This is a genomic window from Pedobacter foliorum, from assembly GCF_013266735.1.
GTDB classification, from domain to species: Bacteria; Bacteroidota; Bacteroidia; order Sphingobacteriales; family Sphingobacteriaceae; genus Pedobacter; species Pedobacter foliorum.
In genome coordinates this window covers 288,358-403,700 of sequence record NZ_JABSNU010000001.1, presented here as the reverse complement: position 1 = coordinate 403,700, position 115,343 = coordinate 288,358, and the positions used below count along the sequence as shown (strand labels likewise).

The following is a 115,343-nucleotide window of genomic DNA, read 5'->3' as shown; positions in this document are numbered from 1 at the left end:
CAGCAGTCCAAATCCTTTTGACAAAGGAATAATAGGTCTTCGAAATCATAGCGATCTTATCTTCCTTTTCGCTTGTAGACTTTAGCTTACTCACACTATGAATAGCTTCCTGATAAGCTTTATAGGTTTCTGGATTAGCTTCCATCAATTTCTTAAGTTTATCAACAACAGGCTGCATTACCGAAGTAAGCCGTTTTAAAAGTTCATCATGTTTGCTTGTTGAAGCTACATTTAGTGTCTTTATTGGTTTTGTAAAAACACTCTGGTCTTGGTTACGACTACGGATTTGTGCATTTACTACCATTGCACCTGCAATGAATAGCAATAAAATGAATAGTTTTTTCATGGTTAAATTTTATAGTATAAAAGTAATTTGAGCAGCAAAGGGTGTCAATCGTTAAAAAAGATGATTTTTATAAAATACCTCTTACCGTATCGAAGTCGAAGTTTTCGGTAAAATTTTCTACCAATTTTTTTCCAAGCGGGGTTTTTACGTACCTATAGGTCAATTCTATCATATACGGTTTTACAGGATTTTTTTCTGCTCCCTTAAAATACTCGGGATTATACCGATAGAGTGTTGCACCATCTTTGTTATCCCAAAAGCCACTAAAAGTGAACGATCCGGTTTTTTGGGCATCTTCTTTAGTATCGGCATTGTAAGTCTCCACCCATACCTCATCGTTGGAACCCGAACCATAAGTCCTTTTCCAGGAAACAGTTTCTGCTTTGGGTTTTACAACGGCAGGCTGGGCCGGCCAGGCTACTGTATTTTCTTTCAATGCTTTTTGTACAATGGCCTTTTTTGCCTCTATTTTTTGTTGCCAATCAGGATATTTGGCCTTTTTGATCACTAAGTTTTTTTTTCCATTTTCATACAACTGGGGGTACTTTTTAGGATCTTTCATCATCCCAGAGCTTTCGCTTTCAATCTCCTTTATTTTATCGGCTATTAAAAGGTTTTCCCTTTCGTAATATACTAACAAAGCTTCGAGGTATTCTTTACGGGTAACGGGCACAAACAATAAAGCACCTGGTTTTGTAAAATACCAATGGCGGGTCATATATACACTCCGGCTGCCCTCTTTTACAGTGGCTTCGGGAATATCCTGATAAAAGCCTTTTCCATTATTGATGTTTTTTGAAGCATCCATTTTGATAAAATCATGCAGCGAAATAAACTGCCCATTGTATTTCTTGGGTGTTTCATAATAGTAAGCCTCATCGGGAAAAGAAAAGGCATTCTCTATTCCTGTATAACGATTAACGTAGGCACGAAATACATTCTCATATTCACTATTGACCATGATTTTGTTCTTGATACAGATATATTCATAACAGCCCATATTAAGATCGTAGCTTGCCAATGGATATTTACCTGCTATTGTAGCAGCCGTATTGCCCGAGAAAGTGGTTTTGAGTACGCAACCTGTAAGGTTATAGTTACTACGGCTTTGTTTTTCGAGCGTTTCTATTTTTGTGAGGATCGTATTGGCCATGGCCTTATTAGTGACTGTACCTAACGCATCCAACCAATGCGCTTTTTGTTGTGGCCATTCGCAATGGGCAGCATCTATTTGTTTTCCAGATAGAGTTTCAAGGTTTTTTGCCGACTGGCAATCTTGTGCATTCCCCTGTCCGGTAATGCAACTCCAGCCTGTTTCTATATTCATATCCGAAATGCTCGGCGCTGTAGCAACAGTTACTGCTCCTTTTACCAATTTATCCCAATCGGTATTAAAATTTTTATTAGCTGATGCAGAAGATGCCCTTGCCTTGGTGATAACCACAATTCCATAAACACCTGTTTTTTTATCGGTAATGGAAAGCTGGATACCTGCTTCATTTTTTTGTTGTTGCCAGCCTTTGGGGTAAGTAAAAGAAACCACATCGAAAGTTTGCTTTTGGGCATAAGCAAAGACGGAGAGCACAGAAAGCATTATAATGAAAACAGTTCTTTTCATACCTTTTGTTTTAATGCAACATTAAAAGTGTTTTAACTACCATTTCAAATTATTAACATCTGACCAGTTTCCTGTTGGCTGAACAGGTTTTCGAGTTTGGTGATGTATTAAAAATTATCCCAAGTCCGTGCGGCAATGGTATCCCAGCCCGATTGGCTGGTGGTTTGGTTACCTTTTAAATCGTAACTGTAATAAACCCAACCAATGCGGCTGGCTTTTAGTTTAATTTTGCTTTTTCCGGTTGCCGCATCATCGGTACAGTTTAACACTTTTACATCCTGCAAAATTATTTTACGGGCTGGTTTTGACATTGTTTGCGGATTTCTTGTGGTTATCGTTATTTCTGTTTGTGCAATAACAGGCTGTGCTGTGGTTAGAACCACCAATGCAGCTTTATTAAGGTCGATTTTTTGGGTGCTTAAGTTATCTGTAACTTTTACGGCATTCGTTGAGGCCCGTTTTAGCGATGTTGTATTGGAAGGTGCCGTCATCAGGTTTCTAAAATCTACGATGTAGGTTTCAGTAGGCACTTCAATTTCAATGGTGGCGGTATTATCAGAGCCACCTGTATAAGAAGTGACAATCAGTTGTTTTTCATATCCCTTGTAGGTAGCGCTCCCCTTAATGGAGCTTCCATCGCTTTTGGTAAATTTACCATAAATATCATTGGCTTGCGCAAAGAGGTTCGTAAACGCAAAAGTGATAAGGAGAAAGAAAATTGTTTTCATGATTTTTTGATTTTATATGGTAAAAGTAGCTTGATAGGGAACTGATTGCTATCATTAAAAAAGATGAATTTTACCGTGTAGGCATAAAAAATCATTAAAAAAGAGGATAGAAAATGTGATTCGACAACATTTAATTTGCATTGTAGAAAAATGTAAATTACGGTATGAAACCATAACGAGCAAACGCTCGCAATCAGAGGTCAATATACCATGATAGCTTCATTACTGTTAAAGACAAATTATGTTCTGATGAAAAAACTATTAACAAGCCTATTGATACTATTGTGTTTTCTAAATAGCTATGGTCAAGATCTTCAAAAAATTGACAGTCTTAAAAGATTATTGAATAGGTCGAAAGAAGATACCAGTAAGGCAAAATTACTTTTTGCCCTTACCTTGGAATATGAAGACCATGATATGAAAAAGGCCATGGCCTATGCTAAAGAAGGTGGGCGATTGAGCAATAGACTTAACTATACCGCTGGCAAGCTAAAGTACAATAAAAGAATGATGTACATATATGCAACATTGACACAGCACGATTCGGCTATATGGTATGGCAAACAAATCCTCAAAATTGCCACCGAAACTAAGGATTCCCTAACCATGGGTATTGCCTACTTTACATTGGGAGAACGCTACAATTTCAAATCGGATTATGAAACAGGGGTTGAATATAGCCTGAAAGGAGTACGTATTATAGAACGGTTAGACACTTCATCCAGAACAAGGGCCACTTTGAATGCAAGTATGGCCGCAAACTATCTAATGATAAAAGACTATAAAAAAGCTATTGAATTTGGAAAAAAAGCAGAATACCTCGATAGAAAAATTAAAAATTATCAACAGCTGACTTCTACTTTACTAAATCTGGGCAATGCCTACGATGCACTGGGACAGGATATAAAAGCAATTGAAGCCTATAAAGAAAGCTTATCGCTCTGCGATAAATACAACTTTCCAAGTTTTGTTGCCATGAGCTGTGAAGGGATGGTAGAAATTATGGATAGGCAAAACAAATTGGACCAGGTCAAGTATTACGCAGAAAAAGGATTGGCAACAGCTACTAAAATAGCCGACAACTTCAATATTATGTCTTGCTATCAAAATCTTTCTGTCTATTATTTTAAAACAAATCAATACGCTAAAGCCAAAGAATTACTTTTTAAGGCGCTGGATATCAGCCAGGACAATGATTATAAAGAAGCAAGAGGAACACTATTACAAAGCCTCTCTAATGTGCTGTATGCGGAGCATGATTATGCTTTAGCGTCTGAATATCAAAGAGAAGCTACAAAAATTAGAGAAGATATTTTTACTGAATCGATGGCTCAAAAACACGCCAATGAAGAAGTAAAATTTGAAACAGAAAAAAAAGAAAGCCAAATAAAGTTACAAACAGCAGAAATACGTCAAAAAAATATTCTTAATTACTTTTTAATCGTTGGAACCATTGCTTTTCTTGCCATTTCTATACTCAGCTATCGTAACTATAAGCACCGGCAAAAATTGCAACAGGCAAAGATCGATGAATTAGAAACAGAAAAACAACTTACTGCCACTGAAGCCGTACTGAAAGGTGAAGAACAGGAACGCACCCGACTGGCCAAAGATCTGCACGATGGGCTTGGTGGGATGCTAAGTGGCATAAAATTTTCACTAAATAATATGAAAGAGAATTTAATAATGACGCCCGACAATGTACACGCTTTTGAACGCAGTATAGATATGTTGGATAGTTCCATTAAAGAAATGCGCCGTGTAGCACATAATATGATGCCTGAAATTTTAGTAAAATATGGATTAGATACGGCATTAAAAGAATTTTGTACAGAAATTGATCGTAGCGGGGTGCTGCACGTAAACTACCAGTCGGTGGGGATGCAAAAGGCAGCCATACGCCAAACAACAGCAGTTACTATCTATCGAATTATACAGGAGCTGCTGAACAATGCTATTAAACATGCAAATGCCAAAAATGTACTGGTACAATTGCATCACTCCGAACAGGAGAAACTATTAGCGGTTACCGTGGAGGATGATGGAAATGGCTTTGATACTAAGTTACTCAAACAATCTAATGGAATGGGCTGGCTGAATATCCGAAACCGCGTTGAGTTTTTAAAAGGTAGCATTGACATTCAGTCTTCACCCGGGAAAGGGACTTCCGTTATGATAGAAATTACAATTTAAGGGCATGCAATGAAAACAGGCGTCTTTGTAGTAGACGACCACTACATGGTGATAGAGGGTATTCGTTCTTTGCTACAGAACCAAAAAACACTTGACGGGCCGTGCCACCAATGCAGAATCCTGCCTGAGTTCTTTAAGATTGCAACAGCCCGATGTGATCTCAATGGATGTAAACCTGCCGGACAAAAGCGGAATAGATTTATGTGAAAAAGTCAAACAATTATACCCTTCTATTGCGGTGTTGGGGCTTAGCGCCTTTAACCAGCAGGCTATCATCAAAAATATGATAGATAACGGCGCTTCTGGTTATGCATTAAAAATGCCACAAAAGAAGAACTAATAGAGGCAATAAACAGTGTGCTCAAAGGCAAAACATATTATAGTTTCGAAGTCTTAAGTTCTTTGAGAAAACCTAAACCAATCAGCTCCTGATTACCCGAATGGAAAAAGAAGTACTGTTGTTAATCACCCAAGGGCTGACCAATGCGAAAACAGCGGAAAAACTCTTTATCAGCATTCCAACGGTAAATACAGACCGCAAAAGCCTGTTAGAAAAATTTGAAGTAAAAAACCCGGCCATGCTAATCGGTAAGGCTACAAAATCAGGGTTGATTTAGGTGTTAAGGTTATCTGAACAGCCAATTTTAGTGCAAAAAAAGGCAAACATGTAAAATTAGTAGTTTTTAGTTTTAGATACAATCATTAGATCATTTCCAATGATATGGCCACTTTTTACCAAAGAAACAATATTACCTGACTGGATTTTGGTGAGAAGGTTTTTGCGCTGTGAATCATCTGGTGTGCTAAAAGAGATTGTCGATATATTAAGACAGCTGGGAACCTGAATTTTAAACAAATGGGGAACGAGAAACAATGCCACTTTCGTCAAACAGTTCCCCCAGGACAAAGCCATACCGCCGGGTAGAATTCGCCCCCCCTTTAAAATATCATCTTTTTAGATGATGGTTTTAGCTTAAAATACACTTTAACTTCGATCAGTATAAAATTACATCATATGAAAAAGAACATGTTACTTTTAGCATCTGTTTTAGCAGCATCGGTTACACTTACCTCATGCGGCAACAGCAATTCCACCGAAAAGGACTTTAGTGTTGGTTTTGCCAAAGGCGTAAAAATAAGCCCTACCGGATTAAAAACGGTAAACAGCGGACTTAAGCTTACGGATAGCTATTTAACTGCCGATGGGGCAAGGATGGCAAGCAACCAGGTGGAGATAGGAAAAAAAATAGCAGTAGTTTTTGAAGGCATTGATGGGTTTAAGGCAACTGATGGCAAGGTATTTCCAAGCTTGGGTATTATTGTGATGGATAATGCGAACAATGTTGTGCTCCATTACGATGATCTGTTAAAATCTGAGACAGGCTATAGCGAGAAAGACGCATCCGTGCTGTCAGGGTCAGTAGTTATTGGTGACCCCTTAAAGAAAGGTCAGTCCTATAAAGTGGTGGTATCCATTGCCGATAAAAAAGGCGAAGGCTCTATTGCCTCCACGGTAGACCTAAAAGTAAACTAATCAGGTTTAAAACTAAAGTACATCATGGGAACTCAGCAATCAAATCAAAACCTTAATAACCAGTCCTATGACGGAAAAACCATAGCATTGATCAGTTATCTTACCGTAATAGGTTGGGTAATTGCATTTGTAATGCATGGAAACAACAAGACCAGTTTAGGTACCTTTCACTTACGTCAGTCAGCATTCTTAATGGTACTAGGGATAGGCATATATGCACTTCAATTCATTTTTATATTTATTCCCTACATAGGCTGGGCATTATCTATTCTATTGGGAATTTTGGGCATAGGCTTATTTATATTATGGATACTGGGGTTAATAGCTGCTATTAGCGGAGAAGAAAAACCTTTACCCCTATTTGGCAGTAAAATACAACAACTCTTAAGTGCAATCGTCTAAAATCAAACTGATGAAAACATTAAAATGTATACCCTATGTATTGGCAGTATTGCTTTTTAACCCTTCCTGTAGAACAGTCCCCATCACTGGTCGAAAGCAAATAAACTTGGTACCCGATGTACTGATCAGGGAGATGGCCTTTACGCAGTATGACCAGGTGATCAAACAAAGTAAAACGCTGTCGAAGGATGATGAATTAGCCAAGCTGGTCACCAAAGTTGGTCTTAAAATACAACTCGCTGTAGAAACCTACCTGAATGCCAATAACATGCCAAAAGAGGTAAAAAAAATGCAATGGGCTTTTAACACCGTTGATGAAAACATCGTGAATGCCTGGTGCATGCCCGGTGGTAAAGTCGTAGTCTATACAGGCTTATTGCCGGTAGCTCAATCAGAAACAGGTTTAGCGGTGGTAATGGGGCATGAGATTGCACATGCAATTGCCAGACATGGCAACGAAAGAATGAGCGAAAGCGTACTGGTGAGTTTGGGCGGTATGGCCATACAGGAAGCGCTAAAGGAAAAAAAGCATGAAACACAAGCCTTATTTTTGGGCCTATACATGATCGGAAGTCATTTGACCGTGTCCTTGCCCAATAATCGCAAGCAAGAAAGTGAGGCAGATAAACTTGGATTAATCTTTATGAGCATGGCCGGTTATAATCCCGAAGAAGCAGTTCCGTTTTGGCAACGCATGAGCGCGGTTCAAAAAACAAAAACACCAGAATTTTTATCAACACATCCATCGGATGAAAACCGGATAAAAAAATTATCTGCCTTAATACCTGAAGTAAAGGCACAATATTACAAGTCACCATAAAGGCGATTTAAATGTAGAGCAATTAACGATTTTTCAAAATCCTTGAAGAATTGATCAATGTTTAGTGCCAATCTTAAGTTTCCTACATAATGACAAATAGAAATGATCCAGATCATCGGTGAAATAGTTAGGATAATCCATAGGGCCTCTCAATGGCTAATCAATCAGAATAGTAAACTAATTAAAGGTTTGCAATATGGTTCCAATACTCAATCCATTCTTTTGGTGCGGGCTTCTTATTGAAGGCAGTTATCCCCCGGTTTGAAAATCCCGCCATCAATCATTTCAGCCAGCTTATTGGCAAAGGTTATGTAAACAGGTTCCTTCATAGCGCTATCCTGTTACAGTAAAATACACCAAACAAAAATCTGTTAAATATAGGGAGATTTCCGACTTACAACAAGTAAGTTCAGAATAAGCACACTGGGGATTATTCCATATGTGCTCACCTCTTTCAGGAAACGTGGTTCTTACCCGCCTTCAGAAAACACCAATGATCTGAAACAAAACCGGAGTGAAAAAGACATTGCCACCAAAACAGTCGATTCAAATTGACGCTGAAAATGAACAAAACATAAGTACGCTTTTAAAAAAATTGTGTTATTTTAACCCATATGGAAGAAATCATTGGCAAAATAAACGACCTAGTCTGGAGCAACGCACTAATTTTACTCTGCATGGGTGCTGGCATCTATTTTTCAGTCATCACGCGCTTCGTACAGCTTCGCTATATTAAGGAAATGATTGCCCTGTTGTTTCAGGGAGAGAGCTCAGCCAAGGGCGTCAGCTCATTTCAAGCCTTTGCCATCGCCATTTCAGGCCGGATCGGTACAGGAAATATCGCGGGCGTTGCCACTGCAATTGCCATGGGAGGTCCCGGAGCCGTATTCTGGATGTGGCTCATTGCCTTTTTGGGCAGTGCCTCTGCCTTTATCGAAGCCACATTAGGACAAATCTATAAGCAGACCAACAATGGTCAGTACCGTGGGGGACCAGCCTTTTATATCGAAAAAGGATTGGGGATGAAATGGTACGCCATTACATTTGCCATAGCTACTATACTGAGCACCGCACTTTTTTTACCTGGTGTACAAAGCAATAGCATTGCACTAAGCATGCACAACGCTTTCCAGATCCCCGTCGCTTATACCGGTGCAGCGGTTGCCATCTTGCTTGGATTAATCATTTTTGGTGGCGTAAAGCGGATTGGAAAAGTAGCGGAAATCGTTGTCCCTTTTATGGCGGGTGCCTACATCTTGATGGCCATCATCATCATGGTCATGCACGCCCATCAGATCCCGTCGGTACTCCTGCTGATCATCAAATCAGCCTTTAAACTGGAGCCCGCTTTTGCCGGGGTATTTGGCATGGCCGTAGCCTGGGGTGTAAAACGTGGCATTTATTCCAACGAAGCCGGTCAGGGGACAGCACCACACGCAGCTGCCGCGGCCGAAGTGAGTCATCCGGTAAAACAAGGACTTGTACAAGCATTCTCCGTATATGTGGATACTTTATTTGTATGTACCGCAACTGCTTTTATGATCTTGTTCACAGGGCAATACAACGTAATCAATCCCGAAGGTGGCTTTCTCGTAGAAAACCTGCCGGGCGCAAAGATCGGTGCCGAATACACCCAATATGCGGTAAACTCGCACTTCCCCACGCTGGGTGCAGGCTTTGTGGCAGTATCCTTACTATTCTTCGCTTTCACCACGATTATGGCCTATTACTACATCGCTGAAACCAACCTCAGTTACTTGGACAAAAAGGGCAATAAATGGGCACTATGGACATTGCGTATACTCCTACTTTTCGCTACGTTTTACGGGTCAATCAAAACAGCCGAAGCCGCCTGGACATTGGGTGATATTGGTGTAGGTATAATGGCCTGGTTGAATGTCATTGCTATCCTACTCCTGCGAAAGCCGGCACTAAAGGCTTTCCAAGATTATCAGGAGCAACGCAAAGCAGGGAAAGACCCTGTGTTTGACGCTAAAGCATTAGGTATTGAAAACACAGAGGAATGGTAATCATTGAACTTAGTTTACCCGGTAACGCGATTAAAGACACCCAATAATATGATACAAAAGTCACCTATAGATAAAATTATTGCCCCTGTAAGCCGTTTCATTCACCTGGAATACACCAGTGGCATTGTCCTGCTCATTAGTGTGATCATCGCCATTATTTGGGCAAATTCTGCCTACCATGATTTCTATGAGCACCTCTGGCACATCAATTTTTCTATTGGATTTGATGATTTCATCCTGAGTCATCCCCTGCACATTTGGATCAATGACGGCCTGATGGCTGTATTCTTCTTCGTGATCGGGTTGGAACTCAAAAGAGAATTTATGGAGGGAGAACTTTCCTCGCTGAGCAAAGCAGCATTACCCATGTCAGCCGCCCTCGGCGGGATGATCGTTCCTGCGCTGATTTATTATACCCTCAACAAGGGCACCGAGGCGGATCATGGCTGGGGAATTCCGATGGCAACAGACATTGCATTCGCTCTGGCCTTACTTTCTATGGCCAGCAAGCATATTCCTACCTCGGTAAAAGTCTTTCTTTCGGCATTGGCGGTAGCTGACGATCTCGGTGCGGTACTGGTCATCGCCTTTTTTTATACCGAGCAAATCCACTACCATCCATTGATTATCGCGGGTTGTTTTCTTGCCATACTGATTATCGGCAACCTGATGGGGATTCGCAACAGCACTTTTTACCTGATCATTGGCTTCGGCGTCTGGGTAGGCTTTTTATTGTCCGGCGTTCACGCAACCATCGCAGGAGTACTTGTTGCCTTTACCATTCCTGCTGTCACCAAGATCAATGAGCAGATTTATTCCAACAACCTGCGTAAGCTATCTTATGATTTTGAGACCGATATTCCCGAAAAAGGCGATTTAATCACCGACAAACAAAACAAAACTATTCAAGAGGTAAGGACCTTAAGCATGGCTGCAGAAACACCCCTGCAGACCATAGAACATAGCCTGCACCCTTGGGTTGCGTTCGGGATCATGCCCCTGTTTGCCCTATCCAATGCCGGCATCGTCATTGGAGCCGATTTTTTTAGTTCTATCGTCAATCCGGTTTCTATCGGCGTAGCAGGCGGCCTGCTCATTGGAAAATTCGCAGGTATTTTAGTATTCTGCTGGATCATGATCAAACTTGGCTGGGCTGCGCTGCCGGAAGGGGCGACCTGGAAACACCTGATTGGGGTAGCGCTGCTTGCAGGAATTGGTTTCACCATGTCTCTATTCATCAGCGGACTGGCTTTTAAAAATCCTGATTTTATGAATCAGGCAAAATACGGGATTTTGATTGCTTCTTTAATAGCGGGCATTTTGGGAACCCTTGTGTTGAAAAAAGTATCCAAATCATCCTGATCTAAACTGCCAGTACACCTTAGCGCTAAAGTGAAGGCGCAGCTTGTGCATTGACCAAAACCGTTTGTGTGGGATAGGCGAATTCAATTCTCTGCTTTTCAAAAGCCTCGAAAATATCCAGATGAGCCACCTGCATTTTGTCCATATGTAGTAAAATCATTCCCAGAAAGGATGATCAAGAAAATTATTGACATTGAAGAAGTTTGAATCTTTCATAATAGAAAAAACAGGACCTCCAAAAATGGAAATCAGCGATGGTCATTAACAGCTCCTTTAGGCTGAGACAAGGGGTATCCCCGATTAGAAAAAAGATCATCAATTGCTTATAGCTAGAACCCTAATAGTTCAAATAGCCTCAGGTAATGATCCTGATGAATTGTTTCAAAATACAAAAATAAGCATCACGCCAAGGCGGGCGGGATTACGGCAGCAAGAGTCTAAGCGAATCCGCCCCCAGCCGGCGTTTGAGCCAGGCAGACAATTTTAGTCTTTCGGCAGGATTAAGTGGCTTAGAAAAATCCGCCACTACCATTGTCAGGGTATCGCTTACGGACTTATCCAACTGCTGGGTCACCACGTTTGTTGCGGTGTAATTCCGCATCCCGGGATACAACACTTTAAGCTCCGACCGAATGTCGGGCAATGGTTTTTCTGAAGACGCAACCTGTGGGCTAACCACTTTAGCAGAGGAATCTTTTTTAAACACATCTTCCAGAATACTGGCTTTAATCTGTGAGAAATCAATCTCCTGCTTCGCATTCAGCCCCTGTCGAATCTTTAACGCTGTATTCTTCAATTTATAGTCACCCAATTTCCTGCGGATCGTATCTATTTTGCTTGGTGAAAGTTCATAACCAATCAGCAGCAAGTCAATTTCATTTCCCTTTGAGCTACTATACTTTAGCGACCTATTCACCACCTGGGTATTCTTAAATTGGAACTGCTCGCTAATAAAGCGCTGAGCATTGTTCTCAAAAATACTCTTATCCACTATGCCATAAGCCAGATAAATACTTGGCAATACGGCAATAGAAACGATGATCATGATGTAGCGGCTGACTTTTTTCTCGGTTTCCCGGTCTTCAAAATGTTTCTTGGCAAATCGCAGGTAACGAACAATCAGAAACGTACTGATACAGATAAAAACACTATTGATGAAGTACAGGTAAATAGCCCCCAAAAAATAATACAAATTTCCCGAAGCTAAACCGAAGCCTGCCGTGCATAAAGGCGGCATCAATGCCGTAGCAATGGCCACTCCGGGGATCACATTACTCTTTTCCTTTCTGGTCCCGGCCACAATTCCTGCAAGTCCGCCAAAAAAGGCAATAAATACATCCCAGATAGAAGGAGTGGTCCTGGCCAGCAATTCACTTTGTGCATCATGCAAAGGCGTTACCCAAAAATAGACCGCAGAAACTGCAATACTAATTATGGAGGCAATCAGCAAATTGCGAAGCCCCTTTTTCACCAGCTCAAAATCATTCGTACCCACCCCTAAGCCAATCCCCATAATCGGCCCCATTAGGGGGGAAATTAACATTGCACCAATTACAACCGCTGTAGAATTGACATTGAGTCCAATGGAAGCAATCAGAATGGCAAAGATCAATGTCCAGAGATTGGCACCAATAAAATCAGCATTCTTTTTAATAGAGAGCACCACATCATCTTCGTCCGCCCTATCCAGGTGCAGGTCAAAGCGTCGGGCAATAGAAAGCTTAATTATTCGGAACAGCCTGCCTGTCCTTTTATGTTGAGGTTCCGTCAAAGTGGTTGAGTTTTAATGAAGCACTAAAAGCTTAGCAAAAGCCAGTCCATTTTCTTATTTTAATTTAAATAGCGTAATCTTGCACACTAAACAAATGCTAATATTCCTTGTGGCTAAATGAACAGCATCAAAATTTTGGTGCGGTATATTATGCCATTCGACTAATTATACAGTTAGCTTAACACCTCATCTTTTGAACAAAATAAAAATTCGGCCAGCTGCATTTTACTGACTTAATGTTGTCATAATTTAACGTGGTGGCTGCATTTGTTGTTGAAAGGTGAACATAATAAACTCTGCAGGGTGGATTACCGCTACCCTTACTTGAACCATCATTATTTCATTAAGCAGATCGTCAGCATTCATGGTTATACCCAAGTCACAATCTACCGAAAAAGCATCTGAAGCTGTAGCGCCCATTAAATCTCCACCCTTGTAATAAGGATTCAGTACATACAGAGAATTCGCCACATCAAAATCCCGCTCCTTCACCTTCCCATGCTCCAATACCTGCAAATACTCCGACATCGGGAATTCATAAAAGGAATTGAAACCCGGAAACAAATCCCTGTGCTGATCCAGATGTGCATAATACAAAGTCACGGCATTGCAACTGATAAACACAAAATTTCGGCTAAAACACACCCCAATAGCAGTAAACAGCAGTACCACCGAAAAATAAGCTACTATTAATAGACGTTTGATTTCAAACCCCCAATCCTGAAAAATCCATAACGACCACTGCAAATTGGTGAATTGGTCAAATTTGATTAAATTCAGTTCGCTAATCGGCTACATTAAATGGCTAAAAAATTGAAAATTTGAATGAGCTGGGACATCATATTATTTAATTCCACACGGAAAATCGACTCCATAGCAGAATTGGATGAGTCTCAACTCGTATCAACAGATTTCTGTGCTGCCTTGGCAACGCATTTCGAAACCATAGTCAAAGACGACAATCATCGAGAAATCAAGGGAGAAGATTTTGCTATTGAGTATTTTAAGGATAATGAGCTGGTCAGCAACAAACTGCTGAACTTATACGGCGAGGCTGGGCTTTATGAATTGATTATCCTGGCTAGAATCAAAAACTGGCAAATATTTGATACAGGTAATGGATGCATGATTGATCTGGAAAATCCCGGCAATAATGGATACGAAAACTTCAAAGACTACCTACAGCAAGTTAACAGCAGATTACCTCAATAACAATCAATGTACAGCAAAAACTAGTAATACGTAAACTCATTAACCAGTTTATTTACGTTATAGATGGTAGTCTTATACTTTTTTACAGGCTTACCTTCAGCATTATATTCATAGTTGTACTGTTCTACATAATCTCCTGTTGAGGTAGACATTGTCATTTTTACACAATTGTTCCGAGAGAAGTAGACCAGAACATCTTCAGGCTCCCCAAGCTGATAATATGGATTAGGCTTGTCATCGTACTCATATTTCGTTTCTCCTGTGCTCAATAAATTCCTATCCTTATCGTAGGTTTTCGTCACTACCGTAATGATATTTCCATTGTTGTCAAAAGTTAAATGGTTCACCTGGTATTCATATACATACATAGGATCTTCATTCGGATCCCAGTACTCATAAGTCAGGAGCCTGCCAGAAGCATCATAAGTGTACCTCCCATTGGCTACATGCGGTGCATTCGGACCGGTAGAAACAGGTGTTCCAATCATCTCCGTAAAATTATTGCCCGTATAATGATACTGACGACTGAAGGCCAAACTTAGAGGGATACTGTAATTCTGTATGGTGTATACCTCCACCTTATTGAATTTACCATTCAGGTAGGCATAAGAAAACTTAGTGAGCTCATTACCGTCGACGGTATACAATTTGTTTTGTGCAAGCCCTTCTTTATTATAGTGGTAAGTAGTTAGATAACTATCCCCCGATACCGTTTTCAGTTTACCTTTGAATTCTTCTTTATCTGGACCCTCAGCGGCCGTATCCTTTTTACAGGAACTCAGTACAGCCGATACCAGGGCAAACACAAAAAATAAAGCGAATATTGATTTTCTCATGAGCGTTAACTTTAGTTTTTCAAACATAACAATAATTAGCCAAAACAGTATTTACTTCTACTGCTGTGCCTTACAAAGAGAATGCTTTAATTTAATTAACCTGGAGAAGCCATTTGTTGTTGGAATGTGATTACCATAAACTCTGCAGGGCGGATTACTGCGACCTTTACAACAACCGTCATGATCCCATTAAGCACATCATCACCAGTCATGGTTACACCCAAGCCGCAATCTACCGAAAAAGCATCTGAAGGTGTACTGCCCATTAAGCCACCTTCTTTCCAAACAGAAGTTAAAAAGCTTCCAATGATTGACTTCACAGCTTCCCATGTATTCTTATCATTTGGTTGAAAAACGTAAGGATGACATGCGAGTTTACAGGATTGCTCCAAAAAAGTCAAAGTTCTTCTTACCTGGATATATTTCCAATCCTGACTATTTCCATCCAATGTTCGGGCTCCCCAAACCAAAATCCCGATACCATTAAAAAAGCGAATGGCATTAATAGACTTACCTGTAATGGCATCCATGTTTAAACTGGCTTGCTGGCTTTCAGATAAACTAATCGTAAGCGACGTTGCCCCAACAATACTTACATTTGCAGGAGCTTGCCAACAGCCAATCTGATTATCGGTAATGGTAATGATACCAGCCATTGCACCACTAGGCGGAAGAATATTTGCAGTAACTAAAACCAAATTGGTAATCGCCTTATAGGTTTCACTTGCGTTTAGTAAAGCATTGTGATATTGCGTTACAGTTAAAGGAGTTCCGGAAGGACTGGCAATATTGGCTAAAATTTGAGCTGCTACTGGATTTGGATTACCATAAGGATTTAAGAGTGGTTCCAATTGTTTGGTATCCCCACCAAAAAGATTGGTATAATCGATATCGTTCGTCTGCATAATACTAGTGCCAATAAATGGGTAATAGGCTGCCCCATAATCCAAACCTACAACACCAGTATTGTTTCTAAACGTTAAAATATCTTGCATGTATAGACCTGGATCCGGGTTTCTACCTCCAATTACATCAAACAGACACATCGCAGTTTGTGTTTCTGTACACTGCAACAACATGCTTTTCATCAATGTGCCATTTTCTGCTACAGAAAGCAAAGTTGCTTCCGGGCAGATGTACAGCGTTGGCTCCTGCTCATTGCGCAATAACTGTAAACCTGCCATTAGCTCAGCTAACTTTACATTGGGATTAACCAACTGAGTACCGGAAATGATAGGGCGACCCAATGGCAGTCCATAAGTTCCTACAGAAACAATATACGCATCGCCTCCACCATTGTCATAAAACAGCTTAACGCTATTGTACAAGTAATAAATAGTGTTAGGATCAGGGAGTACCGAATAATAGTCACCATTAATGATCAGGTAATCAGGATCAACAGGCATCTCTTTCCGCAGTACCAAGTAACATTCAGGACTATATTGTTTAACCTGACTGGCAGGTGCTGCAGGATTCGGAAAACAATATAACGCCTCAAAATCTGAAAAGGAAGAAATTCTCTGCGGCACATTCATACAAGATTTCCCTTCATACATAGCCTGCGGAGTATAACCAATAAATGCAGGAACTGCAGTAGCAACTGGCGCTACTGAAATGGGAAAATCACTAAGCTTGCTCATATAAGCCCACCGAGACTGATCATTAGGTAAATTCATAAACTTCTAATTTTAACCTGTTTAATTTATACGTTGTACCATTCAATCTAAAAAAAATGAATCAAGAACAACACCACCAATAAGTCTTACCTCCTTTGGTATCCAAAAGAGATCTAAATCCGCTTACCATCCTAAAGTATCTAGTGGAGACGACCCCTTAGACGATGAGGATGGTTGTCCGTCCATCCCGCTTCAGCACGGGTAGATACAAAACATATTTTTATTTGCGCAAAGCCTACAGAGCAAAAAAACACACTACAGGTTCCATCCTCTTTGTTGGGAGTTAAGAACCATAATGCATCACCGACAGCCAGCTCCCGGGAGGAAACTCTGTTAACGAGTATATCTGCCTCGCCTCTGTCTGTTACTATAGCTATGAGGAAAGTCGCCTCTCCCATTGTGGGTGTCGCATAAATTCTTGCCATACCTGTTTTTTTTTAATTTCTACGGCAATTTAACTACAATTACTTAAATAAGTTTATACAAAGTGTTAAAATTTCAAGTATCAAAATCCTTTTACTAAGGGCTAGAATAGAACGTCTCTACATTTGAGTTTAGTCTTTTCCGGTTAAGTGTGGCAGTTACTTTAATCTCTATTTCTCTTTTCACTTAAACAATGGCCAATAAATGCTGGCCATTGTTTAACTATTAAGGATTTGCCATCCAAATCAGAAAACAACTACACTCCCCTTCTCTCCTAATCCTCCCCCTTGATCCCCTTATGCTGTCCAGGCAAACCATCCTCCTGATCCATCTTCTTTAAAATCGCCAAAATCATCTCATCTAAAAAACGCGTACGGCTCAAACGCTTACGACTGCGTAGCTCCATAAAACGCTTCGCAGGAATCCCGATACTCACCCTAAACTTATCCTCCAGCCAACGAAAAATCAAACCCACCCCAGCCGCACCATCGTTCAGCTGCCCCGTATGAAACAAACCATAACCCAACTCCGCCAGCGCAACTCCTCCACCTCCGTGCCCAGCGACCGAACATCCAAAGCAGTCCCCCCCACGAAGCACCGAAATCTTCTCCAGCAACCAAGCCTTCAAACGATCAAAGGCTATAAACTTCGCAAACAAATAATCCAAAGCAGTAGAAAAACTCGGATCCAGATCCGGCCATTCGGAATAATAATACTCGTACTCAGTTTCCCCCGCAAAAAGAACAAATGATCCAAATCATCCGCCCCCAAAATAAAATACTGATAATGCAACGCATACTTCTTAAAATACCGTTCCAGATAAGCAAGCTCCTCCGTCAAAAAAGTCACCTGCTTCTCCCGATCCCCAAAAGGAATCCCCGTCTCCATCGTATACATCTCCGCCAAATAGATCAAATGCCGATAAAAAGCAGGCTTAATCCTTTTAAAAAATAAACCTCAGTAGCCTCACTTTCAAAAGGAGCAGCAAGCACCAAAGTCTTCAGTTTAGCCAAAGCCTCCCTAACCAATTTCAAGCCCTGCACCAAGCGATCCAAAGGATCAGCCAACTGAACCTCAATCCGACCCAACTCCCGCTCCAATTCTGCAAGCATCCTTGCACTCGTTTGTTTTAACATAAGTAGATTCTTTTATGAAATAATACCCACAAAGAAATCTACAAACCCAAACAAATCAAGCACATACATCGCTAATACACCAATTGGGGAATAAACAAGAACAACCCCGAGTTAATCGACACCAATCAAGGATTTCATCAATAAACATACCGAGCTAAAAGCAGAACCGAAGAAAGCCCGGGGCTGTAGCAAACAATCCCAGGCTGATAAAATTTAACGACCAACTACCGAAGAGTACCCTTAGCTTGCTTTTTTAAACTTAATGCTTGTACTATTAGTATATCCTTTAGAATAACTTCCTTTCAACGAAGGGGTAATAGGAACCAATTCCACCTCCGCATCTACTCCTCCGGCATCAGTGATGGAAAATTCAACTTCAACTTCAAATTCTGTCAAACCATATTTATCGATAGGATTGACTGTTTTTGCAGCCTTAAGAACAGAAACTAGATATTCTCTATAGGCCTGAGTACTTTTATCGTCGGTAAATCTGGAATCTGAACCTGTAGCCTTTCCAAAACTAAAAACGACGGTTTTACCAGTGCTCTTGGTCTTAGAATAACTTCCCGACAACACCCATAACTTAAGCCCTACACCAGTTTCAATCTCTGTTGTGGTAGCAAACTTAAGGTCAATATTTTCAATAACGAAGCCTGTGTTCCCTGCCTCCGCCAATGCAGCCTGTGTCGCACCATATACTGCCGCAAAAGCCTTATTGATCTCAATTTTTTTAACGGTTGATTTTAGGTCACGTTGCGCACCGCAGGCGCTTAAGACTAAAAGCATAACGAAAGCTAGTAGTACGTGTAGATTTAAGTTCTTTTTCATGATGTTAATTTTAGATTTAAGGTTTTAAGGAGAAGTATTTTTGCAGAAAATTATCCCAGGAAAAATCCTTTACAAACTGAACCGGATAAATAGTGTTGTCATCATTGTAAGCCTGATCAAAATATACCTTTCGGCTCGGAAAATAGATTGCGATACCAAATGACCCATGAGAAGGCTTCGTGTCAGAATTTGAACGATCTGCACTGAAGAAATTGGCCACAACCATTACCTCAACTATCGTTTTGATACGACTACATACCTCCTTAATATTCTGATCCTTGGTTTTAAGGCTGAGTTGATTGACAAATCTTTTGAGGTCAATACTATGCACTTGTGGCTTGTCCACCGCATACTTCAAGCAATTATCACGTGCCGATTTGATGTTGTTAATTTCTGAATTGATCTGACTGATCAATAACTTTGACAATACTTCCAGTTGTTCTGATAAACCTGGAATCAGCTTCATATCTACACTAGATAGGGTTACCTTATTGAAATGAGCATAGGTCATCCTGTAGCTTTCCACAATATTTTTGGTCAGAAACACTGGAGCCATATCCGGATTGGCCGTCAACTTACTTAACCATTCTGCATAATTCCACCCTGTTCCTGGTTCAAGATCTTCACTGCCAATTAAAAAATCACATTTACCTTTTAGGCTATACGCTGTTTCCAGCATTGACATGAGGCAAGCGTCATATCCAAGAATATCAAACTCACTGCTTAAAATGTTGTCCTGTATTTCCTTATTGTACAAAAAATCATTGTCAGTCCGATCATGAGAAACTCCTTTAACCGGATTGGTCACATCATCAAATTGTATACTTGATGCCATAGCATCAAGTACCCCCTGACTAGGCTGATGAAATTCCTCCAGACTAGACATGAGATTGTTCTTTGACAAGTCAATGTTCATCAACTTGTCAATCAGCTTACTATACGAATCGGCAATCTTAAGCTGAGCAGAAGGAATGGTTGTAATTGATTTATTCAGGAAATCGCGAAAGTTCGTATAGAGCTCCGTCCAGTTTTCATTCTTTTTAGTTTTGGCTTTTAACTCCTTCGGCAAAACCGAAAAACTTTTTGCAGTAGCAAAAAGATCCTCCCTTACCTTATCCTCGGTGAGATCTAGCTTCTGAAGCTGAGCAGACAGGTTACTTTTATTTGCGGAAGTCATTTCAAACTTCACCTCATTCGCCGCAATAACCTCTCGCTTAAAATCCTTGATGTAGGCAAATTTAAAATCATCATTAAACTTCATCGGGTCAGCAAACCGCCATCCATCCCCATGATCCCAAATGACCAACAAATAATGCTCAGCCGGGTACTTCTCTTTCCCCCAATTGATAAAATTTCTAAGCACAACAGGATCACCCATATTTGTTTCCTTGAGGTCTTCCAGGGACTCAACAACTGTAGGTGTCATTCCCTGAGAAATTTTAAACCTCAAAGTCTGATCCCAGTCTCCATATTCATCCGTCCAACCAGGAGTCCGATCCATTTGTACCAATACATTGACGAGGTCAGAATTTGGCACCTGTGCCATTTCAAGAAAATCTTCGATTCCATGAGCTTCCAAATCATTATCCGCATTCATAAACACAAGGACAGTCCATTTGGCCTTCTGAGCAAACACTAGATAAGGGCTTAACCATAAAAATGCTAAGAAAATTAATGCTAACTTTTTCATCGACTAATTAATTAAAATTAATTATTGATCTACTTATAGTTAAAATTAACCTTAAAATGAACAGCCAACAATACCATGAACTTGGTATTTTAATCAAAAAAATAAAATTATTCTATTGACTTACACTCTGATGATAAGAAGTGATAATTCACCTATCCTCAATGCCACCTCAGCAAATAAATTAGTGAATTAAATTTATCACATATACTGTATATTTCGCAGATAGTGGTTCTTCCCCAATTTTGGTGGTCACGTCGAGTTCTCGGTTTTTCCTTCCACCGAAAAATATTCCTCGCACGACCGAAAGGCATGTTTTAGCGTTCGATGCAAGGCGAGGTTTTGTTCTACCACCAAAATTGGGGAAGAACCAGATAGTAGCCACTTCATTTCGGTCCAAACTGTGCACCCGAACTTCTGCCTTTAATTTCGGAAGTTATCTTTACCTTTAGACCAAATATATTCAAATCCCGAAAATTCACCCTTATCCATTTTTAGAAGAGCTCTTTTATTTTTAGCGTCTTGACTGATGACGGATAGTTTCAAAGGCTATTTTTGTGACCTGAGAGGAGATCGTGACCTCAGTTTTTGATAAATCTATGATCTGAAAAAGTCTTCATGGATTGGCTTCAGAATTTTGCAATGAAACGCAATTAAAGGCAGGCTAATTAATTTTTGTGACCGAAAGGAGTTTATTATCCCATAGTGCTTTTCTTGAGGTTAAAAACGGCTTAAAATAAGCCGACTGACCATTTTTCAACGAAATCAACTGATCATTTTGCGCCGTAATATGAGGCCACGTTCCGCGAAAGAGGTGGCCACATACGGAATAATCCCCAGATAAGCAGAAGAATATTGCGTAATCCTATTTCTGCTTTACATATTATTTATAACCTTCAGTATTTGACAGAAAAACCTTAATTTTCGGCGATGAACGCTGAAAATTAAGGTAATCGTAAACTAACAGAAGTCTATTATCTTTTAATTTTCATCAAATACTAGCTCGGCAATATTTACTAGTTTCACCACAACAACGTTTACTATTTTCACCACAACAACATTTACTAGTTTTATCCCAACAATTTTTACTAATTTTAACACAACAACATTTACTAGCTTTCGCATAGAAACAAAAATTGAATAAGTAATGGCAACACCAAGAGAAAAATTTGTCGAAGCGTTAAAATCATTAAACAAACTACAGGAAAAGAGCACAGTAGCAATACATACAGATGAAATTTCAAACAGAATGCATCGGGAACTACTTGTCAAAAATGGCTTCCTCAAAGAAGTAACTAAAGGTTGGTATATCGCAACTAACCCAAATGAACGAGAGGGAGACACTACATCATGGTATAGTTCTTATTGGGAATTCTGTGTTAAATTCCTTGAACATAAATATGGTTCTAACTGGTGTTTATCAGCTGATCAATCACTATGCATACACGCAGGAAACTGGTCAGTGCCACAACAATTATTTGTTAAGTCGCCGCAAGGAAACAACAAACCAACGCCATTGCCACATAATACGTCTCTATTTAACATGAAAGCAGAACTTCCTGCATCAGATCAAATGGTAACCATAAGAGGCTTAAGAATGTATAACTTCCAGGCTTCACTAATTTATAGCAGTGCAGGTATCTATAATAAAAATGGAATTGATGCCAGAACTGTATTGTCTCTAATAAGAGATGCTTCAGAAGTACTACCTATATTATTAGAGCAAGGACATACAACAATTGGAGGGAGACTAGCTGGTGCTTTTAGAAATATTCAAAGAGACAAAATAGCAGATCAGATTATAGATACGATGAAACAGGCGGGTTACGATATTCGTGAAAATGATCCATTCCAAACAAAAGTGGAGATTAATCTATCAGCCCGAGAACATAGTCCATTTGTCAATAGGATTAAACTGATGTGGCTCCAAATGAGAGAAAATATTATAAACGATTTTCCCCCAGCGCCAGGTATTCCAAAAGATCACGAAGCATACTTAAAGAATGTAGACGAAGTATATGTAACCGATGCTTACCACTCTTTATCTATTGAGAGATATAAAGTAACTCCAGAATTAATTGAACGGGTAAGTAGCGGACAATGGGATAATAAAGAGAATACGGAGGATAAAAAGCAAAAAGATGCAATGGCTGCCAGAGGATATTATCAGTCATTCCAGGTTGTCAAAGAAACCATCGTCAAAATTCTAAATAATGCAAATCCAGGAGTCCAAACCGATAAAGATCACCAAAAATGGTATCGTGAACTTTTTGACCCTAGTGTAAGTGCTGGCATTTTAAAGGCATCAGACCTTGCAGGTTATCGTAACAATCAGGTCTACATCGGTGGATCTAAGCACGTTCCTTTGAGTGTGGATGCAATGAGAGATGCAATGCCCATATTATTTGAATTGCTTGAAAATGAGCCTGAAGCTTCGGTCAGAGCGATATTAGGTCATTTCGTATTTGTATTTATTCATCCTTACATGGATGGAAATGGACGTATGGGACGGTTTTTAATGAATGTTATGCTTGCTTCTGGTGGCTATCCATGGACGGTAATTCCAGTTGAAAAAAGAGCAGAATATATGAAAGCATTAGAACAAGCAAGTGCTGAACAAGATATTAGCACCTTTTCACAATTTATGGCTTACTTAGTAAAAGAAGGATTAGCTGGAAAACCAGTAGCAGTGCTACCATAATCCAAAACATAGACTTTAGGTCCAAAACCTAATCTCTGGAAACTCATCAGACAACACTTCTTTCCCGCTCGATGATCCTCAAAATACTCACGAGCTCTGCTCAGTCCTGGAGCTAAGCCCCCCCTCATCACCGCTTTCTTTTAATATTTCGTTTGCTATCTCTACAGCTTTTTCGCGAACATGAAAAGAAAAAACCAACCGAGGTTTACATTGAAGTAGGCTTTGAAGAGCTTTCCCATTTTTCTTTTGTTTTCAAAAAGAAAAATGGCATATCACCCAATCAACTTCCATCGAAGTTACCTTAAAGCCATGCAGTAAAAAGAGCCATAGAGCAAATAAAAATTGAGCCATAGGGCAAACAAATCTGAAAAAAAAATGTCCTCCTTTGTAAAAGAAAATGATATAGAAATGGATATTTTAAAACTAAGTACAGATTGGGCTAAGGCGGAGGTATTTTCTGCCAAAATAATATTATTGCTTGCCTTATTGTTTTTTCTGGCAGCTATTGGCTTTTGGCAGTTGGGCAAAACTTCTATGGCCAAAGCTTTTATATGGCCAATGTTAGTCGCAGGTGTGTTAATTGTCGCCGTTTCTGCTGGTTTATATTTTGCCAATAAACCTAGGATTACAGAATTTGAAACCGCCTATCATACCGATACAAAAGCATTTATCGAAAAAGAAACAGCACGCACAGCTAAATCTCAAAAGGAACTGGCTATGGTTTTCAAAGTGCTTCCCTTTATAATTATTGCGGCTGCATTATTGATCATGTTCGTTGATTCACCCAATTGGCGAGCCATTGGAATTACAGTGATCGCAGTAATGTTGACATTGATGTTTATTGATAGCAATACCAATGCAAGAAACAGTGCTTACCATCAACATTTATCAGCTGAAAGACCATGAATGAAAAAGTAATGCCGGTAACACGGATTTTGGAAGACAGCTTCGTTTATTCCTGTAGTTTTGACCAAACGCGCGGTTACGAGCAATTTTTGCCGCATCATGTATTGTCTATTCAAATCTCCGGCGAAACTCAGATCCAACATCAAAATGGCTTATTGATACTCAAGGAAAACCAAATTCTTTTATCCGGAAAAAATCAATTGGCAAAAACCAAGAAAATACCGGCCAAGGATAAAGCCTACACCAGTATTTCAGTCATCCTTACCGATACGGCATTACGTAAATTTGCATTAGAAGCCAACATCGTTGTCAGTAAAAAATATACCGGCGAACAAATGCTTTTGCTTCAATCCGATGCATTGCTGAAAAGTTATTTTCAATCCTTGCTGCCCTATGTAGAAGAATCAAGAACAATAAACCAAAAACTGGCTGTTCTTAAAACAAATGAGGCTATTGAATTACTGTTAAACCTCGATCCTTCTCTGGTAACTTTTCTATTTGATTTTTCGGAGCCACACAAGATTGACTTAGAAAAATTCATGTTACAAAACTATCACTACAATGTGCCCATAGCGCAGTTTGCAAAACTCAGCGGCAGAAGTTTAGCCGCTTTTAAAAGAGACTTTAACCATATTTTTCAAATCTCCCCACGCAAATGGCTACAAGACAAAAGATTGCAGGAAGCTTATCAACTTATTCAACAAGGAAAACGAAAACCAGCCGAAATATATTTAGAGGTAGGTTTTGAAAATCTGTCTCATTTTTACAATTCTTTCAAACAGAAGTTTGGCGTAACGCCAGCTAACTTATAGCAATCGACATAAATTAAAATACAATGAATACCGAACAACAATTGCAACAAACAGCCGACAGACTGGCTATTCGCAACCTGGTAGATCAGTACGCCTATTGTGCTGATACCCGTGATGCACAGGGTCAAATGGCTCTTTTTACTGAAGACACCAGTTTCCTAATTTTCATGGATGCTCAATCATCCCAACCAACGCAAGTCATCAATAACAAAGCAGACCTTTTTCCAGTATTTGATAACCTGAATACCTATAATGCCACCATGCATTTCAATGGACAAAGTACAGTATTGAAACTCAATGAAGAAACTGCAACTGGAATCACCTACTGTATTGCCCATCATCAAATCCTAAAAGATGGAACACAAAAGCTAATGATTGCCCATATTAAATATCATGACAGCTTTGTAAAACAAAACGGAGCATGGCTTTTTTCGGAACGCAAGCTATTGGTTGATTGGATTGAAAACCAATAGTACTACCTGATACTTTCATGAGCCTTGCAGCAAGTCATTTTTGAGCCATACACAAAACTCCATGAACTTACAATTCAGGACTTTTGTATAAACTAAAAATGAATACCATGAAAACACTCGATAAAATTTACATCAATGGCGAGTTTGTAATCCCACACGGAACAGCTACTTTTGACCTGATCAACCCTACCACCAATCAGAAAACCGGGGAAGCTACATTAGGTGACGAAATTGACACTCAAAATGCCATTGCTGCAGCCAGGGACGCTTTTAAGACATTCTCAAAAACTACCAAAGCGGAACGGATTGCTTACCTGGAAAAACTGGGCTCCATTATAAGCAGGCGCGAAAAGGACCTAACCAATATAATGGTTGAAGAGTACGGTGGAACGTTCCAATTCTGCGCAATGGTTACACAAAATATGATCAATGATATTCATGCGATGATTGACGTACTGAAAGATTTTGATTTTGCACAGACTGTAGGAAACTCAAAAGTTTATTTTCAACCTGTAGGTGTCGTAGGAATCATTATTCCATGGAATATGAGCAACGGATTTATTGTTACCAAGCTTTCTACAGCCATAGCCGCAGGTTGCACCGTAGTGGTAAAACCGAGTGAAATGAGTACACAGCAAACGCAGGTAATTGCTGAATGCTTTCATGAAGCCGGATTACCAAAAGGTGTGATCAATTTTGTAAATGGATTGGGAGATATTGTTGGCAAAGAAATCACCCGTAATCCAGGTGTATCAAAAATCGCTTTCACTGGCTCGACGACTGTCGGTAAAATAATTGCAAAAGCTGCTGTTGATTCCATGAAAAGGGTTACACTGGAACTGGGTGGAAAATCACCTAATATTATTTTGGATGATGCGAATTTGAATGAAGCCATTCCAATGGCCATCTTTGCTGCCTACTTAAACAGCGGACAGGCTTGCGCAGCAGCTACACGTTTATTGGTTCCAGAAAACAAACTCGAAGAGGTAAATGCAATAGCAAAAGCCACAGTACAAAATATCAAAGTTGGCGACCCTAAAGATGCCGACACTGGTGTAGGTCCAATGGTTAGTAAGAAACAATACCAACGTGTACAGGATTACATCAGAATTGGTATAGAAGAAGGTGCAACACTACTGGTTGGTGGTGAAGGAAAACCCCAAGGCCTGGAAGATGGTAATTTTGTAAAAGCAACAATTTTTACCAATGTAAAAAACAACATGCGCATTGCTCAGGAAGAAATCTTTGGACCGGTATTGTCCATTATTCCCTATAAAAATGAAGAGGATGCTATCGCAATAGCCAATGACACCAGTTATGGATTAGCTGCTTACGTAAGCTCTGCCAGTAAAGAAAGGGCTTATCACGTAGCCTCTCAAATTGATGCAGGCAGGGTTTGCATTAATGGTATTTCACACGATTCCAAAGCCCCCTTTGGTGGGTTCAAACAATCTGGAATAGGTAGGGAATACGGAATTTTTGGTTTAGAGGAATACCTGGAGCCTAAGGCAGTTTTGGAATAGATACACTTACACCTACCATAACTTATCCTATTTGCAAATATCAAAAAACAGAAACAATGACGACAGACTCCTGTCCATACATTCTATGAATGTGTTCATTTAGCTTATTCGCCATGTAAATTACCAAACTCCAGCATCTAAAAATCCTAAGTCCCCATTTGTGCTAATAATTAAATGGGGTGCTTAGGATTTAATAAAAAAATGCCGCTAATTTTCGACAGAAAGGTATAAACAGCATGGCTGTCTTTTAAAATTAGCTTTCAAAAAACTTACGCATATGCTGGATATGAGTAAGATCATCCATTGATGTCCGGTCTTTAATCCATTCTTTTGCGTCAACACCTACCCCATACCGAAATTGTGTGGAACCGTCTGTTGCGGCTGTTAAAATCTCTGTTGCTACAACTTCTGCAGACGAAATATTTTCCGACATTTTTCCTAACTTGTTTAAAGTTGATTCAACAAATCTATTGTAATCTGTAAGTTCCGGATTACTGGCAAAAAGTTTGGCTGCAGTTTCATGGAAAGGCGTTACCACACCACCCGGCTCAACAATTTTTACGCTGATATTCTGGGAAGCCAATTCGTATGAAAGCGCTTCCGAAAAGCCTTCCAGAGCAAACTTTGAAGAAACGTACATCGAAATCAACGGAAGACCGATTCGTCCGCCGGCCGAACTTACATTAATAATACCCCCTTGTTTTTGCGCTCTGAAATGCGGCAATACAGCACGGATTACATTCATCGTTCCAAATACGTTTACGCTGAACTGCTTTTCAATCTGTTCGGGTTTCAGCGCTTCAAAAAGGCCGTACTGCCCAAAGGCGGCATTATTTACCGATACAAATAATGTAGCACATTTAAAATCAACTACTTATAAAAATAAAGTAACACATTAGTTTCATCAAAAAACATCAGTGGTTATCTATCCAGTAATGTTGACAACTAGTGTAAATACACTGTATTTAAAGAGGTTATCTATTTAGCATAAGAAGACAATTAAAGAGAATAAGACCTCTTCAGTTATAATCTCAAACTGATGCGTAAAACAATATCTCTCTGAACAAATAGATAAGTTGCTGTCTTCTAATTTTTAGATAGTCATTTTTGCATGAATTTTAGTCAATAATCATGCAAAATATCGCTATTAATTCTTAACTTTGTTTTTGAAAGAAGAATATTATGTCAAAATTAGATGAGTTAAAAAGCCATTTAAGGAAAGGAAATATCTATAAGAGGGATGAGCTGCAAAAGTGGTCAAGTTCTATCGACAGACATCTTTCTGAGCTTACTGGTGACGGTATTTTGAAAAAGGTTGGCCCTGGGTTATACCATTTTCCGAAGAAGAACGCTTTCGGTTTTGAACCGCCTGCGGATCAGTTGCTGATCAAGAAATTTTTAGACAACGACAATTTTCTGATTACTTCCTTCAACGCCTTTAATGCTTTGGGAGTGGGAACTACACAGTTGTACAATAAGCAGATCGTTTACAACCATCTGCGTAGTGGAGATATTAGACTAGGCAACAAATTGTTCACTTTTAAAAAAAAATCGGCATTTCCACCGAAACCTACCAGGGAGTTTCTGGTAGTTGACTTAATCAATAACCTGGAATACTTAGCAGAAGATCAACCGAAAATACTTGAAAAGACCTTAGAAAAAGCGATGAGCTTAGATAAGCATTCCCTAGGGCATGCTATTGAGAAATATGGTACACCAAGAACAAGAAAACTATTGGCTACGGCCTAACCCACTTCTGGCACAGAAATATGAGTACAGCATTCCTACATCAACGAAAGGATTTTAAAAGCCTTATTAGTACATTATCTGCAGAGAAAGGCATACTTGAGGCCCTTGTCGAAAAAGATTACTGGATCATGCATGTGCTTTGTGGAATGAAAAACTTGGGCTTAGAGTTTGAGCTCAAAGGCGGAACCTCACTTTCGAAGGGGTTTAAGATCATCGACAGATTTTCAGAGGACATTGATTTACATATTACTCCGCCGAAAGCATTTATTGACCAGACTGGTATAAAGGTGAATGAAAACCCAAAATCCAGCGGCAAAAACATCGTTGAGAATCGAATGAAGTTCTTCGATTGGCTTAAAGATTATATCCGTATCGATGGCATCATTGCGGAGCGTGACACTGAGTTCGATGACAAGAACGGAAGAAACGGAGGGATCAGGCTTAAATATGATGGCTTTTTTGGATCTGTTCCCGGAATCAAAGATGGGATATTGCTAGAGGTGGGCTTTGCCAAGGTCACCCCAAATGAAAATGTTCATATCAGTTCATGGATGTATGATAAGGCCATTGAGGCTAAGCTTAAGATGACTGATAACCGAGCAATGGGCATTGCCTGTTATCATCCAGGGTATACCCTTGTCGAGAAACTCCAAACTATTGTTACCAAGTTCCGTGTGGAACAGGGATCGGACAGCGGTGGACCGAAGGTGAACTTTATGAGGCAATACTATGATGTCTACCGGCTTTTGCAGCGAGATGATATTCAGAAGTTTATTATAACACGGGAGTATTCAGATCATAAACTCGATTGGTTTCCAGAAATAGATCTTGATGTACCATTATCTGAGAAAGAGGCATTCACGCTCACCGATAATAAAATTAGGGAGGATTTTAAGAATCGTTATATCGCAACTTCCGGACTTTATTATCTAGGCCAACCAGAATTTGACGAGATATTAGGATATATACAAACTAATTTAAAAAAGTTAGGTTAATTTTGTAAACATTGCGATTGCCAAGGATAATTGTTTTATAGAGCATTCTCAATTGCCTATTCCGTTCTAATTGACGAATCGAAAAGCCTGTACCCAATTGGGGCTGAAATTCATTTGAGATAGACTTAATAAGGTATTTGCCATAATCTGCACGATCCTTACCTTGCTGTTCTTCCTCAAAAATTATTTTACCTATTTGCCAATACATCAAAACTCTTTCACTATCTACGGCACGAATAGCCTTTGATTGTGCATTGACTACAATGGCTTGTATTTGCTGTATGAGTCCCTTTTTTAATTCCATATTCAAACTTACGTAGAATTAGTAAAATAGTCATTATCATCCTATCTGGGTATTTCGCTTAAAGTAACTCATTCATTATGGGTCAAAATGGCCGAATGAACCATTGCCGGGGTTACCAAAAAATTGCATGTGTCGTCCTGCATTTACTTGTCAAGCAGCCCTTTCCTTGAGGCACTTGAAAGCCATGCCAGTTGTTATTAACCCAAATTGGCAAACAACAAAGATCCGGTAAGAATAAATCCCGGATCTTTGTCTATTGATTTTTTAGGATAAATACCCTCCCGTTAGAGATGTTGTCTGAAAAAACCAATCATAGCTTTATAGAACATGATCCTGTTTTCCTCCCTGATAAAGCCATGGCCTTCATCATATTTGACCATATAGGGCACCTCAACACCCTTTTTGCGCAAAGCTTCTACGATCTGATCCGATTCAAGAATATTCACCCTTGGATCATTCCCTCCCTGTACCACAAACAACGGGGCTTTGATCTTCTCGGTATGGAATATCGGAGAGACATCTTTGGCGATTTTGGCCTCCTTAAGATCATCAAGGTCGTACCATACATCTTTCAGCATTCCTGCAAGAGGTATCCAGTATTCAGGCATATTGTCAAAGAAGGTATAAATACTCGAAATACCGACATAATCTACCCCTGCCTTATAAAGGTCAGGCGTTTTGATGAGTCCCATTAAAGTGGCATAACCACCATGGCTTCCCCCATAAATCCCAACCCTGTCTGGATCTGCCCAACCTTTGGATATTGCATAACGGACGCCGTCTTCAAGGTCATCCATTATCTTCCTTCCAGCCTGCTTAAATCCTGCGTGGTAAAAAGCTGTCCCATAGCCATCTGAAATGCGGAAGTTAATCTGCAAGGTAGCGAAGCCCCTGCTTGCGAATAATTGGGTTTCGGGATTAAATCCCCATAAATCTCGCACGCCTTGAGGTCCGCCATGCGGATTGACGATCATAGGAACTTTTTCCCCTTTTAAGGCTTCTTTGGGTAGTGTAATATAACCATGAAGCGTTAACCCGTCCCTTGAGGTGAAAGTGATAGGCTGCATGACCGCCATATCCTCTTCTTTAAGTTGAGGCATAAGGTCATACATAAGCGTTGCTTTTCCTGTTTCCGTATCATAGCGGTAAAACCTTCCGTATTGCCGGTCACTGGTGACCTTTACAAGATACTGCTTTTCATCATCCGTACTACCCGTCAACTCGAACTGATAACCTTTAAACTGGGTCTGAAGGTTTTTATAAATGGTCTTAAAGAACCTACTTAGGGGCTTTATGATGTGTTTTTCCCCATCATATTCGAGGTAATCGATTTTCCATTTTCTGTTTGCCGACAAGGACAATTTTGCGGCATCATAATCCTTATCAGAAAAGATCTTTTTCAGAACCCTGTTCCTGCGCAGGTCATACAAAACGATACGGGCCTTGTCTGAATCATTATTGGTAAGTATGTAAGCATCATCAGGATTCTTTGAAGCATAGTTAAAAGATAAAATAGTAAATTTCTCATACCAGTTCATCGTGTTTACTAAGCGGTAGCCCGTGTTGCCCTCAGGCCTGTAGAAATACTGCATTTCTTTTTCGTTATGGATTTTCATGAATCCCCTAAGGTGCCCGTCCTTATCAAAATTATAGCTGTCGATCGGATCTTCCTTATCACTGAGATCATACAATTTAAGGGTCTCACCGCTATTGATATCTATTTTGTACGGTTCGAACCGCTGTTTGTTATCTTTATTCATCTTGACGATGATGGATTCCTTCTGCTCGGGAAGACGCTCCAATATTGTCGCCTTAACCCCCTCATAGGGGGTTAAATCCTTATCATTAGTGCCATCACGGTTAATCGCATATAAGTGGTAATTTTCGCTGCCACTCCTATCCATCAGGTACAGTAAACGCTCGTCCGTAGCCCAGCCGTAACCAATGATCACATCCTGCTTTTCTTCTATCGCCCGTGTCGTTTTCCCAGTTGCCACCTCTTTGATCATAACATGGTTTCGGCCCTGGTCATCCCGTTCCTTAAAGGAAAGATACCGGCCAGTTGGCGATAACTGGAAATCGGAAGACTTCGGACTAGCGAAATAATCCTCCACCTGGTACTTATGGTTCCCGATATCGGCATCGATAAGTTTCTGCAAATCTTTTGCGCTGGAAACCAGGGCAGGATTCCCGGGTAGTTTATTTGACTGTCCCCGAGTGGAAAGCGTCATTGTAACCAGCGTCAATAGAACGGGTAACAGTATAATTTCTTTTTTTAGTTTCATTATGGTATTCATATCTGTAGTTATTCATTTACCATTCTCCCGGCAGTTTTACCGAGAGAAACGTTCACCCCTGACCCAGAGAAAATTTGACAAAGCGTTGCCCAATCCTTAATAAATGATTAAAGGCACAGGCTTAGTCCGGAAATTTTTAATGAATGAAACCCCTAAGGTCAGGGATGTGAACGGTTGATGGGATACCCAGAAAGGGTAATGCTACTTAGAACTTTTTTATTTGTATTTAATAAAAGTTGCCTTTACTTTTTTGACTTTAGTATTGGTGGTTATGGAACTGCTAGAATAGGTGTTATTTTTCTTACCTGTACCTACCGAACCAAAATCGTTTTTGGTACTACCGGTAACTTCTTCGTCGAGTTTCATGATCACCCCATCTGCACCTTTGGCTTTCCCCAGTTCAATTACTTTTTGCTGCAATTTCTCCAATGAGGAGAAGCCTTGGTCTACGTCAGAAGTTCCCATAACTTCGTACGTTTGTTTTACATCTTTGGCATCCAGATACACATCCACATTTTGCGTAGCGGTATAGGTCTTGCCAAAATAAGGCGTCGCGCAGGCCGATGCCAATGTGATCAATAAAACTGCTGCTGACTTGATTAACGATGATTTTTTCATTTTTTTTTAATTATTAATTGATTGTTTTTGTTACATATTAATGTCTGGAGGTCGTTCTGGTTCCTCCCTATCTTTGTTCGTAATTACTTTACCCTTCATCTGAGACATAAAAACCTCACGATAGGTCTGGCCAATGGGGATCTGCAGAGGTGCGGATTGGAGCTGTACCAGATTACCATGGATCATCACAATAAAGGGAAGGGCGATGATAAATGATTTATGGATACGCATAAAACGTTCGCCTGAGAGCTTCTCCTCAATGCTGCCCAATGTGAGTTGCGAAGTAATCGGCTCACCTTCTCGGGTATTAAAAGTGATGTATTTTCCTTTTGCCTCAATATAAAGGATATCTTCCAGTTTGATTTTAACCAGTTTCCCCTTATACCCGGTCTGTACAAGTATAAACTCTTCCGTATTATCCTTTGTAGCGCTGTGAAGCTCCATTGCTCTCTGCGCAGCGATCAGAAACCGGGGGAAAAAGATCGGCTTCAAAAGGTAATCCACAACCTGGTGCTCAAAACCTTCAATCGCATATTCCCTGAATGCGGTGGTCAGAATCACCCTGTACCGACCGCCAAGCACCTGCAGAAACTCTATCCCTGTCATTTCGGGCATCTGAATATCCAAAAACACAAGATCTACCGATTCCGAATTCAACAGTTGCAACGCATCCCTGGTACAGCTTGCACTACCCACCAGTTTCAAAAACGGGGTCTGCGTAACATGAAGAGTCAATAGCTCAATGGCATGCGCCTCATCATCTATAATAATACAATTCATCATTGGACTAAAGGTTAATGGTGATTTCATTCATATAAAAATTTTCGTCCTCTTTCACATTGAACACATGTTTGATACCATACATGAGCTCCAGACGCTGCTGTACATTACTCAGACCTATCCCTTTTGACGGCTCCTTTGGTCCTTTCTTCTTTTTATTGCTGACCCGAAAATATATTCTGCTCCTGGTTGCCTGGAGCTCGATCGTCATCTGGTTTTTAGCATCATTCATATCCCCATGTTTAAAGGCATTCTCAACCAGGGTTACCAGTGAAAGTATAGGCACCCGAGCTATGTTATCTTCTATATGCTCTACGTAACAGATGTTTAACTGGTGGCTGAAACGAATCTGATTCATTTCAATTACCCTTTTCACCTGTTCAGCCTCAAGGGAAAGTGGTACCGTTCCAAGATCATCCCATTCGTCTAGCGCATAACTCATAATCTCCGAAAGCAGGTACACTGCCTTAGCAGCTTCCGGACTTGTGAGAACTGTTTTTGTATAAATAAAACTTAAAGAGTTGAAAAGAAAATGTGGATTGATCTGGTATTTTATTGCAGCAAGCTCGGCCTTAAGCTTTTGCTTTTCCAGGCCTTCCTTACGTTTTTGCATTTCATTAGCATTGATCAGAGTTGCGGAGAAGATGGAAATAAGCAGCATTGCAATATCAAGGCAGATTGCAGAAATAATAAAGGTACGTACCGTCAGGTTGCTGCCTGCCCGTGGTTCAGCCCCGATAATGTGGAAAGTATACAGATATTCATAACCCGTGAGCACCGCAAACAATAATATACATTTCAACAACGGTTTTTTCCAGCCCCCCTTTTCAACCATCGGCTTAACCAGGTGATAAATAAGGATATAGTAAACCAAAGTATCTTTAATAACAGAATGCACGAAGTTGATGTATAGTTTACTGCCCGTACCAAGCTGCGATAATGTTGTCTGTAATCCTTGAAGGGCAACTAAGGACAGGAATGCGATCACGCACCAGACTGTATAGATCACCAATATTGTGAGTATCTGCTTCCAGTGTTTTCTTAGTTGTCCCATATATCCTACTTATTTATTAAAACTTTCTTTCTTCAATTATCCTTATGCTGCAATATTAGCGTATATAGTTGTGCTGATAAAATTTTATGCACCAACAGTACGATTCGCCCCACAAACAATTTGTTTTGCGCTGAAAAATCTCCACCCGCCCCGGTCTGGCCCCCTAACCAAACTCCTCATCCAGCAATTTCAACATCCTAACCAGCAACACCCGAACCCGCATAGCCGTGCTCTGCACCACCTGCTTATACTTCGTCGTAAGGCTATTCGGTGAAATGACCCCGTCTCCTATTCCCGAGGTAATGATATGAAAATGGGATTTGGTGTGCCTGTTTCTAACTTAAACATGATGGCACTGGCACAGTTTAGTAATATCTTTAGTCAGCAGAAACCAAACTATACCCTAATTGAGGCGCTAGGTGGTGATTATATGTACGTAGACAATATGGATCCGGAGCCAACAGATCTGAACGACTAGCACAACTTTCCAAACGCGTTGCTTCTAGTATGCGCCAGCACCGTGTAAAAGTTTTGGGACTGATGGCTAAAGATGTTAAATCAGCAGATGCTTTGGCCGGCTATAAGGCTTTTGTGGATGCGAACGATCAGTTAGAAGGAATTGTTGTTATGCAATATTCGCCCTATGCCGGTGGCAATGGTGAAACCTACTGGGTAACCAACAAGCAAGGATATGACATTCCTGTTATTACTGTAAAGTATTCTCTTTGGAATTTTGGTTCACAAAATCATCAATTTGAAGGCACTCCTGCTTATGTAGCCAGTAAATTAAAAACAGATGATAAATCTCCGTTTTCTGTAATTGCGGTTCATGCCTGGAGTACGTTTAAAGATTTAGGATCGACAAGTGATTTAACAGCAGAAAATGCAAGCGGCGGAAATATGAAAGGTGTAGGTGCAGCTAAGTTATTGACCAATCATTTATCCAATGACTTTGAAATTGTCAATGTACAGGAATTGATATGGAGAGTAAGAAATCAATACAAGCCTGATCAGACCAGTAAGTATCTGAAAGCATATTATTAACATCAGCTAAAACTATCATCAACTTACTGCGCTATAAAAATGAACTTAGTAAGTTGATGGTAGTTAGATTTACATTAATCCAAATCCTTATAACTTTTTATGTTGATAGGTTCGTAATATTACCGGCCCTAACAAGCCGGATGGTTGCAACTGCGAGTTTTCATCCCAATGCTTCCAAGTAGTAAATGTAATTCGCTTTGAGTTACGGCTTGAAGTCTCCTTTAGCCAGTTTGGCCATGCATCTGGAATACCGTACTTGCCTTTTACATCTTCTGGATAATGCGCATCTCCTATCAAACGATTTGGCCATAAGTTGGTAATACGGATCTCGAGATCATTTTTGCCTATGCTGGCTACGCTGCTAATGTCAACCCTAAATGGAGCTTTCCAAAGAATACCTAAATTCTTTCCATTCACAATAACTTCTGCAATAACACCTACGCTTCCGAGGTCCAATTCCAGCGAATTGCCTGCTCTGATTACATCATGAGTTAATGAAAACTGCTTTTTATAAATTGCTGTTCCGGAAAAGTAACGTACACCTTCGTTGGTAGATAGAGGCCAGGAGATCAGTTTTTCAAACGTAGCTTTTGGAGGTGCTCCTAGATTTTTAGGAAAACTCACCTCCCAGGGGCCAAACAACTCAATTGGCTTGGGCACTTTACTGACTTCAACTATTTTAGCTGAACCAGTACCAATGGTATAACTTATTTTCCCGGAATATGGGGTAATCCATGTGGGTACTCCATTTTCGTAAGCAAATCTAGGTTTAGGAATATCCTGCTCAAGGTGAACTATATTTCCACCTTGAACTGAAACATGGCGTGTTTCTCCAGCAGCCGAATAAACCAAGCGAAGTTCTCTTTTGACATTATTCATTGCTGAAGTTATTCCAAGTATACTATCAGTGACTGTGAACATAGGCACATTTGAGCTAACCAGACCATTCACTTTCGCTGTAACATCATATATCGAATAGTTTGTAGGTATCCCTTTTAATTCTTTTGAAAACTTCCCGTACACTGCTCTGATTAATCGAAATTGTTCATTGTTTACCTTAATATCTTGTTTTTCATTTTCTACCAAACGCAATTGCTTTGGTTTGCCTCCTAATTCATATTCCACGCGCAACTCTTTTACTGAGCCGGGTGCCGGGTCAGCAGATGAAAGACCATTATCAGCAGAAAATTGAACGCCATTCTTAACAATCCGCTCAGCCAATGCCGTTGTAACATCAACAATCCCTTCAGGCAAGAAAGTGCCATACTCAGCTTTTATTATCTGAAGATCGAGAAGGTGCTTTAGTTGCTGATGCTCCATCACAGTCTTTTCACTGGTAATATGATTTGAAGGTACAGACTTGGTGTTACGGAAAACTACAAAAACAGCTCCATTGGAATTGAAAGAGATTGGGATACTGGTTGTATTACCTGGACCTTTCTTCCAAACTAAAATATCTTCAACTTCTCCTGTTTCGGGGTTCCATAACTGTGGTTTTTTACCCGTAACCCTAAACTCACATATTTCATTACGGCTTTCGATTTGCGGACTGGAAACAAAATAGATATCATCACCACCACTGATCCTGTGTATAAAATTGAGGTCTGCACCAGTTTGTCCGCCTGAAAAATCAGGAGCCAGATCCAGCTTCTTAAAAAGATCAGTTACTGAAGTATTAACTGAAATTTTGTTGTGCCATATTTCATCTGCAAGCCTGGTAACTTTTTCGTCGCAAGCCGGGTATCCATTAAGACTTGGAGATTTAGTAGGCTTGGTGCCTTTAACAATAGCACCAGCAAGAACAAGCTCTTTAATTTTAGTTAACAGTTCAGGGGTAGCCCAGGGTGTTTCAGGGAGGATCAACATGCGGTATGATAAGCCATTACGGGCATAAATCTTACCGTTTTTTGCAGTCAGGTAAGCCAATTGATCTGGTCCGATCTGATCATAATCGTACCCCAGCGCTTTAATGTCAGATCGTAAAACAGCATCATTCGGAGAAGATTCTCCCGTAAAAACCAAAACATCTGCCGAACTTTTCCCTTGTTGAAGTAAGAACTGCGAACGTGCCAGATAATTCATGTAGGCATAGCTCTGTTCCCACCAGGTATTTAAACGGCTCATTTCGACACCATACATGTGAAATGTTACTCCCGGACCAATATTCCACGGCTGATGCGCATAAGTATGAAATATAAGGCGGTTTATACCTTCAGACCATACGTAGTCACCTCTTTTTTTCAGGGTTGCCGGATGGTTAAGCCATCCTCCAAAGCTGGTAAAAGACTCGGCCCCAACAATAGAATTACCTTTCAGGTGGGAGATAGACGCTGCTAATTTTGTAGACTCTAGATAAACGTTATTGCCGAGCCAAAATTCACCCATAATGATATCACCAGATGCTCCTGCTTTAAAGGAATCAAATGGACCGCCATAGGGCTCAACAGAGAATTTCATCCCTTTTTCATGACATAATTCACTAAAATATCCATAGTAATTTTCAGCGATCAGATCTCCAATTGTTTTACGGAAGTCCCATAGAAATCGTTCAGTGACCTCACCACTTTCTACATAATAGCCAGCTAATGTTGGCAAAAAAGGCATGCAGTCATAGTTGCGTCTTTTCTTAAAATCCTCCCGAAAACCTGGTGTCCAGTTATTACATCCTACCTCATAGCTATCTATTAAGCAATTAGTAAGTGAAGATCCAACAAGTGGGCCCAACTTATCCAATATCGGCTTTATTCCACCTGCCCAATAGGCATCAACTGCCGAACGGCTCATCTTATTAACTTCAAGCCCCTTTCCTCCTAAACCGGTGGGACGGTTCTCTGTACCATTTGCAGTATGACCAAATCTTAAAATTGTCCAATCTCCTGTAGGCGCATTCCAGCTCAATGTACCATCAGTTGACATTTTTGACGTCAGGTCAATTATTTTTGATTTGTCGATTACTGAAGACTGCACTATAATTTTATCGCTGGGATCCATATGGGTTTTGAAAGAATCCCCTGTAAGCGCTTTTAGCGCTAACTCATCGATTCGCTCTTTACCTTTTGGTGTTGGAAAGGCAATTACAGCTATGTCTTGATAATAATTAAGTTTTGTTATGGGTTGCGGTAGTTTTTGATGGACTGTGCTGCCTCCTGTAAGTTGAGTTTGACTGAAAACAACTGTTTGCATAGCATTTTCAGGCGTTACCCAGGGACCACCACTAGATGACCAGCCGGCGCCGTTATTGAAGCCAAGTTCAAGTCCTAAGCGTTTGGCTTCGTAAGCTGCAAACTGGAAAAGCTCGAGCCATTTTGGGTTTAAGAATGTTGCCGGCCCTTCAGGATATCCCTGATCAACATTAAATACCTGTGCTTCCTGTATGCCTACTCGTTTCATTGCTTCAAGATCAGCGGTAATACCTTCTTTTGATACATTGCCGTTTATCCAATGCCACCAGGTACGTGCCTTTGCTGAAGCCGGAGGTTTTTTGAAGCCAGATAATAAAGCATTTTGAGCTGTTGCAGTATGTTTAATAAGGCATACTGCTAACAGAATTATTAGAAAAAGTGATCGGTTCATTACATTTGATTAGTTCCCGCCAAGATAATGACAATGTCAGAATCAACTATCCTTGGCTATCCTGTTTCCTAGTTGATACGCAGTTAAACAACATAAGTTTTAAGTGTACACAAATTTCTTTGAAAGCATTTAACTAGCTAAGCCGCATGGTTATTTAATTTCATTAAGTTGTTTGTTAATATGTTATCTATTCTCACTAACTATTTACAGAAAGTACATTTTTATGGGAAAAATGAAAAATTTTCTATTTCTACTCTTGGCACCTATATCCAAGCAACTTTAAAAAACATAATGGATTAATCAATAAACAGTTCGTAAGATGGAAGTGCCCTTACCCTAAAACATTTAGATGCATTTTCATGCCAACATATGAGGAAGTAAAGCCTAATTGTTCGTAAAAGAAAATTGCATCTGGTCTCTGTTTGTCTGTAGTTAGTTGAACCAGATGTGCCAGACTCTTTGCTCCTATCTACTTCCCTTAGTCGCACTGCTTCTATCTGAGCCCTAATTCCACCTTGATAAGTCAGATACTGTATAAAAATTAATTGCAAATTACCAACAATTTCTCTTTCCTGATTTTCCGCAATCATTAATTCTGGATTAGGATCAAGCTTGATATTTTCAAATGCAGTATAATATGATTCTGGAAGTGGTTCTCTACACGTAAATGCCTGTTTTTTAACTTATTTATTGAATAACTAATCCGGTTTGTATACGCACTTCATCTTCATTCCCCATAAGCCCCAACCATGGGTCATCGATCAAAAATTCTTTGCTATATTCCTCAAGCAGTATTTTCTCTTCAAAAGTACACTTGCCTGTACAGAACTTCTCATATAACTCGATATATTCTTGTTTAGTCATGTTTTTTTATTAAGACTTTCTATCACAATGGGTTTACAATTGTATAGGGCTTTTTTTTACTCCACACACACTGCTTTTAGAAGTATTTTATTGATTTGACATAAACACCTAATTATCAATAAGATATTTTTTATATATTATTTATTTCTTATGAGAACCAAACTTGATTGATGAAGACCCATGGGTTGCCATCGCTGTTCTTTTAAAACGAAATTGGAAAAGGTCGTATGTTACTACCTAGTCTTATCATTCAAGTCTGTTATTTAGTTTTTATAATTTCTTTCAACGCAGCTGTAAAATATTCGATCTCGTCGAGGCTATTGTAATAGTGCGGTGATGCCCGAATTACCCACTTAACACCCTTTTCGTCAAAATCTATCAAACCGTAGGCTCTGTAGCTGGCAACCACATTTATCTTGCGTTTGGTTAATTCACTCACAATATGATTCGGATTTGCATCCGCAATATTGAAAGTTACTAATCCGCCCTGCATTGGTCCGCGATCCAAAATCTTAACATTATCTATTCCGGCTAATTCTTTTCTTAGCATGCCAGAGAGCAGTTTTACCTGCTGCCATATTTTGTCCTCCCCAATATGACGACAATATTTTATGGCCTCCATTGTACCGATAACTGTCGAATAGGCAAACTCCCAATCTTCAAATCGTTTGGCATCGGGTTGTTGTTTGTACGAGTCTAGGTTCGTCCATTCTGCGCCATGCATATCGATAAACATCGGCTCCAATCCTGCTTTAAGCGCATCATTTGATATATACAAAACACCCGTACCACGCGGACCACGTAAGAACTTCCGCCCGGTAAAACTCAAGAAATCACAGCCTAGTTTTTGGACGTCTAATTTCATCTGCCCCACTACCTGGCAGGCATCCAGAATATACCAGGTCTTATCACCTGCATTCTGCAAATAGTCCCGGTATATCTTTGCGATATCATCAACAGGCTGCATTAATCCCGAATTAGTCGGAATATATGTAATTGCCAATAACTTGGGGCGATGAAGTTTCAGCTTTTCTTGGAGATCGTTCAGATCAACCCCACCCTCCTTGGCATTGTTAATATGAATGATCTTAATGCCCAGTCTTTTTTGCAATGACAAGAACTGTATCTGGTTCGAAACGAAATCATCGTTGTCTGTCAATATTATGTCGCCAGCCTTAAATAAGATAGAAGATAATGCTCTGCTGTAGGAATCAGTAGCACTGGAGGTAAAAGCAATATTCGATGGTGTGCAATTAAGCAAGAGCGCAGCCTGCTCGTAAAAACCCCTTATAGCATCAGCCTTCAACGCCGATGCCTCATAACCTCCTTTTACTGCTTCAAGCATAATATGATCTACTTGTGCCTTTATCACAACTTCAGGCATCAGGGCTGCCCCGGCATTATTCAAATGGACCACACTGCGACAGCCTGGCGTTTCATTTCTAAAAGTTTCTATTTCTGCATGGGTAAATATGCTATTCTTTGGCAACGTAAATTGTTTCGCTAAATCCATCGTGTATATCTGTTTAAAAAGTTTACATAAAAATACCATCACCCTATCGATTAATTTTTGCGTATTTCTATACTTTAGGAATTTTTCACCTTATTTTTGTCTATAAATGGGTAAATAATGCATATTATGGATGAGTACGATTTGAAGCTACTGCGGTTGCTTCAAAAAAATAACAGGCTAACTACAGAGGAACTTAGCATCGAAGTAAACCTGAGCCAGAGTGCAGTGCAAAGGCGTATCACCAAACTAAGGAATGAAAGGATCATAGAAGCCGATGTTTCGATAATTTCGCAAAAAGCTCTGGGCCTGAGTTTCACCTGTGTGATTGATGTAATACTTTACGAAGGAAACACAAAGGCGATCGATTCATTTAAGGAAGAAATGACGAAATGTCCCGAAGTTTCATTGTGCTATTACGTCACAGGTTCCTACGATTTTGTCTTGATCGTGAACACAAAAGACATGGAGCACTTTGAAGAGTTCCAAAAGACCAAGCTGATGGACAATCCCCACCTAAAACATTTCTATACCCACGTGGTGATGGATAAGGTAAAGACAAATTATGGCCCATCGGTTTTATGAACAATTTCTTCTGTGGATGGTTGATCAAATGCCAGTGCAGGCAACTCATAGATGTTAAACTAGACAGCCTCAGCTGCATCGGTAGAAGCAAAAAGACCAAATTCCGCGAAAGTAGTGGCCACATATCGAATAATCCCCACATAATCTACCAGATGATTTTCACACCTGATTTTTAGGAGAAAAAAGCTACAAATGCGCTACAAAAGTCAGAAAAACAAAAGGATAAATCCAAAAATATGGACAAAAGAAATTCACATAACTTATTAACAATAAGAGATTTAGTTGTCGATACCTGTCGTAATCATGCAGTAGTTGTCATGGATTATTTACCAATGCACATATTGTATTTGGCTGTATGTTAATTAATTACGAATTGTAAGCAACAAAAAAGCTTCGTAAAAGAACATCGGTGGTTATCTCTCCGGTAATGTGGACAACCCTGTAAATATACTGTATTTAAGTAGATTAGCTGTGCAATGGAATGAAACAGTTTAGGAGAGTGAGCGCTGTTCATTTAAAGATCAAAAAATACTTGGAATAGCAGCGTTTTTTTAGGTGATATTTAATATGCTTGTAGTGTGGTGTTTAACTATCTCTATTTAATGTTTGTCTTTATGGATAAAACACAGTTTTATCGAGAAAAATCACATCTTGATTGTATATTTCGGGGAAAGTGGCCTCCTCATTTCGGACCAAAATGGCCGCTAGGCTGTCTACCGGGAGTGGTAGAAAATGCTCCGGGAGCATGTACAAATATAAATAATTCCTTCCAACCCTCTTTGTGCTACTGACCAAAAGTAGCATAACCTCTCTGAGATAATCTCCAATCACATCCACTAGCTACAAAAGCCTTTTTAATGATTAATCAACCAAGCGTTTTGAGCCGGCTTAAAATAAGCCCATATAAACGATCCAAATCTCTTGCACAGACTCCTATCCCAAAGTATAGCAACATATTCACCTAGAGGCCGCGAATAGCCCTCAAAAGCGTAAGATAATTTTTAGACTACAATCCAAAAAACAGCCTTCAAATAATCAAAACGGCCACTTTGGCCCGAAATAATGCGGTCAGTTTGGAATGAAATGAGGTGTCAGCTTATTTCCGAAATCAGCGGACAGTAATGCCGAAACATGCAATCTTATCAACTTCCTTTCTTTTGATAATAATCTTTCTAGCTGAAAGCCTAACTGCTTTGATTTTTCCGCTGTAAATGAGACTGTAAATTGTTCTTGTGCAGAGATTGACAAGTTTTGAAACTTCTTTAACGGTGAGAAATTCTGCTACTGGGGCCAAGCTTGTACCTGAGGTAGCTATAGTTGATTGTACCTCAACTTCAGATACTTTAATTTTTTGCTCACGAATCTTTTGTTTGCCATGCCTGCTATTACACTTAAGGCTACAATACCTGGTTACCGTCGTTTTTGCAGTAAAAGTATTCCTGCAATATTCACAAATTCTTTTGATGGATAAATTAGAACTCATTGCTATATAGTTTAAGGCCTTCTCCATCTGTTCTCCGCACATTTTGTTCACTTAATCATCGGTCGTTATCTCACCCAGTTTTAGCGCCATTTAGCGTAATTAAGATGATTTAAGTGTAATTAAGATACATTAAGCGCAATCATTTACCCTGTACATTTTTGAGGGTAAAATTCTCGTGCTTGAGATACAAATGAGATACAAAAGTGTGCAAAAAAATGCCAACTATCCAAGAAATTGGATAAGGTTAAATCATATAAGTTATTAACAATAAGTGATTTAGTTGTCGATACCTGTCGTAATTATGCAGTAGTTGTCATGGATTATTTGCCAATACAGAACTTGCTAAATATATTCTCCAACAGGTCATCAGTAGTAACCTGCCCTGTGATTTCTCCTAAATAATACAAGGCCTGCTTAATATCCATGGCTAAGAAATCCGAAGTTACCGGGTTATCCAAACCATTGGCAACGCTATTTAAAGCTGTCTGTGTCTTTTGCAACGCCTCAACGTGTCTGATGTTCGTTACCATGGTGTGATTATCAGATAGCTTATCTCCTACTGCAGTATCATAAAGTAATTGCTTCAATTCCTCGATATGCTGATTCTGCTTAGCGGAAATAGAAATAAACGAGATATCCGAAGGGAACTTAAGCTCTTTCAAGCGATCACTGTAGGAAAGATCCATTTTGTTGGCAACAGCTAAAAACGGAATACCTGGCTTGTGCAAACGAGCAATATCATCATGTATTTCAGTGGCCGACATATTAACCACGTCAAATAAATACACCAATAAAGCCGTCTGACTAATCTTCTGCATGGTTTTTTCGACACCTATTGCTTCGATGGCATCAGTAGCTTCGCGAATACCCGCCGTATCAATCAATCTAAAGTTGATGCCACCAATATTTAAAAGTTCCTCAATTGTATCACGGGTAGTTCCGGCAATTTCACTAACAATTGCCCTGTCTTCATTTAAAAGCGCATTTAGCAAAGTGGATTTCCCGGCGTTTGGTCTACCTGCAATAACGGTATTAATCCCCTGCTTAATTACATTTCCAAGCTCAAATGAGCGGATTAACTTATTAATCACAAGGGTGATTTTGGCTATTAATTCCTGTAACTGATCTCTGTTTGCAAATTCCACATCCTCTTCAGAAAAATCAAGCTCAAGCTCAATCATAGAGGCAAAGTGAATTAATTGTTCGCGCAATATGTTCAGTTCAGTACTGAAGCCACCTCTTAACTGATTCATAGCTACCTGATGAGCAGCGGCAGAGTCCGAAGAAATTAGGTCGGCAACAGCTTCAGCCTGAGATAAATCAAGTCCCCCATTTAAAAATGCCCTTAAAGTAAACTCACCGGGCTTGGCCGCACTTGCACCTTTTCTTATCAGCAAACTAATAATCTGCTGAATAATATAATTAGAGCCATGGCAAGAAATCTCGACAACATTCTCTTTAGTATACGATTTTGGAGCTACAAATAAACTCACAAGAACCTCATCTATAACAGCATTGCCATCCTTTATTAAACCAAAATGGATGGTGTGCGACTCCTGAGTCAGCAAATCCTTGCCAATAAAAACCGAGTTAGTAATAGCTATAGCATCTTTGCCTGAAAGGCGAATAACGCCAATTGCGCCCACTCCTGGTGGAGTAGATAAAGCAACTATGGTTTCGTTTGTGATCATTTGTTCTGTATGTATATAGATTTTACTAAAAGGGTATTTACTTGCAAAACTAGCCAAACATTTCATACCTTTCAGCGTTACTTAATGAAAAAAACAAATACTTTACCTATGACAGACATGCCTCTTACTGTAAAACGATCAATCGAATTATTGGGTCTGGTTCTATTAGTCACTATTTTAGTAGTTGGTAATAGCATTATCATGCCGGTTATAATGGCCTTCTTTATCAGTATTGTAGTTCTTCCAGTTTACCGTTTTTTAATCAGAAAAAAACTCCCGGAAGCAGTTGCAATCATACTTCCTATTCTATTACTGGTGATCTTAATAGGATTGCTGGTATGGTTTTTCTCTGCTCAGGTCGGCATCTTAGTATCCGATTTCCCTCAGATAAAAAACAATGTGAATATACACCTGAAAGCATTAAGTAATTGGGTAAGTAACATTAGTCATATCTCAACAAGAGAGCAACTTAAGTTTATAACTGAAAAGAGCGATGATCTAATAGGAATGGCCGGTAAAGCTGCTAGTGGTGCGGCTGTTACGCTGAGTTCTGTATTCGTTTTTGTAGGCCTACTCCCTATTTACATCTACCTGATGCTGTTCTATAAGGATATCTTGTTACGTTTCACCTTTATGTGGTTTAAACCGGAGCATCACCCAAAGGTTAAGGAAGCAATTTATGAAACAGAATCCATCATCAAAAGCTATCTGGTAGGGTTATTAATTCAGGTTAGTTATATGACCGTTTTATTGGGTGGAATCCTTTTTCTTGTCGGAATTAAGCATGCGCTATTGATTGGGGTTATTTTCGCTATTTTAAATCTTATTCCATATGTTGGCGCCTTAATTGGCAATATCATTGGTGTTCTATTAACCCTAACCTCCTCAACAGAGCTCTGGCCTGTAGTTACCGTATTGCTAGTTATTGCCGTTGTTCAGTTTCTCGACAACAACATATTGATGCCAAGAATTGTGGGCTCAAAAGTGAAGATAAATGCTTTCTTCGCTATTCTAGGCGTAATTATTGGAGGTAGTATCGCCGGAGTTTCCGGAATGTTCCTCTCCCTTCCGGTAATTGCAGTGTTAAAAGTTATTTTCGACAGAACCGTTACTTTTAAACAATGGGGTGTTTTGCTCGGAGATGAACGTCCAGAAAAAAGCCCAATGACCTTTGCCACATTCCGGAAGAAAAAAACAGCTGCAGTTAAAGCAGGAACCGAAAAATAAAGGTATAATTGTATCTAAACTAACCAGATACAACCAACCAAATGAACCACTTAACTCAAAAGATTGTATTGCTTTTTCTTGTATTAGGCGTTGCCTCCGGCTGCAAGAAAAAAGAGATCCCACTTAGTAGTGCCAAAGAAATAACAGCATTTAAAATAGAAGCTGTTAATAATCCAAACGCACTTAAGCTTGATATAGGAAGCGAAATAAGTGGCAACAGCATTGTGCTTACTGTTACAAAAGGATTAAAATTAACCGAACTTAAAGCCACATTCACTGCAACAGGAAAAAGCATTACAGTAAATGGAACAGCGCAGAAATCAACCCTTTCTGTTCTCGACTTTTCCAAACCTGTAAAATACTTAGTCACAGCTGATGACGGTAGCCAAAACACCTATACAGTTACCGTTAAGGAAGTTGATGACATTGGACTCATTATTAAGACTTTTACTTTCCAAAAAGCACTCAATTCAAACCTTACACAGGATCTTAATTTTACAATATCGAATGGTAATGCTACAGCAAAATTAAAGTCCCCATCCAGAAAACTTATTGCCACATTTACTACCGAGGCTGTTGATGTAAGCATAGATGGAGTAAAACAGGAAAGCGGTAAAACAGTTGTTGATTTTACCAATCCTGTAAAATATATCTTAACATCTAAATACGGCGCCAAAGCCGAATATACCATGACTGTAGATTGGGAGTCTTCAGTTCCACATATCTATATTGTAACCACCGATAATGCGCCAATTGTTTCAAAAGACGTTTACTTACCAGCCACAATTAAAATTGAGGGTTTAGGCGCATTCGACGATTATACCGGCACAACAAGAATAAAAGGCAGAGGAAATTCTACATGGGGATTCCCTAAAAAGCCATACCGCTTAAAACTAGATAAAAAGGCGTCTCTATTGGGTTTAGCTGAAGAAAAGGATTGGGTTTTACTCGCAAATTATTTAGACCCAACGCTCATGTTTAATGCTGTTGCCATGAAAACCGGTCAGCTGCTGGAGATGCCTTATACCAACCATATTATCCCTGTAGATGTTACTATAAACAATACCTATGTTGGAAGCTATGCATTCACTGAGCAGGTTGCCGTTGCCAAAAACCGCGTCAATATTGAAGATGGAGGAACACTATTAGAACTTGATACCTATTATGATGAGCCATGGAAATTTGAATCAGGAACGTATAAACTTCCGGTAATGATTAAGTATCCTGATTTAAACCTTGAAACTGAAGTTACGCCCATAAAAAATGAATTTCAACTCATGGAAAATGCAATCTCTTCCAATTCATTTCCAGGTAATAACTATTCAGATTATTTAGATATAAATTCCCTGGTTAACTTATTTATCGTGTGTAATTTAACAGACAACGAAGAGCTTAATCATCCAAAAAGTCTTTACATGTATAAGCCTAAAGAGGGTAAATATGCCTTTGGCCCCTTATGGGACTTCGATTGGGCTTTTGGATTCGAAGGCACCGGTACTCATTTCGAGAAATATGAAAATTCTCTTTTATGGAATTCATCATCATCACTAGGTACGCAATTTTTTAAGCGCTTGCTTACCGATCCGAAAGTTAAAACACTATTTAAGCAAAAATGGACGGCTTTTAAGGCGAATAAAATGCCGGAACTAATGATGTACCTAAATAAATACGCAAGTACAATCGAGGCTTCTCAGAAAAAGGATTTCGAGAAATGGGGAAATAGCAGTGGTGATTTTACAGCCGACTATCAGAAAATGCGAGCATGGTTAGTAAAACGTGCAGGTTATATTGATGGCCTTGTAGCTGGCTTTTAACAAAATAGGCTCAGCACTAAAACTAAAGTGCTGAGCCTATTCCTTATATTCAAAAACAAATAATTACATTCTTTCTGGCACTGTGATGCCTAATATGTTCATTCCGGCTTTAAGAATACCAGCCGTAACCGAACTTAAATTTAAGCGATGCTGTTTAATTGCGGCATCCTCCTCTTTAACAATTGGCGGAACCTCATGATAAAACTTGTTAAACATCTTTGCCACCTCATAAAGGTAGTTGGCTAATGTAGCCGGACTATAAACCTTTGCAGCGGCAGAAATCTCTGATGGGTATTTAGCCAACAGCATAATCATTTCTAGCTCTGTTGGTGTAATAGATACCTCAGGGGCATTAGCATCTTTAGCATAGCCCCCTTTGCTCAACAGCGATTTAATACGGGCATGAGTGTACTGGATAAACGGACCAGTGTTGCCCTGGAAATCGATAGATTCTGAAGGATCAAAAAGTAAACGTTTTTTAGGCTCAACCTTTAAAAGGAAATATTTTAAAGCCCCTAAGCCAATTTGGTTATATAGCACATCTTTTTCTTCGTCTGTAAAGTTATTTACCTTACCTAAAACTTCAGTTTTTTGCTTAGCTGTGGCTACCATCTCGGCAATCAGATCATCGGCATCAACTACCGTTCCCTCTCTCGACTTCATTTTTCCACTAGGCAAATCAACCATGCCGTATGATAAATGATACAAGCCATTGGCCCAGGATTTACCTAATTTCTCCAGAATCAAAAACAATACCTTGAAGTGGTAATCCTGCTCGTTACCAACTACATATATTGATTTATCCATTCCAAAATCATCATGCTTCATTTGTGCAGTACCCAAATCCTGAGTAATGTAAACCGAAGTTCCGTCAGCACGTAAAACCAACTTCTGATCTAATCCATCAGCAGTTAAGTCAATCCATACAGAACCATCAGGTTTCTTAAAGAAAACACCTTTTTCAAGTCCTTCATCAACAGTTCCTTTACCTAACAAATAAGTGTTGCTTTCGTAGTAGTACTTGTCAAAATCCACACCTAAATTCTTGTAGGTTACATCAAAACCTTCGTAAACCCAACCATTCATCTTTTTCCAAAGATCAATAACTGCTGTTTCGCCTGCTTCCCAACCTAAAAGCATTTTTTGAGCGGCTATAATTAGTGGCGCATTCTTTTTTGCTTCGTCTTCAGTTTGGCCTTCAACTTTTAATGCCTCTATTTCTTTTTTGTATTCCTTATCAAAAATAACGTAGTATTTACCCACAAGGTGATCTCCTTTTAAGAAAGAACTTTCAGGAGTTTCGCCATTCCCCCATCTCTGCCAAGCAAGCATCGATTTACAGATGTGGATACCTCTGTCGTTTACCAAATTAACCTTAATTACCTCATAACCATCAGCCTTAAGGAGCTCAGCTACAGAATAACCTAACAGGTTGTTTCTTACGTGACCAAGGTGTAAAGGCTTGTTGGTGTTTGGCGAAGAATATTCAACCATTACCTTCTGACCGTTAGGCTTTATCGAACCAAACGAAGGATCAAGCAATTCTTTATTGAATAAATTTAACCAGTAAGCATCTGCAATAGTTAAATTTAAAAACCCTTTAATTACGTTAAATGCAGTAACGTCTTGTACGTTTGCTACTAAATATTCGCCCAATTCACTAGCTGTTACCTCTGGCGATTTCTTAGAAAACCTAACCACAGGAAACACTACTATCGTAATTTGGCCTTCAAACTCGCTTCTCGTGTCTTGCAGGTTAACCTGATTTTCAGGAATGTCCTGACCGTATAATTCCTTTACTGCTGCTATAGTTGCAGTTACTATATGTTGTTCAATATTCATGTTCTCTTCTTATTACCGAGTGTTTTCTATTCGTTTCTGAAAGCGTTAGTTGCTTTAATTAAAATCTCAAAAGCATGTTCAGCCATTTGATTTTCTTTGTCTAATGTTGGATTTACCTCAACAATTTCGAAGCAGCAAACCTTTTGGTTTGTGATCAGCCTCGACATTAAGTTCCCCGCTTCCCGTTCTGTTAACCCCTGCGCCACTGGCGTTCCTGTGCCTCTCGAAGCAGTAGGATCAAGTGAATCGACATCAAAGGAAACGTAAATCATATCGCAATGATCCAGGTACTTAAGCGTTTCAATAACCGTGCGCTCTACTCCTCTTTTTCTTAGCTCAGCCGTTGTAACTATTTTAACCTTATTTTTCTTTAACAAATACTCTTCAGGCCGCTCCATGTCCCTTGCCGAAATCAATACCAGATCCCGGTAGTTGATTTTTGGAGCAATATTACCTACATTTTTTAACTGATACCAATAATTGATGGTTTCCTGATCAAGCTTATTCACCTTCGACTCAATATTGTCCTCATCAAGAGCCATCGCAAGCGGCATTCCATGCATATTTCCAGACGGTGTGGTGTATGGCGAATGAATATCTGCATGTGCATCGATCCATATTACCCCCAATTTAGATTTTGGAAAGGCAGCTTTGATACCCGCAATGGTACCTGCCGCAGTACTATGGTCGCCTGCAAGTACTATCGGAAATTCGTTTTTATTCAATGTGGCGTTTACCTCATCGCTTACCCGCTCAATCATGGTTAAAATCCCCGAAATCCGCTTTGCAAACGGACTACCGGTGGTTTCAAGCAATAAATGATTCTCATTTGGAACCTCTACAGTTTTATGTTTTTTAAAGAAACGACTGCCAAAATCCAGTGCTGCAATCTTAATTGCATCCACTCCTAAACTCGCTCCCCGTGTGCCGGCGCCGATCTCAGATTTTACCTCAATAATTTTTAAAGTCTTAGTCATAAAAAAAATACGGGTGTATTTTATAAAGTGTTTATCTTTGGCAACAAAATTAACTCATTTTAATTTGCCAAACCCTATAAATAATAGTTCAAAAATATAAAAAATGCAGAGTTACTCCGAATTTCTTGATCTAAGTGTTGGTTTTCCTCAGGAAGGTTTCAGCGTTATAGACGACGAATTATATTTTCAGGATCTGAATTTAATGGAAATGATTGAAACCTATGGTACGCCATTGCGTTTTACTTACCTTCCATTAATTAGTAAAAAGATCCAACAAGCCAAGTTGTTGTTCCAAACGGCTATCATCAAGAACAACTATCGCGGAGATTATAAGTATTGTTATTGTACAAAAAGTTCTCACTTCCGTCACATTGTAGAAGAAGCACTTAAAAACGGCATTCACTTAGAAACTTCATCAGCCTTTGATATGCCGATGATTGAGGCATTAGAGAAAAAAGGTGCCTTAACAAAAGACATTACTGTAATATGTAATGGTTTTAAAACCTACCAATACAAGCAATATATTATTGATATGTTGCATGATGGCTATAAAAACATCATCCCTGTTTTAGATAATAAAGAGGAATTTAACCTTTTTGATGATGAGGTTGAATTGGATACACCGTGTAACCTTGGTATCCGTATAGCGGCTGAGGAGCAGCCTGATTCGCAATTCTATACTTCAAGATTAGGGGTGCGTTTAGAGGATGTGATCGATTTTTACAACAATAAAATCTCTGCCAATCCTAATTTCAGGGTAAAACTATTGCACTTCTTTATCAATTCAGGTATTACAGATTCTCCGTATTACTGGAACGAATTGGAGAAATACGTTACGCTTTACTGCAAATTCAAGAAAATTAATCCTGAACTGGATACTTTGGATATTGGTGGTGGTATGCCATTTAAAGATTCATTGGTATTTGATTTCGATTACGAATACATGGTGAATGAGATCGTAAAAAGGATTAAAGAAATTTGTGCTGAGCACGATGTTGTTGAACCGGATATTATTACTGAGTTTGGAAAATACACAGTTGCCGAAGCTTCTGGTATTTTGTATAAGGTATTAGGTCGTAAGCAACAGAACGACAGAGAGAAATGGTTAATGTTGGATGGTTCGTTCATCACTAATCTTCCTGATGTTTGGGCACTAAACCAGAAATACATTTTGCTTCCGATAAACAACTGGGATGCGGAATATGAAAGAGTAAACTTAGGCGGTATTACCTGCGATGGTCAGGATTATTACAACCAGGAAGCACACATGAACAGTGTGTTTATGCCTAAAACACGTAAAGTACAATATTTAGGTTTCTTCAATACCGGTGCTTATCAGGAGGTTTTAAGTGGTTATGGTGGTATCCATCATTGCTTGTTGCCAAGTCCTAAGCACGTAATTATCCGAAGAAACAGAGATGAGACATTCAACTTTGAAGTATTTGGAGAAGAGCAAAACAGTAAGCAAGTATTAAAGATTCTGGGTTACACCTAGGATTTCTCTTGTGCAAGGTTCTGGCCTTCACCAGAATAACAAAAACAAAACAAAGAGAGTGATCATGTTTTATGATTCACTCTCTTTTTGTATACGCTCCATTTTGGCTTTGAGTCAGTGCGCAGTGCTTTAACAATGAGCGCACCTTGACTCCACCTTTTTCCTAGTAAAACGTGGACTAGACGTGGACTGACTCCAGCTAGATTCAGAACAAAATCCGAACTATACCCAAAAAGAAAGGGTGCATCTTTCGGCGCACCCTGTTCTCCCTAAAAAACCAAACTTTAACCTAATTATGAAACCTTAATTTCTTTATTCTGAGATTTTACTTCGTCTTTACCGATCGTGATGTTTAAAACCCCATTTACATATTCTGCAGTAATCTTATCTGCATTTACGCTTTCAGGTAATACAAATGATCTTGCAAATGAGAAGTAGTCAAATTCTCTGCGTGTATAATCTTTTTTATCTTCTGTTTCGCTCGTTTTTTTCTCAGCCCAAACAGAAAGTGTATCTTTCTTTAAGTTGATTTGAAAATCTTCTTTGGTTAAGCCCGGAGCAGCCAATTCAATTTTGTAATCAGTTTCGGTTTCTAAAATATTTACTCCCGGTACTTTGTTTATAGTTAAGTTTTTATTTATTGCTTCACTAAACAAAGAGTCGAATACATTGTTAAAGTAAGGTGCGGTGTTCCTGGTTCTGTTGTTGAATTTTACTAGTGTCATCGTTTATGTCTCCTATTTTTTAATTTAAATTTTATATTAACCCTATAATCAACTCCTATACCAACCCATTTATTTATGATTTTTAAGACATTTTGGCGCAACAAAACAATTAAGCAAGACAAAACGACAGACATAGTGAATCAAATAGACAGTTTTAAGTATAAAACCAACATTGAAACACGGTTTGCTGATTTCGATATGATGGGCCACGTGAACAACGCTACCTACTTTACCTTCATGGAAATCGCCAGAGCTAAATACTGGAAACAGGCAATACAGTGGGACTGGAAGAAAACAGGTGTTGTAATTGCCCAGGCATCTCTTGAATACACTACTCCTGTTTTTCTTGAAGATAAAATCAGCATGTACGTTCGTACCTCGAGGATTGGAAAGAGTAGTTTTGATCTGGAATATTTACTGATCAAAATGGAACACGGTAAAGAAGTAATTTGCAGTAAGGGAAAAACGGTATGTGTAGCATTTGATTATGAAGCTAAAATTTCTACCCCAATACCCGAAGAAGAGAAAAACAAGATGATACTTTTTGAACAGCTCGATAGCAATTAACCGAGCTGTTCTTATAAATTAAAAGATCTTACCTGGATTGAGGATGCCATTTGGATCAAATATGGATTTAATTCCTCGCATCAGATTGAGGTTAACCTCACTATATTTTATAGGCATAAATTCTTTCTGCACCAATCCAATACCATGCTCGCCTGATATTGTACCACCTAATGCACTTGTTAGTTCAAATATCTCAACAATCCCGTCTTTGAGTTTGTTCTTCCAGTCCGCGTCGCTCATTCCAGCTTTAATGATATTGATGTGGAGGTTGCCATCGCCGGCATGGCCATAACACACACTCTCAAAGCCATATCTGCTACCTATTTCTTTGATTCCGTTGATCAGCTTAGGTAATGCGGCTCTTGGCACCACGGTATCTTCTTCCTTGTAAACAGAATTAGATTTAACCGACTCGGCCATGGTACGACGCATCCGCCATAAGTCTTCTTTTTGTTGGGTGGTATCGGCAAATAGGACATCTCTACACTCAAATTGTTCCAGAACCAGATTAACTTTTTCGCAATCTTTAAAAATTGTGTCCATATCATCACCATCAAATTCGATGAGAAGGAACGCATTTACATCTGGTTTCAGGTCGAATTTAATATCGTCGAATTTAATTACCCACTCTACTCCCTTTCTTTCCATAAACTCTAGTGCTGACGGAACAATTCCGGCTCTGAAGATTGCTGAAACAGCGGCGCATGCTTTCTCATTTTCGCCAAAAGAAGCCAGCATTAAAACGCTTTGCTGAGGTTTAGGAACAAGTTTGGTTACTATTTTAGTTACCACACCTAATGTTCCTTCCGATCCGATCATCATTTGGGTAAGGTTATAACCCGAAGCATATTTTAAAGTATTGGCACCTGTCCAGATAATTTCTCCGGTTGGCAGCACTACTTCGAGGTTTAAAATATACTCTCTGATGGTGCCGTATTTAACTACCCTTGGTCCGCCGGAACCATGGGCAACGTTTCCGCCGATAAAACAGGAGCCTTTACTTGATGGGTCTACGGGGTAAAGCAACCCGTGTTCGCCAACGGCATTTATAAAGTCTTCCGTTATAACTCCCGGCTCAACTGTTGCCTGAAGGTTTTCTGTATCTATATCAATTATGGCCTTAAATTTTTCCATTGATAACAGTATGCCGCCATAAATGGGAAGTGCGGCTCCGCTTAATCCGGTACCTCCGCCACGTGGAGTAAGGGGTATATGATTTGCGTTACATAATCTTAGTAATGCTGAGATTTGGTTTGCATCGGTTGGCTTAACTACAACTTCAGGGTAATATTTAAGGTCTTCTGTCTCATCATGAGCGTAATTTCCAAGGGATTCTTCGTCTGTAAAAACGTTTTGAGCACCTATAATTTGCGTGATTTGAGCTAGTATATCAGAAGTGATTTTAGTGTATTCCATGATACGCTTATCTTTAGTTTGTGGGTTTAATTGGTATGGTTAGGTTGTATGTGTTTGATGCTTTGGGTTAGTCTTGTTATGCACTCCCTCATCCTGAATTAAATTCGGGATGAGCAAATTCATGACGGCGAAGTGTATTTAAGTTGCACAAATGAATGTCCTATCTCGCCTGGCATTGGAGGATTGAGCTTCTTAATGCCCACTTCCGCAGTAATTACAAATGGATAATGTTCAATTACACGGTCTAAAATGCTTTTAACAACGGTTTCCAGCATTTTTCTGGTGCGTTTCATTTCGTCTAATATGATGCTATTCAATATTTCATAATTAACAGTTTTCTCCAGATTTTCGGTGTCTGTATCGGGCGTAAATGTAACCACCACATCAACCGTAAAATAGATACCTGTTAACTGCTCTTCAGGGTAATACCCATGTAACGCATAACATTTAACATCTCTTAAGGCAACTGTCTGCATATAGTTTTGAATACCACTCATTTTACGAAATTAAATTTTTGATCCGTTATAACCTGCCATTGTGCTAATTTATTACCTTTGATTACAATAGCTCTTTACGTAACCAAATATACTGGAAACAATGAATAAATCTGCCAAGAAAGACCTTTACGAAGCTCCCGATTACTATTTACTAGACGAATTACTTTCTGAAGAGCACAAACTGATTCGTGCTACTGCTAGAGACTGGGTTAAAAAAGAAGTGAGTCCTATTATTGAAGATTACGCCCAAAGGGCAGAATTTCCGAAGCAGATCATTAAAGGCTTAGGTGAAATAGGTGCCTTTGGCCCTACTATACCTATTGAATATGGTGGTGCAGGTTTGGACTATATTGCCTATGGCATCATAATGCAGGAGATTGAACGTGGTGATTCAGGAGTCAGGTCTACTGCTTCTGTGCAGGGTTCATTGGTAATGTACCCTATTTATGCTTACGGAACCGAAGAACAACGTAGAAAATACTTACCAAAGCTTGCTACCGGTGAACTGATGGGCTGCTTTGGATTAACCGAGCCGGATCACGGGTCTAACCCGGGTGGAATGGTGACCAATATTAAAGATAATGGCAGCCATTATGTGCTTAATGGTGCAAAAATGTGGATTTCTAATGCTCCTTTTGCCGATATCGCCGTGGTTTGGGCTAAGGACGAATCTGGAAAAATCAGAGGAATGGTTGTAGAACGCGGCATGGAAGGTTTTACAACTCCTGAAACTCATGGCAAATGGAGTTTAAGAGCTTCTGCAACAGGTGAATTGGTTTTTGACAATGTAAAGGTGCCTAAGGAAAATGTTTTTCCTGAAATAAGCGGATTGAAAGGACCTTTAGGTTGTTTAAATCAAGCGCGTTATGGTATTGCGTGGGGTGCTTTAGGTGCGGCTATGGACTGCTATGATACTGCCTTACGCTATTCTAAAGAGCGTGTGCAATTTGGTAAACCTATCGGTGGCTTTCAGTTGCAGCAAAAGAAACTGGCTGAAATGATTACTGAAATTACCAAAGGGCAGCTATTGGTTTGGCGTTTAGGTGTGTTAAAAAGCGAAAACAGAGCTACATCAGAACAGATTTCAATGGCAAAAAGGAATAGCGTAGAGATAGCCTTAGATATTGCCCGTAACGCGAGACAAATGCTTGGCGGAATGGGGATTACCGGAGAATATTCGATTATGAGGCATATGATGAACCTGGAATCTGTAGTTACTTATGAAGGAACTCATGATATTCATTTATTAATTACCGGAATGGATGTGACAGGTATAAATGCTTTCAAATAATTTCGTAAATTAACGCTCCTCAACTTTTTATACTTTTGTTATGTTTCTTTTAACGCTCCGAAAATCCTTAGGAACACTCCTATTGTTAGTGCTTGTCGTGTTATTTAGCGTTGTAAACGGCTATGGTCAGGGCAAAAACTTCTCCGTAAACAAAACTGAGCCCTCATGGATAGTTAAGATTGCAGAAAAAAAGGTTAAAACTCCGTTGAAAGATGTATCTGACGGCTTTTATCTATCTCTCTATGAGAACCAGAATCACGCAGAGCGTAAAGAAGAGTTTACTCATATCATCAGAGAGATCGTCTCGGATGCCGGAGTTCAAAATGGATCTCAACTCTCGGTTAGTTATGCGCCTGATTATCAGAAACTGATTTTTCATAAGGTAATTCTTTGGCGAAACAATGTGCCACAGGATCAATTGTCGGCAGTAAAGTTTAAGATTTTACAGTCTGAAAAAGAGCTATCCCGTTTTATTTACAACGGAACTTATGAAGCTTTTCTGCTACTTGATGATGTAAGGAAAGGTGATAGAATTGAGTTTTCGTACACACTTCAAGGAGACAATCCAATATTTGGAAAGAAGTTTTCATCAACCTGTTATTTTGAGGGCGCAACAAGTATCAGCCATGTTTATACCAATATTATTATTGATAAAAACAGGCAATTAAACGTGAAGAGTTTCAATGATGCTACAGCTCCAAAGATCACAGAGAAGGATAATCTGAAATTTTATGAGTGGGAAAGCACCTTAACAAAAACCCATCGTGGAGTTGATTATGAGCCATCCTGGTATAACCCTTTAAAAAGAATCCAGGTAAGTGAATATAAAAATTGGAATGAAGTGGTTCAATGGGGTTTGGCTGTGAATGATTACCCTGATTTAAAAACGCCTCTTCTTGATAAAAAGGTGATTGAACTGAAAGCAAAAGCCGGCAATGACAAAAAGAAGTACATTGAATTGGCTACCAGATTTGTGCAGGATGAAATCAGGTATATGGGCATAGAAATCGGGGCTTACTCCCATCGTCCTAACTCACCCGAAAAGATCTTGAAACAAAGGTATGGCGACTGTAAGGATAAGTCGCTGCTGCTCGTTCATTTGCTAAAGGCGATTGATGTAAAAGCTTATATGGCTTATGTGGATACCTATTTAAGAGATAAAACTATTGATTATTTGCCAAGCCCGTTTGTGTTTAACCACGTTATTGTGATGGTTGAATATGATTATTTTAAGACCTGGATAGATCCTACTATCTCCTATCAGCGTGGATCTTTTGATAATTTCTATTCTCCCGATTATGGGAATGCACTGGTACTGAAAGCGAATGTAAGTGGCTTGGAAAAAATAGAAAGCAATCCTGCCGGTAAATTAATTTCTGATCTTGATTTCAATTTGGCTGATACTACAGAAAATCGGATAACCACTTTACAGATTAAAACGACTTACACTGATCATTATGCAGATAATATAAGGGCTGAAATTGCTGAATCCGGAACTGATGGAACAGAAAAGAATTATCTAGAGTATTACACTAAACTTTATCCGGAAATTGAGACTAAAGCTCCATTAAAGTATGTGGACGATGAGAAAAACAATACTATAGAGATAACCGAAAGCTACCAAATCAGTAATGCCTGGGTTGACAATAGTGATGGTAATGACAAGCAATTCTTTTTCTATGGTGATTTGATAAGTCATCAATTAAGAAAGATTACCGGCAGTAAAAGAATTGCTCCTTTGGCAATTGCAAATCATGTAAATATTCAGCAAAGGATAGCTATCAATATGCCTTATGATACAGATTTGGGCACCGAAAACTTTAAGATAGAAAATGATAAGTACTATTTTGAATTGTATAGATTTCAGCGCGACAGGAAGGCGACTTTCGACTATACCTTCCGTACCATGGCTGGTGTGATTGAGCCTGACGAGATTAAAAATTATATAAAAGAAAGTAAACAGATAGATGAGTATTTGACTTACCATGTTAATCGCAAAGGATCAGAAATAACCGCCAATTCTGGTATTGGTGTTTTTACAGTGGTGCCTTTTATTATGGCCATTGTTATAACAGGCTTTTTGGTTTTCCTAGCTTATCGTAAAAGGACGGAATTTGATATTGAAAAGATTGCCTACGCTGCGCCAATTGGCGATTGGTTGGTGCTTTTAGGAATTAGGGTTGTGTACCTGCCTTTCCTTATGCTCATTAGTCCTTTGATTTCTGGTCTTTTTAGCAATAGTTTTTGGACGCAGTTGGGTGCTTTTGGTTCGTCTCAATGGGTAGTTAAAAGTGCCTTTGCTATTGAGGCTATAATTTATGGCTTTCTATTTTCATATGGTATTTATTGCGCAGTCTTGTTTTTTAATAAACGAACTAATTTCCCTAAACATTTTATTATACTTTCAATTTCGCATGTTGGATTTCTTATCTTTGACATCGCTATAGCTTTGTACGTTGACCACATCACCCAAACTACTTCAGCGGAGGCGAAAGGAATTCCGGGTCTAATGGGGACGGTATTGATGAGTGCGGTCTGGACCTGGTACTTATTGAAATCTCAAAGGGTAAAAGAAACATTTGTGTTTACTTATCCGAAGGAAGAATGGGAACAGGCATTAGCAGAATATTACAGCGAACAATACAGCGCTAAAACGACTACTCTTAAAGAAGTAGAGCGAATTGAAGATCAGGAAACTATGCCTGGAGCAGTTGAGTTAGAAGGTGGAGATCCTGAAAAAGGACGTGAATAATTATGAAAACATTTAAAAAATACATTTACTTGCCTGCCTCTCCTGAAGAGGTTTATTTGGCATTAACCAAAGCACAAAGCATACAGTTATGGACTGGTGCGGAGGTTGAATTTACAGAAGAAGCTGATACTGAGTTTTCTTTTTGGGATGGAGATATTACCGGCAAAAATATTGAATTTGAGCATGGCAAAAAGATCGTACAGCAATGGTACTTTGGTGAAGACAATGAGCCTTCAGTAGTTACCATTAAACTGCATGAGGATAAAAAAGGTACTTCATTGGAATTTGTTCAAACCAATATTCCAGATGAAGATTATAAAGATTTTACCGAAGGAATTGAAGGGTATTATTTAGGAGGTCTTGTTGACTTCTTTGAAGATTAACTTATTTCACAAGAAAGAAAGGCAGCATCTCAATGCTGCCTTTCTTCTTATTATTAAATCTGATCGCTGTAAACAGATCTGATTTCATCTCTAAGGTTGTATTTCGAAGCCATAACTTCGCCATAAGCACCTGCACTTCTGATTGCATATAGGTCACCTCTAAATGTTTCAGGCTGTTCAACCTCCTTACCAAAGCAGTCTGTGCTTTCGCAAATTGGCCCTACTATATCATATTTCATTGAGGTTTCAGTACCTCTGGTTAAGTTCTCAATTTTATGGTAGGCCTGGTATAATGCAGGACGCATCAATTCGGTCATACCTGCATCAAGAACCACAAAGTTCTTCTTTTTACCATTCTTGATGTATAAAACCTTGCTGATCAATGAAGCGCACTGACCAACTAAAGCTCTTCCAAGCTCAAAATGCACTTCTTGACTTGCTTTAATTTCAAGGAAATCTGAGAATATCTTGAAATATGCACTGAAATCAGGCACCTGTTGTTCCGGGTTATGGTAATCTATACCCAAGCCACCACCAACATTTAACACTTTTACGATAAAGCCTCTTTCTTCGAACCACTGAGCAAACTCATTTACACGTACACAAAGATTTTTGTACACCTCCAGATTGGTGATTTGAGAGCCGATATGAAAGTGTATTCCAATAAACTCCAGGTTAGCTGATTTCTTTAAGGTTTCAGCACATGAAGGTAAATCCCATGAATTAATACCAAATTTATTCTCATCAAGTCCTGTTGTAATGTTATGATGCGTGTGTGCATCAACATTAGGATTAATGCGGATAGCTACTCTGGCTTTTTTATTTTTGTTGGCTGCTAATTCATTGATGACTTCTAATTCCTGAATAGATTCTACATTAAAGCAGAAGATATCATTGTCCAAAGCGCTGTTAATTTCTTTGTCAGACTTCCCAACACCGGCAAAAACGATCTGATCTTTAGCAAAACCAACTTCTATGGCTTTTTTTACTTCGCCACCACTAACACAGTCAGCACCAAAACCTACAGCCTTTATTTTTTCCAAAACGCGGGGATTGAAGTTTGCTTTCATAGCATAATGCACATGAAAATTATATAACTTTGCTGCATCTGCGCATGTACTAAGCGTTTTTTGTAGCAAAGTAAGATCGTAATGATAGAAAGGTGTTTCTACATTTGCGAAGTGCGATATATCTTTATCAGAAAACATAATGTTTAAATATCTTTTAATAATTGTTATTGTTGTTTTAGGCCTGATCTACTTTGGTAATCATCGCGACTATAACAAGCAGAAGATCAGTAGAAAAGAGTACGAAAGAAGAAATCGTCTCTTCATCGCACTCGTTTTCATTATAGCTGGTATTATCTTTTGGCTTAAAAGAAGATAATTACTCAAATAAGCGGTTATGTAAGCTTTTTAATGCCTCGGTTTTATCACCGGTATTAATTAATAACGAAATGTTATAGTTACTTCCACCATAAGAGATCATACGAACCGGAATGTGTTTAATTGAATCCAATACACGTGCCGCATAGCCATGTTTTTCTGCACTAAAGTCTCCAACTACACAAACTATCGATTGATCAGTATCAACTTCTACCGTTCCGAAATCATGTAGCTCTTCAATGATTTTACTCAGGTTGTCCGTAAAGTCAATAGTTACGGAAACGGCTACTTCCGAAGTCGTAATCATATCTATTGGAGTTTTATAGCGCTCAAATATTTCGAAAACACGTCTTAAGAAACCATACGCTAACAACATTCTGCTCGACTGGATCTTAATTGCAGTAATGCCATCTTTAGCAGCAATAGATTTGATTTTACCTTTCTCACTGCTATTTGTAATTAAGGTACCTGGAGCAGATGGCTCCATAGTATTCAATAACCTTACAGGAATCTTGTACTTCTGAGCTGGAAAAACAGATTGTGGGTGTAATATCTTAGCTCCAAAGTAAGCCAACTCAGCAGCTTCATCAAATGAAAGCTGAGAAATTGGTTTAGTGCCTTTAACTATCCTCGGATCGTTATTGTGCATCCCGTCAATATCAGTCCAGATTTGAACTTCTTGGGCCGAAATAGCAGCTCCAATTAATGATGCAGTATAATCGCTTCCGCCACGTCTAAGGTTGTCTACTTCGCCAAAGCTGTTTCTGCAGATAAATCCTTGCGTAATGAAAAGTTTATTTCCTTTATTTTGATCTAATATTGGTTGTAAATGCTTGGTTGCATAAGGAACATCAGGTTCATTGTCCTCATCAATTTTCATGAAATCTAAAGCAGGCAACAATACAGATGGTACACCTATCGATTTAAGATAGATATGGTATAATGTGGTTGATAGTAACTCGCCTTGTGCAAGTACTACTTTCTCCTCAATTGGTGTAAAAAGATCATTTACCAATGTTTGAAGGAAGTTAAAGTGATAATTTACCACTTCCTGACCTTGATCACGGAAATCGCCTTCAGGTAAAAGTTCAATCACAAATTCATTGTATTTTTCATTCAGTGCGTTAATAAGACCTAACGCGGCCTGTTTATCTTCCTTTAAAAGTTTGGCTGAAATTTCTACTAAACTGTTGGTTGTGCCAGACACCGCTGAAAGCACTACAATTTGTTCTTCTGCCGGATTAATGATATCCAGCAATTTTTTCATCCGCTCAGGGCTTCCTACAGAAGTTCCTCCAAACTTTAATATTCTCATAGTTTTATAAATTGTTTTTTGGTAATAATTCCATCAGTAAAAATCTGATGGTTTCATTATTAGTTATTTAAATTTTAAAGGTTAATATTATTTCAATCAAATTGGTTATATACTTATATTAGGGCGTGAAATTAAAGAAAACGGAGCTAATAATCATGATATTGACGAAATAAAATTTGGATTATTGTAAGAATTAGACTTCTATTATAAAAGTTCACGCTTAGAATACTGTTTTTCATTAAGGGATTTTAAAATATACATCATAAACTATGCAATTAGAAGCAGCTACCTTAAGTACCATAAATGAATGGCTTAATGGCAATTACGACCAAAAAACTAAAGATGAAATCCAGCAGTTATTGGATAAAGAAGCAGTTACGGAGCTTACAGATTCATTTTACAGGAGTCTGGAATTTGGTACCGGCGGTTTACGTGGGATAATGGGTGCCGGATCTAACAGGATCAATAAATATACAATTGGAACTGCTACGCAGGGTTTATGCAATTACTTACTTAAGAAATATCCGGGCGAAAAAGTTAAGGTGGCCATCGCACACGATAGCCGTAATAATTCTGATTATTTTGCGGGAATCACTGCTGATGTATTTTCGGCAAACGGCATACATGTTTACTTTTTCAAGGCATTAAGACCAACTCCGGAATTATCTTTTGCTATCCGTCAACTGGGTTGTCGTAGTGGTGTTATGCTTACTGCTTCTCACAATCCAAAGGAATACAATGGCTACAAAGCTTATGGAGCAGATGGTGGACAATTTACCGCTCCCGATGATACGCTTGTGATGGATGAGGTTGCTAACATCAAGAGTATTGATGAAGTTAAATTTGATCGCATTGATAGCAATGTTGAATTGATAGCTGAGGAAATTGATCAGTTGTATCTGGATAAAATCACGGAGTTATCAGTATCTCCGGAAGCTATTGCCCGTCAAAAGGACCTTAAAATTGTGTACTCTCCTATTCATGGGACAGGAATCACTTTAGTGCCTAAAGCGCTGGCGCAATTTGGCTTTACCAATTTAACTTTGGTTGAAGAACAAAGTACTCCTGATGGGAACTTTCCGACCGTAGTGTACCCTAACCCTGAAGAAAAAGAAGCGCTTACGCTTGCACTTAAAAAAGCCCAGGAAATAGATGCTGATCTTGTTCTAGCTACAGATCCTGATGCAGACAGAGTTGGTATAGCTGTTAAGAATAATGACGGGGAATTTGTGCTTCTAAACGGAAACCAGACTGGTAGTTTATTAATTAATTACCTGTTAAGTGCATGGGAAGAAAAAGGTAAACTTACCGGAGAGCAATACATCGTTAAAACAATTGTAACTTCTAATTTAATTGAAGAAATAGCTAAAGCTAAGAATGTTACCTATTACAACACACTAACTGGCTTTAAGTGGATTGGTCAATTGATGACGAGCCTTGAAGGCAAAAAGACCTTTATTGGTGGTGGTGAGGAAAGCTACGGGTATTTAATTGGTGAACTTGTTAGAGATAAAGATGCTATCGTGTCATGTGCTTTTATCGCTGAAATGACCGCTTTTTATAAAGATAAAGGTAGCAGCCTATACAATGCTATGCTTGATATGTATGTAGAGTATGGTCTGTACAAGGAAGAATTAGTTTCTATTACCAAAAAAGGTAAAACCGGAGCTGAAGAGATCAAAGCAATGATGGAGAAATTTAGAAACAACCCTCCTGTTACACTTGGTGGTTCTAAGGTTGCTACATTAAAAGATTATGAATTGGGTATTGAAACGGACCTAATTGCTAATGCAAAGAAAGATTTGGAACTTCCAAAATCTGATGTGCTTCAGTTTATTACGGAAGACGGAAGCATTATTTCGGCCAGACCATCGGGTACTGAACCTAAGATTAAATTCTACTGCAGTGTAAATGCGCCGTTAAAAGATAAGGCTGCTTTTAAAGCTATTGATGCTGAACTTAGCGCCAAAGTAAAAGCTATAATGAATGATTTAGAGGTTTAAAAACCTCTAAATCATCTTTCTATAAATTTAGGCTGCAAGATCAACTTGCAGGCTTCTCTTTTTATCAAGGTATTATTGGCCGAAGCAAGCTCATTTAGAAGTACATCAATGATCTTCTCGGCCATTTCTTCAATTGGCTGATCTACAACGCTAATTGGTGGTGTATGTAGCTTAAATACATCGTGATCATCGTAGGCCACAACACTTAAATCTCTATTGACAACTTTGTTGATTGTCTTCAAAACCAACAAGCCTTTAATGGCCAGATAGTTGGTAGAGAATAATACGGCATCAATATGCGGGTTCTTTTCGAACAATAACATCAATTGTGCATTTGTATTGTCGTCAGAACTATCAAATGGTATCTCAGTATAAATATCTTTATTGAACGGTATACCATGATCTTCGAGCGCTTTCTCGTATCCTAAAAAACGATTGTTGATCTGATCTACATGTAAATCGACAGTAACAAAAGCAATGTTCTTTTTGCCCGTATCAATGAGATGCTTTGTAGCAATATAGGTTCCATTAAAGTTGTCTACTACCACACAGTTTACGTCCATATCCGGAAGGTTCCTGTCGAATATTACTACAGGAATACGCTCTGCGAGTAACTGCTTTATGTCATTTTCAATTCCCGGTACGGGTGCAATAATATAGGCATCCACCTGTCTGGACTTAAACATTTCAATAAGCTCCTTGGCTTTAACAGGATCATTTTCAGTACTTGAATAGCTGATTTTATACCCCTTTTTGTAAGCTTTGTCTTCTATTTTACGGGCAATACTGGCAAAGAAAGGGTTAGAGATATCTTCTACGATCAATCCTATAGTTTGTGTATTTCCGGTCCTTAAACTTCGTGCTATCTGATTTGGTTTAAAATCAAGTTCCTTAATGATGAGGTTAACCTTTTCAATGACAGCTTTGCTAATGCGCATTTGTTCCGCTTTGCCATTCAAAATAAAGGATACAGTAGTAATGGATACATTCGCCTTACTGGCGATGTCTTTTATTGATGCTGGTTTCATCTTACTTGCCCCTCACCCTTAACGATCCATTTTTCTGTAACTAGTTTTTCAAGTGCAAATGGCCCTCTTGCATGTAGCTTCTGAGTAGATATTCCAATTTCGGCGCCTAATCCGAAAACCTGTCCATCTGTAAACCTTGTAGAAGCATTTAAATACACTACAGCGGCATCAACCTGGTTCAGGAATAATTCTGTCTTAACAGCATCTTGTGTGATGATGGCTTCAGAATGTTTTGATGAAAACTTTGCAATATGATCAAGCGCTTCATCAGTACTATCCACAATTTTTACAGAGCATTTAAAATCTAGAAATTCTCTTCCAAAATCTTCAGGTTCGGCTTTATTAATTAAAGGATAGTTTTGATCCTTTAATATCTTATAAGAATCTTCATCCGAAAATATCTCAACGTTATATCCGGCAAGTAGAGGCGCAAGTATTTCCAGGAATGGTTGTGCTACTTTCCTGTCTATTAAAACAGTGTCTAAAGCATTACAAACAGAGGGTCTGGATACCTTGGCATTTACCACTATTTTAGCTGCATCAGGAAGTTTAGCCGTCTCTTCCACATAAGTGTGACAAACCCCTGCTCCTGTCTCAATAACTGGTACTAAAGCGTTTTTGCGAACGAATTCAATAAGTTGATTAGAGCCGCGGGGGATGATTACGTCGATGTATTTTTCTGCAGTTAGGATGTCTAAAATATACTTTCTTTCTGCAGGAAGCTGTTGTACGATGTTGATGTCAAGGTTACTTTCTGCAAGCACCTGCTGAATTAAAGAAACCACAAACAGATTGGTATGGTAAGCATCTTGACCGCCTCTAAGCAGACAAACGTTCCCCGATCTAATACACAATGCAGCTACATCAAGGGTAACATTTGGCCTTGATTCGTAAATTACACCAACAACACCTAGCGGAACTGTTCTTTTTTGAATGAAAAGTCCGTTGTCAATTGTTTTTTCAGAAAGGATTTTGTTTGTTGGATCTTCAAGATTTGAAACATCCACCAAGCTTTTACTAAGTTCAATAATTCTTTCAGAATTTAACAGAAGACGATCCTTTTTGGGGTCGGCATCAGACATCTTCTCCAGGTCCTTTAAATTCTCAGCAATGATGTCTTCTTTTCTCTCAGAAATAATTTGTGCAATTCGGGTGATTATACCTTGTTTATCCTTATCGCTGAGCGTTGATATGGATTTTTTGGCATTTTGTGCACTAATTAACTGGTCTTCTATTGATTCCATTATCATTTTATAATATTACAATATCACTGGCATTGGCTATCTCCAGGTTATGTTGTTTAGCGTTTTTACTAATTGTGCTTGATGAAACTTTGGCCAGAGCAACGGCAACAATGTTATTTTCCTCATCAATAATTTCAAATATTTCGCCATTGGCGAAATTAACCTCAATTGATTTTACTCCAACTGCAAGTAAGCTTTTTCTTTTCCTGATTGCTTCGCTTGCTCCTGCATCAACCTTAAGTCTGCCGGTTACCAAACTTCCGCTTGCAAGCCATTTATTTCTTGCAGATATAGAGCAGTCTTTAGGTGTACATATCGTGCCCGACTCTCCTTTTGCTGCTTTAAGTATGCCATCTGGCGTTCTTACACCAAAAATAACAACCTTAATTCCCATGGTTGAGGCCAGATTAGCAAAAGTTAGTTTGGAGATCATTCCGCCTAATCCAACTTCCGATGTATTCTTGTTGGCTAAAGAAAAAACATCGTTATTGATCGCATCTATTTTATCTATTACATTGCCTTCCTTATCTAATACACCGGGTACGGATGTTCCTAAAAGAATAAGTGAGGCACCAAATCCAACACCTAATAGCGTTGCAAGTTCGTCATTATCAGAGAATTTTAGTTCTAAATTACTTACTACGTCATTTTCATTAGCAATTGGTATGACTCCATTCTTCCATAATTCTTCATAAGTTTCTTTTAACTGGAGAAACTGAGTCCTGTTAGAGAAGTGTTGTCTTTCGCACAAACTTTGGGCAATAGAAATATTGTAGGGCTTAAAATGTTTTGAATATGTACTCAACAATAGCGGGTTTCCTATTGAAGCCGCTGCTTTTCTTTCACTGATTTTACCTTTGTAGTTCTTAATGAACTTTTTTCCGGCAGCAACTGCACCTGAAGAAACCAGTATTAAATGGTGGTTATTAGCAAGTTCTGCCACTTGCCTGGTTATATCTGCAATTATAGCCTCATCAATCTCCCCTTTAGCGGTAGTAATTGAGGCCGAACCTAATTTCAAAACAAGTATAGACTTGGTCATTTGTGGTTTTATAGTTTATTTGGCTTGAAAATCCGAAAATAGATAAATTACGGCGTATCTCGTAACTATAGAATAAAAAAACCTCCTAATTATTAAATAAAAAGGAGGTTTTGGGAATAAGTTTATCTAAAAATTCATTAGACCAAAGACGCTTCCAAACTAATCTCCACATTATAGGCTTTACTTACGGGGCAGGTAGCTTTGGAACCCGCTGCAATTTCCTGAAATTTAGCATCGTCAATTCCGGGGATCTGAGCTTTTAGCACAAGGTGGGAAGTAGTAATCACCCCGTTATCTAGAGCTACTGTGGCTTTGGTTTCTAAAGAAGTGGGATTAAAACCAGCTTCAGTTAAGTCTAAGCTTAATTTCATCGTGAAACAACCTGCATGGGCAGCAGCCATCAGTTCTTCTGGATTGGTCCCAATTCCATCGGCGAAGCGACTATTGAATGAATATTGGGTTTTATCAAGTACTTTGCTGTCGGTTGTCAGGTTGCCTGAACCTTCTTTAATAGTGCCATTCCAAACGGCTGTTGCATTACGTTTCATTTCAATTAATTAAGGTGATTATTAAAAGGTTTATTTTGTTTTATCGCGGTTTCTATTCAATTTAATCTTAATCTTTCCATCCTCGCCATCGGTTGCTAGTAAATGTAGCACAATTCCTTTCATCCTTCGTTCTCTTTTTTCCTTTTTATTTGTAATGTCTGCATCTTTTTTAGGATTTCTTAAAGGGATATCTAACGTAATATTGGTTCCTGTCGACATGGAATATACCCCCGCAATATCCATATTTAACAAGCTTGAATTAATTTGCATTGGGTTGATGGTAATCTTTTGTCCGCGTACATCAAACTTTCCATTCAGGTTGGTAAAAGTAATATTGTCGAGATCTCTAAAAGGAAAGGCAAACTTACCTACACTTTTTACTGGCTCAAAGCTTAGTAATGCGCCCTTTTGTAAATCAAAAACTATACTCCCATATAATGAATTAGGCAGTAAGTTCCCCTTATCACTAATAACACCGGAGATATTTGTTTTAGATGATAGAAATCCCCTTAGGTTCTTAGAGGTAAGGGTTTTCATGCCAAAGTTATCAAAGGAATAAAAAAAGTGTTTAATATCGACATTATTGATCACGGTGTTCAGTTTAAAGTTATTGGTGCTGCCCTTTTGAGCTATAGTACCATTTAATGAAACTGATCCTCCCGCATGTTTGACGCTCACATTTTTAATGGCTATACCATTTTCCGAAAGTAATAAATCGGCATTTGCGTTCGTGGCTAAAAACTTATTGTAATAAATCTTGTCGACTTTAAGACTCATGTTTACCTGGCTCTTTTCAAAGAGTTCGTTGAGGTTCTCAGAGAAATTAGACTGTTTACTTCTCTTTTTTGCTTTTGGCTTTCTAGTGCCAAGAAAGCCGATGAACTCAGCTAAATGGATCTGAGGGCTTCTTATTTTCCAGTTTAACAATATTTTTTCGGGGTCTGTATAATATAGGTTTAAGAAATTGCTTACCGATCCTTCCATGAACACCACACTCTTACCGCTTTGTAAGCGAATGTTTTTGATATAAAGATCATGGTCGGTAAAAGTGAGCGAAATGGCCGTATTCTTAAAATTTACCCTACGGGGAACATAACTAACATCTGCATTTTGAATATCTACCAAGCCTTTAACGAAGGGTTTTGTGAGTTTGAAGTCTACAATGTCTGCGCGATAAGCAAGCTTTACATTGGCAGTGCCTTTACCAAATTTAAGCATCTCCTCTCCTATAATATTATTGAGTTTGGCTATTTCAAATTGTGATTTAAATATCCCTGTCGCAATTGGTTTGTCTAGATTGTTGATGAACGCTGTATCAATGGAGAATGGTATTTGCGCATAACTACCTTTAAAACTAAATAGCTTAATTGCCGAGTTTTCATCACTGATGCCCTTACCTGTAATATAGCTATTGGTAAATACCCCTATAAAATTACAGTCATCAACAACGCCGCCGGGAGTTGTCAATATGTTATCTTTCACCAAGGCTTTTACATTTATGGACGGGTCCCCACCAGGCCCCATGTTTCCAGCCAATGTACAGTAAACATGAATGGGTTGCTTAAGGTCAAACATGTTAAGCTTGGCGGTAATATTAGGGGCTAAAAGAGCCGAGGCATCACGCCACAAGATGTTCTTAGTTTCAATATTGATGGTGAAATCTGTGTTTTCCTTAGCAGTATCAAACTTAGCTCCTATTATAAATGGATCATTACCAATATTTAAAGTATTTGGTGCTACCAATACAATACCCGAATCGTCATTATAGCTAACTTTAAATGGCCCTTCTAAAAGTTTATCTTTAATAAAACTTCCTCTTCTGGTGTTAAAGGCCAGACTTCTGGCTAGTGTTTTCAGTTTAAGCTCTGCGTCCCAACCGCCCAATAACGGGTAATCCATATTGCCTTTTAAATCATAAATATCAAACTGGAATAGCTTATGTCCTTTTTTATTATCTACTACAAAACTGACGTTGTGTAAAGTGAACTTTCTTATTTCTGTAGATGATTGGCTATCATCTTTTGGCTTTTTAGTTTTGTCTTTCTTTCTAAAGATCGAGGTGTTGCTATACCCGTTGCTATCCGTAAAAAGGTATATCTCGGCATCATTAATGCCAATTTTTTTGATTTCTATGGTGCCTTTAAGCAGCGATAAAGTGTTTACGGCCACCTCAAGCTCTTTAGCTCTCAAAAGCGTATGCTGATGGTTTTTCCATAGGCTATCTTTCATTACTACGTTTTTCAGGCTAATGGATACTCCCGGAAACCCACGTAAAAAGGTGGGATCCATGCTTTCAATTGTAAGTGTACCACTGAGGTTTTTATTGAGCTTCTGAGTAATGGTTTGGAGCAGACTCTTTTTATTTGAATTGACATATAAAGCAAGTGCAGAGAAAATAAGGAGAACCAGCCCTATAAGGACTCCTAATACTTTGAGTGTTATTTTAGACCAGCGCGGCATTTTTCTGTTTATAGTCAAACGTATAAATTATAAAAATTGTTTTTAAGGTAGTGTATTAGGCCTGGCCTTATTTTATTTTCCAGTTATAATCGAAATATCCAGCTACCTTAACTTCATCTATACCTGATTTAAGCATAGCTAAACGATACACCATATAATCCGGGAATCCACTTCCTCCTGCAAAATACTGATTCGCTAAAGCAGCATTCATTCCCTTTAATCCACTTCCGGCGATCACAGATACTGTATTTGATTCGGTATTCTTTATTGGCCATACAAAATATGCCGCCAGATCATCTCCGGTTAGGGTGTTTCCGCCAACCTTTACGGTATTTCTGCTCACCTGAACAGGACAATCTTTTAATAAGAGTTTCCACGCCGAGTTGGTATTCTCGTTGCCGTAGATAACTACATTTCTATCTTTGTAAGTAGGTAAGGAATACACCTTATCTGCAATGATGTCAACTGCCCCATTGCCCCTGTAATACCAGGTTTCTGCATCAAACCGAGCCTTATTTACACTCCAGTCATTTTCTTCTTTAGTTCCGACTGTGCTGTATACAAAAACCATCTTTTTATTAAAGCCATCTTTAAAAGTGCCATACCTATGGGGCCCTTTCTCTGACAAATTTACTGCAGTAGCGATTTGCCAGCTGTTGCTTTCTTTCTGTAAATAGATTTCATCTGTTGCAGTTTTGGTTATATAATTAACCTCATTCAAGCTATCAAGAGTAATTGCAATGCTCTTCCCTGCACTAAAATCTTTTAAACTTATTTTCAAGAGTCTTACATTCTGGGTACTTCCCGTAATCCTGCCTGCATTTTTATCTCTTTTAAATTGAATCCTACTATATTGAAGTGGAATTGTTTGCTGATGAATCGTAGCCCAATAGTAAGAAGCTGAAATACCCGGACTAGCTGTTGTGAAATCTAATGTATTCACTGCGGTATCTACAGGCTTATTGTGCCATTTAAAATATTCAAAAAGAGGATTCCAATCCACGCTTTCATTTCCATACCAGTGTGACCCATTCGGATATTCGTAATAACTGAAATCCTGATGGAACTCTGCTAATGTCTTTTTCATTGAACGGGCATAGTTAACCGATACCGTGCGATCAGCATCTCCATGAAGAATGTACACACCAAAGGATTTGTAATTGTTTTTAAGCTTGAATACATCACTTTGATTACTTGCACTAAGTAGGATGTTGCCGATGGCTGATGAACTGCTATCAGGAATTAACCCATCGGCAGAGCCGTAACCTTTCAGTGTTGGGTAACCCGCACATGGTGCAATACCGGCCCAATTATCTGGATAAGTTGCACCCAGAAACCAAGTGCCATGCCCACCCATAGAGTGACCGGTTAGGTAAATGCGCTGAGGATTTGGTTTAAATTTATCCTTTGCCAGTTGTAGAACTTCCAGTGCATCAAGTCGACCCCAATCTTCCCAGTTAAAACCTCTAGGTCTGCGATTTGTTGGCGCTACAAGGTTACCCCAATCTTTAGATTGATATGCTCTGGCCTGTCCAATTGCTTCTACTCCTGCCCCATGAACTGAAAAGAACAATGCCGAACCAGGCTGGTTTGCTTCCGTTTTAGGTGCAACAGCATAATATTGAAGACTACCATCTATACTACTTACAAAGGTATTCATGTATTTTTCTGAAGATGGGTCTGCTATCTCTACAATTACCTTATTCTCATCAATTGTTTTATTTCCATTTATTAAATAAAGTTTACAATCTACTTTGCTCTTACCGGACACTGCTTCGCCATTAAACTGAAAGATTACTTTTCTGGTAGACATTGCTGGAATTGGAGCTAACACGGAAATCATTTCTTTTCCTTCCAGATTGCTTTTTAAACTATAGTTTGTCAGTTCCTTTTGGGTAGAATTGATCACCACAACTGCTCCTTTCAATCCGTTATTATTGTCTCCATTGACGATGCTTGGAAGTGTCGCGTCTTCTGTGTTTAAAAGAATTGGTTTATTACTAAAAATTAGGCTTGCTGTTAAGTTCTGTCCGCGCACATAAAATTCATTCAATCCCTTCTTTAAGTTTACCGGAACATACATCCAGCCAGAAGAGTATGGGTCTCCTGCATGAAGTACACCATTCACAAATACAGCACTGTTCCCTTTGATGTTTAACAAAGTCGTTTTCTCCTGATCTGAATTATAAGTCAGGTATATATAGCCTCCGTTAAAAGACCTAGTTCTAAATCTCCCTGCCGTATCGACTGAGACCTTAAGCCATTTCATTTCTTCCCCGCTGCTATTAGTGCCAAATACAGCATCTGCAGTAGGCGGCTTAAGTGTATTAGTGAAAAGTTGATAGGCTAACAGATCAGTGTAAAGCGCTTCTCTTCCATACTTGTGGACATTTTTCAATAATAGCCCTTCAGTAAATTTGTAGACATCTTGGGAGAAGGCTGTGTTAAATAGCAGTAATAATGGAAATATTAATTTCCATCTGAGAACTTGGGAGTTTTTCTTCATTCTAAAGTGGTTTGCGGTACTCTAAAATACAAAAAAACAGCTTAATCTTACTATACTAACTGATAGAACTTATCTATACTTATTATAATTTCATAGACTCTACCCTGCAATTATTTGCCTTACCTTCAGTGGAATTGTTCGCAGATACTCGCCAGGCATCGTACTAAGTCAGCTACTGAGAAAAATGTAGAAATATTGAAAACTGCCAAATTAATTGATTTCCTTGCCAAAACGCTCCCGCATTGGAATGGGAAGTTGTCTGAGAAATGAATTGGGAGAATGACCGGTAAATAGTTTAAATTCTTTAATCAGGTGCATCTGATCAAAATAATCATAACTGTTTGCAATATTTGTCCAGCTTCTATCTGGATGTATCATTTTTGATTGAAGCACTTTATTAAACCTTACTATTCTGATCAGTAGTTTAGGAGGTATACCAATCTGTTCAGTGAAATGACGTTCTAACCCCCTTAAACTCATGTTAACTTGATTAGCAAGCGCTTTAATATTTAGCGGGTTATGACATTTTTGAATTGCGTTGGATGCTGCCGTAATGCTGTCAGTATTGCTTTTGACTTGATTCTTTAATAGTGCTTTTAGGAAAAACTGATTTGCCACCTTAACCATTTCTTGCATGTCAATTGCTTCTTCCAGCTGTTCTTGAAGAAATTGAACATTGTGACCAATCACATCATCACTATGTAATAACCGATCACTCAAGTGATACACTGGGATGTTAAAAATACGGAAGAACCCATTGGCTATAAATTCAACACTAAAGAACCTATATTTCCCATTAAATGCTAAATGACCTTTGAAACTGGTTTGCAATCCTAGCAAAGGACGCTCTCTTAAATTAACTTGCTGTACAGCATTGATTGTGCTAAACAATGATGGCGTGTGACTTACCAGGGGCGTATTGCTCAGCCAAAAAGTCATAAACATTTGATCTATGGCGTGAATGTGTCTTGGTAGCTCTTCCCCTTCGGTATCTATATCTCTTAAGCTGTAACACCTTATGTAGTCAGATAGCGGCAAAGCCGGAGATTGTTCTACCGTAGTCATCATAACCAGTCCAATAAATTTCTAACATAAAATTAACTAAAAGTTTTCACAACTATTAGTAATTCTATGAATCAGAAATTAATTAAAATCAGAGGTGTTGACTATGCAGTTTTCAAGCTAAGTGCATGTGTGGTTTGAATCCTGATTTCATCCGTTAGCTGGGCATTTCCGTTTAATGGCTGGCCATAAGATGGAATCATGCTCTTAAGCTTTTTCTGCCATTCTTCAGTTTTTAACTGATCTCCAAAACAACGTTCCATTAAGGTAATCATAATAGAAACCGCTGTTGAAGCACCAGGTGATGCGCCAAGTAGCGCTGCAATTGATCCATCAGCGGCAGTAACTACCTCAGTACCGAACTCAAGTACACCACCATGTTTTTCATGTTTCTTAATTACCTGAACGCGTTGACCTGCTGTTTCAAGTTCCCAATCTTCAATTTTAGCAGCGGGCAGATATTCTCTAAGCGCAGCCATACGGTCCTCAGGAGACTGACGCACCTGGTCAATAAGGTATTTAGTCAACTGTAGGTTATCTAGACCTGCAGATATCATAGGTCTGATATTGTTGATTTTTATAGAAAGAGGTAAATCAAGTAAAGAGCCATGTTTTAGGAAACGGGTAGAAAAACCAGCGTAAGGTCCAAACAACAGTGCCTTTTTACCATCAATCATTCTTGTATCCAAGTGAGGAACTGACATTGGAGGTGCTCCAACAGATGCCTTTCCGTATACTTTTGCATTATGGCGCTCAATAACGTCAGGATTAACACATTTAAGCCATTGTCCGCTTACCGGAAAACCGCCAAATCCATTACCTTCAGGAATACCCGCCTTTTCAAGAAGTGGTAAGGAACCACCGCCAGCACCAATAAATACAAATTTAGCTTTTACTACTCTTTTCTTACCTGTGGTTTCATTTTTAACCTTTACTTCCCATAAACCGTCTTTTTGTTTCAGCTTACGAACTTCATGGTCAAAATGCATGCTTACTTTTTCTTCCTTCTGAAGGTAGTTAAACATCATCCTGGTTAAAGCACCAAAGTTTACATCGGTACCAAGTTCCATTTTCGTTCCTGCAACTTCCTCTTCCGGATTTCTGTCGTTCATCACTAAAGGCATCCATTCGGCAAGCTCTTTTGGATCCTCAGAAAAGGTCATTCCTTTGAAAAGGTCGCTCTTTTGAAGGTTATTATATCTTTCACGTAAAAATTCGACGTTGTCTTTACCCCATACAAAACTTATGTGTGGTATGCTTTTGATAAACGTCTCCGGAGATTCAACAATTTTATTTCTTACTAAAAAAGACCAAAACTGTTTAGATACTTCAAAAGACTCAGCTATTGAAACCGCTTTTTTGGTGTCTACTGAGCCATCGGCAAGTTGCGGAGTGTAGTTTAATTCGCAAAAGGCTGAGTGCCCGGTTCCTGCATTATTCCATGCGTCAGAACTTTCAGCAGCTGCAACATCCAAGCGCTCAAAAATTTCAATACTCAGATCTGGCTGCAATTCTTTAAGTAATACACCCAAAGTTGCGCTCATAATACCAGCGCCAATTAATACAACATCTACAGTACCATCTGATTTGCTTTTACCAGTCATTTTTTGAAATTTTTTGCAAAATTACGATTCCTAATCAAATTATCCACCTAAACTCTAAAGCTGTTTTTAATTATATTGCGTTTAATTTACATTACCCATTGATTTTTCTTTAAAAACAACCTGAATTATGTCAGAATCACGATATCCCCAGTTAGAAACATTAAAAAAAATTAGATTATTTGTTTTAAATACCATCAAAGATTTAACCGTAGCGGAGCTAAATAGAATTCCCAATGGATACAGCAACAATATAATCTGGAATATTGCACATCTTGTTGCTGCTCAGGAAGGCGTTTGTTATAAGAGAAGCGGACAATCAACAAACATTTCTACTGAATTTTTTAACGCTTATAAGCCCGGTAGTAAACCGGAAAGGAATTTGACTGAGAAGGAAATTGAAGAGGTAAAACAACTTTTGCTTACATCTGTTGATCAGTTAGAGAACGACTTAAACCAAGATAAATTTGTTAATTACCAAGGCTGGACAACCAGGTACGACGTACAAATGAACAATATTGAAGATGCCCTTAACTTTTTACCATTTCACGAGGGGATGCATCTTGGATATATTATGGCGCTTAAGCGTAATCGAGATATTTAAATTCGTTATTATGAGTATTCAATCAATTAATCCGGTTAACGGAAAAATCATTAAAAACTATAAGGAGCATACCTTAAAACAGATTAATAAAAAGATTGGAGCAACACACGATGCCTGGTTACAATGGCAGACTACGAGTTTTTCTGAAAGAGCTTCTTTGTTAAAGAGCGCATCAGTATTACTTATAAAACGTAAGGAAAAACTTGCAGCTTTAATGGCCATCGAAATGGGGAAACCAATTAAAGATGGCATTGCCGAAATTGAAAAGTGTGCATCGGTATGTGATTATTACGCGGACAATGGTGAAGAATTTTTAAAAGACGAACTGATTAAAACTGAAGCGTCAAAAAGTTACGTGAGTTTTAGACCACTAGGGCCCGTTCTTGCGGTAATGCCCTGGAATTTTCCTTATTGGCAACTGTTCAGGTTCCTCGCTCCTGCCCTTATGGCCGGTAATTGCGGTTTGCTAAAACACGCTTCCAATGTGAGTGGTTGCGCGTTAAGCATTGAACAGATCATCAGAGATGCAGGTTTCCCGGAAAATATTTTTCAAGTTCTTTTAATCAACAGCAAAGTTGTTAAGGAAGTAATTGCTCATCCCTTTATAAAGGCAGTTACTTTAACTGGAAGTACAGAAGCAGGTATTCAAGTCGCACAGCAAGCCGCACAGCTCTTAAAGAAAAGCGTACTGGAGCTTGGCGGGAGTGATCCTTACATTGTTTTGGAAGACGCAGATTTAGAGCAAGCAGCAGATATCTGTGCTCAAAGCCGGCTCATAAACAATGGCCAAAGCTGCATTGCTGCCAAAAGATTCATTGTCGTAAAGGGAGTAGAGAAAGAGTTTGTAAGGTTATTTAAAGCAAAAATGGAAGCCCGTAAAACAGGTGATCCTTTTGATGAACGTACTAATCTAGGTCCTATGTCGAGATTAGACCTTCGGGATGAGTTGCATTTGCAAGTACAGGAGAACATTAAAGCTGGTGCCAAATGTATCCTTGGTGGACAAATTCCTAATTTTAAGGGACGACATGCTTTTTATACACCGACCATTTTAACAGGTATCAAAAAAGGTATGCCCGCTTATCAGGAGGAAATATTCGGACCAGTAGCTTTGGTTATATCAGCAATGAATACTGATGATGCCATAAGAATAGCTAATGATACTCCATTTGGTCTTGGTGCTGCCGTATTTACTAAAGATGGATCTTTAGGAGAACAGATAGCAAAAACGAAACTAAATGCAGGCTCTTGCTTCGTGAATTCTTTTGTTAAGTCTGATCCGAGATTGCCCTTTGGCGGCATCAACCAATCCGGGTATGGTCGTGAATTGGGAGTGTTTGGAATTAGAGAATTCGTTAACATTAAAACCGTTTACATTAAATAGGACTTAAGGGGACTGAAAGTGCTTTGGCTTAAATACCACCCTATTTTGGCTTTTATTGCATACTAGAGTTAATGCGCCAAGACTTAACTTTGAGTAACCTAAAAAACAACTACAATGAAAAACTTTGATTGGACCTCATTTACATTAAAAATTTTAGTAAAAGCAAGTTTAAGTGATATCTATAACTCCTGGACAAAGAGCACTGAAATAGAAAGATGGTTTTTAAAAGACGCAACATTTACCGATACCGAAGGAAATAAGATAAGTAAGGATGGGCAAGTTAAGAAGGGTTATCGTTATAAGTGGATCTGGCACTTATATGATGATATAGTAACGGGCAGGATCACTGAGGCCAATGGCTTAGATTTTATCCAGTTTACCTTTGAAGGCGAATGTCTTGTTGATGTAAAGCTATCTGTTCAAAAGAACTACGTTCTGGTTGAACTTACACAGAAAAATATCCCTACGGATGACAATAGCAAACAACATATTCGCTTAGGATGTCATAATGGATGGTCATTTTATCTGATTAATTTAAAATCTATTTATGAAGGCGGTCTCGATCTTAGAGGCAAAGATCCCGATTTTAAGCCAATGCTCAATAGTTAAGGTCATCTGGTCTCGTTTATCTGCCAACACCAGAATCCTGTATTATCATTGAAATCTCACATTACAAATTTGCAAATAAATATATGTAGTTAACTACGTACTTTAGAACATAAATTTAAATATATGAGTGCTTCAATATCAATAGAACCAATTTACAACAACTACTGTGCGCGAATTATAGACATTATTCTTCCAATTCAACAAATCGAATTTGGGGTACCAATCACACTGGAAGGTCAACCGGATCTTTTAGATATAGAAACAAATTACCATAAAGATGGTGGTGGTTTCTGGGGTGCTTTAAGCAACGAAGAATTAGTAGGTACGATCGCATTGATTAACGTTGGACACCATGCCGGTGTTATCAGAAAGATGTTTGTTAAAAAAGCTTTTAGAGGTAAAGAACTGAATATTGCCCAAAATTTACTGGAATCGTTAATTGATTATTGTAAACAAAATGGCATTACTGACATATACCTTGGAACGGTAGATATACTTAAAGCTGCCTGCAGATTTTATGAAAGAAATGGTTTCCTAAAAATCGACATGGAGGATCTTCCGTCCTATTTCCCAAGAATGAAAGCAGACAATACTTTTTATCATTTAGATCTAAAGCAAAAAGCCATTTAAACATCAACGCATGAATGTAATTAATGAATCAGGAATTCTGGCCATATCAACCAGGCTCCAACGCTTAAGTGAGCAGCTTCGTAAAGATGGTTTTTTACTTTACAAAGCACATCAGATAGATTTTGAACCCAAATGGTTTCCTGTAATTTACACCTTACATTTTAAACCCGTTTTAAGTGTTGTGGAGCTTGCTGCAGAAATTGGCTATACACATCCATCTACTATTAGTTTATTAAAGGAACTAGAAAAACAAAAGATCATACGATCTAAAAAGGACAAGCAAGATGAACGAAAAAGACTTATTTTACTAACAGAAAAGGGCAAAAAGTTGTTAGAACAGATGCAGCCAGTATGGGACATAATGGTTTTGGCTTTAACAGAGGTGACCAATACCACAAACAACATCATGAAAGCTATTGCTGAAGTTGAACAGAAACTGGAAGAACAAAGTTTTTTGGATCGGGCAAAAAGAATCTCGCCACCAGTTAAATAGTACTTAAGCTAGCTCAGGTTCAGATCTTTTAAAATACAAATGTGTCAGTATCATAACCATACCTATCATGATGGATACATCTGCTATATTGAATATCCCTGTTTGAAAAATTACAAAGTCGATATGTAAAAAGTCTGTAACAGATCCATATAACATTCTATCATATAAGTTACCTATCCCCCCTCCGATTACGAAACAAATTCCTGTAAGAAATAACTTGCTCATTTCAGTTTTAGTCATAACGAAATAGATACCATAACCTAGCACAAGCAGTGGTAATAAAGAAAGTAACAGAAACTTAACCGGCGCAGGTAACCAGTCGCCAGAACTCAAAAAAGCACCAGAATTCTCAACTTTTGTTATTGTAAAATGATCGCTAATAATTTTTATGTTCTCGTTATAGTCTACATTTTCTCTTACAATACTTTTAGTGACCTGATCACAGCCAATGTTAAATAAAACAAGCGATAAAATTAATAGTCTGCTTAAAAGCTTTCTTGTGATCATTTGTAGGTGTTAAAAATTTGCTCAATATAATGATATGCCTCTTATCCTTAAAGATAATCTATCTTATTAACTAAAATGGTGACATACACCTAACAATTTGTTTTAAAAGTATATTAACTGAGTCATTAAAAAAGCGGAGGCTCATGAGACATGATACATCCGCTTTTGCTATAGGTTAGATTTACTTATTTTTTACTCTCAAAAGTATTCTCGAAATTGATGTTGTCTTTTTTGTGTCCAAAATCGCAGAACTGTACGTCTCTTTTAGGTCTAAATATCATATAAAGCCCCACTCCTATTAAAACCAATGCAGTGGTATATTGAGAGATATCAAAAAATATAAGATCCTTTAATGTAAATACACCTCCAACTATTACAAAAAACACCCAGCCACCTGCTTTAAAGTTTTTCCTGTATCCAATTAATAATCCAAAAGCCAGAAAAAATGTATGCCAGCTTAAAACCCAGAAAGGAATATCGAGGCCCACGTTTCTTAATAAAAAGATAGCGCCAATTACAAGTAGAAAGATACCCATTCCAAAATGGCGATTTGTTCTGTTGTTGTTATTTAGAGTTTCCATAGCTTTTTTTTCTTCAAAACTACTCCGTAAAACAACGCTCATCAATGTTTAAAAGCTGTATTACAGGAAACTGTCGGTAAATACCCTTTAATATTCGGTAAAACAATCTTCCTACTGCTCCATAAAGGAACCTTGTTTATTTAGCAACTCAAAATACTTATCCAGGTTTGTTCCTAAAGATTCTTCAAACGAAGCTTTTAAATCTTCCGGCTGTGGATGTTTATTTTTCCATTTATCAAAGTAATGCTTGAACGCAGCATCTATTTTATCCTTACCTACTGAAGATTCAAGAATATAAAGCCATAGTGCTGTTTTTACATAGGAAGTCATACTGTAATCATCAGAAGAAGTGAATTTGTCAGAAGGGGTTTCAATAGCCGACTTCATCGGAATACTGGCCATTGCGCTATAAGTACGCGCTAAAAATTCCTTTTCAGGTAATGCCTTCACCTCGGCGGGAATTGCATCCCCAAAAATTGAATTTGACCGGTATTTTTCCGCTTCATATCTGAACTGGAAATAAGTGTTTAAACCTTCGTCCAACCAGGTATGTTGCCTTTCATTACTTCCAAGCATGCTCATAAACCAGTTGTGGCCGATCTCATGCGCAATAACACCATCTAGGGACTCCTTTTTAGCATCGGGGCTGGTTATTAACGTGATGGTTGGATATTCCATACCGCCGCTTGCATTGTTTGCCGGGCCTTCGACCACCTGTACAACAGGATATTCATATTCACCAATCCAGTTGCTGTACTTTTTAACGGCATCTTTTGTGTAGTCGATACCATTAGTCCAAAGTGTTTCTTTTTTATTGTGATAATAATTAAAAGCATCTATTACTTTACCTGATGCCAGCTGTACAGTATCGTACTGAATCACAAAATTCTTATCCGCAAACCATGCAAAGTCTGGAACGCTGTCAATTCTATAGTTTAATTTCTTGGTGGCATTTTTACTTATAGGCTTGTAAACTGCAGCTTCACCTGTCCTATTGGCTACATTTTTTGCTCCGATACTTTTATATAAAGCAAGCTCATCAGCATTTTGCATTACTCCGGTTGCCCCAACAACATAATCAGCAGGAACTGTTATATTTACATTAAACGAAGCGTAGTCACTATAAAACTCCCCCATATCAAGATAAGGAAATTCATGCCATCCATTTTTATCAAAGACAGCAGGCTTAGGGTACCATTGACAAACCATAAATTCTCCATCAGCAAAGCCAGATCTCGAAAAATAGGAAGGTAATTTTACTTTAAAATCAGTAGTTATAGTAACCGAGTCACCTGGTTTTAAAGGTGATTTTAACTTTACTTTTAAGATGTCAATATATTGAGGATTAGGATGAGCTTCAGTTTCTGCTGTTTTGCCGTTTACCTTAAAATTCAGCCCCTCTATACTTCCGTAAGTATAATTCTCTAATTTTTTCACCCGGGATGTATCACTTTTTATTTGCTGGAACAATGCGGTCGATTCCTGCTTATAAGCGTTTGGCCATAAGTGAAACCAAATAAAGTTAAGTTCTGACGGCGAATTGTTTTTGTAAACTATCGTTTCAAAACCCTTTAACGATTTCTCTTTATCGTTAAGTGCAACATCAATATTATAACGTACGTGTTGTTGCCAGTACTTATCCTGTGCAAACGCTGTGCTGGTTAAACAAAAGAATAAAATTATAAGGTATTTTCTCATCGGTACACGGTCTCTTTTATATAAAATTTTAAATTTAGTACGCTGTTTTGATTTAGCAAGTACCTGCCACCTATAGCAAAAGTTAAACCAATTAACTGTCGATTTTAAAATTGTATAAAACTTAAAGCCCTGGGTTTTGTTCTATTTAGTAATTACCAATATAAATAGCAATATGAAAAATTATTTAGCAATTGCCCTTATCACTGTAATGGCATTCTTCACTTCATGTTCGGCCACAAAAGAAACTGTGGTAGCAGAAGCAAAATTGGCAACAACAGCTGATGCCAAGGATATCGGAACGGCAAAATTCTACAAGTTAAAAGATGGAAAAATGAGAATGGACCTGGAACTTAATTTTCCTGCAAGGGCGGATAGCACCGTAGCTGTACACTTTCACGAACATGGGGATTGCGGCGATATGGGAAACAATACTCATGGCCATTGGAATCCAACCAATGAAGCACATGGCAAGTGGGGTTCCGCGGCATATCACTCAGGAGATATCGGAAATATTCAATTGGACAGCAAAGGACATGGTTCTATTTCAGTCACTACTGACAGGTGGAGTATTGAAGAAAATGACGTAAAAAATATCATTAATCGTGGCATTATAGTTCATGGCGGAACAGATGACTATACAACCCAACCTACGGGGAATTCAGGACCTAGAGTGGGTTGCGGTGTAATTGTTAAACTGTAAAACATTCCCATTGAGTAGGAAGCGCTAATCCTCCTACTCAATTTTCAAATCTATCTCAGGGACTCATAAAGTTTAGTAAACGTAGGTTTTGTAAGTATAATTTGCCACAATTGGTTTTTTCCTGCTCTAAAGGATGCAGCACTTAAACTCAGATAGTAAACCCACATTCTATAAAATCTTTCTGAATAATGATGTTTTAAAGCGGCCCAGGCAGCTTTAAACCTACTAAGCCATTCCATTAGGGTTAAATCGTAATAGCGCCCAAAGTTGTGCCAATCTTGTAATATCAACTGCTGATCTATAGCCTTGCCTATTTGCTCCACTGAAGGCATCATGCCTCCCGGAAAAATATAGCGGTCTATCCATGGGTCGGTAGTTACATTATTTTCGTTACCCCCAATACAATGCAGCAAAAATATTCCATCGTCTTTTAAGCAGTTCTTTACCATCTGCATAAACACTGCATAGTTTTTATAGCCTACATGCTCAAACATTCCTATGGATACAATGCGGTCGTATTGACCAGTTAACAACCTATAATCTTGTATTAATATATCCACGGGGAGCCCCTGACAGCATTGTTTAGCTATTTCTGCCTGCTGACTGGAAATTGTAATTCCTGTAACTTTCACCTCATATCTCTGAGCTGCATATTGAGCAAAACCGCCCCAGCCACAACCAATATCTAGAACGGACATCCCAGCGCTTAGCTTAAGTTTTTTGCAAATCAATTCCAGCTTGTCTTCTTGAGCTTCATCCAGAGTTTCTGCTTTGGCCCAATAAGCACAAGAGTACATCATGTATTTATCTAGCATAGCCTCAAAAAGATCATTGCCAAGATCGTAGTGTTCCCGAGCAACATTAACTGACCTGGAAATGGTTTGCATGTTAAACAATTGTGCCTTTGCAGTTTGCCATTGCGCCTTAAGGCTTTTAGCTATTTGCTGTTCAATATCGATATTTAGCAATTGACATAAAAAATGATCAAGCTCAAAGCAGTCCCACCATCCATTCATGTACGATTCTCCCAATCCTAAAGAACCGTGGCGTAATACCTCATTGTAAAAACGATCATCATAAACCTGAATATCAAAGGCCTCCGTCCCATTTAGATGTATACCTGTTGGGAGTATTAACTCCTCTATGGTGGTTTGGTATCTGTTCATAGATTTAATCATTAAACTAACAGTGGTCCTGAATTTGCTTTCCAGATGTTAAACAAATGATACCGGTATGTGGTTTAGAAAATAATAAAGTGATAAGAATTTTGCGATAAATTATTACAACCAAATCGATTATAGATTGTTATAGGAGTACAGAAACTTATAAAACATGAAAAAAATATTGCTTCCCGGCACAATAGTAATGGTCCTGCTATTTGCCATTTTGTTAAATGCTTGTAACAGCACAAAGATCATTTCATCGTGGGCTGATCCTCAGGGAACAATAGAAAAGTCCAATAAAGTACTTGTAATAGGCTTAATGGGTGCCAAAGATAGAAGCCTAAAGGAAAATGTAGAGAATGTAACGGTACAAAATCTACAGGCACATGGCATCAATGCGGGCTCCGCGCTCGCTGAATATGGACCAAAAGCTTTTGAAGGCTTAAGTGAAGCTCAGGCTTTAATGAAAATAAAAAATAAAGGATACGATGGCACGTTTACCATTGCGTTGTTAGATAAAACAAAAGAAAAAAGCTACAATCCGGGTGCTGTTACTTATTGGCCCAGAACCTATCGTTTTTGGGGATACTACCATACCATGTATGCTAGAGTATATGAACCGGGTTATTATACAGTAACGAATAAATTCATACTTGAGGCCAATTTTTATAGCTTAGACAGTGAGAAGTTGATTTACTCCGTTCAAACTAAATCACTAGATCCATCTAGTCCTCAAGCCCTTGCCACAGATTTCAACAAACGATTATTTGAAGATATGATCAAAAAAGGAGTAATTAAACAATAGGAGGATATCATCATGAGAACATTTCCAGTTAGATTTAGGAAAGCGAGTATGGAACTGGATGTACTTGTAACTTCATCAGATAATTGCCAGAAATTTAAGATAGAGATGGTTACAGGTGAGCCAGACCCAATTGTGCTTAATAAAACTAACGGGAAATGGACTATAGAACAACCTGGTTCACGACATTTACCTCCTGAAGGTTATGCGGATTTGGAAAATGCTATAGATACTTATTTGAAGAAGAATCCTTAACTATTGTAGCTCTTACCGGCAAATTCCTGAGTATACATTTTAAGATTCTTTTTCAGTATACCTCTTGCCATATGTATTCTGGTTTTTACCGTACCAATGGGAACATGAAGCATTTCTGATATTTCATGGTATTTAAACCCTTCAAAGTATTTAACAAAAGGGGTTAAATATTCCGGCTGAAGCTTTTTCATTGCATTGTGAATATCCTCCATCATGAATTTATTCTCACCCGTATTACCCGTTGCGCTGTTTTGGAGTTGAGATACCGGAATTTCTTCATGCGTAGAAATGAATGACCTTGTCTTTACGCCTCTTCTATAACTATTTATGAAAGTATTTTTCATAATAGTATACAACCACCCTCTAAAATTTGTACCATCCCTGAATTTTCTGGAGTAGCGCATTGCTTTAAGCAAGGTATCCTGAACCAGGTCATTAGCATCCTCATAATCTTGCGTGAATTTGAAAGCGAAAACTTCAAGCGCGCCTTGATTAAGGCTAAGTTGGTGGTTGAAATCAGTAGTATTCATTGTAGGAATGATTTAAGAGGGTGACTACTATTTAATTCATTGTAACGAAATATTTGAGTGTGAATAATATACGTCAAAATACGTACCAAAACCAATGTAACTCCTTGGTTTTTAAAAACTTCGGATTTACCTAATTCTAATCGTGATCAAGGAATTCCATTCCTAAAGGCGTTATGGATGCTGAATGCTGTACGCTATGCCTGTTGATTGTTATAAAACCCAGCTCTTCAAGTTCTTCATACTGTTCTTCCATTCCGCCCAGTATTGAAGAACTTACTTGCTGGTCAATAATCTCTAGTAGTGATTTGATATCTTCCTTTTCCATGGTTAGTACAATTATAGATTTCCTTAAACATCTACTTAAAGTTACTAAAAACCATTTGTTTTTTTATTAGGAAATATTTTTGTTTTTATAATGAATTTCTGGTTGATTTCTAAGGGTTTCGGCAGCTGCTTCAGGTGTAATGTCACGCTGTGCATTGCCTAACATTTCATACCCTACCATAAATTTCTTGATGGTTGCTGAACGCAAAAGTGGTGGATAGAAGTGCATATGCCAATGCCACTCTGCATGGTCGCCATCATTTACCGGCATTTGGTGCATTCCTGCCGAATAAGGAAATGAAACCTGAAAAAGGTTGTCGTACCTTACTGTTAAGTTTTTAAGTGCTGCAGCCAGGTCTAATTGCTCCTCCTCTGTAAACTCCAGTACGCTTCTTACCTGTCTTTTGCTAATGATCATGGTTTCGTAAGGCCACACTGCCCAAAAAGGAACCAGCACCACAAAGTTGTCGTTTTCAAAAACGATTCTCTTTTTCTCCTTTAATTCTACTTTAAGGTAGTCAGTCAATAAGCTTCTTCCGTTTACCTGAAAGTACTTCTTCTGGTTAACGGTCTCTTTATGAATCTCAAGCGGAATACTATTTTGCGCCCAAATCTGGCCATGAGGATGCGGGTTACTGCATCCCATAATATCTCCTTTATTCTCAAATATTTGTATGTGCTTAATTGCAGGGTTCTCGCTCAAGGTCTTAAATTCTTGAGCCCATAGCGCTATGATTCCTTTTATTGCCGAAATTTCGAGCTCAGCAAGGGTTAAATCGTGACGTGGAGAAAATGCAATCACCCTGCAAACTCCTGACTGACTTTCGGCTTTGAGCAAGCCATCAATTGAGATTTCTCCAACCGGAGTATCTGGCAATAACGCTGAATAATCGTTTGTAAAAGCAAAGTTGGTGGTGTAATCAGGATTTTTGCTTCCATCAGCCCTTTCATTACCGGCGCATAGATAACAAACCGGGTCATGTTGTGGTCGGTTGTCGGCAGGCAGGGATTCTACCTTCCCCTGCCATGGACGTTTTGTACGGTGCGGAGAAACTAAAACCCATTCTCCTGTTAAAATATTTAATCGCGTGTGCGGATGTTCATTTAAATCAAAACTGGTACTCATTATGGTGTTTATTCGATGTAATTTGTTTGGTTATGGCTAATTTACCTGGCTTCTTCTATTTTTAATATTACACTGGCTCTCGACGAATTTACATCAGGATTGAATCCAATCTTCATTAAGAAATCCCCGGTGTAAACCTTGTTCTTATCTATTGATGATGTAGTGCCAGGATAAAGGTTGATCTCTTCAATTTTGTATTTCTTAGCGGCATCAAGTCCTTTTAATAAAATCGGCAGACTGCTGTTTACGCCATATCTGTAGCTTACCAGGTAATTAAAGATCACACCCGAAGATTTGCTTTCATTGATATAGGCCATTGAAGCAACACTTGATTCTTTAGGGTTTGATAAACGATACTGATCGCCTTGCCATATAATTGATTTGATACCATTGTAGGTTGTAATGGCATTTTGGCAATATTTAAGATCGTCGTCTTTTAAATGACTAACTACAATATCAAAGCCTAATTTACCCATCATAGCAACATCTGTACGGAATTTGATCGGTTGTTTGCCCCAATCAGTTACGTGATTTGAACTTGCTATTGCAGGATAGAAATAAGAATATTCCCACTGCATAAAAATACGCTCAAGAGGATCTGTATTGTCACTTGGCCAGAACTCAGTGAAGTATTGCAAAGCAGCATAATCTACCCTACCACCACCACCAGAACAAAGCATCATTGGTACTTTAGGATACTTAGCTCTAATTCTCTCTAAAACTTTATACAAACCTCGTACATACTCTATATAAAAGTGTGATTGGTTTTTAAGTGTAGCAGAATGGGCGTTGTAAATAACCGCATTACAATCCCATTTAATATAAGCCAATTCAGGGTTTTTGGTGAAAAGATCATCAACCACACCATAAACAAAGTCCTGAACTTTAGGGTTAGTTAAATCAAGGACCAATTGGTTTCTGAAATAGTACTCCTCTCTTTTAGGTTGTTTAATTACCCAATCAGGATGTTTCTCATACAATTGGCTTTTAGGATTAACCATTTCAGGCTCGATCCAGATCCCAAATTTAACACTGTTATTCTGAGCTTCTTTTACTAAAGATGATATTCCATTAGGAAGTTTTTCTTTGTTTTCTTCCCAGTCGCCTAATCCAGCAACATCACCATTACGAGGATATTTGTTTGCAAACCATCCATCGTCTAATAAAAACAGGTCTACACCTAATTTTTTAGTGTCTTTTAAAAGGCCGGCAAGTTTGGTTTCGTTAAAGTCGAAATAGGTAGCTTCCCAGTTGTTCAATAAGGTTAATCTTGTGCCCTTTCCATCAAGTAGTTTGTAATTTCTGGCCCAGTTTTGCAGGTTTCTGCTCGCTACACCTTTACCCTGATTAGATAATGTATACAAGAAAACAGGAGTAACAAATTCTTCATTTGGCTTAAGTGTATAAGGTGAAGCATAATTGTTTATACCTGAAATAATACGAAGATTATCCTGATAGTCCACTTCTAAATCAGTACGGAAGTTTCCGCTGTACGCTAAAGCACCAAATAATACTGTACCCTCATCTTCCGTAGCAGGTTTGTTTACCGATACCATAAATACCGATGGCTGGAAAAGGTTAGCTCTTGTACCTAACTTAGTATCCAAAGTTTTGATGCCATGGGTAAGTTTCGATTCTTCTGACTGCATTTCTTTAGCCCAATCCCCATGGTATTGGTTCAAGTAATAACTTGCTCCCTTTACGTGAAGATTTGCTGAAGCATATTTATGTAGTGTTACATTGCCTTTTTCGCCATGTTTAATTGATGACCATTGCTCTACTACATCTTCTTTATAATAGGTTTTATAATAAAGTGTAACTGTAAAATTGTAGGCTGGGTCTTTTAAGATGATGCTTAATAAGGATACGTCATCACTTATTTTCTTTACATCATGACTGACATATTTTAAATCTAAAGAGTTGTTGCCATCTGCATGAGTAACCGTTATAGCTGGTTCTAATAAATTTCGTGAACCTGATGAGGTATATGCAGAATTAAGCATCCCCGTGTAATCCGGAGCTTGCTTAAATACACTCATTACCTGACCATACTCGCTGCTATTGGATAGTTTTTTACCAAAATATACTGTTCCTAAATCTTTATTCGCATCTGCCTGTAGTATTAAGGCATTATTCTGTGTTTCAATTGGGATAATGGTTTGTGCTGTTAGCCTGTCGGGGCTTAAGAATAGACTCGCTGAAAGCACTGCAACCGATGCGTAGGCGGGAATTGAGGGTAACTTTAGTCTCATGTTTTAAAAAATATTTGGTGTTAGGTTGTATAATTAAAATGCTGCTTAACCATATCTAGATGAAGCTTTGCTCCCAGATGCTCTGCATCAAGTTCAAGGGCTTTTAATAGTGCGTCGCTGGCATTTTCAAATTTTGCAAGGCCAAGATAACCTAAACCTTGCAGAAAATAGCAATGAACTTTATTTCTAATGTCAAGATCATCTTCAAATATCAATAGGTTTGGTAGCGATACAGCAAAGTAATCGATCTTTATCACGTCATTAATATGCTGACTGCCATAGTCTATAAGTTTGTTAAAAATCTTTTCGGCTTTAGCTGTATTACCTATTTTTTTCCAGGCTAATCCCTGATAAAAAATCTTGTCAGGTTGCTGATCGTTGTAAAACATAGCAGCCGAAGGTTCATCAAGACCTTTTGTGGTTTTATCAAAATAGTCATTGGCATTTTTCTGGTCATTTAAGCCTTCGTATGCACAACCTAACCAATAGAATATGTCGTTTTCCTGTGCTCCATAAAGCTTTCCTTCACCCAGGTTATGAGGATAAGTTTGAGCCTCTTTTAATAAGACAATAGCCTCTTTATAAGAATCCTGTTGTATCTTCTCTTTTGCAAGCTCGATCAGACTGCATACATATTGACCTGAAGCTTTACCTTCCCCTCCTTCCCAAGGATGAAATTTATGCTGCATCAACAACCTTAGTGCTTGCTCATTCTCGCCAAGGAAATTATAAATTGAAACTAAATCCAGGTATACGTCATCTCTTTGAAGTGCAACTTCCTTATTCTTGTCCAAAAAGCTTAAACGCTCCTGTGGACTTTTGTTTAATCTCTTATAAAGCTGATGAAGCTCCATACACAAACGATCATCCTGAGGATCTAATTCAAAGGCTTTTTCGAAGCAAGCTAAAGCTTGCTCCTCATTGTTCTGCTTATTAAAGTAAGCTATCCCAAGGTTTCTTAATGCAGTTGGAAAATTACCATCTAATTGAACAGAAGCTTCCCAATAGGCGATTGCCTCTTGATACTGACGCTTGTCATAAAACAGATTTCCTAGATAATAAGGTGCTTTTGAATCTTCAGGATTTAGATCGATAGCAGTCCTCAGCACTTTTATTTCCTGTAACCTGTTTGGGAAACAAAGGTAGGAATCAGCTGCAGCTGCAGTTTTAAAGTTATGAATTGCTTGTTCGTTTTCAGCTAACCTGAAGTTGAAATACCCTAGATAATAATAAACTAAAGGGTTTGTCTCTGCTCCTTTTATGACATAAGAAAGTAAATCTATAGCTTCTTTAAATAACCCGGCTTCCGCATAATCTATTGAATATTCAATGAAGTTTTGTTCATTAGCTCTGGCTAAGGTAAGCAGTTCTTTCAAATAGCTTTCTTCATTCTGGCCATCATTTAACAACCTGTAAACACATACTTTTTCAAATAGCGCACCTAAGTTAAAGGCGTCTTTTTCAAGAGCAAGATCAGTTGTTCGGATGGAAAGATCTGCCTGATTTAGCTTTCTATGTGCTGCAGATTTGATCACATAGGCCTTACTATTATTGGCATTATTATCTATAGACTGGTTAATGTGATCTAAAGAAAGTTCATAGTTTTCTTTAATCATATCAATCTGTGCTACTGAAAAATAAGCGCTGTCTTTGTAAGCTTTATTCCAGGTGGATTTATAAAATACTTTATAGGCTTCTTCCAGTTTATCTTGAAACTTAAGACAAAGCCCCAGGTTATAGTATGCTTCGCAATCGTAAGGATTTGGATTTCGCTCAATGCTCGTTTCTATGGCTTTACGGAAATAAGGTTCGCTTTTTTCAAACTGACCTCTTCTTAAATACCAAAGTCCAAGCGCGTTGTTATTTCTTATATCTCCTGGCTCTCTTTCAAGTGCTTTTTCATAATATGGAACGGGACTATAAGTCGCATGTCTGTATTGTTCTAAATGCTGTCCGGTTAAAAACAATTGTTCGTTACTTGTAATTTCATCAGGGGCCATTGCAGGTTTTGCAGGTTCCGGAATCTCGTTAACCTTATTTTTTGAAGGCTCATATCGCAGTAATTCATGTCCCTTTGCATTATTGATAATGAGCAATAATTCATTCTCGTTAAAGCTGTTGTCAACCTCTATTTCCCTTATATATACTTCTAAAGGAGTTATTGTTGCTACTGCTTCAAAAAAGCTTTTGTTACCGTAGCTGAGCTTTATAGCCAAGTCGCGCTGTACAGACGTTACCTGAATTTTTAATTCAACTATATTGTCTTTCTTGCTAATTGACAATAGAATATCCTTACTTGCATTCTTAATCACCCCTAATTCACGGTAAGGCATAAAATATTGCGTAAACGATTTTTCTTCGTTAGGCATCAGCCAGGTAAAATCGGGCTGATTATCAGTAAACATACCCGTCATCAATTCAATGTAAGGGCCGTCTTCATCTGTGAGGTTCCGATCCCAGGCTACCCCAAAATCGCTATGCCCCCAGGTCCATTGCTTTTTGCCTGGCGAAACATGATGATTTGCCACGTGCAATAAACCTCCTTTACTATCATGCTCATACCCCCCTACAAAATCGTAATCAGAGTTAATGGCCATGTAAGAAGTTGGTACCGGAATGTTTTTGTACATCGATATGTCAGTACCAGGAGAATAATCTACTTTATAATATGTTCCCCTAGCAACTGGAAAGGTTGAGACATCTCGTTTTCCATGGTCAAAAACAGCATTTACATCTGGTGGAAAAACAGACTGGTAATAATCATTCACCTTTACTGCCGGATTAGCCCACCATAAAAACGTTTGAGGTAATGCTGATCTGTTTAACAGCTTGGCTTTAATTTCTATGTATGCCTTATCCGGATGAAGGGTAAAACCTGCCATTCCTTTGGTATGGAACATCTGCTCGACCTCGTTAACCCAGACAGTTTTACTGCCATCGCTATTTTCTTCTATCTTATAATCAATGGCATTAAAAGTAGTGGGTCTATGATGCTGAGGCCAGTTGAACTCAATCCCACCAGAAATCCATGGGCCTGTTAAACCCACCAAGGCGGGCTTGATTACCTGATTGTAATAAATGAAATGCCTTTCTTTTATCTTATCGTAGGCCATTTGAATCCGTCCTCCAAGTTCCGGAAGGATCATCATTTTGATATAGTCGTTTTCCAGAAATAGGCCTACATATTCTTTATCAGTCTTTTCATCAAGTATTTTTTCTACAACCGGATTAGGATAAACCGCGCCACTACTTCCCTGATAAATTCTCTTTTCAAAGAACATAGGGTTTTTATTCGGCTTGCCGGTACCATAAGTTGGTATGGTAACTTTTTCTTCCCAAACGCTTACGCTCATGCTTTTCATTAGAAATGATTTTTGTAATTATATTATTGATTGTTGTTATCTCAGATCGCTTTTCGCTAATGTCTTGCGAAGTTTCCTTCAAGTTCTTCCAATGTTTGTCCCTTTGTTTCTTTAACTCTCTTATTGATAAACAGGAAGCCTAAGAAGCAAATGCCAGCATACAAATAGAATGGGCCAAACGTACCAAGCTTCTTAGCTAATATCGGAAAGGTGAACACAAGGATAAAGTAAGCTCCCCACAAGGAGATAATAGCCACAGAAGAAGCTGCACCGCGTATTTTGTTAGGGAAAATCTCTGAAATCAGCACCCAGGTAACCGGAGCCAATGAGATTGCATACATGCTAATTGCCAGCAATACGAAAATAGAAACAAGACTTGCCGGAAACTGATTCTGAAGCAAAAATGCCAGAATAATATACACAATTGACAAACCTAACGATCCGATAAGCATGAGTGGCTTTCTACCTAACTTATCAACCTGCCACATCGCTAACAAAGTAAACACAAGGTTTACGGCACCAATAGCTACGGTTTCAAACAATTGTCTGTCGAGGTTTGCTCCAACGGATTCAAATATAGTTGAGGTATAGTTGAACACTACATTAATGCCGCATAGTTGTTGAAACACGGCCAGTATTATACCCACAACAACTGCCGGACGTACACTTTTCTCAAACACCGCTTTATACGATTGTTTTTTAACCCCAACCAAGGATTTTTCTATGTCAGAAAATGTAGAGGTTACAAAAGATCCCGAACCTAGTTTTAACAAAACTGCTTTGGCTTTTTCAGGATGCCCAGCCTTAACCAGCCACCTTGGGCTTTCCGGTAACCACAATACCCCTATTAGAAATATTACGGATGGAACTACGCCTAATCCAAACATCCAGCGCCATGCGTCTGGTCCTGAATCTGCCAGGAAATAATTAACCAGGTTGGTTATCAAAATACCAATTACTACTGTTAATTGGTTAATTGCTACGTTACGACCTCTTACGTTGGCAGGTGAAATTTCAGCAATATACATTGGACACAGCATGGAGGCCATACCAACCCCTATACCTGCGATAAACCGCATGACAACAAACAGGGTTAAGCTCGATGCAAAAGCGATACCTATTGAAGATAGTGCAAAAATTAATGCTGCTATCATTAAACCAGGCTTGCGACCATAGCGGTCAGCAATATTTCCTGCGAACAAACAGCCGAGGATGCAGCCCAGGGCAAGTGACCCGGTTAGAAAACCTTCCCACCATGCATCAAGCATGAATTGAGTTCTTAAAAAGGGCAATGCACCAGATATTACTGCAAAATCGAACCCAAACAAGTAACCCCCCAGGGCTGAAATGAAGGATATACCGATGATGTATTTGTGATTAAAGATTAGTTTTTCAGTGTTCATTTAGGTTAATAATTTGGTTGGTTAAAATTGTCTATTATATCGCTACAGTCAAATAGATTATTATTTCTTAAAGATGGACTTTTCTATCATTAATACTGCACCACCACCGGATGAAAGTTTAAGCTCCATTTTCATCCTATTGTTTACCGTAATCGTTTTAAGATCATAATGTGTCGCATTCACGTTTGCATCTGTAGCATCGGTATAGATTTGAGCTGTATAATTTACTCCTGGTTCTAAAAATCCAAAATCCAGCTTAATATTTCTTTCTGTCCAGTTGGTCATGGCTCCAACATACCACCTATCTCCTTTTCTTTTGGCCATCAGTGCATATTCAGTTAATTTGGCATCTAATACTTTAGTTTCATCTGCTACTGTTGGTACTGCCGATAGAAACTTCATCGTCTCCGGCGATTGCTTATATGCTGTAGGTGAATCTGCCAGCATAGCAAATGGCTGATCGTAAATTACGAACATCGCAAGCTCATGACAGCGTGTGCCTTGACCAGATGGTAAGCCCGGGTCTATCGGCTTAAACTCGGCTTTGGTCTTGTTACGCATTGCTCCTGGTGTATAATCAAACGGTCCGGCAAGCATCCTGAGAAAAGGAATAATCAAATGATGATCAGGATTTATGGTATAATCCCACTTATCTGATTCGGCGCCCCTCACGGCTTCATAATTTACGATATTTGGATATGTTTTTTCCAGACCCGTGGGCTTACTGCAGCCATGAAAATTAACCATTAGTTTTCTTTTTGCTGCTTCTTTTGCGATCAACTCTATCCATTGTATTGCTTCCTGATCGTCGCGATCAAAAAAATCCACTTTAATACCTGCGGCGCCTATGGAATTCAGAAAATCCAGATTTCCATTGAGATCTTTTAATAATGTTGATGCTACACACCATAAAAATACCCCGACACGTTTTTCTTTTGCCCTTTTAATTACTCCTTTCACATCTAATTTGGGGTTCACCTTAGTTAGGTTGTAATTATCGGACCAGCCGGCATCTATCATTAAGTACTCCAGCTTGTGGTTTGCGGCGAAGTCAACATAGTAGTTATAAAGGTCAGTATTTCTATTGTCCATGCCGGAAGGAATACCAGCGCCCGGCAACATGGCATCATGCCACCATTCCCAGGCAGCCTTTCCCGGTTTAATCCAATCTGTATGCATAACTACTGAAGGACGGGCGAGCTTGCGAACCAGGTGATTATTTAACAATTCCTTGTCGTCCTCAGTTACTATAATTACTCTCCAGGGAAAAGACCTTTCTCCATTCGTTCTGGCAAGGTATGCCCCCCTTTCTTTTACTACCGATACAAAGTCCCCCCAACTTCCCATCACTGTTTTGGTCGGATATTTTGCCCAATCCCCGATATAACCGTTCGATTGTTTTTGGATGTACATACCCGGATAAGCAAATAAGTCAGCTTCAGCGATTACTACTTTTATACCTTTTTCTTTATAATCGAAAAGTGCTGGAGTAGTCGCTCTCTTGCCTTCAGAAATTTCTGCTGTTGATGGATAACTGAGATACGGTCCTTCCCAACTCGTATAATTATCAGTCTCTTGAACTATTGCTGCAGGTGAGCCAACGATGTTAAATGTGGCCTTCTCGCCAAGAACCTGTATAGAATCCTTAATGCTTGTTACAAAACGATAAGCAATACCTTCATTGTATGCTCTAAAGATCAGCGAATAATCCTTATCGAAAAAATAAACAGCCAGTTCATTAAATTCTCCGGACTTCAATGAATGTATTTCTTTAACTACTGGTGTTTTACCAAGTGTTTTGTTTTGCAACACCATAGCAATGGCAGAAGGAAGAATTATATTTGAGTTTTTGTAGGATATAGAATATGTAGTACTGTCCCCAAAACATAATTTCACTTTTAAAGCCTTATTTGGAGAGAATAACTGATAGGTTTTGTTTTTTGCAAATGCTCCTGTCGACAGGTAAAAAGTTAAAGACAGGATTGCTGCTATGGAGCTTATTCTCATATTATTTATGTTCTGTACTGAATTTATAAGTGATACTTTCCTGGTAGATACGGCCAGGATGAAGTATTGTTGAAGGAAAATCTGGTTGATTTGGACTATCCGGATAATATTGACATTCTAAGCAAAGTCCGTCAAATGCTTTGTAAGGTACGCCCAAGTGACCGGGATGCTTAGTCCTAAGGTAGTCTCCGGTATACAGCATTAATCCTGGATATGTGGTGTAAATCTCTAATAATCGCCCTGACTCAGGATCTCTTAATGTGGCTGCCTTTTCTCTACCATTTAGAACATAACATATATTCAATCCTTTTGGCTTATTCAGATAGTCGCTTATTCTGTCCGCTATTTTAGTATTTTTAAATTCAAGATCACCCGCAGCTACTATTGCACCGGTAGGTATAAAATCGTCGGTAGCTTCCACCATTAAGGCAGCATCAATGGTGAGCTCATGATTGAATAAATTACCACTACCTCCGGACAAATTAAAGTAGTTGTGATTTGTGATATTGACAATTGTTTTCTTGTCCGTCTCTGCAGTATAACTGATTAAAAGTTCATTCAAATCTGTCCATTGATAACACACCGTTAGTAAAAGATTTCCAGGATACCCTCCGTCACCATCCTTGCTTAATAGGCTAAGTATTAACTTATCATCTTCTATAGCATAATCAAACACTTTACCATTAAATCCGGCCGATGCACTATGATTCGAATTGCCATTGTCGTTTGCTTCGAGTTTATACCTGACCTCGTCAATACTAAATGTTGCTTTAGAAATCCTGTTGGCAAATCTGCCTACGGTTGACCCCAAGTAGCAATCATCATCAATATAGCCTTGCAGTTCTGGGAAGCCCAAAATAACATTAGCCATTGTAGCGTTCTTGTCAGGCACCACCATTGAAACAATTGTAGCTCCATAGTTGGTCAATTCTACAAAAGCCCCACTCTTATTCTTTATCTTAAAAAGATAGATGTTCTGATCACTAAAGTTCCCCCAGAGTTTTCTTGATATCCTGCTGTTTACCACCTTTACGACGTAATTATTTGATTAACCTGTTCCATTTATATTAGTTAAGGATAAACTTACGTCGAATTTGGAAGCTATAAATGGACTAACTAAAATGAATAATGGATAATGTTATCATAACTGAAGTGTTACAAACTGCAAAATTAATTACATTTATTATACCTTAGTATTTAATATGACGGAAGAAAAAAAGAAAATTAAGGAAGGTTTTTTAGGACAGAAAATGATCGTCCTTACTCCAAATATCAGGAAAAGCATCAAGGATAATCCGCTGATTAATTCTTTTTATCTAACCGCAATAGGCTACTATCCACATGCTTTAGGGCATGATCGGGAAAGAAAAACAGGTTCAGCTGAGTTTATCCTACTATACTGTATTGATGGAGAAGGCACAGTTGAGCTAGATCATAATACCTACGCACTCACAGCAAATACATTTTTCATCATTCCTAAAGATGTATCTCACAGGTACTTTAGTTCATTAAAAAATCCATGGAGTATATACTGGATGCATTTTAGTGGTGTTAATTCAAGAATGATTTATGAACGTTCTCTCGTTGAGGGTCATCCTAAGGTACATTCAATCCCTTTTGAGCAAGACAGAATTAATATCTTCAATCAAATCTACACCATGCTCGAGGAAAGTTTTGGAACAAAAGAAATGGAGATCATGAACTTTAGATTACTCTATTTTGTAACCTCGCTAATTTACTACAAAGAGATAAACCCTTCCGTATATAATAAAGATGCTGTAAGTAACTCGATTTCATTTATGAAAGATAATCTTGATAAAAAACTTACAGTCAATCAGCTTGCTGACCAGCAAAAGATTTCCTTATCACATTACTTAAGGATATTTAAGCAAAAAACCGGTATCTCACCAATTGTCTATTACAACCAGCTTAAAATACAACATTCCTGTCAATACCTGTATTTTACAGATAAAAGCATTAAAGAGATTTGCTCATTGATAGGCATTGACGACCAATACTATTTTTCACGGTTATTTAGCAAGCTCATTGGCACATCTCCATCCGACTATAGGAAGAAACATAAAAAATAGTCATCAGCTCATAGAAGGAAAAGATATTCCCTTGATTTTTCTAAACAACTCTACCGCATAGATGTCAGTCATTCCGGAGACAAAATCAAGTACACTCTGGATTTTAGAATAAACATCATCTTTCTGTGTTAAAAATTGCTTTGGTATCAATTCAACAAGTTTCCTATGGTATTTTGATTCATTTTGTAAATACGCAGGAATAAACTCTTCCAAAAGCCCACCCATCACCTGATAACCTGCAACTTCAATCTGTACCACAGATGAATAATTGTAGATTTTCCTGATGGAAATCCTTTCTATTTCTTTCATTACAGCTAAAAATGGCTCTTCAATTGCATCCATCAGGCTTTTATTGAAATCACCACTTAATATAGCATCCTGTTCCTGGTAAAACACATTCGAGCATTGCCATATCAGTGTGCTGATCGATTTTGCTCTCATCAAGGTGATTTTTGCATCATCGTCTTCCATTTCAGCTAATCTGGATGGCATTTTGGCATCATTACATAAAGGCAAAAGCAATGTTTCTACTTCTTTGTAGGAAAGTATTTTTAAACGGTGTGCATCTTCAAGATCGATGATGTTGTAGCAAATATCATCCGCAGCCTCAACTAAATATACCAATGGGTGGCGCTTGTAAATCAACGGTGATTCCTGAACCTTAATCAGGTCCATCTCTAGGGCTATCTTCTCAAATCCGCTTTGCTCCGACTGAAAGAACCCGTATTTCTTAGTGTAAATGTTCTTTTTATTGTGTCCGGCAATTGATGCACAGGGATACTTAGCAATGGCTGCAAGGGTTGAGTAGGTTAATGCAAAGCCTCCTGTCCCCTTTCCGGCAAAGGGATGGGTTAATATTCTTAACGCATTGGCATTTCCTTCAAAGTGGATCAAATCCTCCCATTGGGCTTCATTTACCTGCTGCTGATATACTTTACCATCGCCATCACTAAAATAATGAGATATAGCCGACTCTCCGGAATGGCCAAAAGCCGGGTTTCCTAAATCATGGGCCAGACAAGCTGAAGCTACAATGTTTCCTATTTCACAAAGCAAGGGGCATGTTTCATCGATATTTGCGTCTCCATCTTTTATTCTATTGTAAAAGATGGTGCCCAATGAGCGCCCAACACTTGCTACTTCTAGGCTGTGCGTAAGCCGGTTATGGACAAACACACTGCCCGGCAATGGAAATACCTGGGTTTTGTTTTGTAATCTTCTAAATGGCGAAGAAAAGATGATCCTGTCGTAATCCCTTTGAAACTCTGACCGAGCTTCTTTCTGATTGCCAATAAACCTATCTTCATTTCCCCATCGTTTTGATGACAGTAACTTTTCCCAATTCATAACTTAAAAATAAGCGCGAAGTTAAGGTATTAAATCAGTTTTCCATGCTCCATCTATCAACCTCAAAATACTCAATGGGTTACTGTTTTGCAAGGCCTCTGGAAGTAATTCATCTGGAATATCCTGATAGGATACCGGTCTTAAAAAACGATAAATAGCTGCAGTACCTACTGAGGTTGATCTCCCGTCTGTAGTTGAAGGAAAAGGTCCGCCATGTTGCATGGAATGGCAAACTTCTACGCCTGTTGGGAAACCATTATAGATAACACGACCAGCTTTTTGAGTGATAATATCAATTATTGGGATTAAGTTGTTTTTGTCAGCTGGTCCTGCATGTACTGTCGCTGTAAGTTGCCCATCCAGTTGATTTAGAACCTGATGAAGTTGCACGGTATCCTTTGTCAATACAAAAAGAGTTGCCGGTCCAAAAACCTCTTCAGTCAACTCCTTATTGGAAAGAAAGTCTTCTGCAGAAACTGTAAATGCCATTGGTCTGGCTTCATTTCTATTGCCATCCGCGGCCTTTGAACCTTGAGCCAAAACACGAACTCCATTAATCTTTTTTGCTGCTTCCAGGCCCTTCCCATAAGATTCGCAAATATTCCTGTTTAGCATTGTTGCAGGTTCAGTCGCACTTAAATGTTGCACAAAGTGGTTCAAAAAAGCCTTACTTGCTTCGCTTTCAATCAGTATTACCAATCCAGGGTTAGTGCAAAACTGACCTGCCCCCATGGTTACAGAGCCGGCTAATCCCTTCGCAATTGCTTCTCCTTTGACTTTCAATGCTTCTTCCATTAAAATAACCGGATTTATAGCGCTCATTTCGGCATATACAGGAATGGGCTCAGCTCTGTTAACTGCTGCAGTATAAAGTATCATCCCTACTTTTCTGGATCCTGTAAAACCTACAGCCTTTATTACCGGATGCTGGACAAGCTTTACCGATTGATCATTAGTAAGATTTAAGGCAGAGAATACACCTTCTGGCATTTGGGTTCTTTGAGCAGCTTTAATGATTGCAGATGAGATCAACTCACTTGTACCAGGGTGTGAAGGATGCGCCTTAACAATCACAGGACATCCTGCGGCAAGTGCAGAAGCAGTATCTCCGCCGGCAGTAGAGAAAGCCAAAGGGAAGTTACTGGCACCATAAACTGCTATAGGGCCAATTGGAATAAGCATTCTTCTGATGTCAGACTTTGGCAAAGGAGCCCTTTCAGGTTGTGCGGTATCAATTCTTGCATCTACATACCAGCCATCACGAAGCAACTGAGCAAACATCTTTAGCTGACCACAGGTACGACCTCTTTCACCGGTTATTCTTCCTACTGGTAAGCCTGATTCTGCAACCGCTCTTGCTATTAATAACTCATCAAGTGCCATTATTTCATCAGCAATCGCCTCTAAAAATTCTGCCCGCTGCTTAGTAGAAGTGTTTTTATAATTTACAAAGGCATTTTGTGCCAACTTTAACGCTTGTTCAAACTCAGTTTCTGTAGCATAAATAAACCTTTCGGGCATTAACACATTCCCTGCAGGGTCAGAAGCCTGAAAGCTGTCTTTACCTTTACTACCACGAATATTTCCAATAAAATTCTCACCTGTTATAGACATAATTCTTTCTAAAATTTAAAGCTACTCCCGTTATAAACGAATAGCAATATGATTTGTTAATGTTCCAATATTGTCAATAGTAATGCTAACCTCGTCCTTTTCATTCAAAGTAAAGTCATTAGGAGGTACTATACAAGTTCCGGTCATTAAAAAGCAGCCGTTCTTGAAGTCACATTCGGCATATAAGTAGATCACCAATTCGTTTAGTGAACGTTTCATTCTGCTAATCGAAACCGAATCACGAAATACCTCTTTACTATTTCTCTTTATCACCATTTCTATCATTGTCTTGTCCGAAATTGGTGCTTCAGGGACATATAAACATGGCCCTAATGCAGCACTTCTTTCATAAATCTTAGCTTGAGGCAGATACAATGTGTTTTCTCCTTCGATACTTCTGGAACTCATATCGTTGCCTACAGTATAAGCTTGTATGTTCCCAGATGAATTGATAAACAAAGTTAACTCGGGTTCAGGCACATTCCAGGTGGAGTCTTTTCTGATATTTACATGCTGTTTATGACCCGCGACGCGATGCGGTAAGGACTTAAAGAACAATTCCGGGCGGTCTGCATCATAAACCTTATCGTACATACTTGCACCGCCAGAATCCTGAGATTCCTCTTTACGGGCATCGCGACTGCGCAGATAAGTTACCCCAGCTGCCCATACTTCTTGCTGTCCAATCGGAGCTTCAATATCATTTTCTAATATTGCCAATGCTTCATCGTTTTGCAAAATCCTCCCTTTAGTTGATAAATGAAGTAAATGCTGATGTAGATTATCATTATTGATCAAAGTATCCCAGTCAGTATTTAATAAATAGTATCCAGTATCACTATGCAAAATTGCACCTTGTTTAGTTTTATATAGTTTCATATTCTCCTTTTAATAATGAAAATGTCTGTTTTTTATAATGATATCCCTCTTTTCCATGGGATAAAGTCGTTGTGTCCCAGTACTTCGGCCTTGGCTTTCAGCTGTCCGCTGGCGATCTCAATGATGTAGTCCAGAATGCGTTCTCCCACTTGTTTAATTGTCTCTTCGCCTGTTATTATAGTTCCTGCATCGATATCAATGATGTCATTCATCTTTTTATACAGTGTGGTATTGGTTGAGATTTTAACCACAGGAGCAATCGGATTACCGGTTGGCGTGCCTAACCCGGTAGTAAAAAACACAAGGGTGGCCCCTGCCCCAACTTCGGCAGTTGTTGATTCTATGTCACTACCTGGAGTACATAACAAGGTGAGGCCTGGCTTAGAAACTTGCTCAGGATAATCCAGTACGTCTATAACCGGAGATGTACCTGCCTTTTTTGCTGCACCTGCAGATTTAATGGCATCTGTAATCAAGCCATCGCGAATGTTACCTGCAGAAGGATTTGAATCAAAGCCTGATCCCACTGCTTTTGCCCTTTCGTGGTAAGCGGTCATTAGCGTCATAAACTTTTGCGCAACGTGCTCATCTATGCATCGATCGCTCAACTCTTGTTCAACGCCACAAAGCTCCGGAAACTCCGAAAGGATTACTGATGAACCTAAAGCAACTAAAAGATCAGATGTGTAGCCTAAAGCAGGATTTGCTGAAATCCCGGAAAAGCCATCTGATCCTCCACATTCTAATCCAATGCAAAGTTTACTTAAAGGCGCTGGTTTACGTTTATACGCATTGGCCTCTATTAAACCTGTAAAAGTCTGTTTAATGGCCCGTTTCATTAACTCAGATTCAGAACCTACTTCCTGCTGTTCAAAACAATACAAGGGTTTGCTAAAGTTAGGATCACGCTTGGCAATCTGCTGTTTAAGCAATGGTATTTGCGCATTCTGACAGCCCAGACTTAATACTGTAGCCCCTGCTACATTAGGATGGGTAATGTATCCGGCGAGCAGTCCACAAAGGTTAATGGCATCGTCTTTTGTGCCACCACAACCTAATGAATGCGTTAAAAACTTAACACCGTCAATGTTTGGAAACACCCGGTTTTCAGCCTCAGCATCGGCGTTGGTCATATCCAGATCTATACTCAGTATATCTTCTTTTGATATGCCTGCCCTATGCATCTTAACCAATTGCTGCACCTGACTGTAGTAAGAAGAGTCATTGTCATGATACCCCAATCCTTTCATAAAGGCGTCCTGAATCACCTGCACATTCTTATTCTCACAGAATACCAAAGGGATGATGAGCCAGTAATTGGCTACACCAACAGTTCCGTTTTCTCTATGATACCCCATAAAGGTTTTATCGTTCCATGATGATGTTTCAGGCACCTCCCAACTGGTTTTTCTTTCCTTAAGTTTGTAATTGTTAGCGGCATGACTAACATTACCTGTAGCAATTACTTCACCTTTTTTAATGGTTTTAGTCGCTTTGCCTACAAGTACGCCATACATGATAACATCATCTCCTTCTTGCAAGTCTACAGTGGCAAACTTATGCTTTGCCTGCACATCAGTAATCAAATTGTATGTTCCACTATCAGTACTTACAGACTCCCCTACTTTTAAATCCGACAATGCTACTTCTATATTGTCTGTACTATTTATTTTTAATGTCCTCGATTTCATTAACCAACTGTTTATTTTTTCAAATCTTTTCTAACAACATCCTTCAGGACCACAATAACTATCAGCTACCTGAGGATTTAATCCTCCTTCTATTTCTTTATCTGTTGCAAAACGAATACTATCGACTACAACTTCAATATAGAATTCATCATCTAAGTCCATATAGCCCTTTTCTTTCGAAAGGAATAGCTGTTTTTCTTCCCCTTCTTTTAATCCTTCTAATTCTGCTTCAAGTGCGGGTAATATCGAGCCAATACCATGCAAATAGTGAACAGGTAAACCATTAAGATTATCCTCAAGTATTTCTCCTTTGCTATTCTGCATTTTGTATCTAATAGATACCACTGTTTTATCCTCAACTTTCATACTATTGGGCTTATTGAATTAGTCAGGTATTCTGTGGATTGGCCTGGGATAGCCAGGCTTAAAAGATGACAGCTTTTTTTGAACTACTTTATAGCCATTTTTTTTCTCCGCTTCCTGAATCAGATTCAATAAGAGTGACTCAAGATGGTTAGGGTCTGATTGTACCCTTGCATTGATAAGGATGTCTACTTTACCTGAAGATGTTTTTCTATTTCCACTTAAAGAAGACTGAGTTCCGGCAGTGAAGCTGATTTTCTCCTGTTGTGTTCCATCGTCAATAAAGAATTTCAAATGACCTATAGCTAATTTCTCCCTATCTATTGCTTCATGAAACTCCGTAATCAATGCCTTTCCCTCTCCAAATGCATCATTAGTGCCTGTAAATAGTTCGATCTCTAAGTCAAGCCAAGCTAACTCTGCCTCTCCGGCAGCATAAACATCATAATCTATTACTAAGGAGTCTCTGGTCTTTGTTTTAAAATCAACCAATGCTGCCATCCAATCGTTTATGCTCGATTCATCAAGTGAATTTTGAAACAGCGTCGTTTTATCAGGATACTTTTTACCCACCAGTAGTTTCATTTTTTCAAATTCCACTTCGCTTAATGAATCAATTTTATTTACCACTAATAAATCAGCTTCTTCAATTTGCTTTTTATAGATGTAACTCACATTATCTGTAAATAAAGGAGCTCCCTGAAGCATTGTAGGTAACACATTGGCATCAACAAAAACAGTAATTACAGTTTCTATGTCTTTATTGAATTTTTCTAAAGGTTTAACCACTGTAGCAATCATATCTGTACATGAACCAACAGATTCAGCAAATATTACTTCAACATGATCGCTCTCTTTTAAGGCTGCTATCTGATCATCAAGCTTATCATAATTGCAACAGAAGCAACCATCTGTTACTTCCATAACCGGAATATTGGCATGCTTAATAAACCTGGTGTCAACCAGTTCTACTCCCTGATCGTTGGTGATAACGCCCACCTGTATTCCTTTCCCGATCAGTTCAATAGCTGCATTTAGAATAGCTGTTGTTTTGCCGCTACCCAGAAAACCACCAATGAGATATAATTTCATAACGCTGATTTTAATATAAACTAAGAGAACTTTGATTCTTTACCAGCTATCATAGTTTTTTTAACCGGTATACTCCCGTAAGCAACATTTAGTGAGACTTTATTATCCTTAAAATGTACAGTGCCAAATCCGGTAGCTGTAGAGACAAAACTTGTAAAGTCACCGACTTTGGAATCTACATGTAAGACCTTGTCCACGGCATCATACCGCACACCGGTAAGTCCTTGAAGCAGTCCATAGCTAGACATGGCTCTGGCATACCAATGCCCACATTCGTATTCATTAAAAGGATTACGAACCCGTCCATCATATCGGTCACGACAAGCTTTTACAATAGCTAAGCCTTCATTAACTTGCCCCATGAGCATCAAATGCGATGCAACCTGATATTCAATGCCAGTCCACACTTCATTACTGTAAACAAATGGCAAGGAAAGCATGCCTCCCTTTGGCCAGGAGCACAACAACAATCCACCTTCATGTCCTGCAGCATAGGATGGACGCTGAGGATTTACGTGATCACTTAAATCAGCTTTCAGGTTATATTTATGAACAGACAGTAAATGGCTTTTGGTCTTTTCAATATCCAATGGTTCTTCAAGCCCGCACATTTTCGAAATCCATCCTCCAAGAATACCATCAGATAAACAACCGGTTCCATACTGGTATTTTGGGCCTTCATTTTTCAATATCTCCAATGCTTCTGAAGTATACTGGGTAGCAAACGATTGTTGATTTACGGGGTTTGGAGCGTTTAAACCTGTCCATTGTATTTTCTGATTAAAGTACTCTCCATTATACAATTCACTTTCCATGAATTTTTTACCGGCAGTATAAAGCGTTTTGTATTTAGCGGTATCCTTTTTAAGAAACTGTCCCATTTTTATCATGGCATTTAAAGCACCCAGATAAAAACTGGTACACATTCCGTCTGGCCCCCAGAACTCAATATCGTATGTGTTATGATGAGGTTCTTCAATTATACCTTTACTTCTCGGATCCCAGGTTTTGATGGCATAGTCCATACTCGTCTTTACCATCGGATACATCTTTTTCAGCCAAACAGCATCACCACTAATCCTCCATTCCCGGTATACTTTCATAATACCCCCAAGCTGACCGTCGGCAGCAGCATGAAAATCATGCTTAGCGGAACTTATTGGCATATTTGCTCTAAATTGCTGATGGCCTTCAAAATTCTGGTTCTCACAGAACTCTGTAGTTCTCAGGCTCCTTTCTAAAACAGGAAAAAGATGGGGGATTGCCTGTGCGTAGTTCCATACATGTGTGCAGCTGCCATGACAACAACCTCCATCATCTCCACAACCCTCCCAGCTCCATAACCGTCCATCAAATTGTCTCAATACAGTAGGAGATTTAAGAATGGTAAGATTTGCAGCAACGGCTTCAGTAACCTCGGGAGGTAAACTGCTTGAATAAAAGGCATCGCGGAATAAGATTGATTTCTTTTGCAGTTCATTGTACTTATTTAACAAATAGTCCGCTACCTCATTAATATCTTTAAATTTACTGCTATACCAGGGCTTATAGTTTGGTGAATTATAAGTTGATTGCTTTTCGAGACCACTGGCTGATGGGACAACACAGCAATCTGCCGAATCGGCTTTCTTTGGATCAATAACCATTTCACCTATACGGAGGTCCGAATCTGGAACATACCAGGCCATCATAAGTCTCACTGTTTTTTGTTCTCCGGGTTTTAGTGTAAAGGGAACAAACAATGAAGCTCCCGGCGCATCAGAATCGGGTTCCTGTGCCTTAACTTTACCTTCTTTAATGGTATTCCATACCATAGTTAAGGGGTCAAACCAACCGCCTCTGAACCAGCAGTAGTCTACGGTAGCCGGTTCATCGGTGAAAATTGAGAAATCAGTTCTTAGGTGTGGTTTTTCGCTGGTGCCATCTTGCGATAGAATGAAACCATTAGGCATCTTTTTTATAGCTCCTTTTTGTCCGCCCTGCAACACAAAATTCCTTGAATTATAAGAAAAAACAGCCTCAATTGTTTCCTTACTATTATTGGTGAATTTATATTCCAAGGCGCCTCCAGGTAAACTGGAGTTATCCTCGTCAGTAGGAATAAAAGGGCTCCAACCTACTATCTGGGTTTTTAAAGGAATGTCTTTTTCTTCAAGATCTATAGTTGCAAACGGGAAACGATCGGTAAACACCGCACTGTTAAATCTTGGAAGCCCATAATTGGCTCCGCTTGCTCCGTTGCCGGTACCTCGCTGACCAAACATTTTCCATTCCTCAACGGGACCTTCGAGTACACGGGCAACAACTTTTTCTCCTTTAACAGCAATCGCTGCAAACATATTAGGTTCATGAAATATTTCGGGTCTGTTGCGAATAGACATATGAGATATTGCTCCACTACCCTCTAAACAAAACATTCCGGCACCTAAACCACCAATTGGAAATGCTACCCTTCTGAGGTGTTCTTCTTTATAGCTGCTGTTGTAAGCTCTTTTGCTATCACCCTTTGATGAAGCGGTCTGCGATACTTCTGTATCGGTAGTAAGCGTTTCCTCTTTAGGTTCATTTGCCAGCATCACCGAAGGCATAGCAGTAAGACCAAAACCTCCTATAGCTACCTTTTTAATGAATGAGCGACGGTTATCGTTGTTTTTCATCAGTATATTGTTCTAGTGATGTTGCATTGAAATATTTTTTGATTCGATCTTTTTGCCAATACCTTTTATGGCATACCAGGCAATAAATGCGAAACATAGCATTGGTATTACAAAGGCTATAGACATACCGAAGTTATCTCCGATAAGTCCCATTATTGGTGGACAAAACGCCCCTCCTGCTACAGCCATTACTAAAAATGACGCCCCTTTTTTCGTTAAGGGCCCCAAATCATATACACCTAAAGCAAAGATGGTTGGAAACATTATCGACATAAAAAAGTAAGTAAGAAATAAAGCCACCACCGAGAACCATCCAACCTCCAGCAGTACAATAAACACAAGCAGGGTATTAACCAAAGCATATATGCCAAGTAGCTTTTGTGGTGATAAATATTTCATCATGTATGATCCAGATAAACGGCCTATCCAGAAAAGTCCCATTCCACCGATCGCAAGAATAAGAGATGCAGCCTGTTCAGGATTTTTAGGTGTAAATACCTCGCCAAACCAACCCAAGTGTTGCATGATATTTTGAACTGGCCCCGTTACATTAGGGATGGTTTCGGTAACATAGTTAATAAAGAAAGAGTTTACCCCTGTTTGTGCTGCTACATATAGAAACTGGGCAATTACTGCCAGTACAAAGGCCGGATGCTTCAATAAGTTACGCATTGGTGGGTCTTCAGCCAATTCAGTATCGCTGGCTTCCTTAACCTCAGGCAGTTTAATCAGCATAAAAATAATGGCAACTACGACAACAATTCCACCTACCATCATATAAGGCTTAACCATCGAATCGAACTTATCTACCCCCGGAGTGTGTTCTGTACCAAATATGAATAACCCACCCATTAACGGTCCCAATATCCATCCTAAACCATTAAAGGACTGAGATATGTTAATCCGCCTGGCGGCATACGCTTTAGGTCCTAAGATAGTAGAATAAGGATTGGCTGCTGTTTCCAGACAAGCTAAGCCACAAGCCAGTACAAACAGCGCCAGTAGAAAAGGAATGAATGTCTGAAACTTAGCCGCAGGATAAAAAAGGAAAGCGCCTATGGCAAATAGTACTAGCCCTAAAATGATTCCCTTCTGATAACCAAAGCGTTTCATAAATAGCCCCGCCGGTACCGCCATTACTAAATAACCGATGTACAAAGAAAACTGTATAAAGCCTGATTCTGCTTTTGATACATGTAAGATATTTTGGAAATGCTTATCCAGCACATCGAGTAAACCATGAGCAAAGCCCCACAATAGGAATAAGCTGCATATGAAAATAAAGGGCATAAGATAACTCTTGCCGTTTTCCGTTCTAAACATAGTATTCAGTATATATTTGGTTACAACTTATATAAGTATGGCTAACAGGCTTAGCTTGTTAGCCATACCAACAATGCGATTTAGTCTTTAAATGTGTCGGCAATCTCATCTAATGAGATACCCAGAACTTTTTTAGCAATTTCATTTAATGCGGTCTTATCTCCTGTAAAATGAAATACGCTATGCATGTGCGTATGCTTCTCTCCCGGTTTCAGGAATGTAGGTGGAGATACACTTTCCAACTCATAAAAAGGCCCCATTTGAGAACCATCAGCCAATGGCCCGTCATTGTAAGCGTTCATGCCATCCCCACTGAAAGGATCTTTATCTGGTGTCCACTCCTGGTTCAGGTATTTAGCTTTATTGTTTACATCAAACATGGTAATGGTCAGCAGGTTTTGATCTGCAGCATAACTACCGGCAACGTTTTTAACTCTTAGCGGAGGAATGCCTAGCTTACCGCGAGATTTACCGTCAGCTTTAAACAATAGAATACCGTTTTTGTAAGTGATGCGATCTTTTGCGATCTCTCCAAAATAATCAGTTGTAGCTACTTTACCCGGTGCATTTTCAATGTAAGGAATAACAATTACCGTTTTTGGTGATGGACTAAACATATCCAGACTCCAGATACAAGGAGCACCGGTTTTTTCTGTCCATTCATTAGTTCCGGTATTGATGATCGTATTTAATGTTTTAAAAGCAACCGAATTAACTTTAGTGTCCAGAGTAATATTTAAAGCTTTCTCTATACTGTCTTTTTCAAGGATCTCAACATCCCTTTCCAGCTTTATTTTCAAGTTAGTACCTGCATAGTTTTGCAGCTCCATGTCCTTATTTAAAGAAGCTCTCTTTCCGTCAGATTTTACTAAAGTCCAGCTTTCACTATCAATGCCGGCAGGAGTTTTCCAGTTTTTAAATACCATCGAATCGCCAGGCTTAAAATAAAGTGAAAACTTGCCGCCCTCAGGCCCAAGCCATAAACGGTCTTCGCCGCCATAAGCATTCATATGTGGGTCTAAAGGCTTACCAAAAGCCTTGTAATTAACCCAGCCGAAGCTTTTTCCATCAAGCCCTTCGGCAGTTGAGGTGAATACCTTTGCCTGATATTTTGGCGATAAAGCAAGCTGGGCACTTCCATCATGGTTCTTTAAAACAACGATACTGTCGTTTTCATTCAAGAAGTTTAAATCGTAACCAAATGTGCCTTTTTCATAGGCCTTTGTGGCATCTTGCTTTTTGGTAGCGGATTGACAAGAAATAATCATCATGCCGGCCATTATTAGTGAAGGAATCTTTAGCAATTTCATCTTATGCGTTTTAAGAGTACAGTTAATTAACTTCTAATTCATCTCTCGAAGGTAGTTTCGGAAAGCTACCATGAGGTTCTGTTTGATACCAGTAAGCTACAGTCATGATGTCTGATTTCTGGGCTAAATACCTGCCACCATCTCTCCATCCCAAATCCTGGATGGTTACTTTAAGGTCCTTATCAAAGCGTATTGGATCCATGATATGCCACCTGTACATTCCAAATCTCTGCTGAGCCTTATAGGTTCCGTCTGGTCTGATTACCTGGTGCAAGCCAGCGTAAGGTGTACTGTACTCTATATATTTACCGCCTCTATCGAAGTTATATGATCCGCAGAAATAATCCTCTGTTCCGGTTCCTGCTATTGTAGGGTATTCTTTATCGCCGTCTAAAAAGAACTTAATCTCTCCTTCTCCCCACCATCCGTTATTGTTTACACCAAGTCCCATGTAAAGGCCAACAAATTGTCCTTTACCTTTTACGCCATCAATTATAGTATGTAAAGAAGTGGTATTAGGGTTTGATCTTCTGTATTGTGCATGAAAATAAGCTTCATCATCTGCAACCGGAGTAAGTGCATAGTTAACCTGATAGTATAACCTCATCTCATCTCTTGGGTTGATGTTCTCGATCGTGATTTTGCATTTCTTTCTGAAAGGCATTTTCCAGTAGCAGTTAAATGCACTGCCTGGGTTAACGCTTACCGGTAAAGAGTTTAATGGAGCATATTCTCCCCAACCCATCCCAAAGAATGCGCCTACAGGAGTTTCGATTGATGGTTCTTTCTCATCATCCCAGTAGAAACGTAAAATAGAGAACTGCCAGTTTCCCGTTGGTGTCATCCATATTTGTTGTATAGCACCCGGGCCTTCCATTTCTGCAATGGTTATGGTTTCTCCGCTTTTAACAATTATAAAAGGATTTACTTTCCAGCCGACGCCCAAATCGCGCGCCTCATTTGCAGCATTGGCTACGTTGCGCTGTCCTTTGTTTTTAACCGGATCTGCCATTGCTCCCTTACCTTTTTCACCGGTAAAGTTCTCCGGGCTAATGGATCTGCTCTTTGCATCAGATAGTCTTGATAAATTACCAAGATTCATATCTAAGCCATCAAATTTCTTGGGTTGTTGCGCAACAGCAGGTAAAACAAAAATAGTTGCGACGATTAGTAATAAAAGCTTTCTCATAATTTTAAATTGCGATGTGCATCAGTTACTTAGCACCTTTTACATGTAGAAATGTAGGCCTCAGATTTCTAAATTCTGATTTTGCTTACACGTTTAAGCTAAAGGGGATAAAAAAAAATGCTGAGCACTTCGTGTTTTAAATGGTTTATATTGGTTGTGTAATCAAACTTAAGCTTAAACGTTTAAATGAGCAAATATTTTTTGACTTTTTTTAATATTCCAGCTAAGTGCCCATTTCCTTGATACGCTCGCCCAGCCTGAATTCGTCATGCCGGCGAAGGCCGGTATCAGGACCACACACCTGTTATGTAAAGCACAATATTTCGTTCTCTTCCCAGGTCCTGAAATAAATTCAGGATGACGAAGCGAATTAATCAGTATGATGAATGCATTCTACCTATCCCCCGAACCACAGGATTGTCGTACGACCAATCTTGACGGTATACTCAATTGCGTATTGGCACTTTTCTTATCGGTGATGTTCTTAATCAATATTTGAACAGCCTTTTTACCCATTTCTAAAAGCGGTTGCTCAATATAAGTTAATGGAGAATAGAAAAAATCAAAAGCCTCGCTCTCATCAAAACATACTACGGCAATGTCATCCGGAACTTTACAGTTCAAATTGTTTAGCGCTTTTAAACCCTTTAAGGTAAGTGTGTTTGTAGCAAAAAATAGCGCATCCATTGAAGGATTCCGAGTCAATAGCTCTTTAATACCGGCTTCTACATCATCCTGAGTAAAATCAAAGTCTACCGTTTTTATCAGTGGTGTTTTAGCTTTTAATTGCTTATTGTCTTTAAGTGCATCCATGTAACCCCGTCTCCGGTCAAGCATATGCACCAGATCCGTTCTATAAGCGATCATGCCAATGTTTTTATGCCCTGCTTTTATTAAATGAGAAACAGCATTGTACGAGGCATCATAGTTATTGGTCACTACATAATTAGTTTCCAATTCTTTAAAATACCTGTCAATCAATACTAATGGAATATTACTTTTTAAAATAGACGCTATCTGATCTTGCGAATTTTCTGCCGGTGCGATAATAAAACCGTCAACCTGTCTTTCTGTTAAAATGTTAATCAGGTTTTGTGATTTTTTAGGGCTTTCATCTGCGCTTGCGAAAATAACTGTGTAGTTAAAATTCTTGGCTTCATCTTCCACATTTCTGGCCAGATTGGCAAAAAAAGGATTAGAAATGTCTGCTACTATTAATCCAAAAGTATGCGATTTACCCGTCTTTAAGCTCTTTGCAATCTGATTAGGCTGATAGCCCATTTCAGCAGCGGTATCTCTTATCACTTGCGCAATCTCCTTACCTACCCGCGCTTCTTTCTCTTTATTGTTCAACACATAAGAGACCAATGCGGTAGATACACCTACAGATTGAGCAATATCTTTAATGGATACCTTTTTATTCATATAACAAATATATGCTTAATCGTTTAACAAGAAAACAATTAAATAACTCAATTGTTTCTTGTTAAATCCTTTTATAAATTTTCGATAAACAACTAAAAACAGATGTACCCGATTAGCAGTTTATCGGAAGATGAAACATAAACAATTTAGAATTTAACTTAAATACTCCTCACAATGAAAAAACTCGACTTACTACTTTCACTCTCGCTCTCACTTGTCAGTCTGATGGGCTATGCCCAAACTGCAGCGGTTGCTGACACCACCAAAAACTGGACTATCCACGGAGAAAACACCTTTTTAATCAACCAAAGCTCTTTTTCTAACTGGGCATCCGGAGGTGTTAATTCAATAGCGGGAAATATTCTTTTTAACTATGATTTTAACTACAAGAAAAACAAACTAACCTGGGATAATAAAGTGATTCTTGGTTATGGTTTAAGCAAGCAACAAAATATAGGTGTTCGTAAAAATGACGACCGACTTATTCTGAATAGCTTATTGGGCTATAAAGCCTCTCAGTACTGGTTGTATACCTTCTATGCGAATTTCCAGACACAGTTTGCTAAAGGCTATCAATATAGCGGTGACAAAAAATCACTCCTATCAGACTTCCTTTCACCCGCTTACCTGACTTTAGGCCCTGGTTTTGCTTACAAACGTTCTGATAATTTCAGAGTGAACATTTCACCATTTGCATCAAGATTAATAATCGTACAAAATGATACTTTATCCAGTAAGGGTGCCTTTGGTGTAGATAAAAATAAACACCTACGATATGAATTTGGTGCTTCATTAGATGCTTACTACAAAGTAAACCTTGTAGAGAACATCAGTTTTGAAAACATCCTGAAATTGTATTCTAATTACTTGGATAAACCTCAAAATATCTATACCGATTACACCGCTAACCTTTTCATGAAGGTAAACAAGTTCGTAACCGTTAATGCAGGAGTTCAGCTATTATATGATGACAACACTGATATACCTATTTTAGGTGCCAATGGAGCTCCGTCGGGAGATACAAAAAGAGCATTACAGGTTAAACAGATTTTTGGCGCTGGTTTTACCTACAAGTTCTAGATACAAATAGTGCTTATACTTAAACCTTGCATATGACTGAGTGCACATTTGTTCGGTGTTCCTTTCGTGTTGCTTCGAAGATTAGCTACATTTCTCCGAAGAAACACGA

The 115,343-nt window shown here is 38.9% G+C and carries 98 protein-coding genes and 2 pseudogenes (1 of these 100 running past the window's edge); 37 read left to right on the top strand and 63 right to left on the bottom strand.

Annotated features, from left to right (window positions below; all coding sequences use genetic code 11):
* From HQN83_RS01775 to HQN83_RS01765, 3 genes are all read right to left on the bottom strand, one after another.
* Nucleotides 1-346 carry the 5' end (the start) of a hypothetical protein gene (locus tag HQN83_RS01775; RefSeq protein ID WP_173087990.1) on the bottom strand. It extends 752 nt beyond the left edge of the window, so the window shows 346 of its 1,098 coding nt (coding positions 1-346); the start codon lies at nt 344-346; its stop codon lies off the left edge, out of view.
* A gap of 67 nt (nt 347-413) precedes the next feature.
* Nucleotides 414-1,964 carry a hypothetical protein gene (locus tag HQN83_RS01770; protein ID WP_173087988.1) on the bottom strand — a complete coding sequence of 517 codons (1,551 nt, stop codon included), beginning with the start codon at nt 1,962-1,964 and terminating at the stop codon, nt 414-416.
* A gap of 107 nt (nt 1,965-2,071) precedes the next feature.
* Complete coding sequence (locus HQN83_RS01765; RefSeq protein ID WP_173087986.1) at nt 2,072-2,692, bottom strand: hypothetical protein; 621 nt, start codon at nt 2,690-2,692, stop codon at nt 2,072-2,074.
* A gap of 249 nt (nt 2,693-2,941) precedes the next feature.
* Here HQN83_RS01765 and HQN83_RS01760 point away from each other — a divergent pair, with 249 nt between their 5' ends.
* The 8 genes from HQN83_RS01760 to nhaA all read left to right on the top strand — a co-directional run bounded on the left by HQN83_RS01760 (nt 2,942) and on the right by nhaA (nt 11,033).
* Nucleotides 2,942-4,885, top strand: a complete 1,944-nt coding sequence (locus HQN83_RS01760; RefSeq protein WP_173087984.1) for an ATP-binding protein — start codon at nt 2,942-2,944, stop codon at nt 4,883-4,885.
* Between the two features lie 91 nt (nt 4,886-4,976).
* The gene (locus HQN83_RS25205) at nt 4,977-5,225 is read left to right on the top strand and encodes a response regulator (RefSeq protein WP_217277289.1); all 249 of its coding nucleotides are present in this window, start codon (nt 4,977-4,979) and stop codon (nt 5,223-5,225) included.
* 100 nt (nt 5,226-5,325) lie between these two features.
* Nucleotides 5,326-5,502 carry a response regulator transcription factor gene (locus HQN83_RS25200; protein WP_217277288.1) on the top strand — a complete coding sequence of 59 codons (177 nt, stop codon included), beginning with the start codon at nt 5,326-5,328 and terminating at the stop codon, nt 5,500-5,502.
* Between the two features lie 398 nt (nt 5,503-5,900).
* Nucleotides 5,901-6,419, top strand: coding sequence for a hypothetical protein (locus tag HQN83_RS01750; RefSeq protein WP_173087982.1), 519 nt, complete (start codon nt 5,901-5,903; stop codon nt 6,417-6,419).
* A gap of 24 nt (nt 6,420-6,443) precedes the next feature.
* Entirely contained in the window at nt 6,444-6,821 is a 378-nt protein-coding gene (locus tag HQN83_RS01745) for a hypothetical protein (protein ID WP_173087980.1), read from the top strand.
* A gap of 10 nt (nt 6,822-6,831) precedes the next feature.
* Entirely contained in the window at nt 6,832-7,641 is an 810-nt protein-coding gene (locus tag HQN83_RS01740; RefSeq protein WP_173087978.1) for a M48 family metallopeptidase, read from the top strand.
* Between the two features lie 614 nt (nt 7,642-8,255).
* On the top strand, nt 8,256-9,671 hold the full coding sequence (locus HQN83_RS01735; RefSeq protein WP_173087976.1) for an alanine/glycine:cation symporter family protein: 1,416 nt from the start codon (nt 8,256-8,258) through the stop codon (nt 9,669-9,671).
* Nucleotides 9,672-9,719: 48 nt separating this feature from the next.
* Entirely contained in the window at nt 9,720-11,033 is a 1,314-nt protein-coding gene (gene nhaA, locus HQN83_RS01730) for a Na+/H+ antiporter NhaA (protein ID WP_173087974.1), read from the top strand.
* A gap of 421 nt (nt 11,034-11,454) precedes the next feature.
* Here the strand turns inward: nhaA and HQN83_RS01725 are convergent, their stop codons facing one another.
* Both HQN83_RS01725 and HQN83_RS25415 read right to left on the bottom strand, forming a co-directional pair.
* On the bottom strand, nt 11,455-12,804 hold the full coding sequence (locus HQN83_RS01725) for a TIGR00341 family protein (RefSeq protein ID WP_246254167.1): 1,350 nt from the start codon (nt 12,802-12,804) through the stop codon (nt 11,455-11,457).
* A gap of 249 nt (nt 12,805-13,053) precedes the next feature.
* Nucleotides 13,054-13,551 carry a TraG/VirB4 family ATPase gene (locus tag HQN83_RS25415; protein ID WP_317172482.1) on the bottom strand — a complete coding sequence of 166 codons (498 nt, stop codon included), beginning with the start codon at nt 13,549-13,551 and terminating at the stop codon, nt 13,054-13,056.
* 78 nt (nt 13,552-13,629) lie between these two features.
* On the opposite strand from HQN83_RS25415, the gene HQN83_RS01715 reads away from it, so the two are divergent.
* Nucleotides 13,630-14,016: a hypothetical protein gene (locus HQN83_RS01715; protein ID WP_173087972.1), complete on the top strand. Its 387-nt coding sequence runs from the start codon at nt 13,630-13,632 to the stop codon at nt 14,014-14,016.
* Nucleotides 14,017-14,036: 20 nt separating this feature from the next.
* Here the strand turns inward: HQN83_RS01715 and HQN83_RS01710 are convergent, their stop codons facing one another.
* From HQN83_RS01710 to HQN83_RS01675, 8 genes and pseudogenes are all read right to left on the bottom strand, one after another.
* Nucleotides 14,037-14,852: a hypothetical protein gene (locus HQN83_RS01710; protein ID WP_173087970.1), complete on the bottom strand. Its 816-nt coding sequence runs from the start codon at nt 14,850-14,852 to the stop codon at nt 14,037-14,039.
* A gap of 95 nt (nt 14,853-14,947) precedes the next feature.
* Entirely contained in the window at nt 14,948-16,528 is a 1,581-nt protein-coding gene (locus HQN83_RS01705; RefSeq protein WP_173087968.1) for a phage tail sheath family protein, read from the bottom strand.
* A gap of 140 nt (nt 16,529-16,668) precedes the next feature.
* Nucleotides 16,669-16,953 carry a DUF6150 family protein gene (locus HQN83_RS25480; protein ID WP_394353485.1) on the bottom strand — a complete coding sequence of 95 codons (285 nt, stop codon included), beginning with the start codon at nt 16,951-16,953 and terminating at the stop codon, nt 16,669-16,671.
* Nucleotides 16,954-17,225: 272 nt separating this feature from the next.
* Nucleotides 17,226-17,848 (bottom strand): annotated as a pseudogene (locus tag HQN83_RS01700) (RteC domain-containing protein).
* A gap of 14 nt (nt 17,849-17,862) precedes the next feature.
* Complete coding sequence (locus tag HQN83_RS01690; protein ID WP_173087959.1) at nt 17,863-18,087, bottom strand: hypothetical protein; 225 nt, start codon at nt 18,085-18,087, stop codon at nt 17,863-17,865.
* A 240-nt stretch (nt 18,088-18,327) separates the two neighbouring features.
* Nucleotides 18,328-18,915, bottom strand: coding sequence for a hypothetical protein (locus HQN83_RS01685; RefSeq protein WP_173087958.1), 588 nt, complete (start codon nt 18,913-18,915; stop codon nt 18,328-18,330).
* Nucleotides 18,916-18,931: 16 nt separating this feature from the next.
* Nucleotides 18,932-20,605 carry a clostripain-related cysteine peptidase gene (locus HQN83_RS01680; protein ID WP_173087956.1) on the bottom strand — a complete coding sequence of 558 codons (1,674 nt, stop codon included), beginning with the start codon at nt 20,603-20,605 and terminating at the stop codon, nt 18,932-18,934.
* Between the two features lie 978 nt (nt 20,606-21,583).
* Nucleotides 21,584-21,727 carry a hypothetical protein gene (locus HQN83_RS01675; protein ID WP_173087954.1) on the bottom strand — a complete coding sequence of 48 codons (144 nt, stop codon included), beginning with the start codon at nt 21,725-21,727 and terminating at the stop codon, nt 21,584-21,586.
* Between the two features lie 22 nt (nt 21,728-21,749).
* On the opposite strand from HQN83_RS01675, the gene HQN83_RS01670 reads away from it, so the two are divergent.
* The 5 genes from HQN83_RS01670 (at nt 21,750) to HQN83_RS01650 (ending at nt 27,017) form a co-directional block, all read left to right on the top strand.
* A complete protein-coding gene (locus HQN83_RS01670; protein ID WP_173087952.1) occupies nt 21,750-23,303 on the top strand; it encodes a Fic family protein in 1,554 nt (517 codons plus the stop codon).
* A gap of 408 nt (nt 23,304-23,711) precedes the next feature.
* Entirely contained in the window at nt 23,712-24,209 is a 498-nt protein-coding gene (locus HQN83_RS01665) for a hypothetical protein (RefSeq protein WP_173087950.1), read from the top strand.
* Nucleotides 24,206-25,021, top strand: coding sequence for a helix-turn-helix domain-containing protein (locus HQN83_RS01660; RefSeq protein WP_173087948.1), 816 nt, complete (start codon nt 24,206-24,208; stop codon nt 25,019-25,021). The genes HQN83_RS01665 and HQN83_RS01660 overlap by 4 nt, the downstream gene beginning before the upstream one ends.
* A 23-nt stretch (nt 25,022-25,044) precedes the next feature.
* Entirely contained in the window at nt 25,045-25,494 is a 450-nt protein-coding gene (locus HQN83_RS01655) for a nuclear transport factor 2 family protein (RefSeq protein WP_173087946.1), read from the top strand.
* A gap of 107 nt (nt 25,495-25,601) precedes the next feature.
* Nucleotides 25,602-27,017: an aldehyde dehydrogenase family protein gene (locus HQN83_RS01650; RefSeq protein WP_173087944.1), complete on the top strand. Its 1,416-nt coding sequence runs from the start codon at nt 25,602-25,604 to the stop codon at nt 27,015-27,017.
* 253 nt (nt 27,018-27,270) lie between these two features.
* Here the strand turns inward: HQN83_RS01650 and HQN83_RS01645 are convergent.
* Nucleotides 27,271-27,849: pseudogene (locus HQN83_RS01645) on the bottom strand (SDR family NAD(P)-dependent oxidoreductase); the annotation flags it as partial.
* 350 nt (nt 27,850-28,199) lie between these two features.
* On the opposite strand from HQN83_RS01645, the gene HQN83_RS01640 reads away from it, so the two are divergent.
* Nucleotides 28,200-28,766: a hypothetical protein gene (locus HQN83_RS01640; protein ID WP_173087942.1), complete on the top strand. Its 567-nt coding sequence runs from the start codon at nt 28,200-28,202 to the stop codon at nt 28,764-28,766.
* Nucleotides 28,767-28,786: 20 nt separating this feature from the next.
* Nucleotides 28,787-29,761 carry a nucleotidyl transferase AbiEii/AbiGii toxin family protein gene (locus tag HQN83_RS01635; RefSeq protein WP_173087940.1) on the top strand — a complete coding sequence of 325 codons (975 nt, stop codon included), beginning with the start codon at nt 28,787-28,789 and terminating at the stop codon, nt 29,759-29,761.
* On the opposite strand, the gene HQN83_RS01630 is transcribed toward HQN83_RS01635, so the two are convergent.
* The 5 genes from HQN83_RS01630 to HQN83_RS01610 all read right to left on the bottom strand — a co-directional run bounded on the left by HQN83_RS01630 (nt 29,739) and on the right by HQN83_RS01610 (nt 34,814).
* A complete protein-coding gene (locus HQN83_RS01630) occupies nt 29,739-30,065 on the bottom strand; it encodes a DUF1016 N-terminal domain-containing protein (RefSeq protein WP_173087938.1) in 327 nt (108 codons plus the stop codon). The genes HQN83_RS01635 and HQN83_RS01630 overlap by 23 nt on opposite strands.
* A 284-nt stretch (nt 30,066-30,349) precedes the next feature.
* Nucleotides 30,350-32,362: an alpha/beta hydrolase family protein gene (locus HQN83_RS01625; protein ID WP_217277287.1), complete on the bottom strand. Its 2,013-nt coding sequence runs from the start codon at nt 32,360-32,362 to the stop codon at nt 30,350-30,352.
* 216 nt (nt 32,363-32,578) lie between these two features.
* Complete coding sequence (locus HQN83_RS01620) at nt 32,579-32,980, bottom strand: hypothetical protein (protein ID WP_173087937.1); 402 nt, start codon at nt 32,978-32,980, stop codon at nt 32,579-32,581.
* Nucleotides 32,981-33,010: 30 nt separating this feature from the next.
* Nucleotides 33,011-33,790, bottom strand: a complete 780-nt coding sequence (locus HQN83_RS01615; RefSeq protein WP_173087935.1) for a LytR/AlgR family response regulator transcription factor — start codon at nt 33,788-33,790, stop codon at nt 33,011-33,013.
* Complete coding sequence (locus HQN83_RS01610; RefSeq protein WP_173087933.1) at nt 33,768-34,814, bottom strand: sensor histidine kinase; 1,047 nt, start codon at nt 34,812-34,814, stop codon at nt 33,768-33,770. The genes HQN83_RS01615 and HQN83_RS01610 overlap by 23 nt, the downstream gene beginning before the upstream one ends.
* A 307-nt stretch (nt 34,815-35,121) precedes the next feature.
* Between HQN83_RS01610 and HQN83_RS01605 the strand changes: the two genes are divergently transcribed.
* Nucleotides 35,122-35,292 (top strand): hypothetical protein, encoded by a 171-nt coding sequence (locus HQN83_RS01605; RefSeq protein WP_173087931.1) that lies wholly within the window; start codon nt 35,122-35,124, stop codon nt 35,290-35,292.
* A 29-nt stretch (nt 35,293-35,321) separates the two neighbouring features.
* A complete protein-coding gene (locus tag HQN83_RS01600; RefSeq protein WP_246254165.1) occupies nt 35,322-35,858 on the top strand; it encodes a hypothetical protein in 537 nt (178 codons plus the stop codon).
* Between the two features lie 87 nt (nt 35,859-35,945).
* On the opposite strand, the gene HQN83_RS01595 is transcribed toward HQN83_RS01600, so the two are convergent.
* From HQN83_RS01595 to HQN83_RS01580, 4 genes are all read right to left on the bottom strand, one after another.
* Nucleotides 35,946-39,431 (bottom strand): glycosyl hydrolase, encoded by a 3,486-nt coding sequence (locus tag HQN83_RS01595; protein WP_173087929.1) that lies wholly within the window; start codon nt 39,429-39,431, stop codon nt 35,946-35,948.
* Nucleotides 39,432-39,727: 296 nt separating this feature from the next.
* Nucleotides 39,728-40,021 (bottom strand): hypothetical protein, encoded by a 294-nt coding sequence (locus tag HQN83_RS01590; RefSeq protein WP_217277286.1) that lies wholly within the window; start codon nt 40,019-40,021, stop codon nt 39,728-39,730.
* Nucleotides 40,022-40,118: 97 nt separating this feature from the next.
* A complete protein-coding gene (locus tag HQN83_RS01585; RefSeq protein ID WP_173087927.1) occupies nt 40,119-40,295 on the bottom strand; it encodes a hypothetical protein in 177 nt (58 codons plus the stop codon).
* Nucleotides 40,296-40,554: 259 nt separating this feature from the next.
* Nucleotides 40,555-41,808: an aminotransferase class V-fold PLP-dependent enzyme gene (locus HQN83_RS01580; RefSeq protein ID WP_173087925.1), complete on the bottom strand. Its 1,254-nt coding sequence runs from the start codon at nt 41,806-41,808 to the stop codon at nt 40,555-40,557.
* A gap of 126 nt (nt 41,809-41,934) precedes the next feature.
* On the opposite strand from HQN83_RS01580, the gene HQN83_RS01575 reads away from it, so the two are divergent.
* A complete protein-coding gene (locus HQN83_RS01575) occupies nt 41,935-42,390 on the top strand; it encodes an Lrp/AsnC family transcriptional regulator (RefSeq protein WP_246254163.1) in 456 nt (151 codons plus the stop codon).
* Nucleotides 42,391-43,498: 1,108 nt separating this feature from the next.
* Here the strand turns inward: HQN83_RS01575 and HQN83_RS01570 are convergent.
* Nucleotides 43,499-43,873, bottom strand: coding sequence for a helix-turn-helix domain-containing protein (locus HQN83_RS01570; RefSeq protein ID WP_173087922.1), 375 nt, complete (start codon nt 43,871-43,873; stop codon nt 43,499-43,501).
* A 320-nt stretch (nt 43,874-44,193) separates the two neighbouring features.
* On the bottom strand, nt 44,194-45,564 hold the full coding sequence (mnmE, locus tag HQN83_RS01565) for a tRNA uridine-5-carboxymethylaminomethyl(34) synthesis GTPase MnmE (RefSeq protein ID WP_173087920.1): 1,371 nt from the start codon (nt 45,562-45,564) through the stop codon (nt 44,194-44,196).
* Nucleotides 45,565-45,648: 84 nt separating this feature from the next.
* Between mnmE and HQN83_RS01560 the strand changes: the two genes are divergently transcribed.
* Both HQN83_RS01560 and HQN83_RS01555 read left to right on the top strand, forming a co-directional pair.
* Nucleotides 45,649-46,791: an AI-2E family transporter gene (locus HQN83_RS01560; RefSeq protein ID WP_394353484.1), complete on the top strand. Its 1,143-nt coding sequence runs from the start codon at nt 45,649-45,651 to the stop codon at nt 46,789-46,791.
* A 41-nt stretch (nt 46,792-46,832) separates the two neighbouring features.
* A complete protein-coding gene (locus tag HQN83_RS01555; protein ID WP_173087918.1) occupies nt 46,833-48,605 on the top strand; it encodes a CotH kinase family protein in 1,773 nt (590 codons plus the stop codon).
* A gap of 63 nt (nt 48,606-48,668) precedes the next feature.
* Here the strand turns inward: HQN83_RS01555 and argS are convergent, their stop codons facing one another.
* Complete coding sequence (gene argS / locus HQN83_RS01550; RefSeq protein WP_173087916.1) at nt 48,669-50,447, bottom strand: arginine--tRNA ligase; 1,779 nt, start codon at nt 50,445-50,447, stop codon at nt 48,669-48,671.
* Nucleotides 50,448-50,473: 26 nt separating this feature from the next.
* A complete protein-coding gene (locus tag HQN83_RS01545) occupies nt 50,474-51,424 on the bottom strand; it encodes an arginase (RefSeq protein ID WP_173087914.1) in 951 nt (316 codons plus the stop codon).
* Between the two features lie 103 nt (nt 51,425-51,527).
* Here HQN83_RS01545 and HQN83_RS01540 point away from each other — a divergent pair, with 103 nt between their 5' ends.
* A complete protein-coding gene (locus tag HQN83_RS01540; protein ID WP_173087912.1) occupies nt 51,528-52,919 on the top strand; it encodes an arginine decarboxylase in 1,392 nt (463 codons plus the stop codon).
* A 293-nt stretch (nt 52,920-53,212) separates the two neighbouring features.
* Here the strand turns inward: HQN83_RS01540 and HQN83_RS01535 are convergent, their stop codons facing one another.
* Nucleotides 53,213-53,644, bottom strand: coding sequence for an Hsp20/alpha crystallin family protein (locus HQN83_RS01535; protein WP_173087910.1), 432 nt, complete (start codon nt 53,642-53,644; stop codon nt 53,213-53,215).
* Between the two features lie 75 nt (nt 53,645-53,719).
* Between HQN83_RS01535 and HQN83_RS01530 the strand changes: the two genes are divergently transcribed.
* Nucleotides 53,720-54,211 (top strand): acyl-CoA thioesterase, encoded by a 492-nt coding sequence (locus tag HQN83_RS01530; RefSeq protein WP_173087908.1) that lies wholly within the window; start codon nt 53,720-53,722, stop codon nt 54,209-54,211.
* A gap of 18 nt (nt 54,212-54,229) precedes the next feature.
* On the opposite strand, the gene HQN83_RS01525 is transcribed toward HQN83_RS01530, so the two are convergent.
* Together HQN83_RS01525 and HQN83_RS01520 are read right to left on the bottom strand one after the other, a co-directional pair.
* A complete protein-coding gene (locus HQN83_RS01525; RefSeq protein WP_173087906.1) occupies nt 54,230-55,627 on the bottom strand; it encodes an FAD-binding oxidoreductase in 1,398 nt (465 codons plus the stop codon).
* Between the two features lie 119 nt (nt 55,628-55,746).
* On the bottom strand, nt 55,747-56,124 hold the full coding sequence (locus HQN83_RS01520; protein WP_173087904.1) for a dihydroneopterin aldolase: 378 nt from the start codon (nt 56,122-56,124) through the stop codon (nt 55,747-55,749).
* Between the two features lie 100 nt (nt 56,125-56,224).
* Between HQN83_RS01520 and HQN83_RS01515 the strand changes: the two genes are divergently transcribed.
* The 3 genes from HQN83_RS01515 to HQN83_RS01505 are packed head-to-tail and all read left to right on the top strand — an operon-like array spanning nt 56,225 to nt 60,550.
* Complete coding sequence (locus HQN83_RS01515) at nt 56,225-57,415, top strand: acyl-CoA dehydrogenase family protein (protein WP_173087902.1); 1,191 nt, start codon at nt 56,225-56,227, stop codon at nt 57,413-57,415.
* 40 nt (nt 57,416-57,455) lie between these two features.
* Nucleotides 57,456-60,167, top strand: coding sequence for a DUF3857 domain-containing protein (locus tag HQN83_RS01510; RefSeq protein ID WP_173087900.1), 2,712 nt, complete (start codon nt 57,456-57,458; stop codon nt 60,165-60,167).
* Between the two features lie 2 nt (nt 60,168-60,169).
* Nucleotides 60,170-60,550, top strand: coding sequence for an SRPBCC domain-containing protein (locus HQN83_RS01505; RefSeq protein WP_173087898.1), 381 nt, complete (start codon nt 60,170-60,172; stop codon nt 60,548-60,550).
* Between the two features lie 53 nt (nt 60,551-60,603).
* Here HQN83_RS01505 and lysA read toward each other — a convergent pair whose 3' ends face one another.
* Together lysA and HQN83_RS01495 are read right to left on the bottom strand one after the other, a co-directional pair.
* Nucleotides 60,604-61,758: a diaminopimelate decarboxylase gene (gene lysA / locus HQN83_RS01500; protein WP_173087896.1), complete on the bottom strand. Its 1,155-nt coding sequence runs from the start codon at nt 61,756-61,758 to the stop codon at nt 60,604-60,606.
* A 178-nt stretch (nt 61,759-61,936) separates the two neighbouring features.
* Complete coding sequence (locus HQN83_RS01495; RefSeq protein WP_173087894.1) at nt 61,937-63,250, bottom strand: aspartate kinase; 1,314 nt, start codon at nt 63,248-63,250, stop codon at nt 61,937-61,939.
* A gap of 269 nt (nt 63,251-63,519) precedes the next feature.
* On the opposite strand from HQN83_RS01495, the gene HQN83_RS01490 reads away from it, so the two are divergent.
* The gene (locus tag HQN83_RS01490; protein ID WP_173087892.1) at nt 63,520-65,253 is read left to right on the top strand and encodes a phospho-sugar mutase; all 1,734 of its coding nucleotides are present in this window, start codon (nt 63,520-63,522) and stop codon (nt 65,251-65,253) included.
* Between the two features lie 11 nt (nt 65,254-65,264).
* Here HQN83_RS01490 and HQN83_RS01485 read toward each other — a convergent pair whose 3' ends face one another.
* The 8 genes from HQN83_RS01485 to HQN83_RS01450 form a co-directional block, all read right to left on the bottom strand.
* Complete coding sequence (locus tag HQN83_RS01485; RefSeq protein WP_173087890.1) at nt 65,265-66,281, bottom strand: LacI family DNA-binding transcriptional regulator; 1,017 nt, start codon at nt 66,279-66,281, stop codon at nt 65,265-65,267.
* The gene (locus HQN83_RS01480; protein ID WP_173087888.1) at nt 66,278-67,525 is read right to left on the bottom strand and encodes a glutamate-5-semialdehyde dehydrogenase; all 1,248 of its coding nucleotides are present in this window, start codon (nt 67,523-67,525) and stop codon (nt 66,278-66,280) included. The genes HQN83_RS01485 and HQN83_RS01480 overlap by 4 nt, the downstream gene beginning before the upstream one ends.
* A gap of 7 nt (nt 67,526-67,532) precedes the next feature.
* A complete protein-coding gene (gene proB, locus HQN83_RS01475) occupies nt 67,533-68,567 on the bottom strand; it encodes a glutamate 5-kinase (RefSeq protein ID WP_173087886.1) in 1,035 nt (344 codons plus the stop codon).
* Between the two features lie 137 nt (nt 68,568-68,704).
* The gene (locus tag HQN83_RS01470) at nt 68,705-69,115 is read right to left on the bottom strand and encodes an OsmC family protein (RefSeq protein WP_173087884.1); all 411 of its coding nucleotides are present in this window, start codon (nt 69,113-69,115) and stop codon (nt 68,705-68,707) included.
* Between the two features lie 30 nt (nt 69,116-69,145).
* Nucleotides 69,146-71,593 carry an AsmA family protein gene (locus tag HQN83_RS01465; RefSeq protein ID WP_246254161.1) on the bottom strand — a complete coding sequence of 816 codons (2,448 nt, stop codon included), beginning with the start codon at nt 71,591-71,593 and terminating at the stop codon, nt 69,146-69,148.
* Nucleotides 71,594-71,642: 49 nt separating this feature from the next.
* A complete protein-coding gene (locus HQN83_RS01460) occupies nt 71,643-74,081 on the bottom strand; it encodes a prolyl oligopeptidase family serine peptidase (RefSeq protein ID WP_173087882.1) in 2,439 nt (812 codons plus the stop codon).
* Between the two features lie 210 nt (nt 74,082-74,291).
* Complete coding sequence (locus HQN83_RS01455) at nt 74,292-75,149, bottom strand: helix-turn-helix domain-containing protein (protein WP_173087880.1); 858 nt, start codon at nt 75,147-75,149, stop codon at nt 74,292-74,294.
* 98 nt (nt 75,150-75,247) lie between these two features.
* Nucleotides 75,248-76,747, bottom strand: coding sequence for a malate:quinone oxidoreductase (locus HQN83_RS01450; RefSeq protein ID WP_173087878.1), 1,500 nt, complete (start codon nt 76,745-76,747; stop codon nt 75,248-75,250).
* 127 nt (nt 76,748-76,874) lie between these two features.
* Here HQN83_RS01450 and HQN83_RS01445 point away from each other — a divergent pair, with 127 nt between their 5' ends.
* From HQN83_RS01445 to HQN83_RS01425, 5 genes are all read left to right on the top strand, one after another.
* Nucleotides 76,875-77,348, top strand: coding sequence for a DinB family protein (locus HQN83_RS01445; protein ID WP_173087876.1), 474 nt, complete (start codon nt 76,875-76,877; stop codon nt 77,346-77,348).
* A gap of 10 nt (nt 77,349-77,358) precedes the next feature.
* Complete coding sequence (locus tag HQN83_RS01440; protein ID WP_173087874.1) at nt 77,359-78,732, top strand: NAD-dependent succinate-semialdehyde dehydrogenase; 1,374 nt, start codon at nt 77,359-77,361, stop codon at nt 78,730-78,732.
* Between the two features lie 114 nt (nt 78,733-78,846).
* The gene (locus HQN83_RS01435; protein ID WP_173087872.1) at nt 78,847-79,341 is read left to right on the top strand and encodes an SRPBCC family protein; all 495 of its coding nucleotides are present in this window, start codon (nt 78,847-78,849) and stop codon (nt 79,339-79,341) included.
* Nucleotides 79,342-79,464: 123 nt separating this feature from the next.
* Complete coding sequence (locus tag HQN83_RS01430) at nt 79,465-79,971, top strand: GNAT family N-acetyltransferase (RefSeq protein ID WP_173087870.1); 507 nt, start codon at nt 79,465-79,467, stop codon at nt 79,969-79,971.
* Nucleotides 79,972-79,981: 10 nt separating this feature from the next.
* Nucleotides 79,982-80,464 (top strand): MarR family winged helix-turn-helix transcriptional regulator, encoded by a 483-nt coding sequence (locus tag HQN83_RS01425; RefSeq protein ID WP_173087868.1) that lies wholly within the window; start codon nt 79,982-79,984, stop codon nt 80,462-80,464.
* Nucleotides 80,465-80,467: 3 nt separating this feature from the next.
* Here HQN83_RS01425 and lspA read toward each other — a convergent pair whose 3' ends face one another.
* The 3 genes from lspA to HQN83_RS01410 form a co-directional block, all read right to left on the bottom strand.
* Nucleotides 80,468-80,971 (bottom strand): signal peptidase II, encoded by a 504-nt coding sequence (lspA, locus tag HQN83_RS01420; RefSeq protein WP_173087866.1) that lies wholly within the window; start codon nt 80,969-80,971, stop codon nt 80,468-80,470.
* 185 nt (nt 80,972-81,156) lie between these two features.
* The gene (locus tag HQN83_RS01415) at nt 81,157-81,552 is read right to left on the bottom strand and encodes a LiaF transmembrane domain-containing protein (protein WP_173087864.1); all 396 of its coding nucleotides are present in this window, start codon (nt 81,550-81,552) and stop codon (nt 81,157-81,159) included.
* Between the two features lie 111 nt (nt 81,553-81,663).
* A complete protein-coding gene (locus HQN83_RS01410; protein WP_173087862.1) occupies nt 81,664-83,250 on the bottom strand; it encodes a M1 family metallopeptidase in 1,587 nt (528 codons plus the stop codon).
* 172 nt (nt 83,251-83,422) lie between these two features.
* Between HQN83_RS01410 and HQN83_RS01405 the strand changes: the two genes are divergently transcribed.
* Nucleotides 83,423-83,950, top strand: a complete 528-nt coding sequence (locus HQN83_RS01405; protein WP_173087860.1) for a superoxide dismutase family protein — start codon at nt 83,423-83,425, stop codon at nt 83,948-83,950.
* Between the two features lie 50 nt (nt 83,951-84,000).
* On the opposite strand, the gene cfa is transcribed toward HQN83_RS01405, so the two are convergent.
* Nucleotides 84,001-85,116 (bottom strand): cyclopropane fatty acyl phospholipid synthase, encoded by a 1,116-nt coding sequence (gene cfa / locus HQN83_RS01400; RefSeq protein WP_173087858.1) that lies wholly within the window; start codon nt 85,114-85,116, stop codon nt 84,001-84,003.
* Nucleotides 85,117-85,282: 166 nt separating this feature from the next.
* Here cfa and HQN83_RS01395 point away from each other — a divergent pair, with 166 nt between their 5' ends.
* Nucleotides 85,283-85,918 carry a hypothetical protein gene (locus tag HQN83_RS01395; RefSeq protein WP_173087856.1) on the top strand — a complete coding sequence of 212 codons (636 nt, stop codon included), beginning with the start codon at nt 85,283-85,285 and terminating at the stop codon, nt 85,916-85,918.
* Between the two features lie 12 nt (nt 85,919-85,930).
* On the top strand, nt 85,931-86,170 hold the full coding sequence (locus tag HQN83_RS01390; protein ID WP_173087854.1) for a hypothetical protein: 240 nt from the start codon (nt 85,931-85,933) through the stop codon (nt 86,168-86,170).
* Here HQN83_RS01390 and HQN83_RS01385 read toward each other — a convergent pair.
* From HQN83_RS01385 to HQN83_RS01350, 8 genes are all read right to left on the bottom strand, one after another.
* Nucleotides 86,167-86,700, bottom strand: coding sequence for an RNA polymerase sigma factor (locus HQN83_RS01385; RefSeq protein WP_173087852.1), 534 nt, complete (start codon nt 86,698-86,700; stop codon nt 86,167-86,169). The two genes, HQN83_RS01390 and HQN83_RS01385, sit on opposite strands and share 4 nt — an antisense overlap.
* 136 nt (nt 86,701-86,836) lie before the next feature.
* Nucleotides 86,837-87,025, bottom strand: coding sequence for a hypothetical protein (locus HQN83_RS01380; protein WP_173087850.1), 189 nt, complete (start codon nt 87,023-87,025; stop codon nt 86,837-86,839).
* A gap of 66 nt (nt 87,026-87,091) precedes the next feature.
* The gene (locus HQN83_RS01375; RefSeq protein ID WP_173087848.1) at nt 87,092-88,150 is read right to left on the bottom strand and encodes a UDP-glucose--hexose-1-phosphate uridylyltransferase; all 1,059 of its coding nucleotides are present in this window, start codon (nt 88,148-88,150) and stop codon (nt 87,092-87,094) included.
* Nucleotides 88,151-88,191: 41 nt separating this feature from the next.
* Entirely contained in the window at nt 88,192-90,402 is a 2,211-nt protein-coding gene (locus tag HQN83_RS01370; RefSeq protein ID WP_173087846.1) for an alpha-galactosidase, read from the bottom strand.
* A gap of 20 nt (nt 90,403-90,422) precedes the next feature.
* The gene (locus tag HQN83_RS01365) at nt 90,423-93,764 is read right to left on the bottom strand and encodes a DUF5107 domain-containing protein (RefSeq protein ID WP_173087844.1); all 3,342 of its coding nucleotides are present in this window, start codon (nt 93,762-93,764) and stop codon (nt 90,423-90,425) included.
* A gap of 56 nt (nt 93,765-93,820) precedes the next feature.
* A complete protein-coding gene (locus HQN83_RS01360; RefSeq protein WP_173087842.1) occupies nt 93,821-95,167 on the bottom strand; it encodes a sugar porter family MFS transporter in 1,347 nt (448 codons plus the stop codon).
* A 60-nt stretch (nt 95,168-95,227) separates the two neighbouring features.
* Nucleotides 95,228-97,174 (bottom strand): glycoside hydrolase family 97 protein, encoded by a 1,947-nt coding sequence (locus HQN83_RS01355; protein ID WP_173087840.1) that lies wholly within the window; start codon nt 97,172-97,174, stop codon nt 95,228-95,230.
* A 1-nt stretch (nt 97,175) separates the two neighbouring features.
* Nucleotides 97,176-98,201: an aldose epimerase family protein gene (locus tag HQN83_RS01350; RefSeq protein WP_173087838.1), complete on the bottom strand. Its 1,026-nt coding sequence runs from the start codon at nt 98,199-98,201 to the stop codon at nt 97,176-97,178.
* A 175-nt stretch (nt 98,202-98,376) separates the two neighbouring features.
* Here HQN83_RS01350 and HQN83_RS01345 point away from each other — a divergent pair, with 175 nt between their 5' ends.
* Nucleotides 98,377-99,264 (top strand): AraC family transcriptional regulator, encoded by an 888-nt coding sequence (locus HQN83_RS01345; RefSeq protein WP_173087836.1) that lies wholly within the window; start codon nt 98,377-98,379, stop codon nt 99,262-99,264.
* A 3-nt stretch (nt 99,265-99,267) separates the two neighbouring features.
* Here HQN83_RS01345 and HQN83_RS01340 read toward each other — a convergent pair whose 3' ends face one another.
* The 11 genes from HQN83_RS01340 to HQN83_RS01290 all read right to left on the bottom strand — a co-directional run bounded on the left by HQN83_RS01340 (nt 99,268) and on the right by HQN83_RS01290 (nt 114,154).
* Entirely contained in the window at nt 99,268-100,611 is a 1,344-nt protein-coding gene (locus HQN83_RS01340; RefSeq protein ID WP_173087834.1) for a deoxyguanosinetriphosphate triphosphohydrolase, read from the bottom strand.
* A gap of 21 nt (nt 100,612-100,632) precedes the next feature.
* Nucleotides 100,633-102,225, bottom strand: coding sequence for an aldehyde dehydrogenase (NADP(+)) (locus HQN83_RS01335; RefSeq protein WP_173087832.1), 1,593 nt, complete (start codon nt 102,223-102,225; stop codon nt 100,633-100,635).
* Nucleotides 102,226-102,255: 30 nt separating this feature from the next.
* On the bottom strand, nt 102,256-103,104 hold the full coding sequence (locus tag HQN83_RS01330; protein WP_173087829.1) for a fumarylacetoacetate hydrolase family protein: 849 nt from the start codon (nt 103,102-103,104) through the stop codon (nt 102,256-102,258).
* 32 nt (nt 103,105-103,136) lie between these two features.
* A complete protein-coding gene (locus HQN83_RS01325; protein ID WP_173087827.1) occupies nt 103,137-104,795 on the bottom strand; it encodes a UxaA family hydrolase in 1,659 nt (552 codons plus the stop codon).
* Nucleotides 104,796-104,825: 30 nt separating this feature from the next.
* The gene (locus tag HQN83_RS01320) at nt 104,826-105,161 is read right to left on the bottom strand and encodes an FKBP-type peptidyl-prolyl cis-trans isomerase (protein ID WP_173087825.1); all 336 of its coding nucleotides are present in this window, start codon (nt 105,159-105,161) and stop codon (nt 104,826-104,828) included.
* Between the two features lie 18 nt (nt 105,162-105,179).
* On the bottom strand, nt 105,180-106,250 hold the full coding sequence (locus HQN83_RS01315) for a GTP-binding protein (protein ID WP_173087823.1): 1,071 nt from the start codon (nt 106,248-106,250) through the stop codon (nt 105,180-105,182).
* A gap of 20 nt (nt 106,251-106,270) precedes the next feature.
* Complete coding sequence (locus tag HQN83_RS01310) at nt 106,271-108,907, bottom strand: GH116 family glycosyl hydrolase (protein ID WP_173087821.1); 2,637 nt, start codon at nt 108,905-108,907, stop codon at nt 106,271-106,273.
* 12 nt (nt 108,908-108,919) lie between these two features.
* Nucleotides 108,920-110,230: an L-fucose:H+ symporter permease gene (gene fucP, locus HQN83_RS01305; RefSeq protein ID WP_173087819.1), complete on the bottom strand. Its 1,311-nt coding sequence runs from the start codon at nt 110,228-110,230 to the stop codon at nt 108,920-108,922.
* A gap of 80 nt (nt 110,231-110,310) precedes the next feature.
* Complete coding sequence (locus HQN83_RS01300; protein WP_173087817.1) at nt 110,311-111,540, bottom strand: DUF6786 family protein; 1,230 nt, start codon at nt 111,538-111,540, stop codon at nt 110,311-110,313.
* A gap of 22 nt (nt 111,541-111,562) precedes the next feature.
* Nucleotides 111,563-112,729 (bottom strand): glycoside hydrolase family 172 protein, encoded by a 1,167-nt coding sequence (locus tag HQN83_RS01295; RefSeq protein WP_173087815.1) that lies wholly within the window; start codon nt 112,727-112,729, stop codon nt 111,563-111,565.
* A gap of 393 nt (nt 112,730-113,122) precedes the next feature.
* Nucleotides 113,123-114,154: a LacI family DNA-binding transcriptional regulator gene (locus HQN83_RS01290; protein ID WP_173087813.1), complete on the bottom strand. Its 1,032-nt coding sequence runs from the start codon at nt 114,152-114,154 to the stop codon at nt 113,123-113,125.
* Nucleotides 114,155-114,328: 174 nt separating this feature from the next.
* On the opposite strand from HQN83_RS01290, the gene HQN83_RS01285 reads away from it, so the two are divergent.
* Nucleotides 114,329-115,234 carry a DUF3078 domain-containing protein gene (locus HQN83_RS01285; protein WP_173087811.1) on the top strand — a complete coding sequence of 302 codons (906 nt, stop codon included), beginning with the start codon at nt 114,329-114,331 and terminating at the stop codon, nt 115,232-115,234.
* The last annotated feature ends 109 nt before the right edge of the window (nt 115,235-115,343 follow it).

What these genes read in the sequence shown, in the direction of transcription:
- HQN83_RS01770 (WP_173087988.1), bottom strand. Translation starts at nt 1,964, where the DNA reads ATGAAAAGAACTGTTTTCATTATAATGCTTTCTGTGCTCTCCGTCTTT.
- HQN83_RS01765 (WP_173087986.1), bottom strand. Translation starts at nt 2,692, where the DNA reads ATGAAAACAATTTTCTTTCTCCTTATCACTTTTGCGTTTACGAACCTC.
- HQN83_RS01760 (WP_173087984.1), top strand. Translation starts at nt 2,942, where the DNA reads ATGAAAAAACTATTAACAAGCCTATTGATACTATTGTGTTTTCTAAAT.
- HQN83_RS25200 (WP_217277288.1), top strand. Translation starts at nt 5,326, where the DNA reads ATGGAAAAAGAAGTACTGTTGTTAATCACCCAAGGGCTGACCAATGCG.
- HQN83_RS01750 (WP_173087982.1), top strand. Translation starts at nt 5,901, where the DNA reads ATGAAAAAGAACATGTTACTTTTAGCATCTGTTTTAGCAGCATCGGTT.
- HQN83_RS01745 (WP_173087980.1), top strand. Translation starts at nt 6,444, where the DNA reads ATGGGAACTCAGCAATCAAATCAAAACCTTAATAACCAGTCCTATGAC.
- HQN83_RS01740 (WP_173087978.1), top strand. Translation starts at nt 6,832, where the DNA reads ATGAAAACATTAAAATGTATACCCTATGTATTGGCAGTATTGCTTTTT.
- HQN83_RS01735 (WP_173087976.1), top strand. Translation starts at nt 8,256, where the DNA reads ATGGAAGAAATCATTGGCAAAATAAACGACCTAGTCTGGAGCAACGCA.
- nhaA (WP_173087974.1), top strand. Translation starts at nt 9,720, where the DNA reads ATGATACAAAAGTCACCTATAGATAAAATTATTGCCCCTGTAAGCCGT.
- HQN83_RS01715 (WP_173087972.1), top strand. Translation starts at nt 13,630, where the DNA reads ATGAGCTGGGACATCATATTATTTAATTCCACACGGAAAATCGACTCC.
- HQN83_RS01710 (WP_173087970.1), bottom strand. Translation starts at nt 14,852, where the DNA reads ATGAGAAAATCAATATTCGCTTTATTTTTTGTGTTTGCCCTGGTATCG.
- HQN83_RS01705 (WP_173087968.1), bottom strand. Translation starts at nt 16,528, where the DNA reads ATGAATTTACCTAATGATCAGTCTCGGTGGGCTTATATGAGCAAGCTT.
- HQN83_RS25480 (WP_394353485.1), bottom strand. Translation starts at nt 16,953, where the DNA reads ATGGCAAGAATTTATGCGACACCCACAATGGGAGAGGCGACTTTCCTC.
- HQN83_RS01690 (WP_173087959.1), bottom strand. Translation starts at nt 18,087, where the DNA reads ATGTTAAAACAAACGAGTGCAAGGATGCTTGCAGAATTGGAGCGGGAG.
- HQN83_RS01685 (WP_173087958.1), bottom strand. Translation starts at nt 18,915, where the DNA reads ATGAAAAAGAACTTAAATCTACACGTACTACTAGCTTTCGTTATGCTT.
- HQN83_RS01680 (WP_173087956.1), bottom strand. Translation starts at nt 20,605, where the DNA reads ATGAAAAAGTTAGCATTAATTTTCTTAGCATTTTTATGGTTAAGCCCT.
- HQN83_RS01675 (WP_173087954.1), bottom strand. Translation starts at nt 21,727, where the DNA reads ATGCGAAAGCTAGTAAATGTTGTTGTGTTAAAATTAGTAAAAATTGTT.
- HQN83_RS01670 (WP_173087952.1), top strand. Translation starts at nt 21,750, where the DNA reads ATGGCAACACCAAGAGAAAAATTTGTCGAAGCGTTAAAATCATTAAAC.
- HQN83_RS01665 (WP_173087950.1), top strand. Translation starts at nt 23,712, where the DNA reads ATGGATATTTTAAAACTAAGTACAGATTGGGCTAAGGCGGAGGTATTT.
- HQN83_RS01660 (WP_173087948.1), top strand. Translation starts at nt 24,206, where the DNA reads ATGAATGAAAAAGTAATGCCGGTAACACGGATTTTGGAAGACAGCTTC.
- HQN83_RS01655 (WP_173087946.1), top strand. Translation starts at nt 25,045, where the DNA reads ATGAATACCGAACAACAATTGCAACAAACAGCCGACAGACTGGCTATT.
- HQN83_RS01650 (WP_173087944.1), top strand. Translation starts at nt 25,602, where the DNA reads ATGAAAACACTCGATAAAATTTACATCAATGGCGAGTTTGTAATCCCA.
- HQN83_RS01640 (WP_173087942.1), top strand. Translation starts at nt 28,200, where the DNA reads ATGTCAAAATTAGATGAGTTAAAAAGCCATTTAAGGAAAGGAAATATC.
- HQN83_RS01635 (WP_173087940.1), top strand. Translation starts at nt 28,787, where the DNA reads ATGAGTACAGCATTCCTACATCAACGAAAGGATTTTAAAAGCCTTATT.
- HQN83_RS01630 (WP_173087938.1), bottom strand. Translation starts at nt 30,065, where the DNA reads ATGGAATTAAAAAAGGGACTCATACAGCAAATACAAGCCATTGTAGTC.
- HQN83_RS01625 (WP_217277287.1), bottom strand. Translation starts at nt 32,362, where the DNA reads ATGAATACCATAATGAAACTAAAAAAAGAAATTATACTGTTACCCGTT.
- HQN83_RS01620 (WP_173087937.1), bottom strand. Translation starts at nt 32,980, where the DNA reads ATGAAAAAATCATCGTTAATCAAGTCAGCAGCAGTTTTATTGATCACA.
- HQN83_RS01615 (WP_173087935.1), bottom strand. Translation starts at nt 33,790, where the DNA reads ATGAAATCACCATTAACCTTTAGTCCAATGATGAATTGTATTATTATA.
- HQN83_RS01610 (WP_173087933.1), bottom strand. Translation starts at nt 34,814, where the DNA reads ATGGGACAACTAAGAAAACACTGGAAGCAGATACTCACAATATTGGTG.
- HQN83_RS01605 (WP_173087931.1), top strand. Translation starts at nt 35,122, where the DNA reads ATGAAAATGGGATTTGGTGTGCCTGTTTCTAACTTAAACATGATGGCA.
- HQN83_RS01600 (WP_246254165.1), top strand. Translation starts at nt 35,322, where the DNA reads ATGCGCCAGCACCGTGTAAAAGTTTTGGGACTGATGGCTAAAGATGTT.
- HQN83_RS01595 (WP_173087929.1), bottom strand. Translation starts at nt 39,431, where the DNA reads ATGAACCGATCACTTTTTCTAATAATTCTGTTAGCAGTATGCCTTATT.
- HQN83_RS01590 (WP_217277286.1), bottom strand. Translation starts at nt 40,021, where the DNA reads ATGATTGCGGAAAATCAGGAAAGAGAAATTGTTGGTAATTTGCAATTA.
- HQN83_RS01585 (WP_173087927.1), bottom strand. Translation starts at nt 40,295, where the DNA reads ATGACTAAACAAGAATATATCGAGTTATATGAGAAGTTCTGTACAGGC.
- HQN83_RS01580 (WP_173087925.1), bottom strand. Translation starts at nt 41,808, where the DNA reads ATGGATTTAGCGAAACAATTTACGTTGCCAAAGAATAGCATATTTACC.
- HQN83_RS01575 (WP_246254163.1), top strand. Translation starts at nt 41,935, where the DNA reads ATGGATGAGTACGATTTGAAGCTACTGCGGTTGCTTCAAAAAAATAAC.
- HQN83_RS01570 (WP_173087922.1), bottom strand. Translation starts at nt 43,873, where the DNA reads ATGAGTTCTAATTTATCCATCAAAAGAATTTGTGAATATTGCAGGAAT.
- mnmE (WP_173087920.1), bottom strand. Translation starts at nt 45,564, where the DNA reads ATGATCACAAACGAAACCATAGTTGCTTTATCTACTCCACCAGGAGTG.
- HQN83_RS01560 (WP_394353484.1), top strand. Translation starts at nt 45,649, where the DNA reads ATGAAAAAAACAAATACTTTACCTATGACAGACATGCCTCTTACTGTA.
- HQN83_RS01555 (WP_173087918.1), top strand. Translation starts at nt 46,833, where the DNA reads ATGAACCACTTAACTCAAAAGATTGTATTGCTTTTTCTTGTATTAGGC.
- argS (WP_173087916.1), bottom strand. Translation starts at nt 50,447, where the DNA reads ATGAATATTGAACAACATATAGTAACTGCAACTATAGCAGCAGTAAAG.
- HQN83_RS01545 (WP_173087914.1), bottom strand. Translation starts at nt 51,424, where the DNA reads ATGACTAAGACTTTAAAAATTATTGAGGTAAAATCTGAGATCGGCGCC.
- HQN83_RS01540 (WP_173087912.1), top strand. Translation starts at nt 51,528, where the DNA reads ATGCAGAGTTACTCCGAATTTCTTGATCTAAGTGTTGGTTTTCCTCAG.
- HQN83_RS01535 (WP_173087910.1), bottom strand. Translation starts at nt 53,644, where the DNA reads ATGACACTAGTAAAATTCAACAACAGAACCAGGAACACCGCACCTTAC.
- HQN83_RS01530 (WP_173087908.1), top strand. Translation starts at nt 53,720, where the DNA reads ATGATTTTTAAGACATTTTGGCGCAACAAAACAATTAAGCAAGACAAA.
- HQN83_RS01525 (WP_173087906.1), bottom strand. Translation starts at nt 55,627, where the DNA reads ATGGAATACACTAAAATCACTTCTGATATACTAGCTCAAATCACGCAA.
- HQN83_RS01520 (WP_173087904.1), bottom strand. Translation starts at nt 56,124, where the DNA reads ATGAGTGGTATTCAAAACTATATGCAGACAGTTGCCTTAAGAGATGTT.
- HQN83_RS01515 (WP_173087902.1), top strand. Translation starts at nt 56,225, where the DNA reads ATGAATAAATCTGCCAAGAAAGACCTTTACGAAGCTCCCGATTACTAT.
- HQN83_RS01510 (WP_173087900.1), top strand. Translation starts at nt 57,456, where the DNA reads ATGTTTCTTTTAACGCTCCGAAAATCCTTAGGAACACTCCTATTGTTA.
- HQN83_RS01505 (WP_173087898.1), top strand. Translation starts at nt 60,170, where the DNA reads ATGAAAACATTTAAAAAATACATTTACTTGCCTGCCTCTCCTGAAGAG.
- lysA (WP_173087896.1), bottom strand. Translation starts at nt 61,758, where the DNA reads ATGTTTTCTGATAAAGATATATCGCACTTCGCAAATGTAGAAACACCT.
- HQN83_RS01495 (WP_173087894.1), bottom strand. Translation starts at nt 63,250, where the DNA reads ATGAGAATATTAAAGTTTGGAGGAACTTCTGTAGGAAGCCCTGAGCGG.
- HQN83_RS01490 (WP_173087892.1), top strand. Translation starts at nt 63,520, where the DNA reads ATGCAATTAGAAGCAGCTACCTTAAGTACCATAAATGAATGGCTTAAT.
- HQN83_RS01485 (WP_173087890.1), bottom strand. Translation starts at nt 66,281, where the DNA reads ATGAAACCAGCATCAATAAAAGACATCGCCAGTAAGGCGAATGTATCC.
- HQN83_RS01480 (WP_173087888.1), bottom strand. Translation starts at nt 67,525, where the DNA reads ATGGAATCAATAGAAGACCAGTTAATTAGTGCACAAAATGCCAAAAAA.
- proB (WP_173087886.1), bottom strand. Translation starts at nt 68,567, where the DNA reads ATGACCAAGTCTATACTTGTTTTGAAATTAGGTTCGGCCTCAATTACT.
- HQN83_RS01470 (WP_173087884.1), bottom strand. Translation starts at nt 69,115, where the DNA reads ATGAAACGTAATGCAACAGCCGTTTGGAATGGCACTATTAAAGAAGGT.
- HQN83_RS01460 (WP_173087882.1), bottom strand. Translation starts at nt 74,081, where the DNA reads ATGAAGAAAAACTCCCAAGTTCTCAGATGGAAATTAATATTTCCATTA.
- HQN83_RS01455 (WP_173087880.1), bottom strand. Translation starts at nt 75,149, where the DNA reads ATGATGACTACGGTAGAACAATCTCCGGCTTTGCCGCTATCTGACTAC.
- HQN83_RS01450 (WP_173087878.1), bottom strand. Translation starts at nt 76,747, where the DNA reads ATGACTGGTAAAAGCAAATCAGATGGTACTGTAGATGTTGTATTAATT.
- HQN83_RS01445 (WP_173087876.1), top strand. Translation starts at nt 76,875, where the DNA reads ATGTCAGAATCACGATATCCCCAGTTAGAAACATTAAAAAAAATTAGA.
- HQN83_RS01440 (WP_173087874.1), top strand. Translation starts at nt 77,359, where the DNA reads ATGAGTATTCAATCAATTAATCCGGTTAACGGAAAAATCATTAAAAAC.
- HQN83_RS01435 (WP_173087872.1), top strand. Translation starts at nt 78,847, where the DNA reads ATGAAAAACTTTGATTGGACCTCATTTACATTAAAAATTTTAGTAAAA.
- HQN83_RS01430 (WP_173087870.1), top strand. Translation starts at nt 79,465, where the DNA reads ATGAGTGCTTCAATATCAATAGAACCAATTTACAACAACTACTGTGCG.
- HQN83_RS01425 (WP_173087868.1), top strand. Translation starts at nt 79,982, where the DNA reads ATGAATGTAATTAATGAATCAGGAATTCTGGCCATATCAACCAGGCTC.
- lspA (WP_173087866.1), bottom strand. Translation starts at nt 80,971, where the DNA reads ATGATCACAAGAAAGCTTTTAAGCAGACTATTAATTTTATCGCTTGTT.
- HQN83_RS01415 (WP_173087864.1), bottom strand. Translation starts at nt 81,552, where the DNA reads ATGGAAACTCTAAATAACAACAACAGAACAAATCGCCATTTTGGAATG.
- HQN83_RS01410 (WP_173087862.1), bottom strand. Translation starts at nt 83,250, where the DNA reads ATGAGAAAATACCTTATAATTTTATTCTTTTGTTTAACCAGCACAGCG.
- HQN83_RS01405 (WP_173087860.1), top strand. Translation starts at nt 83,423, where the DNA reads ATGAAAAATTATTTAGCAATTGCCCTTATCACTGTAATGGCATTCTTC.
- cfa (WP_173087858.1), bottom strand. Translation starts at nt 85,116, where the DNA reads ATGAACAGATACCAAACCACCATAGAGGAGTTAATACTCCCAACAGGT.
- HQN83_RS01395 (WP_173087856.1), top strand. Translation starts at nt 85,283, where the DNA reads ATGAAAAAAATATTGCTTCCCGGCACAATAGTAATGGTCCTGCTATTT.
- HQN83_RS01390 (WP_173087854.1), top strand. Translation starts at nt 85,931, where the DNA reads ATGAGAACATTTCCAGTTAGATTTAGGAAAGCGAGTATGGAACTGGAT.
- HQN83_RS01385 (WP_173087852.1), bottom strand. Translation starts at nt 86,700, where the DNA reads ATGAATACTACTGATTTCAACCACCAACTTAGCCTTAATCAAGGCGCG.
- HQN83_RS01380 (WP_173087850.1), bottom strand. Translation starts at nt 87,025, where the DNA reads ATGGAAAAGGAAGATATCAAATCACTACTAGAGATTATTGACCAGCAA.
- HQN83_RS01375 (WP_173087848.1), bottom strand. Translation starts at nt 88,150, where the DNA reads ATGAGTACCAGTTTTGATTTAAATGAACATCCGCACACGCGATTAAAT.
- HQN83_RS01370 (WP_173087846.1), bottom strand. Translation starts at nt 90,402, where the DNA reads ATGAGACTAAAGTTACCCTCAATTCCCGCCTACGCATCGGTTGCAGTG.
- HQN83_RS01365 (WP_173087844.1), bottom strand. Translation starts at nt 93,764, where the DNA reads ATGAAAAGCATGAGCGTAAGCGTTTGGGAAGAAAAAGTTACCATACCA.
- HQN83_RS01360 (WP_173087842.1), bottom strand. Translation starts at nt 95,167, where the DNA reads ATGAACACTGAAAAACTAATCTTTAATCACAAATACATCATCGGTATA.
- HQN83_RS01355 (WP_173087840.1), bottom strand. Translation starts at nt 97,174, where the DNA reads ATGAGAATAAGCTCCATAGCAGCAATCCTGTCTTTAACTTTTTACCTG.
- HQN83_RS01345 (WP_173087836.1), top strand. Translation starts at nt 98,377, where the DNA reads ATGACGGAAGAAAAAAAGAAAATTAAGGAAGGTTTTTTAGGACAGAAA.
- HQN83_RS01340 (WP_173087834.1), bottom strand. Translation starts at nt 100,611, where the DNA reads ATGAATTGGGAAAAGTTACTGTCATCAAAACGATGGGGAAATGAAGAT.
- HQN83_RS01335 (WP_173087832.1), bottom strand. Translation starts at nt 102,225, where the DNA reads ATGTCTATAACAGGTGAGAATTTTATTGGAAATATTCGTGGTAGTAAA.
- HQN83_RS01330 (WP_173087829.1), bottom strand. Translation starts at nt 103,104, where the DNA reads ATGAAACTATATAAAACTAAACAAGGTGCAATTTTGCATAGTGATACT.
- HQN83_RS01325 (WP_173087827.1), bottom strand. Translation starts at nt 104,795, where the DNA reads ATGAAATCGAGGACATTAAAAATAAATAGTACAGACAATATAGAAGTA.
- HQN83_RS01320 (WP_173087825.1), bottom strand. Translation starts at nt 105,161, where the DNA reads ATGAAAGTTGAGGATAAAACAGTGGTATCTATTAGATACAAAATGCAG.
- HQN83_RS01315 (WP_173087823.1), bottom strand. Translation starts at nt 106,250, where the DNA reads ATGAAATTATATCTCATTGGTGGTTTTCTGGGTAGCGGCAAAACAACA.
- HQN83_RS01310 (WP_173087821.1), bottom strand. Translation starts at nt 108,907, where the DNA reads ATGAAAAACAACGATAACCGTCGCTCATTCATTAAAAAGGTAGCTATA.
- fucP (WP_173087819.1), bottom strand. Translation starts at nt 110,230, where the DNA reads ATGTTTAGAACGGAAAACGGCAAGAGTTATCTTATGCCCTTTATTTTC.
- HQN83_RS01300 (WP_173087817.1), bottom strand. Translation starts at nt 111,540, where the DNA reads ATGAAATTGCTAAAGATTCCTTCACTAATAATGGCCGGCATGATGATT.
- HQN83_RS01295 (WP_173087815.1), bottom strand. Translation starts at nt 112,729, where the DNA reads ATGAGAAAGCTTTTATTACTAATCGTCGCAACTATTTTTGTTTTACCT.
- HQN83_RS01290 (WP_173087813.1), bottom strand. Translation starts at nt 114,154, where the DNA reads ATGAATAAAAAGGTATCCATTAAAGATATTGCTCAATCTGTAGGTGTA.
- HQN83_RS01285 (WP_173087811.1), top strand. Translation starts at nt 114,329, where the DNA reads ATGAAAAAACTCGACTTACTACTTTCACTCTCGCTCTCACTTGTCAGT.